Origin of the sequence: Kribbella sp. NPDC050820 (assembly GCF_040653975.1) — a bacterium.
Taxonomy (GTDB): Bacteria; Actinomycetota; Actinomycetes; order Propionibacteriales; family Kribbellaceae; genus Kribbella.
The window spans coordinates 1-113,890 of record NZ_JBFAHB010000006.1 but is presented as its reverse complement, the minus strand read 5'-3'; the positions used below and the strand labels follow the sequence as shown (position 1 = coordinate 113,890).

Sequence of the window (113,890 nt, the reverse complement as noted above, 5' to 3'; positions counted from 1 at the left end):
CGAACTGGTCGACACACATATGCAGCGCGTGATCCACCTGATTAATCACGACTCAGCCTGGGTCCAACTGGTCAACGACTTCCGGTCGGCCCCCGACCAGGCCGCCCGGGTCGCGACCCTCAACGGGATCCGGGACGGCCTCCGCCAGGCGGGGATCTACGGGGCAGAACAGTCTGTGATCTCTGCGCTGTCAAACCGGGTGCTGCGCCCCGGGTCGAGTGCGGCCACGGACCGCGCGCTCGGAACGCTGATCCAGGAGTGGCGCGCTGAGGAAGACCGACTGGGCGTCGAGATCCCGCCGCGCACTTGGGCCTACCTGATGCGAGCGCGGACTGACTTCGATCCCGGCCTCGTCCTGCTCGCGGCCGCCACCGAACGCCAACGAATGGACGCGATCCAGAGCCTGCTTTGGCCGCGCGGCTGGCAGTTGCGCGCCGAGGAATTGCACGCGTGGAACCCGTTCGCGGAAAACCTCCCGGCCGCACCGGACCTTCTCCGTTCCATCACCGCCGCCGGCGAGACGCCGATGGCGTTGTCCGACGACATCGGCGTGACCCTACGCGCCGTCCTCGCCGAACGAGGATCGGCACAGGTGATGGCCACGCCTGACCAGGCCGTGGCGTTGGCTAACCTGCTAGTCGACCTCAGCTACGAGCCCGTGGTGACGGAGTACCTGAGCGTTTACCCACGGGTGGTTGAGATTGATCACCAGGCCAACGGCAACGTCGTCGTGGCTCTCGAGCTCGCCGAGGTTTCAGCATGAGGCGCATAACGACGACCGGCCTCGGGCACACCCGAGTCCTCAACGACTTGCTGCAGAACCTCTTTATCACCGAACTACTTGTGCCCTCCAGCCAACTGTGGGTGCTTTCCCCGTGGATCTCCGACATCGACGTCATCGATAACACGGCCGGACAGTTCAAGACAGTCCTACCCGGGATGCCGGCTCGGCACATCCGGTTCACCGAGGTGCTCATCGAACTAGCCAGGCGCGGTTCGGACGTACGTGTCCTGACTCGCGACGTTGAGAGCAACACGGCGGTGCGGCAGCGACTTGAGGATGTCGGTGGACTGAGCGCAAGACCGGTCGTCAAGATCAGGCCTAACCTGCACGACAAGGGGATCGTTGGTGATCGCTTCCACATCCAGGGATCGATGAACTTCACCTTCCATGGTCAGGCTGTGAACGACGAGGGCGTCACGTTGACCTCCGCCCCCCACGAGATAGCTGGGGCCCGGATCGCTTACAACGCGAAGTATCAGGTGTGATCGCCGTGGTGACCGACGACTTCTTCGAGGCGGGCAACCTGATCAATCCGGTTGAACTGCCGCCTGAGCACGAAGCCTCGATCGAGAACTGGCTAGATGCGATCAAGCATGGCCAGATCGGTTTTCTGCCGCGTACGACGTCTCAAGGCTTGTACTGGTATGCCTTCGCGCCGACGATTCGCGAGCAGAAGGAGTTGCTCGTCCTCCTCGACGCCTGGGTCGGGCCGACATTCAGCGATCTTCCACGAAGTCGCGGACGCTTGTATCCCGCAGATCCGTTTGATGCCCCGTTGGCCGCGATGCAGGTTTCCCCATTGCGCTTCGAGGTCCTTCCTCGCCGAGACAGACGGTCAAGAGACCAGGTTCGTAACGCTCTGCTGGTGCTCTCGCGACTCGTCTGGAACCGGCCGAGATCGGAGTTCGACGCGCCGCGTACGACCGTTGAGGTGCTCGACGACCTCGGACATGCGATCGCGGCACAGGACCGTCCGATGGCGCTCGGATGCATGCGCGAACTGGAAGCGACCGCCGATCTCGATCAAACGAACCTGGCCCTCCTGCGGTTCCGGGTGTACGAGGGCTTGGAAGACTGGGCCGCGATCTTCGCCGATCAGGATCTCGAGCACGTGCTGCTATTGCGCCGTCCAATCGGCATCACCAGAATTCTTCAGCGTGCGGTGTACACCCGGTATCTGGAGAAGGCCGATCTAGACGGCAGTGCCACTGATCTCCACGAAGCAGCCGAGGCAATCCCACCGTCCCTCCGGGTGCTCGCTACAGGCGCGATTACTCGTACCCGGCCGGCCGTCGTTGTCGAGTTTCTGCTTGGTTTGTTGACCCAAGCGACATCGGCGACGTTCGACCGTCTAATCGGGGAAGCCGCGTTGATCGAGCCGGAACTCGACGCTCGTCTGCGGTCGTTGCTTCCGCCAACCTCACCAAAACCAGAATCCGCGCCAGACCCCGAGCAGGACCTGCCCTCTGCGACGACGCTTGTTCACCTCCTTGTCAACGCCGGCGAATTCTCCGCTGCGATCGAGGAAGCACTCGCTGTCGAGCCGGACGTGGAACTGGCTGGGCTGATGCTCGCCTGCACACGCGAATTGGAAGAGCCTCACCTTGCAGCTAGAGTCGCAGAGCACCTGTCAGTATCTGGCCTTCATGAGACGTTGGCTCGAGACGACGCCTTGGTGCGCAGCGATCTGGCTTGGCTAGGCGAGTTCCTCAGCCAACAGCAAACCCTTGGTTGGCTAGGGTGGCTCGCCGCGGTTGAAGCAGACCAGGCGTTGAAGATCACCCAGGCAGACCTGAACTCAACGGCGGAGTGGGAGATCCTGGACCGTTCCACGGTTGCTCAGCGTCTGGCTGGGATGCCGGACGAGGCGCTCGCACGCTTCGGTGAGTACGGCGGCGCGTTCATGGCCGCGCACCGCGCGTTGTTCACTCAGGCCGGCGGCGCCGATTTGTGTGAGCGTGTCCTCGCAGGCCTCGCACTTAGCGAGAAGAACTCAGCCGGTGTTCGAGTTCAGACTCTGACGCTCCTGGAGTACTTGGCCGCTGCCGGTCCCACCGTCGAAATACTGACCTCCGCGCTGGAGTGGACCGGCATGGTCGTCGAAGCCGCGGTCTCCGCGGTCACCGCCAGTTGGGCTGTAGACGTCCTCCAGACGGCGACGAGTAGTCCTCAAGCTCTGGCTTTGGGCGCCAAGCACCAGTTCTTCTTCCAGGTGCTGGACCAACTTCGGCCGGTCAAGTCTGCGCTCGACCTTGCGGACCTCGAAGGACTGCGGCTCGTAGCCGATGAGTTGGCGACGTCTCTCCCAGCCGACTTCGAGATTGAGGACTCTGAGCCCGACCTGGCTGCGCAGTACCGGCACTTGGCGAACACGGTGGTCGTGCTCTACTCGTTGACCGAATCGGCAATCACGCGGGCCGCTCAACTCCTGCGTCGGCTGGTTCCTGGCATCGACGTGCGGACGACCTCCGAGCACGACGGAAGCCAGCAACTTGCGTCGTGGAGTAGTAATGCGGACGTCTTCGTCATGGTTGCCGCCTCAGCGAAGCATGCGGCTACCGACTTCATCAAGGAGCATCGAGGTAGCAAGCCTCTGATTCAGGTGAACTCACGCGGCTCCTCTTCGATCCTGCGCGCGCTCGCCGAGGGCTGACCGGTTCGAGGTGGCGCCATTGATGCGTGTACGTAGGCAGTCAGACGGCTCTCTCAAGCGGTCTGACAGGCCACGTAACGGCGGCCCTGGCATCGTGACTGTGAATGCTCTCGAAGTTTCTAACTGCAACCCGGTGAGCGACTCCGATCTCTCGGCATGACGCTGAGAGATCACGTGCCATGTCTTCGACGAACGCAGGATTGTCGTGAGCGCGCATGGTAACCACGCGCTCGTCGACGCGCTTGATGATCGGGAAGACAGGAGTCGACCCAACTTCGCGGATCATCTCGAAGAGGCGTTTGACTGGCAGAGGGTACACATCGTCTGACGCCCCTAGGACCGTGAGCTCCACTCGGCTTCGCTGATTGTGGGCTCCGTAGTCGCTGATGGCCTTGCTGCATGGACAGAGGCTAGTTACGTCGGTGCGGACCGTCGTCTCCGCGAGCACATCACCTTCGTTGAACTTGGCTGACAGCGAGACATCGCTGGCCTGCCATGAGGCAATGCGGGACTCGGGCGCAACTACCTCGAAGGCTATGGGCAGGGAGACGTCGAACTGCACACTATCGACGTCTAGCCGACTGGCGGCCGCTTTAAGTGCCGTGGGCAACTCTCGAGGGTCGAGGTGCCTGAGATGCTCATGTACGAGTTCGAGCATCCGGCTCATGTGAGTTCCGCGGCGATCAGCCGGCAGGCGAACCGAGACGTCAATCGATGCGATACCGTCCTGCACCGTGCTCCCGTCAGCGAAGTGGACGGGATAGCGCACCCCTGCGACTCCGACCTCGTCGAGTTCGATACCGCGGCGATCTGGCTCGTCTTGAATGTCTGGTAACTGCATTGCTCAGGCTCCCCGGTACACACATCCAGATGTGCAGGTCTCGCGGACTCGGATCTCGCTGAGGTTCGGCAACCCGGACACGAGACGGTCCCAGATCCACTTGGCGAGTACTTCGCTGGTCGGATTCTTCAGTCCCTCGACCTCGTTGAGGAAGTTATGGTCGAGTTGGGCTTCCAGGGGCTTGAAAGCCGCCTTGAGATCCGCGAAGTCCTGCACCCAACCGGTGTCGTCACCGACCGACCCGACGAGGTGCACCTCGACCCGGTAAGAGTGGCCATGAAGCCGTCCGCACTTGTGACCCGTCGGCACGTTCGGGAGTAGGTGCGCGGCCTCGAAGGTGAACTCGCGATAGATCTCGGCTGTGTAGGTCACGGGATTCCTAGGTACTTGTGGGTCTGTAGGCTGAGTTGCCAGCGGGGGTTCTCCATGCAGAACTTGACCGCGAGTTCGGTGTTCACCGCGAGGTCAGGTCCGTCCATCGGCTGGACTCGAAAACTGGTGAAGTCGAGGTGCTCGAACGAGACCGGGTCGACGTCTGCCTGAGGTATGACGAACTTCAGTTCCTGGCCCGTGTGGACTACCAGTTCGGAGCCGATCTTCGGGCTCACGCACAACCAGTCGATCCCATTCGGAGGGTTGATGGTTCCGTTAGTCTCGACGGCAATGTAAAACCCGCGAGTTTTGAGGGCCTCGACGGCGACATCATCGAGTTGCAGTAGTGGCTCACCACCGGTGAAGACGACCATCGGCTGCCCGCCGGGGACTGACGGCCACTTTGATGAGATGGCCTCGGCCAGGGTGTCGGCATCTCGGAACTTTCCGCCGCCTTCGCCGTCGGTGCCTACGAAGTCCGTGTCGCAGAACTTGCAGATCGCGCGATCCCGGTCCTTCTCGCGTCCAGTCCAGAGGTTGCAGGAGCTGAAGCGGCAGAACACTGCTGGGCGCCCAGCATGAGTGCCCTCGCCCTGAAGGGTGTAGAAGATCTCCTTGACCTTGTAGGTCACGCGCCGGACTCCTGGTAACTGAGCGGATCCTCCATGCCCGCCTCCGCGAAGCCCTTCAAACGCAGCAGACATGAGTCGCAGTGCCCGCACGGACGGCCGTCGGCGTCGGGGTCATAACAGGATGATGTAAGTGAGTAGTCAACGCCCAGGCGGGTGCCAACCTCGACGGTTTGCGCCTTGGTTAGCTCGATCAGGGGAGTGTGAATCCTGAGGTGTTGTCCTTCAACGCCGGCCCGGGTCGCAAGGTTAGCCATCTGCTCATAAGCCGCGATGTACTCAGGACGGCAATCGGGATAGCCCGAGTAGTCAAGAGCGCTGACACCGATGAAGATGTCGGTCGAGCCGACAACCTCCGCGTACGCGAGCGCGAACGACAGGAACACTGTGTTGCGCGCCGGTACATAGGTGATCGGGATCTCATCCTCAGCGAGCTCGTCTGTCGCATCGTGCTTGGGCACATCTAGCTCGGCCGTCAGCGCGGACCCGCCGAACACTCTCAGATCGATGTCGCACACGACGTGCCGCTGCACCCCAGCAGCGAGAGCGACGCGGCGAGCCGCTTCGAGTTCGACCGCGTGCCGCTGACCGTATCGGAAGCTCAGGGCGTAGGTTTCGTAACCTTGGTCTTTCGCCATGGCGAGGACTGTGGTCGAGTCAAGGCCCCCGCTGAGCAGGACCACTGCCTTCTGGCTCATCAGCCCACCTCTCAATCGTGTACGTTCTGGCAGATACACACTAGGCTTAACTGCAACCTACAGTACCTGCAACTGGACGACAGTTTTCTTCCTGAGGGGTCATGTCGCGACAGAAACTGACGATCGTGGTCACCTGCACCGATCGCAAGGTAGCTGCGGCGCAGCCTGCCCTCACGGCCCGAACTCTTCCTGAGGGGACGGTGCGGGCCAGGGTCCGGGAGTGGCGTAGGCGGCTGAGTCGAGAGCAAGCGACCATGCGCCTGACCGATCTCTACTCTGGAGAGTCATGGACGCAGGTGAAGCGGCTCATAGCGACTGCCCACTCCACCGGCTACGCCCCGGATGTGTTTGTCGCGTCTGCCGGCGTTGGACTCCGTCGCATTGACGAACTCTCCCCGCCGTACGCCGCTACTTTTAGCGTCGGCCATGCAGATTCTGTTGCCCCCTCAGTCGACGAGGCGCGAACGTGGTGGTCGGGACTTCCCCACACCGCCGCACCAGAAGCCCTCCATCCATCCATCTGGGTGTTGTCGGAGGCCTATTCGCGAGTCCTCGCACATACGCTGACGTCGATTGAGCCTGGGGCCGCTGCAGTCGTCTTCGGCGGCTCATCTAACGTGCCCGATGAGGTACGCGTCCCCGCTGATCGTGGGCTGCGGCGCGCGCTTGGCGGCACGGCCATGAGTCTCAACGTTCGTATGGCCATTCGTTGGCTAGAAATCGCGGAGGGGCAGGCGCTCGCAGGCGAGCGAACGCGCCTGGCGTGGGAGGAGTGGTCCCGCCGCGAGAGACACGCGGAGCGATATGATCGAAAGCCGCTCTCTGACGACGCTGTGCGTGAGTTCATAGCGAACCTGGCCAAACTTGAACCAGGTGTCTCAAAGACGCGCGCCCTCGGGACGCTGAGGAACTCGGGGATGGCCTGCGAGCAACGCAGGTTCGCAACGCTCTTTTCGGAGGTTGTGAAGCGATGACCGAACTGCAGTGGCTGGAACGGCGCGCGCTCAAGGTCTTGCAGAGTGACGACACGCCGTTGTACCTCTTCACACTCGCCGCTGAAGAGGTGGATCTGGTTGCAGATGTCGCACGGATCAGCCGCGATGAAGCTGGCAAGTTGATCGGCTACCAGAGGCCCGAGAAGCGGAAGCACGTCAAGCAGATTCAGGACTATCTAGACTCCGCGCATCCGTTGTTCCCGAACGGACTCATCCTTGCGTTGCCACCTGAGGTCAAGTTCAAGTCCAGCCGCGGTCCGTCGACCAGCGACGGGCTCGCGATTTCCGGAACCCTGGAGATCCCGATCGCGTCGGACGCCGACGGGCCGAGGCCGGCGTGGATCGTTGACGGCCAGCAGCGCAGCCTAGCTCTCGCGCGGACGAAGAATCGGCGAATGCCGGTACCAGTCGCTGGGTTCGTCACTCCAAGCCTCGAACTTCAGCGCGAGCAGTTCCTTCGAGTCAATACTGTCCAACCTCTGCCGATAGGCCTCGTTACGGAGCTACTTCCGGAGATTGCGCGCGTCCCATCCGCGCGCATGGCGACGCGGCAACTGCCCTCGGCCCTTGTTGACATGCTCAACCAGGATCGCGAGTCGCCGTTCCAAGGCATCATTCGACGTGCGTCAACCACCTCCAACGACAAGAAATCCACTTACGTGACCGATACCAGCCTCGTGGAAGCAATTCGCGAGTCGCTCGAGTCGCCGTCGGGAGTGCTGTTCCCCTACCGCAACATCGCGACAGGAACTACTGACACTCAGGGCATCCGGCGTCTCCTTCTGGCCTACTGGACCGCGGTACGGGAGACGTTCCCGTCGGCCTGGAACAAGCCTGCGACGCAGAGTCGACTCATGCATGGCGTCGGAATCCGTGCAATGGGACGACTGATGGACCGCGTGATGACTCACGTCCGTGATGATGATCCGCAGGCTACGCAGCGCGCGTCCGATGAGCTCCGACTCATTGCGTCAAGGTGTCGGTGGACTAGCGGAACGTGGGAGGATCTGGGCTTGGCTTGGGACGAACTTCAGAACACGCCCCGCCACATCAGTGCGCTGTCCAACCATCTCGTCCGGATCTACCTAGCTGAGCGGACGGGACCGCGGTGAAGTTCTACTTTCCAGATAGCCAGGATCTCGTGAGCCCGACCTACGACTTCATGCGAGACGAGTATGTCGCTCATCGCGTCCGGCAGCGAGATGACCGGTACGCGCATGAAGTGCTTGAGTCGGCGCCGTATCACGGGATCTTGGTCAGCAAGTCCATCGTCGATGGTTCCATCAAGGGCGCCGGCAAGTACTCGGCAGCACAGCGTGCACGCATCTACAGGATGGGGGTCCGGCGTTTCTTTCGTCTCCCGGACGCCGTTGAAACGCTGGGCGACAACGGGGCCTTCAACTACGTAGACGAGGAAGTGCCACCGGTCACGGCTGAGCAAACACTCGACTTCTACGACGAGTGCGGCTTCGATGCAGGCATCAGCACTGATCACATCATCTTCGGATATGAACCCGGCGCGGGTGAGTCTGACGTGGATCCTCAGTGGGCAGAGCGGCGACGGTTGACCCTCCGCCTCGCGGAGCAGTTCATCAACGCAACTCGCGAACGGCGCACCAGCGTGCGCCCAGTCGGCGCCGCGCAGGGCTGGAGTCCTGCCAGTTTTGCAGACAGCGTGCATGCCCTCCAGGACATGGGATACGAGCGGATTGCGCTGGGTGGGATGGTCCCGCTAAGGACCGCCCAGATCCTGGCATGCCTTACGCAGATTTTCGACGTACTCAAGCCAGAGACAGAACTTCACTTGCTCGGGATTACGCGCCTCGACTCGATGGACAAGTTCGCTGCTCTGGGAGTCACCAGTTTCGACAGCACCTCAGCCTTCCGGCAGGCGTTCATGGATGACCGAAACAACTACCACACCAGAGAGCGCGCGTACGTCGCCATCAGGGTGCCTCAGGTTGACGGGAACCCAACGCTCAAACGCGCGATACTCGCTGGATCCGTCAGCCAGAGAGAGGCGATGAGCGCAGAACGCGAGGCTCTGACCGCGCTGCGGTCGTACGACGGATCAACGGCCTCGCGAGTAGGCTGCCTGGATGCGCTCGGGGCGTACGAGTCGGTCTGTCAGACGAAGAAGTCGTACCTGACTGCCTATGACGAGACGTTGGAAGCAGCGCCTTGGACTCGGTGTTCCTGCAATCTCTGCCAGCAGCATGGAGTCGAGATTGCGATCTTTCGCGGCACCGAGCGCAACAAGCGCCGGGGCTTTCACAACATGTCAGTGCTCGCGCAACAGATGAGTGGGTTGAAGCCCACACGAGGAGATGCTGATGGCTGATCGGTACGAGATCCGGCTTCCCGCCTTGCGGATCCGCCAGGGAGAACAGTTCATCTACACGTTCGGGGTCGATGGCAAGCGGATCCACAACTTCACGACTGTCAGCAGAGTCCATCGCGACGACATCGACCTGCGCGGATATCAGCGCCCTGAGGTCTTGAGCCATATCCGCGCGATCCGGCGCTATCTTGAAGCAGACGGCGCGATGCTGCCGAACGCGATCGTGCTCGCCTTCGACGACCGCGTTACCTTCGAGCCGATCCGCTCAAAGAGTCCGGTGGACTACGTCGCAGTTGGTCAACTCGTGATCCCGGTCGACGAGTCGCTTCCGGATGAAGCCAAGCCAGCCTGGCTCGTCGACGGCCAGCAACGAAGCGCGGCGATCAGAGATGCGGATCTGGCCGAGTTCCCGGTTGCTGCCGTCGGTTTCATTGCGCGCGGAGAAGCCGAACAGCGGTCACAGTTCATCCTGGTCAACAACACCAAGCCGCTCCCTAAGGGCCTGATCCACGAACTCTTGCCTGACACAAAGGGTCAGCTTCCGACGCCGTACGCCCGAAAGCAATTGCCGGCGCAGGTCCTCGCGAGACTGAACTTCGGCGATCGAGCCGCCGGCGAGCCATTCGCAGCACGGATCGCAACCCCCACCATGGCAAACGGCTATATCAAGGGCAACAGTGTTCTCAAGATGGTCGAGAACAGCCTCTACGACGGTGCCCTCTACCAGTATAGGAATCCCGAGGACGGTACAGGCGACATCGATCAGCTAGTGCTGCACCTGAACTACTTCTGGACCATCGTTCAGGTGACATTTCCCGATGCTTGGGAACTCCCTCCCACGAAGTCGAGACTCACCCACGGAGCGGGCATCCAGGCCATGGGCTACGTCATGGACGCTCTCACGGATGGCGTCCCGACGCGCAAACTGTCCGGCCTCAAGCTGGAATCAAAGATTGCGGAACTTCGTGAGCACTGCGCATGGACATCCGGGACATGGGACTTCGGGCCCGACCAAACCCGGCGATGGAATGGCATCCAGAACACGCCAAACGACGTCCGGTTGCTGACGAGCCACCTCCTGCGTGCCGTTCGGTGATGTGGCCCGCCTCCGGCCTGACCGTGGTCGGCGGCCGCAAACCCGCACCCATGACCGGATCTCGTCGACGTGCCGCTACTCCCGCCCGGTCGGCGTTGAGGTTCCGCCTTTTATTCAGCTCAAATCAACGGAAGGCAATGACGATGCACGGGCACGGGTGCGTAGCCTGGCGTGGCGAATCCGCAGGTCATGGGTAGGTTCGCTAATTGATGACAAACGATGAGCGCTTTCCTGCCAGAGTCCGCGGGTTGTGGGTTCGAGTCCCACGGGGCCTACCGTGATGAACAGGTCCAGGCTGAGCGTGCGCGGCACGCCGTCCACCAGCGCCAGCATGTTGCACCCGAAGGTGTCCTGCAGCTGGGTGTGCTTGTAGAGGTTGTTCAGTACGACGCGGGGCTGAGCGTGGTGTGGTGTCTCAAGGCATCGGCACAGCTCCGAACCCTCGATTTTGGTCGGGGCTATGTCTGGACGATGTTCAGGGCGCGCAGCCTTGGTCTCCGGGCCGTTGCGGCCGCCATTCCCGCGCGATGACCGGGTCGTGTAGGCAATGTCGTTGTCGGTCAGCGTGGAGGCCGGATCCGTCTGCGTAACGGGTTCGCGGAACGCGGCCACCACGATCGGGCCGGTGATCCGGACGTGGGCGGTGCCCGACAGGCATACCGGGCATAGTCGTCCAGCCAGGTGACGATCTCCACATCGGCGCCTGGCGAGCCGTCGGCGCTGGTGTGGCGGAAGTGGGTGGAGTCGGACTGCCAGCACTTGTTGGTTGTTCGGCGGCGAACCGCATGTACGACGACCGCGGCCGCTTCCCCGGATCCGGGACGACCCCGCCAGAGCGGGTCAGGATCCATGGACCGTCGCCCGCGACATCCTCATGTCGTGGTGGTGTTCCAAGTGCCAGCCGATCGTGTCCGCCCCAGCATCCGGACCCTGCTCGGCCAACTCTTGCGCAAGGCCAACACCAGCTACACCGTCGCGGTCGATGTCGCCCGCGGCGAGGTCTTCGGCCGCCGCGACCTATCGCCTGACTCTCGACTCGGTACGGGCCAGAAACTCATACACCCATGACAGGGCCAGCGACCACCTGCGCCACCGACCGCTTCTCCACCACCACGACAGCCGTGATCACCAACCCGGTTCGACATGCCCGAACCACAACAACCCGTCCACGACCTCCCGAGACATCAGTCCGGCATGTCATGAGAACCCGTCCGGGATGTCCGGGGGCTTGCTGAGCTGGCGGGTGTTGCGCGGGCTTGGTGCGGGCTAGGTTCGGGTTTGTCGGCCCGATCGCGGGGAGGACGCACATGACAGGTCGGATCGTCGTTGGCATCGATGGATCGCAGCACAGCGGCAGCGCGCTCGAATGGGCGGTGGCCCGGGCACGCCTCGGAGGCGAGGAGCTCGAACTGGTCAACGCGTACAGCGTTGTTCCCGAGGTCGACTTCTACGGCTACCACAGCATGGCGAGCCAGCCCGTGGAGTGGTACGTCGAGTTCTCCGAGCAGGTGCTCGACGCCGCGGCGGCGCGGGTACGCGAGCTCGCGCCCGACCTGACGTGCACCCGGAACTCGAGTATGGGCCACCCCGCCCATCTGCTCGCGGACGCTTCCGAGGCCGCGGACGTCGTGGTCGTCGGCCGACGCGGGCTGGGCAGCGTCGCGAGCGCTCTGCTCGGTTCGGTGAGCAATCGGTTGACGATCCAGGCGAAGTGCCCGGTGGTCGTCGTCGGGGAGGACGATTTTCCGGTGACGGGCCCGATCGTCGTGGGCGTCGACGGGTCGCAGTTCGGCACCAACGCGCTTCGCTACGCAATCACCGAGGCCGCCGTGCGCAAAACCTCGGTGAGAGCTGTCGCCGCTTACGACGTTCCGCATCACGCGTTCGCGGAGGACCCGGAAATCCTCGTACAGATGCAGGCGGAGGTCGAGGCAGAGGCGGCCGGCACCATCACCCGAGCGCTCGACGAGGTGAAGGGGACGGCCCCTGCGTCGGTGAGCGTCGACCGCGTGGCAGTGGAAGGCGGCGCCGCCGAAGCGATCCTTGGGCACGCCGACGACGCGCAGCAAATCGTGGTCGGTACGCACGGCAAGGGCCTGGTCCGCCGGATCCTGCTCGGGTCGGTCAGCCGGCGAATCCTGAACGATGCCGACCGGCCGGTCGCCGTCGTCGATCTTCCTGACAGCTGATCGTCGCCCCGGCAGAGGTGTTCCTGTCCATCGTGTTGGTCAGGTGCGCGGCGTTCGACGTATCTGAAGTGACCGCGCTATGACTGCGATCGTGCGCGGGATTGCCTGGCTCGGGGTATTCGTCGGGATCTGCGTGGCGCCGCTGGTGTTCGCGCTGATGAGTACGAGCCAACCGGAGCAAGGTTTCTGGGCCGCGCTGGTCCACGTGCTGTTGGTGAACTACTACGTCGACAGCATTTGGAAACAGGTGCTGTGGTCGATCATGACCGCGGCATTCGTCTGGCTGCTGGTCTGAGTGCGGGTGCTTCGTCCACTGCGGATACGCCGGCTGTCGTGGACGGTCGAACGGATCACACCGGAACGCGACGGTACGACGGTCCTCACCCTGCGCCCGGACGGTCACGACGGCATGCGCTTCGACCCCGGCCAGTTCGCGTGGATCACGATTGGCAGATCGCCGTTCTCGGTCACCTCCCACCCGTTCTCGTTCTGCTCTAGCGCCGAGCGGAACGGCAGCCGGGCACGGACGTCTACGTGGACGGGCCGCACGGCGTGTTCTCGATCGACCAGTAGGAAGGCGCCGGCTTCTGCCTGATCGCCGACGCCCGGCCCGTCGTCCTGTTCGCCGGCAGCCGCCGCCGGGCTGGATCGGGGAGTCCGGGACATCGACGCGGACATCCTCTCCCGCCACCTGCCTGCGAGCCTTCAGCGCTTCCAGTACTTCGCGTGCGGCCCGACGTCGATGCTCGCCGCCGTGGAGACAGCGCTTGTCCGAATCGGCGCGCCGGCTGACCGCGTCCATACCGAGCGTTTCGACTGGGTCTGAAACAGACAAGAACTGAAGGCACCTCCGCGCCGCTGTGCTTGTGTTTCGCGGTCGCTGCAATTCCGGCCAGTCGCTCAGGGCTGGCCGGCTTGGCGACGGTTGGGTACTGGAGTCCCTGCCATCATGGCTTCTCGGGCGACTCGAAGCGGGCGGTGTCGGCGCTGACGCGCCAGGAGATGTTGACGTTCGGGTCGCGCGAGCCTGCCGCGCCGGCAAGGCCGTCCTGAGTTGTCAGGATGGTGTCGGCGAGAGAATGCGAGCCACGTCGCACGCTGTCCGGTTGGTCGGTGCTGGTCACGTCGGTGAGCCTGTCGACCTGCTCAGCGAGTGCGTCGAGCACCGATTTGAGTTGAACCTGCGCAACCCGGGCGAAGGTGCGAACGTACTCGACCTCCGGCACGTGCGGAACCGGATCTGCACCAGGCTCGGCGGACAGGCTTGCAGCTGCGGAGTTGTCGCGGGCGGCGCGCTGCGCCTCGCCGCGGGCGCGCTCGAGGATCTGGCGCTCCTGGGCCCGGGTGGCGGTCATCATGTCGCGGGCATGCTCGACCGCCTCGGCGACCAGACTGTCCGCAACTTGCTGTGCCTGACTGAACAAAGCGATGGCCTGCGGGCTGATCCCGGCGGAGTCGGCCTCGGGGCCGGCGCTGCCCAGCTTTTCGCGCAGTGACTCGATCTCCGCCCGCAACCGGGCGCGGTCGGCGTCCGCCTGCTGGATCTGGTCGGCCAGCCTGTGCAGATAACTTCTCACCTCGGCCTCGTCGAGACCTCGCATACGGTGCGAGAACTGCGCCTCCCGCACCGAGCGCGGGGACAGTCCCGCCGTGGCTTCATGAATCGCGTGTGTCATCGGTCCCCTCCCTGAACCAGCTGCTGCCCACTCCGGCCGCCGGTCGAGTCGAGTGGCGGCTCGATCGGCCGACTGACCGGCGTGGTGTCGCCGGCGAATTCCTCTCGGCGGATCCGCTCGGCCGGCACACCGGCTGCGGTCAGTTGCGCAACAGTGTGCCGCACCATGCCGGCTGAACCGCACACCATCACCAGCCGTCCGTCGGCGGAGGCGTGCTTCGCCGCCACGGAGCCCACGGCGCCCCGCAGACCCGGGTACGACGGGTCGTCGGAGATCACCTCGCTGTAGTCGAACCACGGCCGGGCGGTGAGCTGACCGAGCAGGTTGCGCTCGTACAGACTCCACGGCATCCGGGCGCCGTGGAACAGGTGGACGTTGGGGGCGACCCGGGTCGCCTCCCACTCCCGGTCGATCTGCTCCAGCACCGCGCGCAACGGAGCCAGCCCGGTGCCGCCGGCGATCATCTGCAGGTCGCGCTGATCCTCGGCCGCGCGAGTCAGCGCCTGCCCTACCGGGGCGCCGAGGCGAACGACCTGGCCGGGCATGAGGCTGCGGACGACGGCCGAACTGACCTGGCCGCCGTCGATCAGCTGGACGTGCAGCTCCACCGATCCGTCTTCGCGTGGCGCGTTGGCCGGACTGAAGTACCGCCACAGCCGCGGCCGCTGCGGGATCTCCATGGCCACCGACTGGCCCGGGCGATACACCAGCGGCTGTCTCGGCAGCAGTTGCACGACGCTCACATCGAGGGTGCGCCGCTCCACCGAGACCACCTCGGCCTCCCACCACGCTGGGGTCCGGTCGGCGGCCTCCTCGGCTGCCTGCACCATCACCTTCGCGATCAGCCCGTAGGCCCCGGCCCAGTCCTCGGCCAGCTGAACCGTCCAGGCCGGCCCGAGGAAATGCTGCAGCGTGGCCAGCAGCGACGCGCCCACCGCGGAGTAGTGCTCGGCGATCACCGAGAACCGCCGGTGATCCCGCCCGAGCTGCTCGATGAACGGCAGTACCTCGTCGACTTGATCCACGTTGCTGACGATCCGGCCGAGTGCGCCCACGAGCTTGTCGCGCTGCGCCGACATCGAGGTCGGGAACAGCGTCCGCAGCTCCGGATGCGACAGGAACAGATGCGAGTAGAAGTGCAACGGCACCTCATCGCCGGACTTGGCCACCAAAGCCCAGCTGTCCTTCAACGCCGCGGTATCCATCGTCAGTCGGCCCCAGCCGAAGTGTGCTGCTCACCCGCTTCGACCCGACTCGAGGTGCCCGATTCGCCGGACGTGGTCGACTGCGTGACGACATCACGCTCTGTCCCCGCCAGCGCGACCCCGACCCGCTCAATCACCTCCGCCGGGACGCCCGCCTCCTGCATCGCCATCACCAAGTGAGCGACCACCCGGTGAAAGTCATCTCGAGACACCTTCAGATCGCGGTGCGCGTCGGCCAACTCTCGGCCGTCGTACTCCGCCGGGCCACCCAGCACCTGAGACACCAACAACACTTGATGCCGCCGCAGACGGGCCAGGTCCACACCGTCGAAGTAGCCGCCGAGCTGCGGGTCGGCCAGCACGATCTCGTAGAAGCGGTGGACAACTCCCGACACCGCCGGCCCGCCACCGATCAGGTCGTAGTCACTCACCCCGGCGTCCGGCCGCTCGCCAAGGTCGATGTCGTTCTCGTTCCCCATACGTCTCCTCATCCCGGATCCATACACTTTCAACAATCCCCGAGCCGTCGAGCACGCCGGTGACGCTACCCCACCCCGGCGCCACTCACACCTGCTTCGCGACTTCCTTACACAGCAGCGCAACAGACACAGCGAAACCCCACTACACCAGGAGGATTGAGCCGCGCAACACTCCCGCGCGAATGCGATGGTGCGGCCTGCGCCGAGGCGAGTCTCGTGTCCGAGTCCGGGTCATCGACCTCAACGTCGCAGGCGATCCGAGCCCGGTGCGCAGAGCTGGCCCGCGACGCCCGGCCACTGCGAGTCCGCCGCGGTCCCCTACCCTAGCCTGGTCCGCGCCTGACGGCTCAATCCGAACCCCCAGTTCCTCGCTGGTCTCCGCTCGAGGAGCTGGCACTATTCGTACCATTACTGGTCACCGCAAAACCCTACCGTCGAACCCCACGAATCATCCGGCACGGGTAGGCGCAGTCAGCACGGGGAATGCCCGGTGCGGCGAGGGCACTGATGACTCGTACGGCGCTGTCAGTCCAATTCATCGCGGGTGCGGCGGTAGCGCTTGTAGATCACGCGAGAGCCGAACGTCGGCTGGGTCCTTCGTTGCCGACGGTGGCGCCGTACTCCGAGCCCTCCACGGCGGCCTACCCGCCCAGCCGGGTGATCAAGGGTCACCAAACCCCTGCCGGGGCGCCTGCCCAGGGTGCTGCCGGCAGGGGTTTGGTGGGATCAGGCGCCGAGGGCTTCGAGGATGGTCTCGGTGACAGCGGCGGGCTGGGAGACGCTGAGGGCGTGCGAGGCGCCGGCGATCTCCTTGTGGCCCTTGGCGGCGGCGCGCTCGGCCAGGTAGCGGTGCAGTTCGACGGGGATGTTGCGGTCGCCGTCGCTGAAGACGAACCAGGACGGGAGCGACTTCCAGGCGGGCGTCTCGGCGGGCAGGCCCTCGGTCAGGGCGGCCTCGGTGACCGGGCGCTGGGTCGCGGCCATCACCGCGGCCTGCGCGTCCGGGACGTCCGCGCAGAACTGCTGCTGGAACACGTCCTGCCGGATGGCGAACTCGTTGCCGCCCGCGACCGGGTAGGCGTTGAGCGCGTCGCCGAGCGTGCTGCCGGGGAACTTCACCGAGAGCTGGAACGCGTTCTCGCCGTGGTCGGGGGCGAACGCGTCGACGTACACCAGGCCGATGACGTTGTCGTTCTGCGCTGCCGCCTCGGTGATGACCATGCCGCCGTACGAGTGGCCGACAAGCAGCACCGGCCGGCCGATGCCGGCGATCACGTCGCGGACGTAGGCCGCGTCGGTGGTCAGGCTGCGCAGCGGGTTGGCGACCGCGACGACCTCGAGACCGCGCTCGAGCAGTCGTTCGACCACGCCGTTCCAGCTGCTGGCGTCGGCGAAGGCGCCGTGCACGAGCACGACGGCTGGACGTTGGTCGTTCATGGGGAACTCCTTAGGGAATCGGTGTCGCCAGCTCAGACATGGCAGCTTGCGCGTTTGTGACCGGAGCCCGATGTCACGGCTGTCACAGGCCGCCGGGCTGGCCTGTCTTAGCTCGCGACGGACAGCAACTGGGGTGCTCTTGGAGAGGTTCGGATGACCGCTGCGGCGATGGTTGCCGAGTTCGACGACGTGGCCGGGTGGACGGCGGACGCCGTACGACAGTTGGGGGACCGGTACGCCATCCCGGCCGCATGCCGAGGCAGCGCCAGCCCGACGGCGCTGGCCTGGCTGGCCGAGGCCTGCGAGTTGTCCGCCGGCATGCGCCTGCTCGACGTCGGAGCGGGCGTCGGCGGACCTGCCGCCTGGGCGGCCGAGCGATTCGGTGTCAGCCCGATCCTGCTCGAGCCGATGCCTGCCGCGTGCCGGGCCGCGTCCACGCTGTTCGGCTTGCCCGTCGTACTCGCGGACGGTCGTCGGATTCCCGTGCGTACGGCGTCGGTCGACGTCGCGTGGTGTCTCGGAGTGCTGTGCACGGTCGAGGACAAAGCGACTCTCCTCAGTGAGATCCACCGCGTGCTGGTCCCGGGTGGGTCCGTCGGCCTCCTCGTCGTAATTGCCCAGGGCAAACAACTGCGACGGCTCCCGGACGGCAACCACTTCCCCGGCCAGCGCGAGCTGGACACCCTGCTGGCGGAAGCGGGGTTCGACGTCCTGGAGCAGATCGAGCGGCCGGCCGACGTACCCCGGTCATGGTCGCTCAGGGCAGCCGAGGTCGCCGCCATGGTCGAGGCCCGGCACAGCTCACACACCGCTTACGCGCTCGCCGCTCGACAGGGGCGGCGGCTCGCCGATCTCTTCGACGGCGGACACCTGTCGATGCAACTGATTCACGGGAGAAAAGCATGACGTGGACCTTGGAAAGCCTTCGGGAGCACCTGCAGTGGGCGGTCGAGCTCGAGCACGCGACGCTGCCGCCGTACCTGTGCGCGCTGTACTCGCTGGACCCGCAGCGGAACCCGGAGGCCATCCAGGTCGTGGGTAGTGTCTTCTCCGAGGAGATGCTGCACCTCGCGCTCGCGGCCAACATCCTGAATGCGGTCGGCGGCCGGCCGCACCTGGACAAGCCCGAGATGCTGCCACCGCATCCACGGCGGATGCCGCACGGCGACCGCTCGCTGCAACTGTCGCTGGCGCCGTTCGGGCCGGAGGCGCTGGAGATGTTCCTCCGGATCGAGCGGCCGGCGCCGCCCGGCGGCCCGGCAGAGGGCGACAACTACGAGACGATCGGCCAGTTCTACGACGCGATCGAGCGCGCGTTGATCGAGCTGTGCGACGAGCTCGGTGAGGACGCGGTCTTCTGCGGCGATCCGGCCCGGCAGGTCGGCGACGCCCACTTCCGGCACAGCGGCGGCCGGTTGATCGTGGTCGACAGCCTGAAGTCCGCGCTCGAGGCGCTGGAGGAGATCGTCGAGCAGGGCGAGGGTACGGCGCGTGGCGAGGTCTGGGACGGGGACGCGGACATGTTCCATCCCGACCGTGACGAGGTGGCGCACTACTACCGCTTCCAGGAGCTCAAGCTCGGCCGGCGGTACCAGCGTGGTGATACCCCGGAGTCCGGTCCCACCGGTGAGCCGATCGGCTTCGACGTGGACGGCGTACGCCCGATGCGGCCGAATCCACGGCTGACCGACCACCCGGAAGGACACCCGATCCGGGTCGCCCAGGAGGAGTTCAACCACACGTACTGCGCGGTGCTGCACCTGCTCGAGCAGACGTTCAACGGCAGTCCGCGGATGCTGTCCGTTGCCACCGGCACCATGTATGCGCTGAAGGCCCAGGCCGAGGCGCTGATGCAGATGCCCGACGACGAGGGCTTCGTCGCCGGTCCGACGTTCGACTACGTCACTCCGGCAGCGCGTCAGTGGTCGGTCGGCGAGTCGCAGCGGGTCGCCGTACTGCCGAATGGTCCGTACGTCGTCTACGGCCGGGTGCCGCTGCGGCGCAAGCTCAAGATCGTGTCGGAGAACAACGACTCGCTCACCTGGCAGACGTCGGCGGCCATCGAGACCGAGGACACATACGCGCTCTGCCGGTGTGGCCGGTCCGGCTCCAAGCCGTTCTGCGACGGGACCCACGCGGTGGTCGGCTTCGACGGCACCGAGGCCGAGCCGATGGCGCCGTACGGCGAGCTCCAGCACGTCCACGACGGCGTCGGCATCTCCGCGCAGCGGGTCGGCGAGCTGTGCATCCACGCCGCCTTCTGCATCGGCCGGACGCGTCCGATTGCCAAGATGCTCGCCGACACCGAGGACAGCGACGTACGCTCCGATGTCATGGGACGAATCGACCACTGCCCCTCGGGGTCCTACAGCTACGCGCTCGAGCGCGGCGGTCAGTCGATCGAGCCCGACCTGCCGCGGGCGATCTCGGTGCTCGAGGAGGAGGACGGCCAGGCCAGCGCGTTGTGGGTCACCGGCGACCTGCCGGTGCACCGGGCGGACGGGCGGCTGCAGGAGACCCGCAACCGGGCGACGTTGTGCCGGTGCGGTCACTCGTCCAACAAGCCGTTGTGCGACGGCACCCATCGCGAGATCAAGTTCCACGAATGACCTCGGCCGACTTGGAGCAGGCCGCGGCGGTGTTCGCCGAGGTCCGGGGCCGGCTGTTCGGCATCGCGTACCGGATGCTCGGCAGCGCCGCCGAGGCCGAGGACCTCGTCCAGGACGTGTGGTTGCGCTGGCAGACCACCGACCGCAGTAAGGTGACGAACCCGGCGGCGTACCTGGCGACCGCGATCACCCGGCTGGCGATCAACGCGACCCAGTCGGCACGGGTACGGCGGGAGACGTACATCGGCCCGTGGTTGCCGGAGCCGGTCGACACCAGCGCTGACCCGTACCTCGGCGCCGAACGGAGCGAGGCGCTGGAGTTCGCCGTGCTGCTCATCCTGGAACGGCTGACGCCGACCGAGCGGGCGGCATACATCCTGCGGGAGGCGTTCGACTACCCGTACAGCCAGATCGCCGAGATCATCGGGTCCACCGAGGCGGCCTCGCGCCAACTGGTCAGCCGGGCCCGCAAGCGCATCGTCGCCGAACGCCACAACCCGGTGACCGGTTCGGAACAGCGCGAACTGCTGACTGCCTTCGTCACGGCCGCGCAGTCCGGCGACCTCGAAGAGCTCGAACGCCTGCTCGCCGCTGACGTCGTCAGCTACTCCGACAGCGGCGGCGCCGCGCGGGCCACCCGCTACCCGCTGGTCGGCGCGGACCGAGTGGCGAAGGTCCACAAGGCGTACGCGTCGACGTTCTGGCAAGGCGCCGACGTCGAGCTCGGCACCGTCAACGGCCAGGCCGCCGCCATCCTGCGCCGCAACGGCACCACCTTCGCCGTACTGACCATCACCGCCTCGACGGCCGGCATCGAACAGGTCCTCTGGGCCCTCAACCCCTCCAAACTCACCACCTTCAACGCCGCCTAACAGCCTCCCGCCCACCCAGGACCGCCGCCGAGCAAGACCGCCCCCGACCCGCCAACTCCTGCTCGCTGACCAGCGTGAGAACCGGCGTACCCGGCCGTCAGCATCCGCGTCGGCTGCACAGAGAGGTCACCCTGCGCGGCTGTGACATCGGACCGGGGTTTGGACCTGGGTTGTTTCGGTCGGGTGCGGTGGTTATCGTCGAGGGAGCCGCGGGAGCTCACGCCAGAGTGGGCTGAGAGGGCGACTGACCACGGTGTCGCCGACCGCTGAACCTGTATCGGGTAATGCCGGCGTAGGGAGGACGCGATGGCGTACGACGTGTGGGTGAACGGTGAGGCGACGACAGTCCCGCCGGATCGATCCGTTGCCGAACTGGTCCGGGAGTACTCCGACCGCGAGACCGGGATCGCGGTCGCGGTGAACCAGACCGTGCTGACGCGCGACGAGTGGGCCGGTACGACGCTCACGGACGGCGACCGGGTCGAGATCGTCAGTGCGGTCCAGGGTGGTTGAGGACATGGTTGAGCACATGGACGATCCGCTGGAGCTCGGCGGCCGGATCTACACCTCCCGGCTGATCATGGGGACCGGCGGCGCCGCGAACCTCGAGGTGATGGAAGAGGCATTGCTTGCCTCAGGCACCCAACTCACCACGGTCGCGATGCGCCGGCTCGGCACCGGCCACGAGGGCTCGATCCTCGACGTACTCAAGCAGCACGGGATCGACGTACTGCCGAACACCGCCGGCTGTCACACGGCGGCAGAGGCCGTGCTGACCGCGAGGCTCGCCCGGGAGGCGTTGCAGACCGACCTGATCAAGGTGGAGGTGGTCGCCGACGACCACCTGCTGATGCCGGACCCGATCGAGTTGCTGGATGCGGTCGACGCGCTGGTCGCGGACGGTTTCACGGTGCTGCCGTACACGAACGACGACCCGATCCTGGCGCGCCGCCTGGAGCAGGCGGGGTGCGCGGCGGTGATGCCGCTGGCGGCGCCGATCGGCTCCGCGCTCGGCATCCGCAACCCGCACAACATCGCGCTGATCGCCGAGGCGGCCAACGTCCCGGTGATCGTCGACGCAGGCATCGGTACGGCGAGTGACGCAGCGCTGGCCATGGAGCTCGGCTGCGCCGCCGTCATGCTCGCCACCCCCGTCACCCGCGCCGAAAAACCCGCCCTGATGGCCGCCGCAATGCGAGACGCAGTCACCGCAGGCCGAGCCGCCCGCCTGGCCGGCCGAGTCCCCCGCCGCTGGCACTCAGCCCAAGCCTCCTCACCGACGACCGGTCTGCCTGCTTTCTAGGTCGACTGCTGCAGCCTCTCGGCCAACTCCGGGGCTTCGGTGAGGTCGATGGAGCGGTCGAGGAGGAGGGCGGACAGGGTGAGGTGGAGTTGTTGGTCGGGTTGTAGGGCTAGGGCGCTTTGCCAGGCTAGGGCTGGGCCTGCGCCTACGTAGTCGGTGGCGCGGAGGAACCAGGGGCGGACGTCGGCGGGTTGGGCGAGAAGCAGGGTGGTGACGGTGTCGCCGCGTTGCTGGACGAAGGCGAGCCAGGGGCTGAGCGAGCCGTAGGCGGCGTCGGCGCCTTCGCCGGCCTCGCTCAGTACGACGGTGTTCTCGGCGGACGGCAGCCGCCAGAAGATGCCGCCGTACCCGGCGCCGGGACGTCCCGCGGTCGCCGGGCTGTCGATGCGGATCGGGCCGTAGCGCGCGGTGAGGACGCTGTGCCAGTCGAGGCGCCAACCGCCTTCGGCGAGCGAGCCGCTGAGCTGTCGGCGTTCCACCAGTTGGGGCCGGCCTTGTTCGTCGTACCAGGTGATCTCGTCGGTCAGCGCGTTGCCGGGCCCGTCGTCGACGGTGACTCCGCGGCTGCGCTGCTGGCCGTGATTCGTGAGCAATGTCGGGCCGCGTCCGGGGAGGAAGGTACGACCGCCCCAGTGCGACGTCCCGTTGACGCCGGCAACCGCCAGCGACACACCGTAGTGGTGCCGGTGATCCACCGGGCTCACCTCAGTCAGTGGATGGCCGCCAAGCGTCCGCACCGGGTGCAGATACGGACGCGGCGAGTGCACCTGCGGCATCCGCCGTCCGAACTCGTAGTGCGCGAGCAGCCCGGACTCGGACCCCAGCACGAAAATGTCCCCCTGCTGCTGCCAGCGCACCGGCCCCAGCCGCCCGCGCGGCGCATCCGACTGCAGCCGCGTCGCCTGCGGAACCGGCCCGGTGCTCGCCCGCAACGCCAACCGCAGATCCGGCACCCCGTCCAGATCCACCTCGGTCCCGGCGATCTCGGCGTACAACCGCCGCCAGGCCAACTCCCCCATCCCCTGCTGCGGGACCCGGACAGTCGTCAGCGACGGTACGGCGAATCGCGACAACCCGATGTCGTCCATCCCAGCCACCGACAGGTCCGCAGGTACGGCGACCCCGACCTCGTTGAGCCGCGCCAGCAGACCGAATGCGACGAGATCGTTGAACGCGACCACCGCGGTGACGTGTGAATCCAGCACCTGCTCGACCGCGCCGTACCCGTCCTCGATCGACGAGCCGCACTCGAGCCGGACGAGCTCCAGTCCGGGGATCTCGCGTTCGGCGATCTCGAGCGAGCGCAGGCGGTCCGTGTTCGACGCGCTGCCGACCGGCCCGGCCAGGTAGGCGAGCCGCCGGTGCCCGAGGCCGACGAGATGGTCGACCACGATCCGCACCGCGCGACCGAAGTCGACGCCGACCGAGGCCACATCGGACGGCCCTTGGCGGTTGACCAGGATGACCGGCTTCACGTCCGGCAGCAGCTCGAGCAGGCGCTCCTCGGCCAGCCGCGGCGACACCAGGATGAGCGCGTCGCAGCGGCGGCGGGCCTCGATCGCGATGTCCGCCTCGGCCAGCGGGTCCTCGTCCGTCTCGGCGACCAGGACGCGGTACCCGGCCGCGGCCGAGGCGTTCGTGATCCCGCGCATGATCTGCTGGAACAGCGGGTTGCCGAGGTCCGGCACCACCAGCGCGACCATGTTCGTCCGGCCGAGGGACAGGTTCCGGGCGAGGTCGCTGGGCCGGTAGTTCAGCCGGTCGGCGGCGGCGCGGACGCGTTCGGCGATGTCCGGCGCGACCGTGAGGCGCCCGTTCATCACCCGGGACACGGTCGCCCGCGACACCTCCGCCGCACGCGCGACGTCGGCGATCGTGATCGAGTGCTTCGGTGTCCTGCCCATCAAGCCGTCTCTCGCTCGGTGACCCGCACGGGACCGAACACAGCCCCGCCACCGTCCATCGTGCCTTGCGGCGCCGCCGCGAACAGCCCCACCTCGGCCCCGATCCACCGGCCTTCGACGGCCTGGAACACGCCGGCTTCGACCCACACACCGCCGGTCCGGTACGAGAAGCGCACGAGCGCATTGTCATCGACGTCGGCGGCCAAATCGACGTACGGCGTCTCCAACTGAGCGTGATGCAGAACGTCCTCATCCGGTGTGCCCCGCTGCCGCAGTACGACGTCGACGCCGGTCGGAGTGCGGTGGAGCCCGAGCCACGCATAGCTCTGGCCGAGTACGACGAGACCCGCGCGAGCCCCCGGACCGCCGCCGTCGAGCCGGACCGAGGTCTCGAAACGGCGCCGGTGACCGGGCAACTGCTGCCCGAGCACCTGCGGGAGATTCCGCAGGTCGCCGTCGTCGTCCGGGAGCACGGCCAACCGCAGTGCGGCGGCCTTCGGGGCGTCGTACCACTCCGGCCGTGGGTTCGCCTGCCAGTGCCAGATCTTCGACAACTCGGGGCCCTCGAAGAGATCAGTGCGATCCGGCTCGCTGAGGACGACCTCGCCCTCGCCATGTCGCAGTACCGGCTCGCCGTCAGTCCCGATCACCGGCCAGCCGTCGACCCACCGCATCGGCTGCAGGTGGACGACGCGTCCCACCGGTCCGCGATCCTGGAAGTGCAGGAACCAGTCCTCGCCGTCCGGCGAATCCACCCACGCCCCCTGATGCGGCCCGTTCACCGGCGTCGACCCCTGCGCGAGGACGACGCGATCCTCGTACGGACCGTACGGCGACCGCGCCCGGAACGCCGACTGCCATCCGGTCGCGACGCCACCGGCGGGCGCGAAGATCCAGTAGTACCCGTCCCGCTTGTAGAACTTGGGTCCCTCGAGGGTCGTGTAGCCGGGAAGCTCGTCGCCGTCGATCACCGTGCGGGCCGGCCCGACCACCCGGTCCAGCGTGGGTGAGACCTCGCGGACGGTCAGCCGGTTCTTGATCCCGGCCCGGCTCTTCGCCCAGCCGTGGACGAGGTAGCAGCGGCCGTCGTCGTCCCACAGCGGGCACGGGTCGATCAGGCCGCGGCCGGCCAGCAGCAGGTGCGGCTCCGACCAGGCGCCGGCGGGATCCGTGGCGCTGAGCACGAAGATCCCGTGGTCCGGATCGGGGTAGACGATCCAGAACCGGCCGTCGTGGTGGCGGATGCTCGGCGCCCAGACCCCACCGCCGTGCCGCGGGATCTTGAAGTGCTCGACCGGCGGAACCTCGCGCAGGGCGTGGTTGACGAGCGCCCACGAGACCAGGTCGCGAGAGTGCAGGACCGGGAGCCCGGGCGCCCGGTTGAAACTCGACGCGATCAGCCAGTAGTCGTCGCCGACCCGGATCGCGTCCGGGTCCGGCCAGTCCGCATCGAGCACCGGGTTCACGTACACAGGTCTCGCCCTCCGATCGGGAAACCGCCTTCCGAACCCTATTGCGAGCCCGGTGCGCTGTGTTACTTTCTCACGAAGAAACCGGTTTCTTCAACTGTTCCGGCGTGGAGAGAAGGACAAGATGAGGCGTACAGGTTGGCTGCGGACCACGGCGGTCGCAGCCGTGGCCGCCTTGGCGATCGCGGGCTGTGCCGGCCCGACGAGCGGCGGCGGCGAGCAGGCCGCGAGCAACCCCGACGACTGGGGCGAGGCCAAGGGCACGGTCCAGTTCTGGGACACCAACGCCAATCCGGCGCTGTCCAAGAAGTGGGAGAAGCTGATCGGCGAGTTCAACGCCGCCAACCCCGACGTCAAGGTCGAGTACGTCGGCCTGCCCAACTCGTCGTACCTGCAGAAGGTCGACAACGCGCTGGCCTCCGGCGAGATCCCCGACGTACTGCTGATCGGCAACGACGTCGCGCACCTGATCGCGCAGAACGCGCTGGTGTCGCTGGACGACGCGTACGAGAAGTCCGGGCTGACCGGCAAGGTCGACCCGACGATGATCAGCAACGAGCGGCGGAACTCGGCCGATTCCAAGCTCTACAAGGCGCCGCTGAGCGCGCTGTCGGACGTGATCTGGTACCGGACCGACTGGCTGAAGCAGAAGGGCGTCGCGGAGCCGAAGTCGTACGACGAGTTCTTCGCGATCACGCAGCAGCTGACCGAGAAGGACAAGAACAAGTTCGGGTTCGCGTTCCGCGGCGGGCCGGGGTCGATGCCGCCGATGTTCGCGATGACGTACGGCCAGGCGGGGATCGGGACGTTCTTCACCGACGACGGGAAGGCGACGTTCAACGACCCGGCGGCGGTCAAGGCGCTCGAGCGGTACGTCGGGCTCTACGGGACCGTCAGCGCGCCGGCCGACCTGTCCAACGACTACGCGAAGATCGTGGCCGCATTCGACGGCGGGTCCGCGTGGGCGACGCACCACAACCTCGGCTCGACGCAGGACCACTTCAAGGCGCTCGGGCCGGCGAACGTGGCCGGCGTCCAGCCGTTCCCGAACGCCGACGGGGTGGTCACCGCGACCGCACCGGCGATCTCCGGACTCGGGATCCTCGCGAAGAGCGAGAAGAAGGCGGCGGCGTGGAAGTTCGTCGAGTACATGAGCACGACGGCCAACTCGGAGTGGTGTGAGGCGGTCGGCCAGGTGCCGGCGAACACCGAGGCCGCGAAGGCGTCGTGGGTGCAGCAGTCGCAGCCGCTGCGGGCGATCGTCGAGACGTCGAAGAACCCGAAGACGCAGTACCTGCAGCTGCCGACGTACCTCCCGGACTGGTCGAAGATCCTGAAGACCGAGATGGAGGCCGACTTCCAGAAGCTGCTCCAGAAGCAGCTCACCGCCCAGGCCTTCGCCGACAAGTACGCCACCCGCTTCGAAGCCGCGAAGCAGGAGTACGACGCCTCCCTCAAAACCGGCAAGTAAGCCCACAACCTTCATCAATTCTCGGAAACCGGTTTCTCTCACTAGGAGACCCGCATGCCGCCCACCCTTCGCATTACCCTGTCCACACTCCTGACGACCGCACTCCTGGGTCTCGCACCGAGCCCATCCGCCCCCGCACAACCACTCGCACCACCCGCCAACCTCGACGCGTCCCGGCAAACCCTCCCGCCTGGTGATGGGTGGGGTTCTGAAGGAAGCGGTACTACGGGTGGGGCTTCGGCTCAGCGGGTCGTGCAAGTGCGGACGGCGGCTGAGCTGCGGGCTGCTGTGGGTGGGGATGAGCCGAAGATCGTGCAGGTTGTCGGGAAGCTCGACGCCAACACGACCGACGACGGACGGGCGATCGCGTGCCACGAGTACGACGTCGCGCCGTACAGTCTCGCCGGCTACCTGCAGGCCTACGACCCGGTGCGGTGGACCGGGCCGGCGACCGGGCCCATCGAGGAGGCACGGAAGGCGTCGTCGGCCAAGCAAGCCGAGCGAGTCAGGCTGAACGTCGGCGCCAACACCACGCTGATCGGGCTCAGCGACGCCCAGTTGACCGGCTTCGTCGTCAACATCGAGTCGGTCGACAACGTGATTGTCCGCAACCTGCGGATCTCCGACGCCTACGACTGCTACCCCGGCTGGAACGGTGAGACCTGGAAGACCGAGTGGGACAACGTGGTGGTCAGCCGCTCGACCCACGTCTGGCTGGACCACCTGACTCTGGACGACGGCGAGACCGTCGACACCGAGCAGCCGAAGTACTTCGGCGAACCGTTCCTCCGCCACGACGGTCTGCTCGACGTCGTCCGCCAGGCCGACCTGGTCACGATCTCCTGGAACAAGCTGAAAGGCCACGACAAGTCACTGCTCTGGGGCAACGGCGACGGCGTCGTCGCCGACCGCGGCAAGCTGCGCGTGACGATGCACCACAACGAGCTCACTGACCTGGTCCAGCGCGGCCCGCGGGTCCGCTTCGGCCAGGCCCACGTCTACAACAACCTCTACAAGGTCACGAACCCGGACCGCTACCAGTACTCCTGGGGCGTCGGCGTCGAGTCCTCGATCATTGCCCGTAGCAACTGGTTCCAGGGCGGCGTCACGCCCGAGCGCATCATCTACGACTGGGGCGGCACCGGTATCACCGAGTCCGGCAACTGGGTCAACGGCCGGCCCGCCGCCGTACTCGACGCCTACAACGCAGCACACCCCGACGACCAGCTGCTGCCGACGGTGTCCGGAAGCTCCGGCCCGCACCTGCGGATCGACCCCGCGCCAAGCGTTCCCGCCCTGGTCGGCGCTTGGGCGGGTGCGGGCCGGCTGGACCAGGACAAGCAACTGCTCCAACTGATGGACGCCCCGAGCACCACGACCGCCGACGGCCCGGTCTGGTCGCCGAAGGCAACCGGCATGGCCTCGATCCCGACCACCGGGCTCCCCGACGGCACCACCGGCGGACTCGGCGGCCGGATCGTCGTCGCCGGCACCGCCGAGGAACTGACCCGGTACGCCGGAGCCGAAGAGCCGCTCGTGATCGTCGTGCGCGGCAGCCTGCGGATCCCCTTCGGCACCCAGGTCCCGGTCGCCTCGCACAAGACCATCGTCGGCGCCGGAACCGTGGCCGAGCTCGTCGGCGGCGGCCTGTTCCTGAACGGCACGCACAACGTCATCGTCCGCAACCTGCGGATCCGCGACTCCTACATCCCCGGCGACTGGGACGGCAAGTCGCCGGAGAACGACAACGACGGGATCCGGCTCGACACCGCGCACCACGTGTGGATCGACCACGTCACGTTCGAGCGACTCGGTGACGGCCTGGTCGACGTCCGCAAGGACTCCGACTACGTGACGCTGTCGTGGAACGTGTTCAGCGCGCACAACAAGACCGTCGGCGTCGGCTGGACCACGAACGTGATCACCAAGATCACCATGCACCACAACTGGTTCTCGAACACCTACCAGCGCAACGCGAGTATCGACAACGTCGAGGCCGCGCACGTCTACAACAACTGGTTCCGCGGCATCGGCCAGTACGGCACGATGTCCCGCGGCGCCGCCAAGGTCGTGGCCGAGAGCAACTACTACTCCGACGGCGAGGACCCGGTCGTCGCCAAGGACCCGGCCTCGCAGATTGTCAACAAGAACAATGTCTTCAATGCCGTCCGCGGCCGTCGCGACAACGTCGGTACGGCGTTCGACCCGGCGACGTACTACGCCTCGATCCCGGACGCCGCGAGCACCGTGCCGAGCCTCGTCGGCAAGTACGCCGGGCCGACGACGAAGGACCGCACCTACGGCCGCACGGTGACCGTGGCGCTCGACGGCACCGGCGACTTCGGCAGCATCGGCGCGGCCGTGGCCACCGTGGGCGGCAAGGGCCCGGTCACGATCGTCGTGCAGCCGGGCGTCTACCGCGAGGTCGTCCGGGTCTGGGCCTTCCAGGACGGCCTGACCATCCGCGGCGCGACCGGCAACCCGGCCGACGTCGTCCTCACCTACGACCTCGCCGCCGGCCAGGAGAAGTTCTACGGCGGCACCTTCGGCCACACCGGGTCGGCCACGCTCGGCATCCTCGGCGACGACGTCACGGTCGAGGACCTGACCGTCGAGAACGGCTGGGACGAGCAGGCGAACTTCCCCAGCCAGGCGATCGCCCTGCGCACCGCCGGCGACCGGATCCGGCTGGACAACGTCCGCGTCCTCGGCAACCAGGACACGCTGCTGCTCGACACCCCGAACCGGGAGGCGATCGCCCGGACCTGGATCACCGACTCGCTGATCCAGGGCGACGTCGACTTCATCTACGGCCGCGGTACGGCGGTGATCACCGACAGCACGATCCGGTCGGTGAACCGCGGCCAACCGGTCAACGGCTATGTCACCGCCGCCGCGACCGTCGACACCAACCCGCACGGCTACCTGATCGAGCACAGCCGCTTCGAGTCCGACGCCGCTGCCGGCACCGTCTTCCTCGGCCGGCCGTGGCATCCCAGCGGCGACCCGGGCGCCGATCCGCGGGTCGTCGTACGGGACTCCTGGCTGGGCGCCCACATCGGCACGCCGGCCTGGACGGATATGAGCGGCTGGTCATGGCGGGATGCGCGGTTCGCCGAGTACCGCAACACCGGGCCCGGCGCCGGGACCGGTGATGGGCGGCCGCAACTGACCTCAGAAGATGCCGCCGCGGCGAATCGATCCGCCTGGCTGGCCGGATCCGACGGCTGGCAGCCGGTCGACGACGACTGAACACCCGCTACAACGAGGAGATTCCACGATGGCAGTTCTGCAGGCTGATCCGGCGCCGCCGGACACCCCGGTCCGGCGGCGACCGAGAGAGCGCTGGACGCCGTACGCGTTGCTGGCGCCGACGCTGGTGCTCGTCGCGATCTTCCTGCTCTACCCCATCGGCAGTGTCGTGTACTACTCGCTGTTCAAGTACAACGTCACCAAGCCGCGTAGCAACGGCTTCATCGGTTTCGAGAACTACCGGAACATGCTGAACGACCAGATGTTCTGGGACTCGCTGCGCTTCACCACCCAGTGGGTCGTCGTCGAGGTCGGGCTCCAGCTCGTGCTGGGGCTCGGCCTGGCGCTCGTCATCAACGAGACGTTCCGTGGCCGCAGCCTGGCGCGGTCGCTGGTGTTCTCGCCGTGGGCGGTGGCCGGTGTGCTGACGACGACGATCTGGCTGCTGATCTACAGCCCGACCACCGGCTTCTCCCGGTACCTGGCCGACATCGGCATCGGCAGCTACGGCGAGAGCCCGTTGATCGAAGGTACGTCGGCCTTCTGGGCCGCCGTACTCGCCGAGTTGTGGCGTGGGGTGCCGTTCTTCGCGATCCTGCTGCTCGCCGATCTGCAGACGATCTCGCAGGATCTCTACGAGGCTGCGGAGGTCGACGGCGCGGGGCGGCTGCAACGGTTCTGGTCGGTGACGCTGCCGCATCTTCGCAACGCGATCGTGCTGTCCACCCTGCTCCGGGCGGTGTGGGAGTTCAACAACGTCGACCTGCTCTACACGCTGACCGGCGGCGGCCCGGGCAACGCGACGATGACGTTGCCGCTGTACGTCGCCCGGATGGCGGTCGACGCGAAGGAGTTCGGCTACGGCTCCGCGCTGACCGTGTCGGCGTTCCTGATCCTCGCGATCTTCTCGATCGCCTACCTGAAACTGTCCCGCGTCGGCCGAGAGGACCAAGCATGACTACTGTTCTCGAGGCGCCGGCGCAGCGGACCGCGGCTGTCGATCGTCGACAATCCGATCGTAGGAAGCCGAACAATCGCCAAGCCCCGCGGTGGATGATCTACGCCCCGCTCGCGCTCTACCTGCTCTTCACCCTGGTCCCCTTCTACTGGATCCTGCTGTTCAGCCTGCGGCCGGCCGGATCGACCTCCGTCGTCCCGTGGCCGATCACCTTCGAGCACTACGCGACCGTGTGGAACGGCGCAGGCTTCGCGGTCTTCTTCAAGAACTCCGTGATCATCGCGCTGTTCACGCTCTTCGGCACGACGGTGCTCTCACTGCTCGGCGGGTACGCGCTGGCCCGGTTCCGGTTCCGCGGCCGGAGCGCGTTCATGGTGATGACGCTGTGCACGCAGTTCATCCCGGGCGCGATGATGCTGATCCCGCTGTTCGACATCTTCCGCACCATCGGGCTGATCAACACGCCGTGGAGCATCGTCGTCGCGGACACCGTGTTCGGGCTGCCGCTGTCGCTGATCATGATGGCCGGGTTCATCCGGAACATCCCGATCGAGCTCGAGGAGGCGTCCTGGGTGGACGGGTGCGGCCGGTTGCGCGGGTTCCTCACCGTGGTGCTGCCGCTGCTGCGGCCCGGGATGGTGGCGATCAGCTCGTTCGCCTTCATCGGCTCGTGGAACAACTTCCTCTTCGCGCTGATGTTCCTCAACGACCAGGACCAGTTCACGATCCCGGTCGGGCTGAGCTACATGCTGGGTGAGTACAGCGTCGACTTCGGTGCGCTGGCGGCGGGTGGCGTGGTGGCCGTCGTACCCGTTGCGCTTGTCTTCGCCTATGTGCAGAAGTTCCTGGTCCAGGGCCTGTCGGCGGGAGCGGTGAAGGGTTGAGACCGAGTGCGCTGGGCGGTTACGAGGACTGGCCGGGCTTCGTCCGGGACGCCTCCCCGCTGACCGGGGACGAGCTCACCACTCGGGTCGCCGGGCTGCTCGGCGTGCCCGCGCCAGGTGAGCGGCCGGCCGTGCGGATTGTCGACGATTGGCAATCGGACAATGTCCGCGGGAGCGTCCTCGAGTGGAACAACCCGTTCGGCCCGCCGACTCGGGCCTGGCTCCTGCGCCCGCTCGAGGCGGTCTCGGCACCCGGCGTGCTCGGGTTGCATTGCCATGCGGGCGTGAAGGCGATCGGCGCCGAGCGGCTTGTCGAGACTCCTGAGCCCAGCGCCGGCGCGATCCGGCTGCGCCAGGAGCTGTACGAGGGCCGGGCCGTCGCGAACGCGTTGGCCCGCGCGGGTTTCGTCGTACTGTGTCACGACACCTTCGCCTGGGGATCGCGGCGCTTCGGGCTCGATCCGCTGCCGTGGCGGTTGCGCGACGTGATGGCGACGTACGAAGCCGCCTGGCTGGCCGCGGACCACTCCCCTGCTGACGACGAGTGGTACGACGTCGCCGCGAGCCACCACGAGCACACGATCGCGAAGGCGGCCGGGCTACTCGGGACGTCGTTCGCCGGGATGGTCGCGTACGACGACCTCGTCGCGCTCAGCGTGCTGCGTGGGCTCGACGAGGTGGACGCGGACCGGATCGGTGTCTTCGGCTTCTCGGGCGGCGGTGGCCGTTCGGCGACCCTCACCGCACTCGACCCGGGCATCCAGGCGTCCGCGATCGTCTGCATGATGACCACGTTCGACGCACTGCTCCCGGCGTACTTCGACGCCCATTCCTGGCTGTTCACCACGCCCGGCCTGGCCCGGCACCTCGACCACCCGTCCCTCACCGCCGGCCGGGCCCGCCACCACCAGCTCGTCGTCTACGCCGAGGACGACAACCTCTTCCCACCCCAAGGCATGCTCGCCGCCGACCGCGAGCTCACCGAACACTTCCACTACGGCCCCGGCACCTACCAAGCCCACTTCCTCCCCGGCCCCCACCGCTTCGACCACCAAATGCAGGAGGCGGTCGGAAACTTCTTCGCGGACCGATTGGCACCAGGGTAAGAATGGGACGACTACGACCGGGAGGGTGTCTTGAGCGAGTTTTCTTATCCGAAGCCGGAGGGGGTTGCGGCGGGGAATGGGTACAGCCATGTGGTGACCGGGGCGGGGCAGTGGGTGGCGATTGCGGGGCAGGTGGCGTTGGATGCTGAGGGCAACTTTGTGGGAGTCGGGGATGCGGGGGCGCAGGCCCGGCAGGTGTTTGCCAATCTGGATGCTTGTCTGAAGGCGGCCGGGGCCACGTTCAAGGACGTGGTGAAGCTGAACTTCTACGTGACCGACATCGGGTATCTGCCGGCGATCCGTGCCGCGCGGGACGAGTACGTCGACACCAGTAACCCGCCGGCCAGTACGGCGGTGCAGGTGGTGGCGTTGTTCAAGCCTGAGGCGCTCCTCGAGGTGGAGGCGTACGCGGTCATCTGACCCAAGGCTTGTGTGGGTGTGCAGATCGACAGGACGTATAGACCCACTACGGCTACAGCCCCGGTCAACTGAGCGTGCGTCACGCCGTCTGCGCGCGACACCTCCTGTCGATCTGCCCGGCCAGATCCGCTGGCGGCGGTGTCCCACAGCGCTCAGCGCAACAAGTCCACCGCGAGGCGAGCGGCTTCGCCGATGGCAGCGTCGACACGAGGCTGGCGGAAGTCGCCGCGAGCAGCGAGCGTGTAGATGGCGATCGCGAAGGCGGCCCCGCCGGGCAGCGTGACCACGCCGACCTCGTGGCGCAGGGCACCGAACGTTCCGGTCTTCCCGGCGACGCGTACGCCGTCGTGCGGGAAGCCGGACGCCATCCGGTGCTGGAAGACCTGCCGATGCATCGTCGCCCGCACGAAGTCCGTCTGCGTATCCGACAGCAACTCCCCCGCCCACAACCGCCGCAGCAGCAACGTCATGTCGCGCGGACTGCTCGCGGAAGCGGTCGCCGCCTCGTAGACCCCGTCCGGATCGGTCCGGTCGTTGTCAGCCAGTACGGCGAGTGCGGCATCCGGATCGTTCAGCCCGGTACGCCGCTGCAGATCGCGCAGGCTCCCCTCGGTCCCCCGCCGTACCCAGGTCCGTTGCAGGCCGAACGACTCCAGCAGTTCGGCCAGCCGCCGCAGCCCGACCAACCCCAGCAGCGCATCGGCGGCGGCGTTGTCCGACACCGTCATCATCGAGAACGCCAGATCGCGCAGTGACATCGTCACCGGATCCGCCAGCGCCGACAGCCCGGTCGGCCCAGGCGTCCGATCGGCCGGATCCAACGTCACCTTCGACAGCGGATCGAGCTCCCCGAGATCAACCAGCCGGCAGAACCCGGCCAGCAACGGCAGCTTGTACACCGACGCCATCGGTACGACGCCGTCCGCATCCACCTCGACCGTCGACTCCGGCGCCTCCAACGCGACCGCATGCAACCAGCCACGCACGCCCGCGTCCGCGAACAACGCGCGGATCCGCGCGTTCACGACACCACCAGCGCGTCCGTCAGCCGAGCCATCACGTCAGCCGGCCGTAAGAACGGCGTACGCGTCCTCGCCCACACCAACCGCAACCGCAGCGGAAGTGGATTGTCGACAATCAGATGACGCCCGACGCCCGGCGCAGTCAGCGAAGGATCCGCCGTCACCACGATCGCCTGACCCGCCGCGGCCATCGCCAACCCGGCCCGCTCGTCGGTCACCACGACCGTCCCGCCATCGGGCCGATGCAACTCCAACGTGTCCAGGAACAAGTCCCGAGCCGCCGGCGCCTCCGCTCGCGGCCGGACAGCCACCGGCAACCCACCCAGCTGCCGCAGCTTCACCTCGGCACCGTCGTCCGGCAGCACCGACACCGGCGCCAGCGCCCACGTCGGCACCAACGTCACCGGACCGGCTTCGAGCCCATCCAGTACGGCGGGATGCAGTACGACGGCCAGAGTCAGCCGACCCGCGGACACCTGGCCGACCAACGAACTGGTCGGCGCCGAAACCACCGTCACCCGGCTCCCCGGGATCGCAGCCCCACATGCCGCAGCCACCGCGGCACCAGCGGCCGGCGGAACCTCCGGCGCCAGGCCGAGCCGGATCTCCGGCCCCTCCGGATCGCGCGCGACCGCAGCTTGGTGCAGCTCCTCGATCGACGTCAGCGCACGCCGCGCATACGGCAGCAACGCCGCACCCGCGGGCGTCAGTTCGACCCGGCCCTGGCCGCGCTCGAACAGCTTCGCCCCGACCAGCGCCTCCAGCCGTCGAAGCCCCTGGGACAGCGGCGGCTGGGTGATGCCGACCACGCGTGCGGCGTCGCCGAAGTGCTGCTCCTCGGCCAGCGCGATGAAGATCTGCAGATGCCGTTCAGTCAGCATGACCCAGCTGACCTGCGGCGATATCACCAGGCAATCGGAGCATGCGTAAGAGCATATTCGACACCCTCCAACTGCCTCGCCTTCACTGAGGACTCGGTCCCGGCGAGAGGAGACAGCGTGAAGGTAAGTCGCAGAGGGATCATCACGGGGGCGGCCGCGGCCGGCGCGGCCGGAGTCGCCGGGGTCGCCGGCTTGACGACCCGCAGCGGCGCCGCGACGGGTGCGGAAGCGACTGCGCAGGCGGCAGCAGGCGAGGCGACGGCGAGCGCCACACAGGAGGAAGCCGGGGTGGAGCTCACCTGGCTCGGCACCCACGCCTGGCAGATCCGGTGGGGCAAGCACATCGTGCTGACCGATCCGTGGATCACCCGGTTCAAGACCGGCACGTTCACGCCAGAGGGCGCGGACCCCAAGACCAAGCTCGTGATCAAGCCGGACGTGATCGACCGCTACATCTCCACGGCCGACGCGATCCTGGTGCACCACGGCCACTACGACCACATGGCCGACGTGCCGTACGTCGCCGAGAAGACCCAGGCGACCGTCCTCGGCACCCAGTCGCACGTCAACATGCTCAAGGCCATGCGCACCCCGGCCGGCCTGCTGTCACCGGTGCGCGGCGGCGAGTACCTCCCGTTCGAGGGCTTCACGATCGAGGTCTTCCCGTCCCTGCACTCGTGCAGCGGACGGCACCACACCTACGCCTACCCGGGCTACCGGCTCGACGGCGTCCCGCCGCGCCCGCGGGTGATCGAGGACCTGCTCGAGGGCGGCACGCTCGCGTACGTGATCACGATCGGCGGCGTCCGCATCCTCAGCCTGAGTACGGCGAACTTCGACCCGAACGCGCTCCGCGACCTGCAGGTGGACGTCGTCTTCGCCGCCCCCGGCGGCGAGCCCGGGATCACCGACCGCCTGCTCCGCACAATCAAGCCGGTCCGGAAGGTCGTCGCCACCCACTGGGACGACTTCGACCAGCCGCTGGACGAGCCGTCCGTGCCCTGGACCGACCTGACGAAGCTCCGCACCTCGGTCGAGACCGCCGGCGCGGAGTTCGTCGTCCTGGATCACCTGGAGAAGCTCACGCTTTGACCCGGTAGTGGTACTGCGAGACGGTCCGGAAGCCCAGCGGTCGTACAGGCCACGGGCCGGCTCGTTGTCCGCCACGACCTGCAGGTAGACGTACCGGACTCCGCGGTTCGTTGCCTCCTGCAACAACGCGCGGATCACCGCGAGCGCGAGCCCCTGCCGGCGGACGCGCTCGTCGACGGCGAGGCAGTACAACCCGGCCCAGTCGCCGACCAGCGCGAGCCGGCCGATCGCCGTGATCGGGCCGGTCGACGGCACTACGGCGTACAACGCCGGGCCGCGGTTCAAGATGCCCCGCGCCGTCGCCTGCTTCCCGGCGTCCCCGCCGCGGCCGTCGATCGACCACCAGAAGTCCATCCAGTCGTCGTCCGGAGTCGCAGAAATATTCACGTCGGTCGGCACATCGGGCAGCCGGTCGAGAACGTCGGCCACCTCGGCACACTGCACCAGCGTCGGATTCCGCACCGAGTAGCCGCGGGCCTCCAGCTGGGCGTCCAGGTCGGCCGGCTGCGCCGCCGGGCTGACGTGGAAGGACGGCGTGATGCCGTGCGCCTCGTACAGGGTTTCCACGTAGTCCAAGGCCTTGCCGAGGTCGAACGGCGGACTCGTGGGCAGCACGGAGTTCGCTCGCAGGGTCACGCCGCCGTTGCGTCGGATCACCCAGCCGTCCAGCTCGGTCTTGGCCTCGGCGGGCCACCCCTGGTTCATCAGACTGTCGATGCGAGCTGCGCTGATCACTCCACACAGCGTAGGAGCAGCCGAATCAACTTGCAAGCAAATGGATATTTATTCATTCAGTCCGGCGACCGCGTCCACCAGCACATCGATGCCCTCGGCAACAGCCTTCGCGGTCAGGCCGCCGTACCCGAAGACCAGCCCGGCCGGCCCGGCGCCCGCCATCCAGTACGGCGCCAGTCCGTAGACCCCGACGCCTCGCTCCAGCGCGGCCGCCATCACAGCCTGCTCCGGCAACCCGTCCGGTAACCAGGTCATGACGTGCAGGCCGGCCGAGATGCCGACCGGGACAAGCTCCGGCAGCCGCTCGGCCAACCGGTCGACGAGCGTGTCCCGAAGCAGCCGGTACCGCGGCCGCATCCGCCGCAGGTGCCGGTCGAACTCACCCCGCGCGACGAAGTCCGCGAACGCCAACTGCTCCAGCACCGGCGAGCCGCGATCGTCGACCAGCTTCGCGGCCGTCATGTCCTCGACCAAGCGGTCCGGCAGGACCAGCCAGCCGAGCCGAAGCCCCGGCGCCAGCGTCTTGCTCGCGGTCCCGGCGTACGCGACCCGGTCGGGCGCCAGGCCCTGGATCGCGCCGATCGGCTCCCGGTCGTACCGGTACTCCGCGTCGTAGTCGTCCTCGACGATCAGAGCGTCCCGCCGCGCCGCCCACGCGACCAGCGCGGCCCGCGTCTCCGCCGACGCCACCGCCCCGGTCGGGAACTGGTGTGCCGCCGTCACCAGTACGACGTCCGCCCCGGACTGATCGAGTGCGTCGACGTCGATCCCCGAATCCAGCACCGGTACGCCGACCACCTCGAGCCCAGCCGCCTTCGCGACGTCCCGCAGCTCGTTGTCGGACGGGTCCTCGAGCGCCAGCCGCCGGTAGCCCTGTTTCGCGAGGACATGCAGCAGCAGGCGCGAGCCCTGGGCGAAGCCGTTGCTGACCAGCATGTTCTCGGGCCGGGCCGCCGTACCTCGCACTCGGTTCAGGTAGTCGGCGAGCGCATGCCGGAGCTCGAGGGCGCCACGGCCGTCGAGGTAGGCGAAGCTCAGGTGCGGGGCTTCGTTCAGCACCTTGCGGAGCGAGCGCAACCAGGCAGCGCGCGGGAACTGGGAGACGTCCGGTCGGCTGTACTTGAAGTCGATCCGCGGCGGACCGCCGGCCGGCGCCTGGATCGCGGATGCCTCGACGACGGCGATGTCGGCCACCTGGGTGTAGCCGCCGCCTCGGCTGATCAGGTACCCCTCGGCGACCAACTGCTGGTACGCCTCGACCACGACGCCGCGGGACAGACCGAGGTCCTGGGCGAGCGCGCGGGTCGACGGCATCACTGTGTCCGCGCGCATCAGGCCCTGCCGGATCCGGTCCCGGATCGCCTTCTCCAGCTGCTGGTGCAGCGGCACTCCGGCATCCCGCCGGAGCTCGACCAGCAGCTCGCCGGCGCCGGAACTGGTCCTGTTTCGGCTCACACAACTGGACCTTATCGGAGTACCGCTGCGCTGTCAGGGTGGTGCAAAGACCAGAATCCAGGAGGGGAACGATGACCACGCTGCTGCAGAACGGCGACGCCGGCTACGACGAGGCCCGGAGCGTCTGGAACGCGATGATCGACCGCTACCCGGCCGCGATCGCGCGCTGTCACGACACCGCCGACGTCGCCGCCGCGGTCCGGTTCGCCCGGGAGGCAGGGCTGGAGATCGGGGTCCGCTGCGGCGGCCACAGCATCGCAGGCCACGCCGTACCGGATGGTGGGCTGATGATCGACCTGACGCCGATGAACGCCGTCCGGGTCGATCCGGACCGGCAGCTGGCCTGGGTTCAGGGCGGGGCGTTGCTGGGTGAGCTCGACAAGGCGGCGCAGAAGTTCGGTCTGGCGACGACCGCGGGGAACGTCTCGCACACCGGCGTCGGCGGGCTCACGCTCGGCGGCGGGATGGGCTGGCTGGCCCGGCAGTTCGGCCTGGCATGCGACAACGTGGCGTCGTACGAGCTGGTCACCGCGGATGGCTCGGTGGTCCGGGCGAGTGCGGACGAGAACCCGGAGCTGGACTGGGGGTTGCGCGGTGGCGGCGGGAACTTCGGCATCGTCACGTCGTTCGAGTTCCGGCTGCACCAGGTCGGCACCCGGGCGCTGGTGGCCGAGTTCAGCTATCCGATGGCTGCGGGGTTCGACGTACTGCGCGGATGGCGGGAGCTCAACGCGACCGCGCCGCGGCAGGCGACCTTCACCGCGAACGTCACTCCGGACGGCGTGACGGTCGGCTACGTGTGGATCGGCGACGGTGGATACCAGCTCCTGCCGGCCCTCCGCGCGCTCGGTCCGGTCGCCGACGAGCACGTCGAGGAGATGTCGTACCTGACGCTGCAGAGCCGCGACGACAACGTGCAAGGGCACCGCTACCGGCGCTATTGGAAGGGTCACTACTTCAAGTCGCTGCCCGACGACGCGATCCGCGCACTGCTGAACACCCCGGGCCTGTCCGCGAGCCTGCAGGCGTACGGCGGTGCGATCGCCGACGTGCCGGACGAGGACGCGGCCTTCAGCCACCGGGACACGCTGTTCGAGTTCGTCACCGCGACCCGCTGGGAGGACCCGGCCGAGGACGCGACCCGGATCGCCCGGGTCCGCGAGTACGCCGCCGGACTGGCGCCGTACGCGAGCGGCGCCTACCTGAACACGCTGAACGGCGACCCGATCAACCGCGCCTTCCCGCCGGCCAAGCTGGCCCGGCTGACCGCGCTGAAGACGGCGTACGACCCGGCCAACGTCTTCCACCTGAACCAGAACATCCGCCCCGGCGAGGCGACCACCGAGACCGCGGCCTGACTGGTACTCCTGGAGGGTGGAGTTCGAGGCGGTGTTCGCCGATGTCGCCCGGGTGATCGAGGGCATCGGCGTGGTCATCATGGCGATCGGCCTCGCCGTCTGCCTGATCCGCTACGCGTACGACGTCCTGCGCAAGGGCGCCGGCAGCTACCAGCAACTGCGGGTCAACCTCGGCCGGGTCATCCTGCTCGGCCTGGAGATCCTGATCGTCGGCGACATCGTCCGCACGATCATCGTCGACACCTCCGTCGAGAGCGTCCTGGTCCTCGGCCTGATCGTGGTCATCCGCACCGTCCTCAGCTTCGCCCTCGAGGTGGAGATCTCCGGCGCCTGGCCGTGGCAGCAACGCCCCACCAACTAGTTGGCATGATGGAGGTGTGCACACCGATCTGACGCCCGAACTGGCGGCGACGATCGAGGAGGCGTTCAACCGGCGGGACCGGGCGAACATGCAGCCGACGATCGACTTCTTCGTGAACCTGCTGAAAGAGCACCCGGACAACCCGTACGTGTTGTACGAGGTGGGCGGGTCGTACGACACGGACGGGCAGGAGGAGCAGGCGGTCGTCTACTACGAGCGCGCGCTGCCCGGGCTCACCGGCGAGACCCGACGCAAGTGCCTGCTGCAGTACGGCAGCACGTTGCGCAACCTCGGCCGCTTCGACGAGTCCCTGGACATCTTCAAGGCCGCGTGCGCCGAGTTCCCCGAGTCCGACTCGCTGCGGGTGTTCAAGTCGCTCACCCTGCACGCGGCCGGCCACAAGGACAAGGCGCTCGCCACGCTGCTCCTGGTCATCGCCGACCGCCTCGGCACGCCTGAGATCAAGCGCTACGAGGCGGCCATCCGCGGCAACGCCGACTACCTCGCCAACCTCTGAGGCTCAGCAGGCGCAGGCGATCCCCAGCGGCGCGGTGAGCGGGTCGGCGGCCCGGCGTTCGATCCCCGCGGCGGTCTCCACCGGGAGGCCTTCGCGGGCCCAGTACTCGAAGCCGCCGATCATCTCCTTGACCGGGTAGCCGAGCTTCGCGAACTCCAGCGCCGCCTTCGTCGCACCGTTGCACCCAGGCCCCCAGCAGTACGTCACCACAGTGACCCCCGCGGGTACGACGGACGCCGCCCGGGCAGCGATCTCCCGGGTCGGCAGGTGGATCGCGCCGGGCACGTGACCCTGGTCCCAGCTCTCCTGGCTCCGGCTGTCGACCAGCACCCACCCGGTCACACCGGCCCCGATGTCGGCGGCCACGTCCGACACGTCCGCCTCGAACGCGAGCCGCCCGGCGAAGTGCGCCACCGCCGCGTCCCGGTCGGCGGCGGGCGTCTGCAGAACAGCCGAAGTGTGCAGGTCAACGGACATTCGGGGCTCCTTCTCGATCAGCGGAGCCACCAGCGTCCGGCATCGGGGCCTAGCGCAACAGTGGCAGAAATGCCCTAGTACCGCAAAATACTGTCATCCCTGCATCTTGGCCCGCGCCCGGGCCACCTTGATCGCGGCCTTCAGCGTCTCGACGTCGTACGCGCCGTAGTGTCGCTGTCCGTTGACGAAGAACGTCGGTGTCCCGGACACCCCGCTCAGGTCGGCCGACTCCACGTCCTGCGCGACCCGGGCCGCAGCCACGTGCCGCTTCACGTCGTCGTGCAACTTCTGCTGGTCGAGCCCGAGCGCCTCGGCGTACCCGAGCAGGTCCTTGGGCTGCAGGTTCTCCTGGTTCGCGAGCAGCAGGTCGTGCATCTCCCAGAAGGCGCCCTGCGCGGCCGCCGCCTCCGACACCTCCGCCGCAATCTGCGCCCGCGGATGGACGTCACTCAACGGCAGGTGCCGCCATACGTACCGCAGGTCGTCGTCTTGCAACAGGTCGCGGACGACGGGCTCCGCCATCCCGCAGTACGGGCACTCGAAGTCGCCGTACTCCACCAGGGTCACCGACGCCGTCTCCGGACCGCGGATGTGGTCGCGCTCGGGATCGACCGGATCGGCCAGGTCCACCAGTTGCTCCGCGTCGCCGAGCAGAGCCAGCGCCTTCTTCGGCGGCGAGAGCAGCTTGGCCGCGCGGAACACCAGCCAGGTCAGCCCCGACGCCACCAGGACCGCCGACAGCAGCCCAAGCTTCGCCTCTGCGAGCGCCGGGCCCTCGAACGCGATCGTTGCAATCAGCAAGGAGACCGTGAACCCGATGCCGGCGATGGTGCCGCTGCCGACCACGGCCGCCCACCCGACCTGCGGCCGGTAGCGCCCGCCGGAGAAGCGGGTCAGCAGCCAGGACACCACGGACACCGCGACCGGCTTGCCGACCACATAGCCGACCAGGATGCCGAGTGTGATCGGCGAGGTGTACGCCCGCCCGAGGAAGTCGAGGTCGATGGTGATGCCGGCGTTCGCGAGCCCGAACAGCGGGACGATCAGATAGCTGGTCCACGGGTGGTAGAGGTACTGCAGCCGCTCGTTCGGCGAGATCGTCGCGGTCAGGCCGACCGTCGCCGAACGGGCCAGCTCGGGGGTCGGCTGCTCGCGGAACAGCCGGAACAAACCGGTCGCCTGCTCGAGCTCCTCCCGCCCCGGCGAGTACGCCGACGCCGTCAGGCCGATCGCCAGTCCGGCCACCACGGGATCGACCCCGCTGGTCAGCAGCGACGCCCACGTGACGACGCCCAGTACGACGTACGCCCAGGCCTTCCGCACTCGCAGGACCGCCAGCACCACGACGGCTCCGAAGGCGACGATCGCCATGGCCAGCGGCATCAGCTCGATGTTCTCGCTGTAGACGACGGCGATGACGAGCAACGCGATCAGGTCGTCGACGACGAAGACCGTGAGCAGGAACACCCGGACCCGGTCGGGGACGCCGCGACCGACCAGCGCGAGCAGGCCGAGCGCCAGCGCGGTGTCGGTCGACATCGCGACACCCCACCCGTGCGCACCCTCACCGCCGGCGTTGAACGCGAGATAGATGAGGACCGGGAGGATCATCCCGCCGATCCCGGCGGCGAGCGGGAGCACGAACCGGCTCCGGTCGCGCAGGTCGCCGAGGTCGAACTCACGCCGCGCCTCCAGGCCGACCACCAGGAAGAACAGCGTCATCAGGCCGCTGTTGACCCACTCCCGCAGGTCCATCGCGAGCACCTCGCGCCCGAGCCCGATCGACAGCTCGGTCCGCCAGAAGTCCTCGTACGTCCCGGGCGCCAGATTCGCCCACAGCAGGGCGACCAGGATCGCCCCGGCGAGGACGCCGGAACTGCCCGCCTCGGTCCGCAGGAAGGCGCGCACCGGCGCCGCGAACTCCCGCCGCCAGCTCGTCCGCCCACTCAGCAGGCCGGCGAAGTCCGTCATGCGTTCACTGTATCGTTCTGGGTTCAACGACCCAGAAAAAATCGGCTGCCGATCCGGCTAACAGTTTGGGGGGTGCGGGCTGCATGATGTCTCCTGAGGATCACTCCAGCCACGGGGTGCCCGATGGTTCGAGCATGCCTGGAGTCCCGTTGACCGACCAAGATGTCGCTGTGACCTCGGCAGACGCGTTCGCGCGTCTGGCGATCGAGTTGCACGACGCTCCCGGGGTGGAGGAGACGGTCGACGCCGTCGTCCAGTTCGCCCTGCAGGCGCTGAGCTGCACCTATGCCGGCGTCGCCCTGTACTCCCGTGGCTCCCGCCCCGAGGTGGCGGCGGTGACCGACCCCGTGGTCGCCGACGTGTACGACCTTCAGATCAGCACCGAGACCGGCCCGCTCGTCACCGCGCTCCGCGACCGGTCCACGATCCTGATCCGCGACACCCTCACCGACGACCGCTGGCCGGAGTGGGCCGCCAAGGTCGCCGCTCTCGGCGTCCGCAGCGTCCTGGACGTGCCGCTGGCCACCGGAGACGGCAACCGCTCGACAGTCGGCGTCCTCGGCCTTTACTGCCCGACCCCCGACGCCTTCAGCCCTGACGACGAGGCGATCGCCCACATCCTCGCCCGGCACGCCTCCGTCGCGGTCGCCTCGGCCCGGCACGAGGAGACCATGGCCCAGGCCGTCGACGCCCGCAAGCTGGTCGGCCAGGCGATGGGCATCCTGATGGAGCGCTTCGACGTCGACGGCGACCGGGCCTTCGCCATCCTCAAGCGCTACTCCCAGGACACCAACACCAAGCTCCGCGACGTCGCCCAGCAGCTCATCGACACCCGCAAGCTCCCGCACTGACGCTTGCAGGCGGCAACAAACGTCAGCGGACGCCGGTGGCGCGCTTGATGGTGAAGTCGAACGCCCGGTCGGGCAGGACACGGCGCAGTGTGACCAGGGGCTTGGCGGCGAAGCCCACCAGGTAGCGGGTGCGCGGCCGGCGAGCCGTGACGGCCTTGGCGATGGCGTCGGCGATCACCGAGGGCGGCGACGTACGGCGGTCGGCCAGCTCCGAGTCCATCGACCTTGCCATCGGCTCGGCCTGGCCGGCGTACGGGCCCTCGGCCGAGACCTTGCGGAGGTTGTCGGCGGCGATGCCACCCCACTCGGTGCGGATGCCGCCGGGCTCGATCACGACGACGTCGATGCCGAACGGCTTGACCTCCAGACGGAGGCAGTCGCTGAGCGCCTCGAGGGCGAACTTGGTGCCGTGGTACCAGCCACCGAGCGGCGTGTAGATCTTGCCGCCCATCGAGCTGATGTTCACGATCGTGCCGCTGCGCTGCGCCCGCATCCCCGGCAGCACGAGCTGGATCAGCCGCGCGGCGCCGAACACGTTCACCTCGAACTGGTACCGCGCCTCCGCCAACGGCACGTCCTCGAGCGCGCCGTACGAGCCGTAGCCGGCGTTGTTCACGAGTACGTCGATCCGCCCGGCCTCGGCCAGGATCCGGTCGATCCCGGCGCGCATCGAGTCCTCGTCGGTGACGTCCATGGCGATCGGGTGGATGCCGTCGGCGGCGAGCTTCGCCATCCGGTCCACCCGGCGGGCGGCGCCGTACACGGTGAAACCGAGGCCGTGCAGCTTGCGCGCGGTGGCCTCGCCGATCCCCGACGAGGCACCGGTGACGAGAGCGATCTTCGTGGTCATGACCCGTCCTGGAGATAAGATGAACTCTGGTTCACGATTATCATGAACCATGGTTCACGATATTGCAAGGGAGACCGCATGAGTCCGCGTGCCGACGCCGTCCGGAACCGGCAGAAGATCCTCGACGCCGCCCGCGAGCAGATCACCCGGCACGGGCCGGACGCCGGGATGGACGAGATCGCCGCCGCGGCCGGCGTCGCCGTCGGCACCCTCTACCGGCACTTCCCGAACAAGACCGACCTGGTCACCGCGGTGATCGCCGAGCACCTCGGCCATGTCGCCGACGACGCCGAGGCCGCGCAGGCGCGGGTCGCGGCCGGTGCCGACCCGATGACCGAGATCACCGCCCTCGTCGAGCGGGTCCTGGAGGCTTCTGCCACCGATGCCGCCGTCAAGGCGGCCGCCCGCACACTCGGCGCCGGGACTGCCGACGAGCCCGCCGAGATCCGCGCCCGGGCCGCGGTCGACGCCCTGATCGAGGCCGCCCAGCGCGACGGCGATCTGCACCCCGACGTCACCGTGGACGACTTCTACCTGCTGATCTCGTCCGCCCCGATCGACCAGCCTCCGGCGGTCCGGGCACGCTGGCTCACTTTGGTCTTCCCCGGCCTCACCACTCGCGGGCGCCACAGCGGTTGAAACGTTCCGAAAATATAGGAAAAGTAACGACGCCGGGCTCCTTCATCGGGTGCATACTTCAAGAAGAATTGGGTACCCCGCCCGTCAGTGGTCACATGTCTCCAGCACTGATGGACATCTGGGGATCTTGGGGTTGAGCTTGACGCCGGGGCTTGTGCGGCCAGAACCGCGGACCGGGTCACGTCCCGGCGTCCAACTCCTCTTCTCCCTCCCCGCCATTACCCTTGTCGCGTGGGTGAGTGGCGGCCATTGACGGGTCCGTCTCGGCAGGTGGCGCTGGAGATCCTGCTCGACGGCCCGTTGTCGCGCGCCGAACTGTCCCGCCGCGTGGGCCTGTCGCCCGGCAGCCTGACCCGGTTGACCAAGCCGATGGTGGAGTCCGGGCTGCTCGTCGAGGTGTCCGCCGGGCCGACCGACGCGCGCGTCGGCCGCCCGTCGCAACCCCTGAACCTCGATCCGGCCTCACACCACTTCGTCGGCATCAAGCTCACCGGTGACTCCGCGATCGGCGTCCTGACGACGCTGCGGGCCGAGGTGATCGCGAGTATCGAGCGTCCGCTCAGCGACCCCACGCCGTCCGCGGTGTGCCGGCTCGTCCTCGAACTGGCCGACGATCTCGCCGTACAGGTGCCTGGGCAGCGCCCGATCACCGGACTCGGCGTGACCGTCGGCGGCCGGGTCGGGAGCAACTCCGAGGTCCGGTGGGGCCCGTACCTGAACTGGGTCGACGTGCCGCTCGGCGAGTTGCTCGCGGCGGCCACGGACACGCCGGTCGTGGTGGCGAACGACCTGAACGCGTTGACCGAGGCCACGCACTGGTTCGGCGCCGGCCGCGGCTCGGACCGGTTCGTGCTGCTGACGATCGGGGTCGGGATCGGGTACGGCCTGGTCGTGCACAACCGGGTCGTCGACAGCCCCGACACGAGTATCGGCCTGATCGGCCATCATCCGCTGGTTCCCGACGGACCACGCTGTGACCGCGGGCATCGCGGTTGCGCACTGAGCCTGCTGACCGTCGGCGCGATCACCGACCAGGTCGGCAGCGCGCTCGGCCGGAGCGTCGAGTACGAGGAGTGCCTCGACCTCGCCGCAAAGGGCGACGCGGCGGCCGTTGAGGTGGTCGGCAGGGCGGGCCGTGCACTGGGCCGCCTGATCGCCGCGGCTGCGAACTTCACCATGCCCGAGCTCGTCGTCCTCGGTGGCGAGGGCGTCCGGTTGGCCGAGGTCGCCCAGGACGAGTTGCTCGTCGGCCTGCACGGCGACCGTCATCCGTCCGGCGCGGAGCTCCCGATGGTCCTGCAGCCGGCTGATTTCTCCGAATGGGCCCGTGGCGCCGCGGTCGTGGCCATCCAGACCTTCGTCCTCGGCCGCTAGATTCCCGTCGGTCCGTAGATGGCGTTCGGGCGGTCCTCGACGTACGCCCAGTAGCGGTCGCCGAACGACCAGTGCCACCACTCGGTCGGGTAGTTCACCAACCCGGCCGCGGTCAGGACGTCGGCCAGCAGCAAGCGGTTCGTCCGCGCCTCCCGGCTGATGTTGGCCGCGTCGAAGAAGCACGCGCCGCTGCTCTGCTCGGGTGTCGCGTCGATCGGCGTCCCGAGGTCGAGCGGACCGTGCGCGCCGATCAGCGTCAGATCGACCGCTGCCCCGGCGACGTGCGGCGCGACCTCGACCGGCGAGACGAACCGGCTGGCCAGCACGTGGACGTCGTGGTCGGAGATCCCCGGATGCAGCCGCTCGAGCTCGGCGCGGTACCGGTCGTAGATCTCCTGCTGGTTCTCGATCGGCCGCAGCCCTTCCACGACCTGCAGCCGTACGCCGGTCGGCAGGAAGGCGTCGGCCATCGCGAGCCGGTCCGCGACACTCTCCCGGGCGAACTGGCGATCCAGCGTCGCGAGGTTCCGGGTGAACAGGTCGACCAGTGGTTCACCGCTCTCGATCGCCGGGAGTTGGGTGATCCGGTCGTCGCTCAGCAGCACGGTCATCGACGAGCCACCGCCGTACGCAACAAGGTGTCGACGACCTCGGCGTAGCTCATCCCGGCCGCCGCCCACATCCGCGGGAACTGCGACGCCGGCGTGAACCCGGGGAGCGTGTTGATCTCGTTGACCACCGGCTCACCCTCGGCCGGGACGAAGAAGTCCACCCGCGCGAGCCCTTCGCACCCGAGCACGTCGAACACCTCGATCGCCGTACGCCGAAGCCGATCGGCCAACGCCGGATCCAGCGGCGCCGGTACGACGAACCGCGTCGCACTGCTGTCGTACTTCGCAGTCGCGTTGAAGAACGGTTGGCCCGGATCGCTGTGGATCTCCAGCGCCGGCGCGGTGTCGACCCGCCCGTCCGGGAACTCCAGCACGGCAAGGTCGATCTCCCGCCCGACCATCTCCCGCTCCACCAGCACGTGCGGATCGAGTACGGCGGCGTCCGCGATCGCGGGCGACAACGTCGGCAGGTCGGTCGCCCGGGCGACGCCGAAGCTGGAGCCGCCGTTGCCGGGCTTCACGAACACCGGGAAGTCGAGCCCGGCCGCCTTGAGCTTCTGCATCGCGGCCTCGGTGTCGGTCAGGTCCGCGCCCCGCAGCGTGACACCGGGCGTGACCGCGATGCCGTGCGCCCTCAGCACCGACTTGGTCAGGTGCTTGTCGAGCCCGACCGCGCTGGCGGCCACGCCGCTGCCGACGTACGGAACCTTCAACTGGGACAGGAACCCCTGCAGCGTGCCGTCCTCGCCGCCTTCGCCATGCAGGGCCGGGACGGTGACGTCACAGGCCTGGAGGATCTCGATCGCCTCGTGCTGACCGTCCTCCCAGTTGCCTTCGGCATCGATCACGAGCGGGATCGGGGTGTGGCCGAGGATACTGATCGCCCTGGCGATCCCGCGGCCGCTGGCCAGCGACACCTGGTGCTCGGGGCTCGCGCCGCCCATCACGACTGCCACCTTCATCGGGCCGCCCCCTCGTAGCGCCGCGGCACGCGGGATCCGATCCCGCAGTAGATCTCGTGCGGGATGGTGCCGGCCCACGCGGCCCAGTCCGCCGCCGTCGGCTCACCCCGCGAGCCGTCGCCGAAGATCGTCACCGGCTCTCCTGGTTCGACCGGGAGATCGCCCGCGTCCACGACGAACTGATCCATCGCGATCCGCCCGATGACAGGCATCCGGACGCCTCGGCACAAAACGCTGGCCTGCGCACCGGCGACTCGCGGGATGCCGTCCGCGTAGCCGAGTGGGACGAGCGCGACCGTCGTATCCCGATCGGCGACGAAGTCGTGCCCGTACGAAACCCCTTCGCCTGCACGGATCCGCCGTACCTGGGCCAGCTTGCTCATCAGCCGCATCGCCGGCCGCAACCCGAGCCCGGTCTCGTCGATCCCGTACAACCCGGCGCCGATCCGGACCAGGTCGCAGTCGGGCGCATCCAACGTGATCGCCCCGGCGGAGTTCGCCAGATGTACGACGGTCGGCTGGAGACCAGCGCGATTCGCCAGCACCAGGCCCGTGCGGAGGAGTTGGAGTTGATGACGACTTTGGACCGCATCCGGGCGGTCGCCGTGCGAGAGATGCGACCAGATGCCGCGGACCGTGACTGCACCGAGCGCCTCGTAGTGCGCGGCCGCTCGGGTCAGCTCGATCCACTGATCGGGTGCGCTGCCGGAGCGATGCAGTCCGGTGTCGAGCTTGAGGTGCACGTGGCGGACCGCCGGGTTCGAGACCACTCGCTGCAGCTCGGCAATCGTGGAGACGCTGACATCCACGTCGACGTCGCCGAGCAGCATCAGCTCGGCGGCGTCGTACAGCCAGGTCAAGATCGGGACGGTCAGCCCGGCGGCGCGCAGTTGCAGCGCCTCGTCGGCGCGGGCCACGCCGAGCCAGCTCGCGCCGGCCTCGACGGCTGCCCGGGCGACCGGTGCGGCGCCGTGGCCGAAGGCGTCCGCCTTGACCACGGCCATCACGCTCTGCGGGATCACGCTGCGGAACGCGCGAATGTTGTGGCGAACCGCCGAGAGGTCGACGACCGCCTCGGACAGGCCGGCGATCCCACGTGCTGCCGGGCGGTGGCGGGACAGGCTCTGGACCAGGTTCATGGTCGTCATTGTTGTTTCCGGCAACGGCCGGATACGTCGGCTCGCGGAACGAACTGTGCGGCACGCTGCTACGACCGTGGTATGACCCGGCTCCTCCAGATGAATGAAATCCGCCCGTCCGGCGAACTTTCCCGGGGATACTGGAGCTGTGGAGGCCACGGATCACCTGAAAGCGTCGCTGCTGGCGGCGATCGCGCTGGCCAACACCTTCGGGTCCACCTGGCGCCAGGGCCGCCCGGCCGCCGAACCCGACACGGCTGCGGTCGACGCCGTACTGCGCCTGACCACCAACCAAGCGGTCGACTCTGACGTCTCTCAGTGGGCGCTGGGTGGGCGGCGACTTTATGACGCGCTCGTTTTCCTGCCCGAGGGGCGGGTCGACGAGGCGGTCGAGGTGGTGAACGAGCTCCTCAAGGCGACCAAGGCGGCGCCACAGCTGACCCGGCACGCGGACGCGCCCTGGCACCTGCACTTCGGGGACCCGGACTCAGCAACCGGCTGGATCGCAGAGTTCGTCACCGCAACAGCAGCCCTCCTAGGCAGCAACGACATCCACCGCCTCCGCCGCTGCGAGGCCACCCGCTGCGAGGACCTCTTCCTCGACTCAACCCGCAACCACACCCAACGCTTCTGCTCACCCCCCTGCCAAAACCGAACCAAAGTAGCCGCCCACCGCTCCCGCACCACCTGACCCCTCACCACCGCGTCCCGGCACCGGTCGAGCGGCTGGCCCCTTTGCGGTCACCATGGTTGCTTCTGGCATCCATCCGAGCTTTCGGTACAGGTGGGCGCCTTCCACTGTCGCCATCAACAGACCTGTCTCGGCACCACGCTCGAAGGCCCGCCGGCTCAACGCGCCCATCACCACGCTCCCCAGCCCCCGCCGCCGATGCTCCGGCTCGGTCTGAATGTCGTGCATCACCGCGTCCCGCCCGACCACCGCCGCCATCCCGCGGGCCGCAACCGAACCATCCGACGCCAGGACCCGCGCGTACTCCAGCGCCCCGTCGGACCTCAACTCCACCCCGTACTCCGCAGTCACCGGCCTCGGGTGATCCCGCAGCCCCACCGTCATCAATACCTTCTGCTCCGGAAACACCTCCAGCCCACCCGCCGCCAGCCGCCGAGCCACCCCATCCCCGTCCAGAGTCGTCACCGTCAGCCAAACCCCCTCAACCGCCAGCCCCACCAGCCGATCCACCACCCCCGACGCACCCGTCAACGCGAACAACTCCCGCTCCCGCCCCGGCAACCCCAGCACAACCCCCAGCGCATCCCGGTCCTCACTCACCACCCCCAACCCCCGACACAACCGCCACCCCTCAACCCACCGCCGCAACACCTCACTCATACCCGCATCGTAACTGCTTATCCGAGATTAGTCAGTTACATCCCGATGAGGCCCGACGGCTCGGCCAGAGCGGGGCGGAGGCCGGGAGCGGAGGCGGAGGCCGGGACCAGGGCCGGGGCCGGGGAGCGGGGGCCGGGGAGCGGAGGGCGGGGGCGGAGGCCGGGGGCGGAGGCCAGGGCCGGGGCCGGGAGGCGGGGACGGGAGCCGGGTTCGGGGACAGGGGTGGGAGCAGCGTGGGGCGGGGCGTGGGAGCAGCGTGGGGCGGGGACGTGGGGCGGGGCGTGGGCGTACTGCGCCAGCCCTCAGCTGCAACCGCGGTCGCCGCAGCCGCCTGCCGGTCGGCGGGCGTGGGGCGGGGACGGGGTGTTCGGCGGGGCGTACTGCGCAGCCTTCAGTTGCGACCGCGGTTGCCGCAGTCGTCCGCCGGGCGGCGTGGCCCTGAAGACGGCCGCGGCGCTGCGCCTGGTGAAGGTTCGCGGCCGGAGACGGTAGGCCCTGGCGGTACGCCGTGTGCGAGACGGTGCTTCCCGGGATCAGGGTCTGCCACTTCGAGGTGGGTGCCCCTGATATGTGCTCGTTGTTCGTAGACGGCGTCCGCTGCGTCGAGGAGGTCGCGACGGTCAGGACGTGCTCCAGGCCAGACTGGTCCCGTGAACATCGGGCCGATCGGGGTCCTCGGGGCGGGATCGTAGGAGCCGGTGTCGGGCGGTCGACGAGCTCCTTCAGCCGTCGACCAAGGCGATGGGTTACATCGTGCCGAGCGCAGGTCGTACAGGCTGGGGTGTCGCCGCCGGCACCAAAGGCCTCCGGGATGCGGTGACACGTCCTCTGCGCGGCGGTGACACGTCCTCTGCGCGGCGGTGACACGTCCTCGGCGACGCGGTGACGCGTCCTCTGCGATGCGTTGGCAGACCTCTGCGGAGCGTTGGCACGGATGCGGCTCGGTGCAGCGGACGAGGCCGATCCTGGGTTTCGCCAACGCCTCTCGGGCGCGGCTGCGCATACGGACTTCGTCGTACGCGCGGCCGTCGTCGACGTGACGCGCCGCGTCGACTGGCCGGGGATGGACCCGCTGCTGACCGAGCTGTCGGGTTATCTCCACCGGAAGCTCGCGGCCGGTGCTGCACACCGACTTCCGCGGCCCGATCGAGAGCGGGCTGCCGTCCTCGCCGGAAGGTTCGAGCCGGCGCCCGGGATGCGGTCAACTGCGCAGGCGAGGCGACCGGCTCCGCAGCTCAAACAGCCCGGCCGACAGCCGTGCGACAACAACGTGGATCGCGTCCTGAGCTCTTCGACGCGGCCGGCGCCCCGGAGATGCACGAACTCGACGCGCTCTGCTGTTCGCCGTACGGCGCCTGCACGCCGACCCGGTCGCGCCGTGCAGCTATTCCGGGAATCCGTGGCCGGGCGCGTGTGAGCGTCGCTGGTGGTCAGGTTGGGGCGGGGACTGCTTTTTCGGCGGCTCGGCTTACGTCTTCCCAGGCGGACCAGGTGGTCATGCGTTGCTGGGAGATGTCGAAGGCCAGGTCGTAGACCATGCTGCCGAGGAGGAGGCGGAGGGGTGGGGTGTCGCTGGCAACCAGCTTCATGAGGGCTTCGGCGGCGAGGCGGGGCTCGCTGTCGATGGAGCCTTCGGCCCACTGCTTCTCCAACTCTGCACGGAGTGGGTCGTAGACCGGGTTCGGAGTCGTGGCGGTTGTGTTGGCGTAAAGGTCGGTCCAGTAGCCGCCGGGTTGGACGATGGTGAGTTTGACGCCGAAGGCAGCAGCCTCGGCGGCCAGCGCTTCGCTCATGCCTTCGAGGGCGAACTTGCTGGCGCTGTAGAGACCAGTGCTCGGAAAGCCGCCAAGCGCGCCGATGCTGGAGATCTGCACGATGTGCCCACTGCCCTGCGCCCGAAGCTGCGGCATGACGGCTTGACTGACCCAGAGCGCACCGAAGAAGTTGAGGTCGAACTGGGCTCGCGCCTGCGCCTCGGAGAACTCCTCGACCATCCCGGCATACAGCGCGCCGGCGTTGTTCACGACGATGTCGAGCCGGCCGAACTGCCGGACCGCCTCTGCAACCACGTCGAACACGGCCGACCGATCGGTCACGTCAACTGACAGCGGGAGCAACCGGTCCGGATGCAGCTCGGCAAGGTCGCCGAGGGGCGACGTATCGCGAGAGACGCCGACGACCCGATCGCCGGCAGCGAGAGCCGCCTCGGTGAAGGCGCGCCCCAGCCCGCGGCTCGCGCCGGTGATGAACCAGACCCGACCCTCGACCGCACCGGATGCCGTTTGACCAGCGGTTTCCATCTCGGGCCCCTCTCTTTAAGCGAGACGGTCCGTTCCGTCTCGCGACAACCAGAAGCTTGCCTGACCAACGACATGACTGTCAAGACGGACCGTCTCGTCTCGTTGACTGGTAAGGTGGCCGCATGCCCAACCCGAGTCGCCGCAGCGAGACCTCTCGCCAGGCGATCCTCAACACCGCCCTGGACCTGGTCGCCGATATCGGCTACCCCAAGGTCGCGATCGAGATGATCGCCTCCACCGCCGGCGTCGGCAAGCAGACGATCTACCGCTGGTGGCCGTCGAAGGGCGCACTGCTGTTCGACGCCTTCCTCACCCTGGCCGGCACGCCCGACGGCGAGCTGGCCGCGCTACCCGACACCGGCGACCTGGCCGCCGACCTCAAACTGGTCCTGAACGCCACCGTCGAAGACCTGGACAACCCCCGCTACCGGCAGACGATGCGCGCCCTGCACACCGAGATCGTGCACGACCCCGCGCTGGCCGCCGACTACCACAAGCGCCTCGACGGGCCGATGCGCGAAGTGAAGAAGGACCGCCTCAGAGCCGCCCAGCAAGCCGGCCAGATCTCGAAGGACGCCGACCTGGACGTCGCCGTCGACCTGATCTTCGGCCCGATCCTCAACCGCTGGCTGCAACAGACTGGCCCACTGACACCGGAGTACGTCGACACCCTCGTCGACACCGTCCTGTGCGGCCTGCAACCGCGTGAGGCGGCCGCTCCGGCTGTTTGATAGACGGCGTCTATCAGCTCATAGGCAGCATTGCTTTGACCCTGCGGGTCGGGCGACGGAATGTTGTATACATGACGAGTGAGGTCGTGGCCGCCGCCCCCGTCCCGGTTCCCGGGCGTGCCCAGCGAGTGCGCGAGATAGCCACCGAACTACGTGGGCTCCGCGGGGCGGTGATCCCGATCCTGCACGCGATCCAGGAGGAGCTCGAGTACGTCGACCAGGGCGACGTCCCGGTCGTCGCCGACGTACTGAACATCGCCGTGGCCGAGGTCCACGGCGTCGTCACGTTCTACAAGGACTTCCGTCGTACGGCGGCCGGACGCACGACCGTGGCGATCTGCCAGGCGGAGGCGTGCCGGTCGGTCGGCGCGGTCACGCTGGCCGAGCACGCGAAACGCAGTACCGGCTGTGGGTTCGGTGAGACGACGGCGGACGGGCGGCTGACGCTGGACGAGGTGTTCTGCTTCGGGAACTGCGCGCTCGGCCCGGCGGTCCAGGTCGGCGGCAAGCTGCACGGACGGGTTACGCCGGCCCGGCTCGACGCGATCCTCGGGGAGGCCCGATGACCAAGGTGTACGTCCCCAAGGACTCCGCCGCGCGGTCGGTCGGCGCCGACGAGGTCGCCGAGCGGATCACCGCGATCGGCGGCGTCGAGGTCGTCCGGACCGGCTCCCGCGGCATGCTGTGGCTGGAGCCGATGGTCGAGATCGAGGCCCCCGAAGGCCGCGTCGGCTACGGACCGGTCGCGCCCGAGGACGTCGACGGACTAGTCGCGGCCGGCATGCTGCGCGGCGAGGTTCGCGACATCGGCGCGTACCTCGGCCTGGTCGAGGAGCTCCCATGGATGAAGCGGCAGCAGCGGCTCACGTTCGCCCGGGTCGGTGTGGTCGATCCACTCTCCGCCGGCGACTACACGTCGTACGGCGGAAATGTGGGCCTGAGGCAAGCACTTTCGATGACTCCGGCCGAGGTGGTCGAGACGGTGGTCGACTCCGGCCTGCGCGGCCGTGGCGGCGCCGGCTTCCCGACCGGCATCAAATGGCGGACCGTGCTCGGCGCGAAGTCGGACCTGAAGTTCGTGTGCTGCAACGCGGACGAGGGTGACTCGGGAACGTTCGCGGACCGGATGCTGATCGAGGGCGACCCGTTCACGCTGATCGAGGGGATGACGATCGCGGCGTACGCGGTCGGCGCGACCGAGGGCTACGTCTACCTGCGCTCGGAGTACCCGGACGCGGTCGCGACGCTGAAGGCCGCCATCGAGATCGCCCGGAGCGAAGGCTGGCTGGGCGAGAACATCCTCGGCTCGGACCTGACGTTCGACCTGCACGTGCGCGTCGGCGCCGGGGCGTACATCTGCGGTGAAGAGACTTCGATGCTGGAGAGCCTCGAGGGCAAGCGTGGGACGGTCCGGGCGAAGCCGCCGATCCCTGCGCTGGAAGGGCTTTTCGGCCGGCCGACCGTGGTGAACAACGTGCTGTCGCTGGCCACGGTCCCGACGATCCTGGCCAACGGCGCCGAGGCCTACGCGTCGTACGGAATGGGCCGCTCGCTCGGCACCAGCGTCTTCCAGCTCGGCGGCAACGTCGCCCGCGGCGGCATCGTCGAGACCGCCTTCGGGATCACGCTCGGCGAGCTGGTGAACGACTTCGGCGGCGGCACGTCGTCGGGACGTCCGGTGCGGGCCGTCCAGGTGGGCGGCCCGCTCGGCGCCTACCTCCCGGTCGAGCAGTTCGACCTGCCGATGGACTACGAGGCGTTCGCGGCCGCCGGCGCGATGGTCGGGCACGGCGGGATCGTGGTGTTCGACGAGAGCGTGGACATGGCCGCGATGGCCCGGTTCGCGTTCGAGTTCTGCGCCGCCGAGTCGTGCGGCAAGTGCACGCCCTGCCGGGTCGGCGCGGTCCGCGGCATCGAGACGATCGACCGGATCGTCGCCGGTGACGACCGGAAGAAGAACCTCGTGTTGCTCGACGACCTGTGCGAGTTGATGACCGACGGCTCCCTCTGCGCGATGGGTGGGCTGACCCCCATGCCGGTGCGCAGCGCCGTCCGCCACTTCGGAGAGGACTTCCAGGCATGACTCTGCTCAAGGAACCCGACTACGGCACTCCTGCCCGCGACGGCGCAGCTACCATCAACCTGACCGTCGACGGTGTGACTGTCGCGGTTCCACCTGGTACGTCGGTGATGCGCGCGGCCAAGGAAGCCGGCCTGGACATCCCGAAGCTGTGCGCGACCGACAGTCTCGAGGCGTTCGGCTCCTGCCGGTTGTGCGTCGTCGAGATCGACGGCGTACGCGGCACACCAGCCTCCTGTACGACGCCCGTCGCCGACGGCATGGTGGTCCGGACCCAGAACGAGCGGCTCGGCAAACTCCGTCGCGGCGTGATGGAGCTGTACATCTCCGACCACCCGCTCGACTGCCTGACCTGCGCGGCCAACGGCGACTGCGAGCTGCAGGAGATGGCCGGTGTCACGGGTCTTCGCGAGGTCCGGTACGGATCCGGTGTCGAGGCCGGCGCCAACCACATGGACCTTCCGACCGACACCTCCAACCCGTACTTCGACTTCGACGCGTCGAAGTGCATCGCATGTTCCCGGTGCGTCCGCGCGTGTGACGAAGTACAGGGAACGCTCGCGCTGACCATCGAGGGCCGCGGCTTCGACTCCAAGGTCGCCGCAGGTGCTGGTGTCTCGTTCTTCGAGTCGGACTGTGTGTCGTGTGGCGCGTGCGTCCAGGCGTGCCCGACCGCGACGTTGCAGGAGAAGTCGGTCGTCGAGCTCGGCATGCCGACGCGGTCGGTCGTCACGACCTGTGCGTACTGCGGTGTCGGCTGCTCGTTCAAGGCAGAGCTGCGCGGCGACGAGCTGGTCCGGATGGTGCCGTACAAGAACGGTGGCGCGAACGAGGGTCACTCGTGCGTGAAGGGCCGGTTCGCCTTCGGGTACGCCAGCCACCCGGACCGCGTGCTCGAGCCGATGGTGCGGGACACGACCGCGGACGAGTGGCGCAAGGTCTCCTGGGACGAGGCGATCAGCTTCACCGCCCGCCGGCTGCGCGAGATCCAGGCCGAGCACGGCCAAGGGTCGATCGGCGCGATCACCTCGTCGCGGACGACCAACGAAGAGGTGTACGCCGTCCAGAAGATGGTCCGCGCGGTGTTCGGCAACAACAATGTCGACACGTGCGCCCGGGTCTGCCACTCGCCGACCGGGTACGGCCTGAAGCAGACGTTCGGCGAGTCGGCCGGCACCCAGGACTTCAAGTCGGTCGAGGAGGCCGACGTGATCCTGGTGATCGGCGCCAACCCGACCGACGGGCACCCGGTGTTCGCGTCCCGGATGAAGAAGCGGCTCCGGCAGGGCGCCAAGCTGATCGTCGTCGACCCGCGCCGGATCGACCTGGTCCGCTCGCCGCACATCGAGGCCGCCCACCACCTGCAGCTGGCGCCCGGCACCAATGTCGCGATCATCAACGCTTTCGCGCACGTCGTCGTCACCGAAGGTCTTGTCGATCGTCCTTTTGTCGACAATCGGTGTGAGGACTTCGAGACCTGGGAGTCGTTCATCGCCCAGCCCGAGCACAGCCCGGAGGCGGTCGCGGACATCACCGGCGTACCGGCCGAGGAAATCCGCGCTGCGGCCCGGTTGTACGCGACCGGCGGCAACGCGGCGATCTACTACGGTCTCGGCGTCACCGAGCACAGCCAGGGCTCGACCATGGTGATGGGGATGGCGAACCTCGCGATGTCGACCGGCAACATCGGCCGGCGCGGCGTCGGCGTGAACCCGCTGCGTGGCCAGAACAACGTGCAGGGCTCCTGCGACATGGGGTCGTTCCCGCACGAACTGCCGGGCTACCGGCACGTGTCCGACGACGGCGTCCGCGAGGTCTACGAGCAGCTGTGGGGCACGCCGCTGCTGAACGAGCCCGGTCTGCGGATCCCGAACATGTTCGACGCCGCGATCGACGGGTCGTTCAAGGCGCTGTTCGTGCAGGGCGAGGACATCGCGCAGTCCGACCCCAACACCCAGCACGTGTTCGCCGCGCTGGGTGCGCTCGACCTGCTCGTCGTACAGGACCTGTTCGTCAACGAGACCGCGAAGTTCGCGCACGTGCTGCTGCCCGGTACGTCGTTCCTGGAGAAGGACGGCACGTTCACGAACGCGGAGCGGCGGATCAACCGGGTACGGCCGATCATGGCGCCGAAGACCGGTAAGCAGGAGTGGGAGATCATCTGTGAGATCGCCCAGCAGATGGGCTACCCGATGCACTACGATTCGGCGAGCCAGATCATGGACGAGATCGCGCTGACCACCCCGACGTTCATGGGGGTGTCGTTCGACAAGCTCGACAAGATGGGCTCGATCCAGTGGCCCTGCAACCTCGAGCACCCGGACGGGACGCCGATCATGCACGAGGACGAGTTCACCCGGGGCAAGGGCAGGTTCATGGAGACCGTGTACGTGCCGACCAGCGAGCGGTCGACCCGGAAGTTCCCGCTGATCCTCACCACCGGGCGGATCCTGTCGCAGTACAACGTCGGCGCCCAGACCCGCCGTACGGCGAACGTCGCCTGGCATCCCGAGGACATCCTCGAGCTGCATCCGCACGACGCCGAGGTCCGCGGGATCGAGGACGGCGACACGGTCGCGCTGTCGAGCCGGGTCGGCCGGACGACGCTGCACGCGAAGCTGTCCGACCGGATGCCGGTCGGGGTCTGCTACACGACCTTCCACCACCCGGTGAGCGGGGCGAACGTCGTCACCACCGACAACTCGGACTGGGCGACGAACTGCCCCGAGTACAAGGTGACCGCCGTCCAGGTCGACCTGCTGACCCAGCCGACGGGCACCACCACCGAGCGCGAGGCGGTCGGCGCGAGATGAGCAACACTCTGCCGCCGTACGTGCGCCTGGCGAACGAGATCGCCGTCCAGTTCGCCCACCGCCCCCCGGCCGACGCCGCCACCGCCATCGCCAACCACATGAAGGCCGCCTGGGACCCCCGCATGAAGCGCGCCCTCATAGCCCACGTAGAAGCCGGAGCCGAAAGCCTGGACCCAGTAGCAGCCTTGGCCGCCCAACAACTGGCCCCCAAGTGACGCAACCGGACGAAACCCCGCACCTGGCTCGGCGGCATGCTGTTGATGTGTTGCCTTGGGATGTGGCGCGGGAGTTGGCGCATTCAGCTGGAGTGCCGGGGGCGGCTGTGGCGCGGGGGTTGGCGGAGGCCGAGGGCTGTGTGCTGGCTACTCCGTTGGTGGCGTCGGTTGCGGTGCCGCCGGTGGATCGGGCGGCTATGGATGGGTTTGCGGTGTGTGGGGCGGGGCCGTGGCGGGTTGTGGGGCAGGTGGGAGTCAGCACCACAGCGGCGGTGGAGCTGAAGGTCGGGGAGGCCTGCAGCATCACGACAGGGGCTGCTGTGCCGAGTGGAGCGTCCTCGGTCATCAGGGATGAGGATGCCCTCCGGGTCGGTGAGTTGCTCCACGGTCCAGACGAGTCCGGCAAGCACATCCGGCGAGCGGGCGAGGAGTGCCAAGCAGGCGAGCTGTTGCTGCCCGCCGGCGTGGTTGTAGACCCAGCAGTCCTCGGCGTGGCCGCGTCCGTCGGGCTCAACCGGCTCACAGTCATCCCGCAACCACGCGTGGCAGCAATCGTCACCGGCGACGAGCTCGTACACCGCGGCGCCTCCGGACCAGGCCGAGTACGTGACGCCATCGGCCCCATGCTCCCCGGACTGATCACCCGAGCCGGCGCCCAGGCCTTCCCCGTCACCCACCTGCCAGACGACCGTACGGCGCTCATCGACACCCTCCGGTCCACCGACGCCGAGCTGATCCTCGTCTCCGGCTCATCTGCCTCCGGCCCTGCAGATCACCTACGACCAGCACTGTCCGCGCTAGGCGCCGAGCTGATCATCGACGGCGTGGCCTGCCGCCCCGGTCACCCCCAAGCCCTCGCCCGCCTCAACGACGGCCGCCTCGTCGTCGGCCTCCCCGGCAACCCGTTCGCCGCCCTGACCGCCTTCCTCACCTTGGGCGTAGCGGCGATCCTCCGCATGCGCGGTCTCCCGCTCCCAGCGCTACCGGTCGCTCCGGTACCAGGCGGGCTGCCCTGCCACCCGCGCAGTACCCGCCTCGTCCCGGTCCGCGTCACCCCACAAGGCGCCGTACCGGTCGGCCATGGCGGTTCCGCCATGCTCCGCGGAGTCGCCGCCGCCGACGCGCTCGCCGTGGTCGACCCCGGACCGGCCGAGGCGATCGCCGCGCGGCTGCTGCCACTCGATCCTGGAGCGCGACCATGGGCCGTCTGATCGCACGTCGTCCGGTACTGCGTCTCGGCCCGGCCGGCGACCGCAGCCGACCGGACTCGATCGCCGTCGAGGAGCCGCTCGAGCTCCGCGTCGACGGCAAGCCGCTCGCCGTCACGATGCGCACCCCCGGCCACGACGTCGAGCTAGCGCACGGCTTCCTGCACACCGAGGGCGTGATCGGCAGCGTCGACGACATCCGCAACGCCCGGTACTGCGACTCGGTCGACGACGAAGGCCGCAACACCTACAACGTTCTCGACGTGGGTCTCGCGCCCGGCGTCCCACCACCCGTGACCGGCGTCGAGCGCAACTTCTACACTACCTCGTCCTGCGGCGTCTGCGGCAAGGCGTCGCTGGACGCCGTACGCCTGAAGACGCGCCACTCCCCGGCGGACGACCAGGTGCGCGTGCGGTACGACGTACTCAAAGACCTGCCCGACGCACTCCGCGAACGACAGCAGGTGTTCGACCGCACCGGCGGTCTGCACGCGGCCGGCCTGTTCACGTCCACCGGCGAGCTACTCGTCGTACGCGAGGACGTCGGCCGCCACAACGCCGTCGACAAGGTGATCGGCTGGGCCGTCCTCGCCGGTCACATCCCGGCCCGCGCCTGCATCCTGATCGTCTCCGGCCGTACGTCGTTCGAGCTCGCGCAGAAGGCGGTCATGGCCGGGATCCCGATCCTGGGCGCCGTCTCGGCCCCGTCCTCCCTCGCCGTCGACCTGGCGCAGGAGTCCGGCCTCACCCTGGCCGGCTTCATCCGCAACGGCACCATGAACCTCTACGCCCACCCCGACCGCATCACGGTGGACTAGGACGCGGCGGAGTCGGTGCTGCTGGACGGGGTCGTCCACAGGCAGTCGGCGGTGCCGGCGGCCAGGTGGCGGCTGTAGACGTCGACCTTGTGGGTGATGACGTCCAGGCAGTCGGTGAGCTCCTGGATCTGCGCGGTGACGTGGTCCTGGTGGCTGCGGAGCAGGGCCAGTCGGTCCTGCTCGTTGCCCGGGCCCTGGCGGACCAGATCCGTGTACTTGCGGATGGTGTCCAGCGGCATCCCGGACGAGCGGAACTTGATGCACATGCCGAGCCAGTCGACGTCGTCCTCGGAGTAGACGCGCCGGCCGTTCGACTCCCGCCGTACCGGATCCGCGAGCAGGCCCTCGCGCTCGTAGAACCGGAGGGCGTGCACGCTCAGCCCGGTCCGTTCCGCAACCTGTCCGATGCTCAGTCCCGTGCTCATACGCGGCACCATAACCCGGACCTAGACCACCCTCTAGCTGTTTTTACAGCAGCGGTTTGAGCGCCGTGAGGGCCTGATGTACGTCGGCCGTCGTCGTGTAGATGTGGAACGACGCCCGTAACTTCCCGCCCCGGACGGCCGCCCGGATCCCGGCCGCCTCGAACGCCTCCTGGGCGCCCGCGAGGTTGGTGCTGACGATGGCGGAGTCGGACGGCGGCAGGCCGAGCCCGGCGCGGAACTCGTTGGCCAGCTCGAGGTTGTGGCGGTGGATCGTCTCGACCCCGATCTGCTCGATCAGCTCGAGCGCGGGCGCGGCGCCGACGAAGCTGAACCACGCAGGCGACTGGTCGAACTTCCGCGCGCCCGGAGCGAGATCCATCTCGGCTCCGTAGTACGAGCTGTGCACGGTCCGGCCGGCGTACCACCCGGCGGCCGACGGGCGGCAGCGCTCCTGCAGTCGCGGCGAGAGGTAACCGAGCGTGGCGCCGCGAGGCGACATCAGCCACTTGTAGGTGTGCGCGACGAGGGCGTCGATGCCGTCCACGGTCAGCGGCAGCCAGCCGAGCGCCTGGCTCGCGTCGATCACCAGCAGCGCGCCAACTTCCTTGCTAGCGGCAACAACCGCAGGCAGGTCGAGTACGGCGCCGGTCGACGACTGGACCGCGCTCACCGCGACCAGGTCGATCCCCGGCCGGATCGCGGCCACCAGTTCGTCACCCGGTACGGCGATCACCTCGACGCCGCGGTCCTCGTGCACCTTCCACGGGAAGACGTTCGAGGTGAATTCGACGTCGTCGGTCAGCACCTTCGCGCCGTCCGGCAACGCGGCCGCGATCGGCGCCACCGCGGCGGAGACCGTGCTGCCCACGAACGCGTCGACCGGATCGGCCCCGACCAGGCGGGCGAACGACTCCCGGGAGCGGGTCGTCGACTCGTCCCACGGCTCCCAACTCGTCGCGCCGACCCGCCAGTCGCCCAGCGCGGCCTGCAGCGCCTCCCACGCCGCCCGCGGCGGCAACCCGTACGACGCCGTGTTCAGCCACCCGGGCTCCGCATCCCACAACCCCTCGAAATCCACTCACCCACCCTACGCAAGCCCCACCTTGAGAACCCACCAACCACATTGCGGCGCCCGAAACGGTCGGTGGCTTCTCAAGGTGAGGCTTGACCTAGAGGGCGCTCTAGCTCTTAGCGTGGCGGGACGATTTGGAGTTAGGAGTGAGTGGATGCGTTATCGCGTGTTGGGTGGGACTGGGATCGAGGTCAGTGCGCACTGCCTCGGGACGATGATGTTCGGTGCGGTCGGCAACCCGGACCACGCCGAATGTGTCCGGATCATCCACGCCGCCCTCGACCAGGGCATCAACTTCGTCGACACCGCCGACATGTACTCGCGCGGTGAGTCCGAGCAGATCGTCGGCAAGGCGCTGAAGGGCCGCCGCGACGACGCTGTGCTGGCGACCAAGGTGCACTTCCCGCTCGAGGACGGGTCGCGGAACCGGAGCGGGAACTCGCGGCGGTGGATCGTCCAGGAGGTGGAGAACAGCCTGCGGCGGCTCGACACGGATTGGATCGACCTGTACCAGATCCACCGGCCGGACTACAGCACGGATATCGAGGAGACGCTGTGGGTGCTGACCGACCTGGTCAGCCAGGGGAAGATCCGCGCGTTCGGGTGCTCGACGTTCCCGGCCGAGGACATCGTGAACGCCTACCACGTCGCGGAACGGCGCGGGTACGGGAAGTTCCGGACCGAGCAACCGCCGTACTCGCTGATCGCGCGCGGCATCGAGCGGTCGCTGCTGCCGACCGCGAAGCGGCTGGGGATGGGCGTGCTCACGTGGAGCCCGCTGGCGTCCGGCTTCCTGTCCGGCAAGGTGCGTAAGGATCAGCCGGTCGACCTGACCACCGGGCGTGCTGCGTTGACGCCGTTCCGCTTCGACCCGTCGATCCCGGGCAACGCGGCGAAGTTCGACGCGGTCGAGCAGCTGATCGAGGTTGCCGAGGGCATCGGTTGCACGCTGCCCGAGCTGGCGCTGACGTTCGTCACCACGCATCCCGCGGTGACGTCGGTGATCAGCGGCCCGCGCACGATGGAGCATCTGGACGGTCTGCTGAAGAGCGCCGACCTCACACTGGACGACGCCACGCTGGACCGGATCGACGAGATCGTGCCGCCGGGCACGGACCTCTACCAGCCGGACGGTGCGTGGCGACCGCCGTCACTCACTGACGTGACGTGGCGTCGGCGGCCGCCGGCGGACCGCTGAGCTACTTGCCTGCTTGTAGTGCCGACCAAGTGACCGGATGCTCGTCTGGTAGTCGCGGGCGGCGCTCTCGGTGAGCGGTCCGAACTGGCCGTCGATGGCGACTGTGCGCGCCAGAGCGGCTGTCAACAAGCGTTGCAGGCGGCGGACCGCCGTACCTGCGGAGCCGTTGCGGAGGGTTTGCGTCGTACTGGCTTTTCAAACGTTGAACATCGGGCACAGGGGCGGCAGAACCGCTGAAGGAATGTGAGGACGATGGGACTGCCACAGTCCATCCGCAACGCTGCGGAACCCTGGACGACAAAGGAACTGCGCAAACTGAAAGAGCTGGCCGCCGACAACCTTCCACCCTCGGTGATCAGCCTCCGCCTCGGCCGACCGGAGTCGGCCATCCTGAGCAAGGCCCTCCAGGCCGGTATCAAGCTCACCCCGCTGTACCGCCCGCCGTACGGCTGCTAGCGCCGCAACGGCACCATCGCCACCGCACCCGCGGCGGCGCAACACAGCGCGGATACCGCGAGAATCACCGCCGGCGACACATGATCGACCGCAACGGCACCCACCACGGCACCCAGCGGGAAGGCGATCGACAGCAACGCACGCTGCGTGCCGAACATCGCGCCGTGACTCGCCGGATCGGCCCAACGCTGCAAGGCCGTCGCCTCGATCGCCGAGTACGGCCCCCACACCGCGCCTGACACCAGGAAGATCGCCGCCGCTGCAGGCAGGCTGTCGGTGAGGACGATCGGCAGCGTGACGAGGCCCCACACGAGCGCCCTGCAGGCATTCACCAGGCCCGGCCGCCGATCAGCCAGCCACGGCGCGAACGGCAACGTCGCCAGCGCGGCCGCACCGAAGAGCACCCACAGCAGCGTGTAACCACCAACCCCGCTGCCCAACTGCTCGCGGGTGAAGTACGGCAACACGGAGTCGAAAGGCCCGTAGGTGAAGTAGTACGCCACCGACAACCCGATCAGCCCGATCACCCGCCCCGACGCCCAACCACTCCGAGCCTCAGCTCGGCGAGGCGCCCCAGTTCGACAGGGCAGCCGTACGGCGATCGCCGCAACGCCAACCAGCATCGCCAACGGCACGAGGAACGCCCGTCCCGGTCCCAGGGCATTCGCCCGCGGGCCGGCCGCGGTCAGGCTGAGCTCCAGAACCCGGCCGCTCCGGGCGCGATCGACGTACCCGAGTCGCTCCAGTCGGTCGATCAGGGTCAGCGCCGCCAGTCACGCAGAGCGATCCCGGGTGGCGCGGTGGACGAAACATTCACGCGAGCCTGAGCGTGTCGGCCGCGTGCATTACGGTGTGGGGAAACCTGGGACCGGGTGACAAGGGGGTGACGCCGTGGCGGTGACGATGCGGGACGTGGCGCGGCATGCCGGGGTGTCGCCGAAGACGGTCTCGAACGTGATGAACGGGTACCCGTACATCCGCGAGGAGACCCGGACCAAGGTGCTCGCCTCGATCGATGCCCTCGGCTACCAGATGAACATCTCCGCCCGGAACCTCAAGTCCGGCCGGACCGGCATCATCGCGCTCGCCATCCCCGAGCTCAGCAACCCGTACTTCGCCGAACTGGCCGATGCCGCGATCGCGGCCGCCGGTGAGCACGGCCTGACCGTGATGATCGAGACCACCGGCGCCAGCCGCGAGCGTGAGCTGACCGCGCTCGCCCGCCCGCGCGGCCACCTGGTCGACGGCCTGCTCTACAGCCCGCTCGGCCTCGGCCCCGAGGACGTCGAGCAGCTCCGCACCCCGACGCCGATGGTGCTGCTCGGCGAGCGGATCTTCCACGGCCCGGTCGACCACGTGATGATCGACAACGTCGACGGCACCAAGGCCGTCGTACGGCACCTGCTCGACCAGGGCCGCCGCCGGATCGCGGTCATCGGCATCCGTCCCCGCGAGGGGATGGGCACCGCAGCCATCCGGTACGGCGCCTACGCCGAGACCCTCGCCGAGTACGGCGTGTCCGCGCCGGAGCAGCTGGCCGTGTCCGGCGGGAAGTGGCACCGCTCCAGTGGAGCGGACGCGATGGAGGAGCTGCTTGCGACCGGGCAGAAGTTCGACGCTGTCTTCGCCCTCAACGACACATTGGCCCTCGGCGCGGTCCGGGCGCTGACTGCGCACGGCATCCGGATTCCGGAGGACGTCGCGGTCGCGGGCTTCGACAACATCGACGAGGCCAGCTACAGCAGCCCGACCCTGACGACGGTCGACCCGAACCGCGTGCACATCGCCCGCAAGGCGGTCGAGCTGCTGGTGCAGCGGATGGCCGGCGACGCCTCCGAGCAACAGGAGATCGTGGCGCCGTACGAATTGCACGTGCGCGAGTCCACGGCCGGCTGACCGGTCACGCAAAGCCACCGTCCCTGAGGGGTTGACCACCCGCGGACCACCCGGGCATCATCTCTACACCGATGTAGTACACCGATGTAAATCCGTGCTCCACCACCGCCAGGAGGACACGAAGATGCTCGAAACCCCACCCCTCTCACGCCGGGCAGTCCTGGGCGGACTGGCCGGCGTTCTCGCGCTCAGCGGCTGCGGCACGCTCGGCGCCAGACCGAAGGTCCGCGAGTGGAACCTGTTCGGCGGCGGCGACGGCGCCCGCCTGCTGCAGATCCACCAGCAGTACGTCGCCGAGCACCCCGACGTCCGGTTCGAGGCGCACACCCTGGCCTGGGGCCCGCCGTTCTACACCAAGCTGGCGATGTCCGCGGCCGGTGGCCGGGCGCCCGAGGTCGCCACCCTGCACCTGTCCCGGCTCAAGGGGTTCAGCCCGAGCACCATGCTCGACCCGATCCCGGTCGACCTGCTGAACGCCGCCGGGATCCGCGAGGAGGACTTCCTGCCCGCGACCTGGAGCCGCTGCGTCGTCGACGGGCAGCTGTACGCCGTACCGCTGGACCAGCACCCGTTCGTCCTCTACTACAACACCGACATCTGCAAGAAGGCCGGACTGCTCGGGCCGGACGGAAAGATCAAGCCGGTCAAGGGCGTGGACGAGTTCGTGGACATGATCCGGGCGGCCAAGGAGACCACCGGCAAGTACGGCGCCTCGATCGAGACCACGAACCCGTGGCGGATGTGGTGGACGCTGTACGGCCAGCTCGAGGGCGAGTTCTTCACCGAGGACGGCACTGAGCTGGTCCTCGACGACGCCAAGGCGCTCGAGGCCCTGGAGCTGATGGCGAAACTAGCCGCCGACGGGCTCGTCCCGCGATCGGCCAACTACCCGGCCCTGGTGGCCCAGTTCACCAGTGGCGACGTCGGCCTGAGCTTCAACGGGGAGTGGGAGGTGACGACGTACCAGACCGCGAAGATGCCATTCAGCATGGCGCCGTTCCCGGTCGTGTACGACGTCCCGGCGTACGCCGGTGATGCGCACACGTTCGTGCTGCCGCACCAGTCGAACCGGAGCGCGGACGACACCAAAGCGACGGTCGAGTACATCGCGTGGATGCTCAAGCACAGCGCGGACTGGGCGGCCGGCGGCCACATCCCGGCGTACCAGCCGGTGGCGGAGAGCCAGGACTACCTGAAGCTCAAGCCGCAGGCGGAGTACCGCAGCGTCGCGCCGCACGTGCTGTTCGACCCGGACGCGTGGTTCAGCGGCTCCGGTGCGCAACTGCAGAACGAGGCCGGGGCCGCCTTCAGCGGGGTCTTCTCCGGCCAGGCGACGCCCAAGGCGGCACTCGCACAGTTCAAGGCGGCGACTCAGACGCTGCTCGACACCCCGTCCCCGGTCTGACAGGAGGTCACCCCCATGGCCGTGCAGACACCACCTCGAGTCACCACCCCTGGCACACCGTCGACGACGGCGAAACCGGAGACCGGGCAGCCGTGGAAGGAACGCTGGGCGGGGCTGTTCTTCGTCGCGCCGTTCCTGCTGCTGTTCGCCGCCTTCCTGATCTGGCCGACGATCTCCGGACTGTGGAACAGCTTCTTCAACACCAGCCTGGCCGGCGTCCAGCAGGAGTTCCTCGGCCTGCAGAACTGGCGGGAGATGTTCGGCGACCCGGCCGTCTGGGCGTCGCTGAAGAACACGCTCGTCTTCACCGCGATGAGCACGCCGCCCCTGGTGGTCATCGCGCTCGTGATGGCCCTGCTCGCCAACCGCAAAGGCTTGCTCGGCTGGCTGCTGCGGTTCTCGTACTTCGCTCCGTTCGTATTGCCCGCGACCGTCGTGACGCTGATCTGGGTCTGGATCTACCAGCCCGGGTTCGGCCTGGTGAACGGCCTGCTGACAGCCGGCGGGTTCGCCGAGATCGACTGGCTGAACACCGAGAACCGGGCCATGCTGGCCGTCGTGATCACGACCGTCTGGTGGACGGTCGGCTTCAACTTCCTGCTCTACCTCGCCGCCCTGCAAGGGATTCCGGCCCAGGTCTACGAGGCCGCCGACATCGACGGCGCGAACGGCCGGCAGAAGCTGTTCCGGATCACGCTGCCGCTGCTCAGCCGGACCACCGGGCTGATCGTCGTCCTGCAACTGGTCGCGTCGCTGAAGATCTTCGACCAGATCTACCTGATGACCAACGGCGGGCCGAACTACGCGACCCGGCCGATCATCCAGTACATCTACCAGAACGGCTTCACCAACTACCGGATCGGCTACGCGTCGGCGATCTCGTACATGTTCTTCGCGATCATCGTGGTCGTCGCGATCGCGCAGTTCAAGCTGTTCTCCGGCCGGAAGGAGGCCGGCGCATGAGGACGACCTGGACCTTCCCGAAGGTGGCGACCATCGTCGGCGCGGTGCTGCTCGCGATCGTCTGGCTGGTGCCGCTGCTGTGGGCGCTGGACACGTCGCTCAAGCCGGAGCCGGAGACCACACGCTCACCGATCACCTGGCTGCCGCAGGACCCGACGGTGGACGCCTACCGCAGCGTCGTCGACCAGGGCGACCTACTCCGCTGGTTCATGAACAGCAGCGTCGTAGCGGTCCTGGTGACCGCACTGACCCTGCTCGTCTCGGTGCTGGCGGCGTACGGGTTCTCGCGGACCAGCTTCCCCGGCCGGCGGGTGCTGTTCGGCCTGATCATCGCGGGCATCCTGGTCCCGCCGCAGGTGCTGATCGTGCCGCTGTTCCAGGAGATGACCGGCCTCGGCCTGGTCGACACCTACTGGGGCATCGTGCTGCCGCAGGTGGTCGCGCCGGTGATGGTGTTCGTGCTGAAGAAGTTCTTCGACGGCATCTCCCGCGACTACGAGGACGCCGCCCGGGTGGACGGCGCGACCCGGTGGCGGATCGTCTGGAGCGTGATGGTGCCGATGTCACGGCCGATTCTCGTTGCTGTCGGCATCTTCACCTTCATCGGCGCCTGGAACAACTTCCTCTGGCCGTTCATCGTGACCACCGACCCGTCGATGATGACGATCCCGGTCGGTCTCGCCAACGTGCAGGGCTCGTACGGCCTGCGCTACGCCCAGATCATGGCCTCGGCCGTGCTGGGCGGACTCCCATTGCTCATCGTCTTCGCCCTGTTCCAGCGCCACGTGGTACGCGGGGTCGGCGACGCCGGCATCAAGGGATAGATCACCATCCATCACGACAGGAGCAACCTGGTGCCCGCTGCCAACATCACCCTCGACCCAGCCTTCACGATCGCGCCGGTGAACCGCCGTACCTTCGGCACGTTCGTCGAGCACATGGGCCGTTGTGTCTACACCGGTATCTACGAGCCGGGTCACGCCACCGCCGACGAGGACGGCTTCCGCAAGGACGTCCTCGAGCTGACCCGGGAGCTCGGGGTGTCGGTGGTCCGCTACCCCGGCGGCAACTTCGTCTCCGGCTACCGCTGGGAGGACGGCGTCGGCCCGCGGGAGGGCCGTCCGCGCCGGCTCGAGCTGGCCTGGCAGAGCGTCGAGACGAACGAGTTCGGCCTCGACGAGTTCATCCGCTGGTGCGCCAAGGCCGGCGTCGAGCCGATGATGGCGATCAACCTCGGGACCCGCGGGGTGCAGGAGGCGCTCGACCTGCAGGAGTACGCGAACCACCCGGGCGGCACGGCGTTGTCGGACCTGCGTGAGCAGCACGGCGCGTCGCCGTACGGGATCAAGTTGTGGTGCCTGGGCAATGAGATGGACGGGCCCTGGCAGATCGGGCACAAGACGGCCGAGGAGTACGGCCGGGTCGCGGCCGAGACGGCGCGGGCGATGCGGATGGTCGAACCCGACCTGCAGCTGGTCGCGTGCGGCTCGTCCTCGTCCGCGATGCCGACCTTCGGCAGCTGGGAGCAGACGGTGCTGCGGGAGACCTACGACTTCGTCGAGTACATCTCCTGCCACGCGTACTACGGGAACGACGACGGCGACACCGCGTCGTTCCTCGGCTCGGCGGTCAACATGGACCGCTTCATCGACGCGGTCACCGCGACCGCGGACGCCGTCGGCGCGGAGCTGAAGAGCAAGAAGACGATCGACATCTCCTTCGACGAGTGGAACGTCTGGTACGGCGAGCGCTCCCGCCGGACCGACGGTCCCGGCGACCAGTGGGAGGTCGCGCCGCGGCGGATCGAGGACGAGTACAACGTCACCGACGCCGTCGTGGTCGGCAACCTGCTGATCTCGCTGCTGCGGCACAGCGACCGGGTCGGCGTCGCCTGCCTGGCCCAGCTGGCGAACGTGATCGCGCCGATCATGACCGAGCGCGGCGGCCCGGCCTGGCGGCAGCCGACGTTCCACCCGTTCGCGATCACCTCCCGGCTCGCGGCCGGTCAGGTACTGCGGCTGGAGACCGACTCGCCGACGATCAGCACGGCCAAGTACGGCGACATCACGGCGGTCGACGCGGTGGCGACGTACGACGAGGGCAAGCTGGCGGTGTTCCTGGTCAACCGGTCCTCCGAGGGCCCGATCGAGGTGACCGTCGACGTCAGCCGCGCCGGTGTCGGCACGGTGGCGGAGGCCCTGATCATGCACGACGACGACCTGCTCGCGACGAATTCCGCCGAGCACCCGGACCGCGTCACTCCGCAGCCTGCCGACGTGAAGCTGGCGGACGGCAAGCTCACCGTCACCCTGCCCGCGGTGAGTTGGACCGCAGTCAGCCTGGCCGGCTGAACTGCGTCACGGTGACCCCCGGCGCAATCTCGACCCGCGCAGTCTCGTGGTAGCCACGGGACTTGTAGAGATTGACCGCCGGGGTGTTCGCCGTACCGGTCGCGACGATGCTGACCGGTCGCGGCTCGAGCTGGTCGAGGTGGTCCAGCAGCGCACGCCCATGCCCGCGGCGGGCGTGCGCCGGGTCGACGATCAGGCGGGTGATGTCGACCGTGTCCTGGTCGGGGAACTCGTAAGCGACCGCGCCGACCAGGACGTCACCGTCGTACCGGCCGAGCCAGTGCTCGGTGGACGACATCAGGCCGTCCAGGTCCTCCTGGAGCGGCGGGATGCCGTCGAATCCGATCAGCTCGGCCTCGACGGCGTACGCGGCGTGCTGGATCGCGAGGACGCGTTCGGCCAGCGCGCGGTCGCCGAGATCGAGAGGTCTGATCACGCGCGCCAGGCTATCGTCAGGCCGTCTTCCAGTAGCCGAGCGCTTTGACCCGGTGCTTCGGCACGGCGAGATCCTTCAGCACGTACGACGTGAGCGTCCGCGTGGTGACCGTGTCGCAGGCGATCCAGACGAACGCGTCGGCCGGGTTGTCGCCGATGAACTTCGGCAGCTCCGCCTTCACGCCCTCGACCAGGTCCTGCCGCGGAACGGTCCGCAGGTCGTGGTGATCCTCGATCCGGAACGGCAGCTCGCGGTCCACGTCGTGCGTCGTCTCGAACCAGATCGTGGCCGGCAGCTTCGGCGCGACCGCGAGCAGCGAGTTGATCGCCGGCAACGACGCCGGGTCACCGATCACCAGCATCCGCTCCGGCAGCGGGTCCGGCACCTCGAATCCGGTCCCCTGCACGGTCGCCTCGATCGTGTCCCCCGGCTCGGCCTTGCGCGACCAGTCGCTCGCGCACCCGTCGTGCAGCGCGAACTCCAGGCTGAACGTGCCCTGCACCGGGTCCGGGTCGACCAGGGTGTACGCGCGCTGGTGCGGCTTGCCTGCGTTGTCGAACCACAGCCGCACCCACATGGTCGGGTGGACGCCGATCGCCTCGAGCAGCCCACCGTCGGTGAAGTGCACCCGGCGATAGCGCTCCGTGACCTGTTCGGCGCCGGTCACGCTGAAGGTGAAGTCCTTCCCGCGGAACAGCTTGAGTACGACGCCTTCCCAGCCATGCCTCACTGCTTCCTCCACGCGAGAATGGCCGTTGCGGCCGGATGTACCTGACTTGTAAGTTAGCGCAGCCTAACCTAACTGAAGCGAGGACTGTAGTGAACGCGAGGGTCTACCGGGACGCGTACGGCGTACCGCAGCTGCAAGCGGGAGACCCGCTGGCGCTCGTCTACCTGCAGGGCCTCAACGCCGCAGAGGACCGCGCCTGGCAGCTGGAACTCGAACGGCGGCGTTTCCTCGGGACGAGCGCCGCCTTCCTCGGCCCGGAGGCCGCCCCGTGGGACGTGTTCGCCCGGCAGGCCCGGCTCGCCGACACCGCGCAGCGCTGCTTCGAGGCGCTCGACGACGAGACGCGCGAGTGGATCACGGCGTACACCGAGGGCGTCAACCACGCGCTGCCGGTCGGGGCGAAGCGCGCGCCCGAGTTCGCGCAGACCGGCCTGACGCCGCAGGGGTGGGAGCCGTGGGCGCCGCTCGGGATCTGGCTGGCCGTCCACATCCTGTTCGCCGGGTTCCCGACCAAGCTGTGGCGGACGCACGTCGCGCAGCACCTCGGCGACGAGAACATCGAGCTGTTCTCGTCGGAGGGTCCGCGGACCGCGGGCAGCAACGGCTGGCTGATTCCGGGTTCGCTGACGGCCTCGGGCCAGGCGATCATCGCGGGAGACCCGCATCGCTTCATCGAGAGCCCGGGCATCTACCAGCAAATCCGGCTGACCTGCCCGGAGTACGACGTCCTTGGTCTCGCCGTCCCCGGGGTCCCGGGGATCGCGCACTTCGGTCACACCGGCAAGGTCGCCTGGGCGATCACCAACGCGATGTCGGACTACCAGGACCTGTACGACGAGCAACTGCGGCGGACCGGGGCGACGGTCGAGGCGCTCGGCCCGGACGGGTGGAAGCCGGCCGCGGTGCACACCGAGGTGGTCGAGGTGGCCGGCGCGGATTCGATCGAGATCGAGGTGATCGAGACCGAGCGCGGACCGGTGATCATCGACACCCCGACGCGGACCGTCAGTCTGCGGTACCCGCCGCGGGTCACCGGACGCCTCGGCTTCGAGGTGCTGCCGAAGTTGCTTCGGGCAACGAACGCCGGCGACCTGGACGCCGCGCTGGAGGATTGGGTCGAGCCGGTCAACGTGGTCCTGGCGGCCGATCAGACCGGCGGTCTGTTGCATCGGACTGCTGGCCTGGTGCCCACCCGCGATCACTCGAACCGGCTGCGCGTGGTCCCCGCGTGGGAGGCCGGGAGCCAGTGGCAGGGCTGGCACAGCCCGATGCCGCGGGCAACCGTCGACGGGCCGGCGGTGATGGCGAACGCGCGTGAACTCGCCGCGCCGCTGGGCGTCGAGTTCGCCGCACCGCACCGATCCCGGCGGATCGCGGAGCTGCTGTCCGCACAGACTGCGTGGTCGGTGGACGAGATGCCGTCCGTGCACACCGACACTTATCTCGGCTCCGCGGCCGACCTGCTGGACATCCTGGCTGAGCTGGAAGATCTCTCGTCGGAAGCCGTTGCCTTGCGCACCGAGTTGCTCGAGTGGGACCGTCGGATGGACGCCGCGAGCACCACGGCGTCGTCGTACGCCGCGGTCCGCAAGGCCCTCGTCTCCCGGTTGGCGGACCACTTCGCCGTACTCGAGGGAGCGGACGGGCCGGAGGTCTTCGCCCCGTGGATGGACCCGCTCACGCATGTCTCGTACGCGCTGGAGAACCTCCTTGCCGCGGAGCTTCCCTTCGTCAACGTCAGCTGGCTGGCGCGGGAGGCGCTCGAGGAGGTGGCTGCGCGGAAGCCCCGGCCGCCGTGGGGTGAGACCCACCAGGTGGCGCCGCTGCACATGCTGCGTGGTCCGGTGTTCGCGCCGGACGAGGAGCCGTTCGACCTGGGCCTGTCCGGCGACCACCACTGCGTGATGTCGACGTCGAGCCTGCCCGGCCTGACCGACGTGTGCATCCGTGCCTCGGCGGCCCGGTACGCCTGGGATCTCGCGGATCGCTCGGCCAGTGGGTGGATCGTGCCGATGGGCGCGTCCGGCGTACTCGGGGATCCGCACCACCACGACCAGTTGCCGCACTGGCTTCGTGGCGAACTGGCACCGGTCCAGGGTGAGCTCACTCGGGTCGAGAAGGGTTTCGCGCAGGACGTCGAAGGGTTCGGTTCGGTGCGGATCGTCGAGGCCGATCCGGACCGCGACCTCGATCTGATCCACGGCTGGGTGACGGCCGAGCGGGCGACGTACTGGGGTATGGGGCACCTGTCGCGGGACGAGATCGAGGGGATCTACCGCTTCCTCGACTCGGTGCCGACGCACCACGTGTACCTCGTGCATCTCGACGGTGCGCCGATCGCCTTGTTGCAGACCTACGACCCACAGGCCGATCCGGTCGGAGCGTCGTACGACGTCCAGGCCGGCGACATCGGCCTGCACTTCCTGATCGCGCCCGGCGACCCGCGCCCGAACTTCACCGGCAACCTGCTGAAGGTCCTCGGCCTGTTCTTCTTCGCCCACCTCGGCCACCCGCGCGTGGTCGTCGACCCGGACGTCCGCAACGACCGCGCCATCGACCGCTTCCTCCGCACCGGCTTCACCACCGGCCCCGAGGTCAAGATCACCCACCCCGACGGCACCACCAAGACCGCCCAACTAGCCTTCCTCACCCGCGACCGCTTCCTCGGCGCCTAGATAAGTCCCCAGCACCACCTCCAACCGCTCCAAAGGCCTCCTCGGGTACGACGTCCGAACCATCCGGAATGAACTTCACCACCTCCCCAACCGCCGCCAGTACGTCGGCCTGGGCAACAGCCCGGAGAACCCAGCCTGTTCGCTGTGGGCCTGCCCGGCGTCGGCGCAGCGGCCATGCTCGACCCGGGCAGCTACGAGCTGTGGCAGTGGGGTTCGCTGGCACCGTCGCTCTGGCACTGCTGCGAGGTCCGGGCGTCGGTGAGGAGCCAGCTCGACGAACAGGTTGACGCGGCCGACGTGATGGCCGAGGTACTCGGGGATCTGCGGTTTCTGGTCGCGCACGGGTGTGCCTACTTGGATGTTGTCGGGTGACAAGATGTCCCTGATGGCTGAGATTCCGTTGGACGCGTTGGTGCCGCATGGGAACGGGCCGGTTGCTTCCGTCTACTTGGTGACGGGTGGGCGTACGGCGGTTTTGAAGGTCTACCCGCAGCCGTTGGATCGGCGGACGTACAACGCGGTCGAGATCGAGCAGGCGAAGTTGGCGGGGTTGCGGTCGGCGGCGTCGATCGTGCGGGTGGAGGCGCTGGACGAACTGCCGGACAGGCGGACCGGGTTGCGGATGGAGTTCTGCCCGCAGTCGTTGCCGGACCTGGTGGCGAACGGGCCGTTGCCGATCGGGGACGTGGTCGTGCTCGGGCAGATCCTGAGCTCGGTGCTGGCCGAGGCGCATGACACCGGGCTGGTGCATGGCGGCGTGACGCCGGCCAACGTGCTCGAGCGGCCGAGCGGGCAGCCGGCGCTCGCGGACTTCGGCGTGGCGCTGCGGTTGCGGTTTCCGCGGGATCTGATGGCCGACGCCGCGTTCACGGCGCCCGAGGTACTGCGGGACGGCGAGTTGTCGGAGCAGGCCGACGTCTACGGGCTGGGCGCCGTACTGTATCTGGCGTTGACCGGGCAGTCGCCTTTCCCGGCGCGGACGGGTGAGTCGGCGGACGGCGTCGTACTGCGGGTGTTGCGTGAGACGCCGCCGGAAGTGTCCGGGCGGGATGTGCCGCCGGCGTTGTCCGGGCTGCTGCAGCGGATGATGGCGAAGGACCCGGACGCGCGGCCGGAGGCGGTGACTGTACTGCGCGAGTTCGAGCAGCTGCTGACCGCCGAACCGGTCGAGGACGACCTCGACTTCGACGACTTCAGCGACGAGCTGGCGGCGGGCCGAAACGTGCCGGTGGCAACGGCTCCGCCGAAACCCGTTGTGCAGAAGGCGAAGAAGAAGACAAGCAGCCGAAGCCGCGCAAGGGATTGCTGATCGGCGCAGCCGCCGCGATTGCTCTGATCGCGGTCGTCCCGGTGATGATCCAGCCCGGTGATGACGACCAGACAGCGCCTCCGGCCCCGGTCGTGACACCGCCCACGAGGACGGCGGCAACGACGCCTCCAGCGCCGACCGCGATCACTCTGAAGCCGCCGCAGGACAACGGCACCTCGGTCGTCCTGGCCTGGTCGTCCCCAAAAGCTCTCGACCGGTACGTCGTCTTCGTCGCCGAGCAGGGAGCGAAGGAGCCGCGATCGGGCTACAACGGTTCCGGTACGACGGCCACCGTGCAGATCAGCCCCGGCCTCAAGTACTGCTTCCAGGTTCAGGGCACGGACGGCGTCGGCACGTACACGAGCCAGGCCCGGAGCATCCGCGGCGCCACCTGTGTCGGCGGGCGGTAGACGGAAACTGGACCGGTCCTGGACCCTGCTCGCCTAGGCTGGTCGGGTGAAGCCGATCTCCCTCCGCCCCAGGCGGCTCACCGCGACCCCGTCGGAACAGTCCGAGCGCAAGGCTCGCGCCGGGTTGGCAGCGGTCGTCGCCGGTTGCATCGCCCTGACGAGTGTCGTCGTCCTGACCGGCGCGGGCAGCGCGACGTCCGGAGTCGGGTTCACCCAGTCCGGGCACTGGGTCTACAACAGTGCGATCGGCCGGATCTTCCACCTGGACGGCGCGACCAAGGACGTCGACGCCGAGGTGAAGCTCGACACGGCCGGTCCCGGTGCGCAGGTGGTGCAGACCGACAAGAACGGGTACGTGCTGTCCGGGTCCCGGATCGATCAGTTCGGCAAGTCCGACCTGACCGTCGCGGAGCCGATCGAGGCGCCGGTCGACGAGCAGCCGGTCGGGCTGGAGGCCGCCGGCGCCGCGTTCGCTGTCTACCCGAAGGCCGGGCACGTCATGCGCCTCGGCGAGAAGCAGGCGGCCGCGTTCCCCGGCGGCCCGCTCGGCGATCCGGTGGTGACGCCGGACGGCACGCTGTGGGTGTTCCGCGCGAGCCAGGGGGATGTCTGTCAGTTGCCGCTCAGCGCGGACCGGATGTCCTGCCCGGCCTCGGTGCCGAAGGGCCACAAGGGTGGGCTGACCGTGCTCGATGACGACGTCGCCTTCGTCGACCTCACCGCCCAGAAGGTGTACCGGTTGAGCAACGACGGCATCGACGAGCGGCTGGATCTCGGCGGCATCGAAGTACCCGACGATGCGCTTGTCGCCGGCAACGACGTCGGCGGCCGGCTGGCGATCGTCGACCCGGGCAAGAGCGTCGTCCACCTGGTCGAGATTGCCAAGGGCAAGCAACCGGCGGCGACGAGCGCACCGATCCGGCGCGGGAAGTACGACAAGGTCGCGTCCTCGGGCGACGGGCTCGCCCTGCTCGACCGGAAGCGCGCCGACCTGGTGACCCTCGACCGCAACGGCCGGGAGGTCTCGCACCAGCAGGTGCCGAGCCGTGCGGTCGCCGGCGAACGCAAGCGGGAGCCGAGCCTCTTCCGCGGCGACGATTCCCGCGTGTACGTCGAGAGCGGCAAGGGCGACCGCGTGGTCGTGGTCGACCGCGACGGACAGACCGAGTCGGTGACGGTCGGCGGCGAACGGCCCGGGCCGGTCCCGACGACCCCAACCCCGACCACCACGCCCAGCAAGACGACCGAGACCCCCAAGGTTCCGGTCAGGAAGACGCCGCCGACCCGCAAGACCCCGCCCAGCAAGACGATCGAGCCCGAGAAGACCACCCCGACCAACCAGGCGACGGCCAGGGCGGGCCTGCCCGGTGCGCCCTCCGCAGTCCGGGTGCGGGCGGTCAGCGGTGCCGCGACGGTGACCTGGCAGGCGGCGGCTCCACATGGCGCGACCATCTCGTCGTACCGGCTGAGCTGGACCGGTGGCTCGATGACGGTGCCGGGGTCGGCCCGGTCGGCGCGGATCACGGACCTGGCCGGGAACACCGGCTACACCATCAGCGTTCGCGCGGTGAACCGCGTCGGCGCCGGTCCCGCGGTCCGGTCGAATCGCGTCCAGTTCAATTGGGGCGTCGCGGAGTCGCCGGGCGGCCTCGCAGTCCGCGGCACCCCCAGCAGCGGGTCACTCGTCCTCGGCTGGAACCGGCCCCAGCTGGGCGAGGGCACCTTCGTCCGGTACGACGTCTCGATGGGCTCGCAGACCCGTACGACGACCGCCGCGCAGCTCACCTGGACCGGGCTGACCGCCGCGACGCGGTACACGTTCACGGTGCGGGCGATCACCCGCTCACCCGACGGCCGGACGCTGACCGGCGAAGCGGCCACCGTGACCGCCACGACGCAGCGCAAGGAGAGCGTGATCGCCTCGCGCGGCGCCGGCGCGGACTACGGGAACTGCGAGCCGCCGGAGTGCGCGTTCATCCTGATCCGGATGTCTGGTCTGCGCCCCGACACCAGGTACGAGATCCACCCGTGGACGACCGAGTGGGGCAACTTCAACCCGGGTGCGACGCTGACCACCGACGAGAAGGGCGGCATGGTCGTCGACGACCGCTTCCCCTGCAACGCGGTCGGCCAGACGGTCTGGGTGACGGTGAAGGCGCCGGACGGGACCACCTACACGTCCAACAAGTTCGTCTGGACGTCGAGTTAGTCCTTGACGGCGAGCACGGCGGCGATCAGGCGTTGCCAGTCGGTGATGTCGTCGGCGGGCTGCGGGTTGCGCCACTCGACGGCCGGGACCAGGCCCGGCTCGAGCACGGTGAAGCCGTCGCCGAACAGCGCGAGGATCTGCTCGTCGGTCCGCCAGCGGCCGCGGCCGAGCGACCCCTGCAGCACCTGCTCGAGCTCCTGGCTGCGCGGGTCGTTCTCACTGCGGAAGTGGCTGATGAACACGTAGCTGCCGGAGACGATCCGGTCGCTCCAGAACTTGACCAGGCCGGCCGGGTCCTCGTCGTCGTTCACGTGGTGCAGGGTCGCGCTGAACACGATCGCGACCGGCTTGGTGAAGTCGATCAGCCGCTGGGTGTCCGGGTGGTCGAAGATCGCCTTCGGCGTCCGCAGGTCGGACTGGATCACGGTGGTGTTCTCGTTCTCGGCCAGCAGCGCGCGGCCGTGGGCGAGCACGATCGGGTCGTTGTCGACGTACACGACCGTGGAGCTCGGGTCGTATCGCTGGGCCACCTGGTGCACGTTGTCCGCGGTCGGCAGCCCGCTGCCGAGGTCGACGAACTGGTGGATCCGGTTGCCCGAGACCAGTTCGCGGATGGCCCGGATCAGCGCCGCGCGGTTGTCCAGCGCGATCTGCTGCGAGCCGGGCAGGTCGTTGATGAACTTGTCCCCGAAGGCGCGGTCGACGGCGAAGTTGTCCTTGCCGCCGAGCAGGTAGTCGTACGTGCGCGCGATGCTCGGCCTGTTCATGTCGAATCCGGGGTACGGCGGCTTCTCTGCCTCGGCCATTCGCGACGGTCCTTCCGATCCGGTGCTGGCGCTCATCACTGTAGGCGATACCGGCACTACGCCGTCGGGGACCCCGGCCTGTCAGCCCCGGCGGCGGTCAGCACGTCGGCCGGGAGCAGCGACCGCAGTTCGTCGGTGGTCGGCATCCGCCCGAGCGTGCTTGCCGTACAACCGCGCGACCGTGGTCTTCCCGGTGCCCGGTGCGCCAGCGAAGATCAGGTGGTGGCTGACCGCGCCGACCGACAGTCCGGCGGTACGGCGCCACTCGTTGACCTGGATTTCGTCCACGAGCGCATGCACTTCGGCCTTCACGCCGGGCAGACCGACCATCGCGTCGAGATCGGCGAGCAACTCGTCGACGGGTCCGCCACCGCCGGCGGCGACGGCATGACTCTCCTCGACCACCTCGACCGTGGCCCCGGCGGCCAGCGCCAACGCGGGCTCCGCCGTGTTCGAGAACCGGCTGCCCTCGATCGTCCCGCCGCAACCCGGCGCGACGGTGATCGCGGAGCCGCGGGTGTCGTGCACGGTCACTCGCCGGATCACCGGTGTGCGGCCGTGGGCGACGCCGATGCCCTCGGCGCCGGTGTGGGCGATCTCGAGGTCGGTGAGCTCCGGCCGGCTGTACTGGTAGATGTAGACGCCGCGGCCGCCGCAGCCGGACACCGTGCCGCCGCGGATGACCGGATCGGCGCCCAGGGCAACGACGATGCCGTCGCCGGAGATGTCCCGGACGGTCGACGGAGACGGCGATGCTCTCCACAGCCCGTACGTCGAGACCGCGCAACGTCAGCGCGCCGTCGACGGCCCGGATGGTCGGCCAGTCGGCGCCGGAAACCGTCGAGGATCACCGTCGCCCCGTCCTCGGCCCGGAGGGTGACCGAACGGCCGGTCAGCTCGAGCGTCTCGGCGTACGTCCCGTCAGCGATCGCGATCGCGGCCCCGTCCGGCGCCTCGAGAAGGGCAGAGCCGATGGTCGGATACGCGGCGGGACGGTCCGGGGCGACGGTGAGCACCCGCATCAGCTGGCCCGTTCTAGGAGCCAGCCGCGGTCGGCGGCCTTTACACCGGCTTGGAAGCGGCTGCGGGCGCCGAGTCTGTTCATGATCTGCGCGACCATCCGCCGGACCGTCCGGACCGAGATGCCGAGCTGGGCCGCGGCGACCTCGTCGGTCGCGCCGAGGGCGAGCAGCCGCAGCATCTCCTGCTCGCGCAGGGACAGGTCGGTGTCGTCCGGCAGGTCGTCGCCTGCCAGCGGTACGGCGTCCGGCCAGATCCGCTCGAACAGCTCGACGGCCGTGGTGACGACACTGGTCAGCCGGAGTACGGCGACGCTGCCGTTCGCCGTGTCCGCGGGCAGCACAGCGATCGAGCCGTCGATCACCAGTGCGTTCATCGGGATGTACGGCATCGTCCGCACCGCGACCCCGGCCAGAGACATCGCCCCCAGGTGCCGGCACGCGGTCGGCGCCGTCCGGGCGGTGTCGGGGTAGATCGCCCGGTACCGCAGGCCGGGCCGCACGTCGCGCGGCCCGAAGGCAGGCCCGGCCGGGGTGAGGTTGCTCATCGCAATCACCTCGTCCTCGGCGGCAGCCAGCAGCTCGGCGATACCGCCGTGGGCAGAGATCTGGTGGAAGGCAGCGGGCAGCATCGTGACAGTCATGTGAGAGGGACCCCCAGAGGTAGCGTGGCGGCGACGCCGTCGGCGTGCCGGCCGTCGAGGCGCTCGGGCTCGGCCCCGAAGGACCGGGCCAGGTTGCTCAGTACGGAGAAGGCCGTGTCGAGGGTGGCCGGGTGTGAGGCGGCCAGCCGCAGTACGGCGTCGTGGCGAGTGGGCAGGTGGTTGATCGGCGGATGCCGTCACCGTGATCGCGATGGTCTGGGCGGCGCCGGTGCCGGTGCCGAGCAGGACTGCGGCCAGCGCCTGCATGTTTGCGGCAGGCAACGAAGCGGATCCGGCCAGCCGGACGCACAGCTGCCGGACCGGCCCGCAGGACCAGGTCGACCAGCAGGACGCCGACCCAGCGGTACAGCCAGAGTCCACGGATGCGGATCGAGGTCAGCGCCACCAGCGAGACCGCTGCTGCCGAGGTCAGAATGAGCGCCGTCCGCGAACCGGCCGTCGCCGCGCCGACTGCGACCACCGCGAACTGCCAGCAGACGATCTGACCGACCCGGATCGACCGGTCCGGACGCTCGACGGTGTCGGTCGCCGGCGCGGGCGCGGGCGGTTGCTCCACCAGCGTGAGTCGCTGCGCCTGCGCCGGCTGGGCGATCGGTGCCGCCGGCAACTTAGGCGGCCAGGGCCGGGCGACCGGGACACCCACCGACGTCTCCTGCGGGACCGCTCTGGTCACCCCGACCTGGACGGCCTCGCGCTGTGGGGCGGCGGCTGCCGCGGCGTGCGGCTTCATGCGACCAGCTCGGCCTTCGACTCGGTGGCGAGCAGCAGCCGGTGCGCGTGGTCGCGGACCACCGGCAGCAGGACGAACCGTCCAGGCGCCGGCTCGGCGACCAGGTTGAGATCCATCAGCAGGTCGACCATCGACTCGACCTCGTCCTGCCCGACGCCGGCGAGCCGGGCGGCCCGGCGCAGGTCGAACTGCGGTGTCGTCGCGATCCGCCGGTAGAACCGCTGCACCGGCCGCGGGAGCGCCTCGTACGCGGTGTCGAACGCCGCCAGCACCTCGGCCAGCGCACGGCACCGGGCCGCGGGGTCGTCGAGCCGGGCCGCCATCCGGGCGACCGTCCACGGCTGCCGGTTGCGCATCCGCTCGACCAGGTGCCGGATCGCGCCGGGATGTCCCTCGCACCAGCGCAGGATCCGCTCGATGTCGGTGAGCCGCTCGGCCTCGTCGGCAGCGAGTACGTCGAGCGTGACGGCGCCGGTGCGGTCGAGGCCGGTCAGGCGGTGCCGACTGATCACGAGGACCAGCGCGTCCGGGTCGTTCGGCAGCAGCCGCCGTACCTGGTCGGCGTGCTCGACGTTGTCCAGGATCAGCAGGCCGGTTGCTGAAGGCAACGAGGTGTCCGTGCGCAGGTCCAGGTAGCGCTGGGTCTCGAAGCCCGAGGCGGCTGCGACCTCGAGGGCGAAGGCGGTCTTGCCGATCCCCGGCATCCCGTCGATCGTCACCACGCCGGTCGCACCCTGCAGAGAACGCAGCTCCGCGGTGCGGCCGACGAAGCCGGGGACCCGCGGCGGCAGGCTCGAGCTCACCGGCGGCGCGATCAGCCGCGACGCCTCCTCGCTCAGGATCTGCTGGTGCAGCGCGGTGAGCTCGGCACCCGGCTCGATCCCGAGATCACGCACGAGAGCGGTCCGGGCCCGTTGGTACGCAGCCAGCGCGTCGTGGCGACGGCCGGTCTTCCGGTACGCCGTCATCAGCCGAGCCCACGCAAGCTCGCGCAGCGGCTCCTCCTCGGTGAGAGCCCGCAGTACGGCGATGGCCTCGGCAGGACATCCGAGCGCGAGCTGCGCGTCGGCCAGGTCCTCGCGCAGGCTGCGCTGGAGCTCGGCGAGGCGGTCGACGGCCGACGTGGCGTCGACGGTCAGGCCGTCGTACGGGCAACCGCGCCACAGGCCGAGCGCGCGCTCGACAATCGCGGCGGCCTCGGCAGCGGCACCGCGGACGAGCAGCTCGCGGACCTCGTCGCGGAAGCCGGCGGCGATGTCGGCGTCCAGCTCGCCCGGCAGCACCCGGACCCGGTACGCGCCGGGACGGCTCTCGATGCGCTCGTCCGGCAGCGCCCGGCGGAGCTGCCAGACGTAGGTCTTCAGGTTGTTCTGCGCCGACGCGGGGATGTCCCGGCCGGCCCACACGGCGTCGACCAGCTGCTCGGTGCTGACCCAAGCGTTGCGGTGCAGCAGCAGCAATGTCAGCACGGTGGCGGGCTTGCCGCCGCAGACGTCGAGCGGGTGTCCGTCCGGGCCGTCGACCTCGAGCGGGCCCAGCACGCGGAAGGACAACCGGGCCGGTGCGTGCGCTGAGTGACCGTTCATGACACATACGATCCGTGCCGACGATGACATTTCGATGACACACGAGGGTGCCGGTGCGCGTACTGGTGGTAGAGGACGACGAGGACCTGCAGGTGGCGGTGCCGGCCGCGCTGCGGTCGGCGGCGCTCGCGGTGGACGTCGCGGGCACCATCGCGGCCGCGGACGAGGCGCTGTGGGTCAACTCCTACGACTGCGTGGTGTTCGACCGGATGCCGGCTCGTCGTCGGGTTCCGGGCACCCGCCGAGCCCGAGGCCGACGGGCTCTACACGATCCGCGACAGCGACGCGTACGCCTGGCCGGAGGTCGCGGTCGAGGGGGTCGGCTGGTGGCCGCTCGACCCGGTCGACCAGGCCAAGACCGGGAAGGCCTCGATCGCCGGCTCCACCGCCGAGATCACCGAGCAGGCCCGGGCCGCGGTCCCGCCGGTCGAGCAGATCGAGGACCCGGAGGTGCCGCCCTCGACCGACGACGGCGGCTCCGACCGGAGCTGGAGCGGCGTCCGGATCCCGCTGCTGTGGATCTTCCTCGGCTCGGCGGCGTTGCTGCTGCTGTGGCTGGCCGGCGTACCGCTGCTGAAGTCGGTGCGGGCGCTCCGACGGCGGCGCCGTACCGGCAGCGCGTCGGTGGTCGGGGCATGGGCCGAAGCCCGCGACCGGCTGCGGGCGCACGGCGTGCCGGTGACCGCCGGTATGACGGTCCGCGACCTGGCACATGCCGCCCGAGAGCTCCCGGACACCGAGCCCGGACTCACCCGCGTCGCCCGAGCGGTGGACCATGCCCTCTGGTCCGGCGGTCCAAGCGGCCCGGATCTCAGCGACCAGGCCTGGACCGGCGTGCGTGACCTCCGCAAGGCGCTCCGATCCCGTCCCTGGACCGACCGACTCCAGGCATCCCTCGAGCTACGGATGCTGTTCAGGCGGTAAGGCATGCCGCAGCGGCCGTCGGGTTCCGGCTCGACGGCCGCTGTGGTGACTGTTCGGCGGACTACGGTGACCTGGTCTGGCGGGCCCTGCCACCGGTTCGTCAGCCGAGAACGGTCTTCTTCTCGTCCCTGCCGACGTGCTCACGTCCGGCCGGAAGGCGTTCGTGAGTCTGGGTGTGGTCGGCTGTTCGTGGCGCCGGGCAGACCGGCCCGCGGTGGATCGGCCCACCGCCCAGCCGCCGGCTCTTCCACTGCTTCTCTTCGTAGTCGTAGTAAGTGTCGACGCCTCCGACTGTCATATATGTCCTCCCGTCAACCCCTGCTCCCCTGCTGGCGGATTCAACACTCCGCTACGAGTGGCCTAGGACACAAGCAATTCCGGAAATCCCCATCGACAAACGGATTCGAACAGCCGGATATGTTCGGTTTCCGCACAAATCTGGGCCAAACCCGTTAAATGCTTGACGTTCGCAGACTGACGGCGTGCGCGGAGAGCCGAACACCATCCGTGACGGCCGCGGCCGTGCCGAAGGTCAGCAGCTCGTGCGACAGCCCACCGTCGACCGGGACCACGGCCTCTCCGGCGGCCAGGTTCACCACGATGCGCACGCTCCCACGGGTGACCACGATCCAGTCGCCGTCGGCGTCGTACGCGATGCCGACCGAGGACAGCCGGTCGTCGCGCAGCTCCGGCGTCCGGGCGCGCAGGGCCAGCAGGTCGCGGTACCAGGCCAGCAGCTCGCGGTGCGGCGACTCGTCCAGCTCGGTCCAGTCGAGGACCGAGCTGTGCCAGGTCTCCGGGTCCTGCGGATCCGGGATCTCGTCGGCGTCCCAGCCGTGGTCCGCGAACTCCCGCCGCCGGCCGGTCCGGACCGCCTCGGCCAGCTCGGGTTCCTCGTGGTCGGTGAAGAACCGCCACGGCGTCGAGGCGCCCCACTCCTCGCCCATGAACAGCATCGGCGTGTACGGCGACGTGATCACCAGCGCGGCCCCGATCGCCAACTGGCCGGGCGTCAGCGCGGGCCGGTCGCCGAGCGCGCGGTTGCCGACCTGGTCGTGGTTCGAGGTGTACGCGAGGAACTCGCCGCCGCGGTGCCGGGCCGGATCGACCGGGCGTCCCCAGTCCTTGCCGCGGAAGGTCGAGTACGACCCGTCGTGGAAGAACACCTGGGTCAGTGTCTTGGCGAACACCCCGGGATCGCCGAAGTCCACGTAGTACCCGGCCCGCTCGCCGGTCAGCAGTGTGTGCAGCGCGTGGTGGAAGTCGTCACTCCACTGCGCGGTCATGCCCAGACCACCCTCGGACACCGGCTCGACCATCCGCGCGTCGTTGAGGTCGGACTCGGCCACCAGCCCCAGCGGCCGCCCGAGCTGCTCCGACAGGTCAGCGGTCTCCGACGACAGCTGGGCCAGCAGGTGCGTCGGACTGTCGTCCGCCAGCGCGTGTACGGCGTCCAGCCGCAGAGCGTCGATGTGGAACGCCCGGAACCACCGCAGTGCGTTGTCGCAGATCCACCGCCGTACCTCGGCGCTGCCGGTGTCGTCGAGGTTGACCGCCGGTCCCCATGGGGTGGTGTGCCGGTCGGTGAAGTACGGCCCGAACTCGCCCAGCCGGTTCCCACTCGGGCCGAGGTGGTTGTAGACCACATCGAGGCAGACCGCCAGGCCTACCTCGTGGCAGCGGTTGACGAACCGCTGCAGCGCCTCCGGCCCGCCGTACGGCTCGTGCACGGCGTACAGGTGCACACCGTCGTACCCCCAGCCGTGCCGTCCGGGAAAGGCGGCGACCGGCATCAGCGAGACCACCTCGACGCCGAGCAGGACCAGGTAGTCGAGGTGCTCGGTCGCCGCGTCCAGCGTGCCCTGCTCGGTGAACGTGCCGATGTGCAGCTCGTAGAACACCGAGCCGCGCACGTCGCGACCCGCCCAGTCGCCGTCCGTCCAGCGGAAGCGGTGCTCGTCGAACACCCTGCTGAAGCCGTGCACCCCGTCCGGCTGCCACGCGCTGCGCGGATCGGGTAGCGGCTCACTCCCGTCCACGGTGAACGCGTAGTCGGTGCCGTGGTGGGCCTCGACGACGTCCCGCACCCACCAGGCGCCGGCCTGGTGCAGCGGCAGACGACCGTCGCGCAGGACCAAGTCGACCGACTCGGCGTTGGGCGCCCAGACGCGGAAGGTGTGCATTCAGCTCCTTACGAGCAGCGCCACCGGAAGATCCTCCAGCAGCTCATGGATCCGGGCTGCTCCACTACCCACCTCGCGGCCGGTCAACACGTTCTTCCACTGACCGCTCGGCAGCACCACCGTGCTGTCACCCCATCCGCCGAGTCGGTACAGCGCAGCCGGCAGGCGGGTCGCGACCGTGATGACCGCGTCACCACGGGCGAAGGCGACCGCGTGGCCGTTGGAGGTCGGGAGCGGCGTGTAGCTGCCGGTGAAGGCCTCCGGGTACTGCCTGCGGAGACGGAGTGCCCGGCTGGTGACCAGCAGCTTCTCGTCAGACAGGTCGTCCGGCTTCGTACCCTCGTCCAGCCGCTGCAGCCGGGCGATCCGGTGCTCGTAGTCCACCGGCCGCCGGTTGTCCGGGTCGACGAGCGACAGGTCGACCAGCTCGGTGCCTTGGTAGACATCCGGTACGCCGGGCATCGTGAGCTGCACCAGCTTCTGGCCGAGCGTGGCCGCTCGGACGAACTCCGTTTGTCCTGCGGCGAAGCGCCGTACCGAGTCCAGGACCGTGGTGTCGGCGAGGACTGCGGTCGTGAAGGCGGCGACGGCGTGCTCGTACTCCTCGTCCGGGGAGGTCCACATGGTGTGGCGCTTGGCTTCGCGGATCGCCTTGAGCAGGTAGGCCTGCAGGCGGTCCTCCGGCAGCGGGCCGTCGTCCCAGGTGCCGAACAGTGTCTGCCAGAACAAGTACTCGGTGCTGCCGTCCAGCAGCGGGCTCCGGTGGTCCTCCGAGAGCCGTCTCCACTCCCGGACCGCCTCCGACCAGGCCGCAGGCTGCTCGGACAGCACACCGAGCCGGGCACGGACGTCCTCGGACCGCTTGGTGTCGTGGGTGGACAGCGTGGTCATCGTCTTCGGCCAGTGCTGGTTCAGCCGGGCCGCGTACGCGTGGAACTCCTCCGGCGTCACACCGAAGTGCTCCGGGTCCCCACCGACCTCGTTGAGCGACGCGAGCCGGAACCACCGGTAGAACGCGGTGTCCTCGACCCCCTTGGCCATCACCGGCCCACACGTCTGCTGGAACCGGACGATCAGCTCGTCCCGCGCGTGCTCGTCGATCGGACTCGTGTCTTTACCGAGCAGCAGGTGCAGCACGACGTCCAGCGTCTCCTGCCGGTCCTCGTCCAGCCTCTCCCGCGCCTTCTCGGCCGCCCGCTCCAACGCGACGACCGCAGTCGGAGACGGCTGCTCCCCCGGTACGACGTACGCCCGGTAGATCTCGAAGTGGACGAGCAGCTCCACGACCACCTCGTGGAACGCTCGCCGCGTGTGGTCGCGCAGCCGGACGTCGTCCTGGCAGATGCGGGCCAGCAGCTCGACGAGCCGGTGCACCTCGGCGTACTGGCCGTGCTTCACGACCTCCCGCTTGGCCTCCTCCACGACCGGACCGAAGTCGGCAGGCTCACCGGTCAGCTCGGAGTGGAACGCCGCCAGCGGCGCAGCACCGGCCGGGTCGACGAAGAGGCCGCCGACGCGCAGCAGGGCGTCGTACCCGGTCGTGCCGGCGCACGGCCAGTCGCGCGGCAGTTCCTCGTCGCCTTCGAGGATCTTCTCGACCACGACCCACGCGCCGCCGGTGCGCTCCGCCAGTCGGCGCAGGTACCCACGCGGGTCGGCCAGGCCGTCCGGGTGGTCGATGCGGAAGCCGTTGAGCTTCCCCTCGTGCAGGAGCTCCAGCAACAGCTCGTGCGTGGCCTCGAAGACCTCCTGCGTCTCCACGCGGACTGCGGCGAGCGTGTCCACGTCGAAGAAGCGCCGGTAGTTCAGCTCCTCGTCAGCGACCCGCCAGTGCGCCAGGCGGTACCACTGCTCGGTCACCAACTCGGCCAGCGGCAGGTCTCTGGTCCCGGGCCGCAGCGGGTACTCGTGGTCGTAGTACCGCAGTACGTCGCCCTCGACCGACAACTCGCCGTCCGCGAGCACCTTGCCGATCCGCTGACCCAGCACGGCCATCAGCAACGGCTGGTTCCCCGCACCCCAGTCCACGTCGAACCACTCCGCGTACGGCGACCCCGGCCCGTCCCGCAGCACCGACCACAGGGCCTTGTTGAGCCGCGCCGGCGTCGGCACCGCGACGTGATTCGGTACGACGTCCGACACCGCGCCCATCCGGTGATCGGCCAGCCGCGCGGCCAGCCGGTCGAACGCAGGGCGTCCCCCGGCCGGTTCGGACAGCCGGCTGTGGTCCACCACGTCGTACCCGTGCATGGATCCGGGCGCGGCCTGGAGGATCGGGGACAGGTAGGCGTGCGAGATCCCGAGGCTCTGCAGGTACGGGACGACCGCCGCTGCGTCGTCGAACCCGAAACCGGCGTGCAGTTGCAGTCGGTAGGTGGCCTGGGGAGCTGAGGTCATTCCGCGGCCTGCCTCGCGCGGGTCAGGACGAGCGTGCTGCGGGACTCCAATCGAATCGTGCTGCCGGCTGCGTGCGGCTCGTCGCCGGCGCCGCCCTGCGCGGTCGTCGTGTCCACGGCGACCGTCCAGCTCTCGCCGTACTCCTTGGGCGGGAGCAGGAAGTCGAGCGGCTCGTGGTTGCTGTTCAGCAGGACCAGGAACGAGTCGTCCACGACCGGCTCACCACGCGGGTCCGGCTCGGAGATCGCATCGCCGTTCAGGAACACCGCGATCGCGCGGGCGTCGTCGCGCTGCCAGTCGCCGTTCTGCATCTCGGTGCCCTTCGGCGTGAACCAGACCAGGTCGCCGAGACCGTCGATGCCGGTGTCGCCGTGGAAGAAGCGGCGGCGGCGCAGGACTGGGTGGTCGTTGCGCAGCTTGACGAGGGCCTGGGTGAAGGCCAGCAGGTCCTTCTGGCCGTCGGTGAGCTTCCAGTCCACCCACGAGATCTCGTTGTCCTGGCAGTAGACGTTGTTGTTGCCGCTCTGGGTCCGGCCGAGCTCGTCACCGTGCGCGATCATCGGCACGCCCTGCGAGATCAGCAGCGTGGTCAGGAAGTTGCGCTGCTGCTTCGCCCGGAGCGCGAGCACCTCGGCGTCGTCGGTCGCGCCCTCGACGCCGCAGTTCCAGGAGCGGTTGTGGCTCTCGCCGTCCTTGCCGCCCTCGCCGTTCGCCTCGTTGTGCTTGTCGTTGTAGGAGACCAGGTCGCGCAGGGTGAAACCATCGTGCGCGGTGATGAAGTTGATGCTGGCCAGCGGGCGGCGGCTGTCGTCCTGGTACAGGTCCGACGAGCCGGTCAGGCGGGAGGCGAACTCGGCCATCGTGTACCGCTCACCACGCCAGAAGTCCCGGACGGTGTCGCGGTACTTGCCGTTCCACTCCGTCCACAGCGGCGGGAAGTTGCCCACCTGGTAGCCGCCGTCGCCGACGTCCCAGGGCTCGGCGATCAGCTTCACCTGGCTCACCACCGGGTCCTGCTGGACCAGGTCGAAGAACGCCGACAGCCGGTCGACCTCGTGGAACTGGCGGGCCAGAGTGGCCGCAAGGTCGAACCGGAACCCGTCGACGCGCATCTCGGTCACCCAGTAGCGCAGCGAGTCCATGATCAGCTGCAGCACGTGCGGGTGCCGCATCAGCAGGCTGTTGCCGGTCCCGGTGGTGTCGTAGTAGTGCCGCTTGTCGGCGTCCACCAGCCGGTAGTACGCCGCGTTGTCGATGCCCTTGAACGACAGCGTCGGGCCGAACTCGTTCCCCTCGGCGGTGTGGTTGTACACCACGTCGAGGATCACCTCGATGTCCGCCTCGTGCAGCGCCTTCACCATCGTCTTGAACTCGGTCACCTGCTGGCCGAGGGTGCCGCCGGCGGCGTAGTCGTTGTGCGGCGCGAAGAAGCCGATGGTGTTGTAGCCCCAGTAGTTCGACAGGCCGCGCTCCTGCAGGTGGCCGTCCTGGGCGAACTGGTGGATCGGCATCAGCTCGATCGCCGACACCCCGAGCTCCTTCAGGTGCTCGACGATCGCCGGGTGCCCGATCCCGGCGTACGTGCCGCGGATCTCCTCCGGCAGCGCCGGGTGGGTCTTGGTGAGGCCCTTCACGTGGGCCTCGTAGATGACGGTCTCGTGGTAGGCGTGCCCCGGCGGGCGGTCGTTGCCCCAGTCGAAGAACGGGTTGGTCACCACCGACAGCATGGTGTGCTCGCGGTTGTCCATCGTGTTCAGCTCGTCCGGCTTGGCGAACCGGTAGCTGAACAGCGACTCGTCCCCGTCGAGCTGGCCGTCGATGGCCTTCGCGTACGGGTCCAGCAGCAGCTTGGACGGGTTGCACCGGTGCCCCTCGGCCGGGTTGTACGGCCCGTGCACCCGGAACCCGTACCTCTGCCCCGGCTGCACCGCCGGCAGGTACCCGTGCCAGACGAAGCCGTCCACCTCGGTCAGCTGCACCAACTGCTCGGCCCCGTCGTCGCCGATCAGGGCCAGGTCTACTCGCTCAGCTACCTCCGAGAACACCGCGAAGTTCGTCCCGGAGCCGTCGTACGTGGCTCCGAGTGGGTAAGGACGGCCAGGCCATTTCTGCACCTGATGACAGTAGCCACCCCACCCCCCAGACCATGCACGCCGGGGCGATTTGCTCCCGACTATTCACCCACCACCCCCCGGTAGGCGCTTCCCGGGCCGTGCCTGCTTCGTCAGCTGTGGTCCGACGGGTCCTCGTAGACGAGCCTCGGCGGGACCCGGTCGTCGTAGACGGGCGACTGGCGGGGCTTTCCTCGCGGTAGGACCGGCGCCAGGGCGTGAAACACTCGGCGGATCGCGTCGTCGTCGTACTCCTCCAGCCTGTCGGTGGCGCGCAGTAGCGCGGCGCCGTAGTCGAGCCGCCGTACCTCCGTGAAGGCTCCGGTGGCCTCCAGCGCCTCGTACCCGCCTAGGCGATCGACGAGCGCCGGCGGACAGACCGTGACCCAGGAGTACCCGCGCAGTACCTCGTCACTCTGGAGCACACCGTGGTCCTCCAACCGGGGCAGGACGACTTCCAGCGCGGTTCTGCCGCCGTCATTGTCGTCGGCGACGTTGCCGAACGAAGCACGAGCACGTTCGGAGAACTCCGCGAGGAAATCGACCAAGGCCTCCTGCACCTGCACCGGAACCGGGACGTCAGCGGTTCGCTCATCGCAGCCGTCCTACGCCAGCGGGCCGCCGGACTCGGCGAGTCGACGAAGGACGGGGATGAGTCTCCCGCGCCGGTGGGCGAGCACCGGCTGACCACTCGGCTCGACCGACGACACGACGAACTCACCCTGCCGGGCCTCCGATGCGATGAAGCTCAGCAGGTCGGACATCGACCGGGAGATCACAGCCTTCCGGTCCTCGTCACGGCCGAAGTTGATGACCTGTCCGGGCTGACCACCAGGTCCCGGAGCGAGGTCCAGGCCCAGGTAGCTGCCCTCCATACTCTCTTTCAGGATCGGCAACCAACCAGCGGCTGTGTACTCCAGTTGAACTGCCTCGGCCGGGACCGACGCGGAGAACATGCGCAGTGCCTGCATGTCCTCGTCGGACGTCTCGTCCCGCAGCGATGACCAATCGGCCCATTCTCGCAAGGACTCCGCCACCCCGAGGAACACCAGCCCGCCGATCGTTCCGCCGCTGGGCTCGGGACCGGCTTCACCGTCGTGTATCCCCCACAATTGCCGCAACTCGGCAGGCAGTTCCGCGCCGACGGCTTCCTCGTACTGATCGACCTGAGCCTCCACCGCAGGCCCCCTCAACGCGGCATCCAAGTCCGGCACAACCCCCCGAAGCCAAGTCCGGTGCACCGCAAAGAACGAATCCAGATTCACCGTGATTACCTCTCACTGATGCCAGATCAAGTGCGGAGTGAACGAGTAGACGTACAGCAACCGACCACAGCGCAGAACCGACAGAACCAGCACCGCACCAGGAAGCAGGCGCCGTTGTCGCGTCAACCAGATGGCGACAGTGGCGAGAACGATGGCGACGACCGCCCCAGCCAACGCCACACCCTGGAGTGCTCCACGCTCATCACTCTCGACCAACCGTGGTCCTCGCTGAACTGTAGGTTGGTGCGATGGGTTACTGGGGCTACCTCGTCGCGACCAAGAGCGACGTACCACTGGATCAACTGGCCGAACTCGCGACTTTCGGCGAAGACTACGTGCGGGTCGAACCACTCCACGACGGCTGGCAACTGGCCTGGGTCGCCGGAGCCAACGTGGACCCGCTGGTCGGCGCCGAGCTCCTCGCCAAAGCCACCGGCCACCCCGTCCTCGCGGCCTTCATCCTCGACAGCGACTGCGGCCCCGTCGCCGCCGCAACCCCCGATGGCCTCACTTGGTCGGGCACCCTCGCCAAGTCCATGGCCATCAACTCCTACGAAATGCCCGACGACGGCATCACCCAAACCGCCGCAGTCGACTCCTTCCTCACCTGGACAACCACAGCCGGCCTCCCCACCAACCAGCCCCTGGTCACCCAAGCCCTCTCCCCAGACGCCACCGCCCCCGAACACCTGCTCACCCTTCTCCTCCAGTCCACCGGAATCGCCCCTCTTCCGCACGACGGTCAGTCGTAGCTTCTCGAGGCAACTGGTATAGGCCTTGTAATGCAAGCGTTTGACGTTCGGGGCCGGGTTCCTGCCGTGGGGCGGGGCTAGTAGGATCTCGCGCTTGTGAAGTCGCCTTCCGCTCGGCGGCCGGTTTTCCTGGACTCGACCGGGCGTCGCCATCGCGCCATCCGGCGCGCCGGTGCGGTTCTCGCCGTACCGGCTGCGGGTTATCTGATCCTCGTGGTCAGCAGCGTGCTCGGTGGACCGAGTCTGGACACGCCGCTGGTTCCACTGCCGGAGGCGGCCAAGCCTGCGCCCAAGAAACCGGCGGTGACGCCTGCTCCGGCCGCCGTACAGTCCGTGCACCCGAGTGAGGCGGCTGTCACCCCGGACAGCACCAGTACGCCGACGCCGAGCGGCACGCCGCAGCCCAGCAGCACGCCGACCGTCCTCCCCACTCCGACGATCACCCCGTCGACCCGGGCGACCGCTTCGCCCACGACTCCGCCTGGCAAGCCCACCGCTCACGTGAGCAACAAGCCGACCACACCGCCTGGTCGGACCAAGTCGCCGTCCAAGCCGTGAGTCCTCGCCCAGCCGCGCGACGCGCGAAGCCCGTCCCGATGCGCACGCATTGGATCGTTCTGACCGTGCTGCTCGTCTGCCTGTCGAGCATGTTGCTGCTGAACGGCTACACGCACCACATGTTCGGCGCCGAGCCCGACGGGGCGGTCAAGGCTGCCGGCTCGGCCGAGTCGGTGCCGGAGGCGATCGTCAAGGGCGGGCCGGTGGTCGACGCCGCGCCGGACCGGCCGCGGTCCGTGGCGCCCAAGGCCCGCACGATCGCGCTGACCTTCGACGACGGTCCGGATCCGGTCTGGACCCCAAGGATTCTCGACCTGCTGAAGGCGCAGCAGGTCAAGGCGACGTTCTTCGTGGTCGGCACCGAGGTCGCCGCCCATCCGGAGCTGGCCCGCCGAATCGTTGCTGAGGGCCACCAAATCGGCGTGCACACGTTCACCCACGCCAACCTGAGTACGGCGGCCGGCTGGCGCCGATCGCTCGAGCTCCGGCAGAGCCAGCTGATCCTGGCCGGCGCGACCGGGATGAGCACGCCGCTGCTCCGGCCGCCGTACTCGTCCGAGCCCAGCGCACTCACCGATGCGGACTGGACCGCCATCGAGGCCGCCCGCCAGGACGGCTACCTCACCGTGCTGAGCACGCAGGACAGCGAGGACTGGCGACGGCCGGGTACGACGAAGGTCATCGCCAACTCGATGCCGCGCGGGACTGCCGGCCAGGTGCTGCTCATGCACGACGCGGGTGGCGACCGGAGCGAGACCGTCGACGCGCTGGCGAAGCTGATCCCGACGCTGAAGAAGCGCGGGTTCACGTTCGCCACCGTGAGCGACGCCGTCGGGCTGCCGCAGCCGGTCCACAAGGCGAGCCTGATCGAGCGCGGGCGCGGCCTGGCCGCGATCTGGGCGATGCGGATCAGCGACGGCGTCCTGACGCTGCTGACCTGGTTCCTGTACGCCGCCGGCGCGCTGAGCGTGCTGCGAGCGATCACCACGGTGGTCGCGGCCCGGCGGCACGCGCGCCAGCGGGACTGGTCGTGGGGCGATCCCGTCACCGAGCCGGTCAGCGTGATCGTCCCGGCGTACAACGAGAGTGCCGGGATCGAGGCCGCCATCCGCTCGCTGGTCGCCTCGGACCATCCGATCGAGGTGATCGTCGTCGACGACGGCTCGACCGACGGTACGGCGGACATCGTCGAGGCGATGCGGATCCCGGGTGTCCGGGTGATCCGGCAGGCGAACGCGGGCAAGCCGGTCGCGCTGAACACCGGGCTGCAGGCGGCCCACTTCGACCTGATCGTGATGGTCGACGGCGACACGGTCTTCCAGCCGGACACCGTGCGGATGCTCATCCAGCCGTTCGCGGACCCGTCGGTCGGCGCGGTGTCGGGGAACGCGAAGGTCGGCAATAGGCGTGGTCTGCTCGGTCGCTGGCAGCACATCGAGTACGTGATCGGCTTCAACCTCGACCGGCGGCTGTTCGACCTGGCCGAGTGCATGCCGACCGTCCCCGGTGCGGTCGGCGGCTTCCGTCGTACGGCGCTGGAACGTATCGGCGGCCTCAGCGACGTCACGCTGGCCGAGGACACCGACCTGACGATGGCGCTGTGCCGCGACGGCTGGCACGTGGTCTACGAAGAGCGTGCGATCGCGTGGACCGAGGCGCCGGCGTCGCTGGGTGCACTGTGGCGGCAGCGGTACCGCTGGTGCTACGGGACGCTGCAGGCGATGTGGAAGCACCGTGGTGCGTGGGTCCAGCGCGGCCAGGCGGGCAAGCTGGGTCGACGCGGGCTGAGCTACCTCCTGCTGTTCCAGGTCCTGCTGCCGCTGCTGGCGCCGGTGGTGGACGTGTTCGCGCTCTACGGCCTGCTCTTCCTCGATCCATGGCGGGTGGGCGTGGTGTGGCTGGGCTTCCTGGCGTTGCAGTTCGGGATGGGCTTCTACGCCTTCCGGCTGGACGGTGAACGGGCCGGACCGCTGTGGACGCTGCCGCTGCAGCAGCTCGTCTACCGGCAACTGATGTACCTGGTCGTCATCCAGTCCGTGTTCACCGCGCTGGCCGGCTCGCGCCTGCGCTGGCAAAGGATGGAACGCTACGGAAGTCTGTCCGCCCGCCCGAGCACCGAAGGTTTTCCCTAAACCGCGGGCAAATTTCCGGCGATGGCTTCCGGATCAGCCATCCGTCCACGCAAGATCTCCGGCAACCGGCCGCCCGCCCAGCGGCCCGACCCGGAGGAGCGCAATCAGATGCGATCTTTCATCACCCGTCCACGCGCCCTGGCGGTCATGCTGGCCGGCACGGCGCTCACCTTCAGCCCGCTGGGTGGTCAGGCGACCGCCAAGCTTCCCGCAGACCTCCCGTTGGACTGTCACGTCCCAGCGGCGAGCGCGTCCGCCAAGGGCGGGCACGGCCCGGACACCCGGGAGGTGTCGGCCGCCGAGCAGAAGGCGATCGAGGCCCGGACCGCGCAGATCCTGAAGGCCAAGGCTGCTCGTGGCATCGGTGTGCCGAAGGGTGCGCTGGCGGCCGCGAGCGTGCCCGTCTACGTGCACGTGATGCGTGACGCGGCCGGCAACGGCGACGTCACCGACACCCAGATCGCGCAGCAGATCGCCGTACTGAACCAGACGTTCGCCGGGCAGGAGTCGTCCGCCGCGGCTAACACCGGCTTCACCTTCACGCTGGCCGGGACGTTCCGCTACAACAACAACAACTGGCACAAGGACAAGCAGAGCGCCACGTACCGCAAGCAGACCCGCAAGGGCGGCGCGAACGCGCTGAACGTCTGGCTGGTCGACTTCGCCTACCTCGGGATCGCCACGTTCCCGTGGGACTACGACCGCAACCCGGGCGTCGATGGCATCCGCGTGCACTTCGACTCGCTGCCGGGCGGCGGGATCGCCAACTACAACCTGGGTGAGACCGCGACCCACGAGGCCGGGCACTGGTTCGGTCTGTACCACACGTTCCAGGGCGGCTGCACCGCCACGAACGACGAGGTCGCCGACACTCCGGCGCAGGGCAGCCCCACCAACGGCTGCCCCGAGGGCCGTGACTCCTGCTCGCTGCCGGGTCTCGACCCGATCCACAACTACATGGATTACTCGTACGACTCCTGCTACAACCAGTTCACCCCTGACCAGAGCACCCGCATCAGCAACATGTGGACGGCCTACAGGGCCTAGGCTGTGAGGCGTGGTCACCCCGGCATGCGTGGCCGGGGTGGCCATCTCAGTTCGGGGTGATGCCGTCGAGCAGGCGGCGTAGGCCCCAGAGGTACTGGTCCGTGGTGATGAAGCGCGACATCGTCGGCGCCGCCGCGGCCGAGCGCGGGAACATCTCCGCCGGGATCTGCGCGAACCCGGCCCGCCGCCGCGCCACCCGGTCGTCTTCTGACGGCAGCGGACCGGCTCCGGTCTCGTCGGCCACCTCGAGCGCGATCGAGCCGAGGACGTAGACGATCAGCAGGTACGTCGCCCGCGCCGCATCGGCCGGGTCGAGTCCAGCGCCGATCAGCACGTCCAGCAAGCGCTCGTTCAGCGCGGTCGTCCGCGGGCCATCCATCGGGCCGCTCATCAGCAACGCGGCCGCCCCCGGGTGTGCAACCAGCCGAAGGCGTAGGCCGATCGCCAGCGCCTCCACGCGCTCCCGCCACGGCGCGCCCTCGTCGGCGAACGCCCCGCCGTCCGCCTCGCCCAGCAGCTTCTCCACCAGCGCCCGGTCGACCGCCGCCTTGTCGGGGAAGTAGGTGTAGACCGCGTTCGGCGCCACGCCGACCTTCGCCGCGATGCCCCGGATCGACGCCGCCGACCCCTCGTCGAGCAGCTCCAGCGCCGCGGTCAGCAGCTCGTCCTCGGTCAACGTCCGCCGCGGCCCCGGCCGGCCTCTTGTCGCCATCCGCCCTCCTAACTCTGGACAGCGTACAGGATTGCCTGCATGCTAACTCTGTACGCCGTACAATTTTGGGAGGGAATCCAGATGCGTCGCATCACCGGGGGACTGTTCGTCGTCAGCGCCGTCAGCTTCGCCATCGCCGCCGGCGTGCTGTCGGCCACCTTCGACTGGCCGGACATCCTGCGCGAACCGGCCGGCACCGTGCTCACCTCGTTCACCGAGGGCGGGCCGGGACTGGTCTGGACCTGGTTCGCCACCGCCTGGACCTACGGCCTGCTCGCGATCCCGATCCTGATGTTGCCCCAAGCAATCAATCGGGAGTCGTCGACGGTGTTGCGAGTCGCCACCGCGCTCGGCGCCGCGTCGGTGCTGCTGTCGCTGATCGGGTTCCTGCGCTGGGTGTTCGTCGTACCGCCGCTGGCTCGGGCCTACGCCGACGGCGACCAGGCGGTCGCGGCCGCGTGGACCGCGCAGCACCAGTACGGCGGTGCGCTGCTCGGCGAGCACCTCGGGCAGCTCCTGGCCATCGCGTGGAGCATCGGCGTCAGCGTGGTCATCCTGCACACGAACGCCGTACCCCGCTGGATCGGCTGGGGCGGACTGCTCGCGAGCGTTCTCTACTTCACCAACCAAGGCGACGTCATGGCGACCGTGCTCCCCGACTTCCCGGTCTGGGATGCCGCCGGACTCATCGGCAGCACCGCCTGGGGAGTGTGGACGATCCTGCTCGGTCTGATGCTGCTCGTCAGACGAGGTACCGATCGCCTAGCTGGGTGATACGGAGCCAGCGGGAGCCGTAGGGGTCCAAGCCCAGCTCGAGTACGCCGTCCTCGCGGACGCTCGCCGTACCGTCCTGGAGGAGGTCGATGGCCTGGACGCCGACTCCGTTGCCGGCGACCGCGAGGGTCACGTGAGCTGGTTCGTCGGCGAAGTTGTGAACGGCGACGACGCGGCCGCCCTCGTACTCGGAAAGGTGGGCGAACACCGATGGCGCCTCGGACTCGAGGACCGTGTACTTGCCCCAGGACAGCTCCGGGCACTCGCGGTAGCGCAGCACCAACTGCTTGATCCAGCTCAGCAGCGAGTCGGGATCACGGCGCTGGGCGGCGACGTTGACGTGCTCCGGTCCGTACTCGCCTTCGGTGACGGGTACGGCCAGGTCGTTCGGGTCCGCGGTCGAGAAGCCACCGTTCGGGTCGGCCGTCCACTGCATCGGCGTGCGGACCGCGTTCCGCCCTTCCACAGCGAGGTTCTCGCCCATGCCGATCTCCTCACCGTAGAACAGCACCGGCGTGCCAGGCAGCGAGAAGAGCAGGCTGTAGACCAGCTTGAGCCGGTCCGGGTCGTTGCCGAGCATCGGCGGCAGCCGGCGGCGCAGACCGCGGCCGTAGAGCTGCATGCCCTCCTCGGGACCGAAGGCGTCGAACACCTCCTGCCGCTCGTCGTCGGAGAGCTTGTCCAGCGTGAGCTCGTCGTGGTTGCGCACGAACGTGCCCCACTGCGCCTCCTCCGGCGGGTCCGGCCGCTCCCGCAACGCCTTCACCAGTTCGGCGGGATCGCTGCGCGCCAGCGACAGGTAGAGCCGCTGCATGGCGATGAAGTCGAACGACATGGTCAGCTCGTCGCCGTCCTCATCACCGAAGAACTGCCGGGTCTCCTTGTACGGCAGGTTGACCTCGCCGAGCAGCATCGCCTGCCCACTCCGCCGGGACAGGAACGCCCGCAGGTCACGCAGGTAGTCATGCGGGTCCGGCAGGTCCGCCGCGTCGAGTGAGCCCGCCGGGTCGATCAGGAACGGTACGGCGTCCACGCGGAACCCGGACAGCCCCAGCCGCAGCCAGAAGCCGATCACCCGCATGATCTCCTCGCGCACCGCGGGATTGGTGATGTCGAGGTCCGGCTGGTGCTTGTAGAACCGGTGCAGGTAGTACTGGCCGGCCTCCTCGTCGTACTGCCAGAGGCTCTGCTCCTGGTCGGGGAACACGATGCCCTTGTCGGCGCCCGGCGGCGGCTCGTCCCGCCACACGTACCAGTCCCGGTACGGCGACTCGCGCGACGCCCGCGCACTCCGGAACCACGGGTGCTGGTCGGAGGTGTGATTGACGACCAGGTCGGCGATCACCCGCATCCCGCGGTCCTGGGCGAGCGTGATCAGCTCGACCAGGTCGCCGTGCGTCCCCAGCCGTGGGTCGACGCCATAGAAGTCGGTGATGTCGTAGCCGTCGTCTCGGTCCGGTGTCGGGTAGAACGGCATCAGCCACAGGCACGTCACGCCCAGCTCGGCCAGGTGGTCGATCCGCTGGCTCACGCCGCGCAGGTCGCCGCGCCCGTCGCCGTCGGTGTCGAAGAAGGTCTCGACATCGAGGCAGTACACCACTGCGTTCTTCCACCAGACATCCGCGGTCTCGGTCAGCCTCATGCCTTCGCGGTGCCCCGCAACATGGCGAGCTACACCGGTCGTGGACTGATCTGCGTGTAATCAGGCAGTCACGTGGAGTAGGTTCGTTGGCATGCTGAAACGGGCTGTCGTGCTTGCCGGGGTTCTCTTGCTCGTCACCGCCGGATCTTCTGCCGACAAGCAGTTCATCGTCGGCGGGACGCTGGCGAGTGTCAGCGAGGCGCCGTGGGCGGTGGTCGTGACCAACACGCAGTCCTCGCGGCCGACCGGGCTGTGGTGTGGTGGCGTCCTGCTCGCACCTGACAAGGTCCTGACCGCCGCGCACTGCATGACGAAGCCGGTCTCGACGTACGGCGCGATCCAAGGACGCGCCAACCTCAGTGACAACTCGACCGGCCGGGTGTCCGGGATCAGCAAGATCTGGATCCACCCCGGGTACAACACCAAGAACAACCGCAACGACTTCGCGATCCTCACGCTGGCCAAGCCGTTCGCGGGCGTGCCGTTGATCGCACTCGAGACGAACCCCAACGCCGATCGGCGCGGTGTCACGCTGACCGTCTACGGCTGGGGCGACACCGCGGACACCGGCCCGGACGACACCTTGCAGAAGGCCGCCGTACCCGATCTCGGCGACGACGCCTGCCTGGCGAACAAGGAGTACGTCGCCAACGGGTACGCCGCCGCGTCGAACGTCTGCGCCGGCAACGGCAGCACCGACGCCTGCCAGGGCGACTCCGGCGGTCCGCTCGTCCTGAACGGCCGCCTGCTGGCCACTGTGTCCTGGGGCAAGGGCTGCGCCGACGCCGATTTTCCCGGCGTCTACGCGGAAATCGCGCCAGTGGCTGAGACCCTGGCTCAACAGGTTCGTTAACCCGAAACATACCTGTCAGTACCGGTCTCAGGTCGTCACCGCTCGGACACAGCGGGAAAACACCATGTCTTTACCTTTCTGGTCAGCTACTTCGTTGCCCAGTGAGGAGAAGGCATGGCGCAGACCAGACGTCAGTTCCTGCAGCAGGTCGGTATCACCGGTGGAGCCGGTGTCATGTACTCCACGATGTCGGCGCTCGGCCTCACGGGCGTCGCCGAGACGCCCGCGTACGCCGCCCCGTCGCGAGTCGAACTGAACGGCCACGGCCGCAAGCACATCGTCGTCCTCGGTGCCGGCATCGCCGGGCTGACCTCTGCGTACGAACTGCTGAAGGCCGGCTACAAGGTCACCCTGCTCGAGGCTCGCACCCGTCCCGGCGGCCGAAACTGGACCGTCCGCGGCGGCACCGTGGAGACCGACCTGGCAGGCAACACCCAGCGGGCGACGTTCTCGTCCGGTCAGTACATGAACGCGGGACCGGCCCGCCTGCCGCAGCACCACGTGACCCTCGACTACTGCCGCGAGCTCGGCGTGGCGATCGAGCCGTTCATCAACCAGAACGCGGACGCCTACCTGTACCGCGAAGGCACCACAGCCCTGTCCAACAAGCCCATTCGGCACCGCACCGCCAAGGCCGACGCCTACGGCTACGTCGCCGAGATGCTCGCCAAGGCCACCGACCAGGGTGCACTCGACAGTCAGCTCACCGCCACCGACAAGGCAGCGCTGATCAGCTTCCTCAGCAGCTTCGGCGCGATCGGGAACAAGGCGGCCGGATTCGCCTACACCGGGACCGACGGCCGCCGCGGCTACACCGTCGAGCCCGGCGCCGGCCTGGAGGGCGGGACGACCGAGGCGCCGTACGCGCTGAGCGACGTGTTCGCCAGCGGGGTCGGCAACTACTTCTCGTTCGAGTTCGGCTGGGACCAGGCGATGATGATGTTCCAGCCGGTCGGCGGGATGGACCGGATCCCGTACGCGTTCGAGAAGGCGATCGGCAAGGAGAAGATCCAGTACGGCGCCGAGGTCACCGGCCTGCGCAACACCACGGAAGGCGTCGAGGTCACCTACAAAACCGGGACCCGAACCCGGGTGATCGCCGCGGACTACGCGATCTGCACACTGCCGCCGCACCTGGCCGCGAAGGTCCCGTCGAACCTGCCCACCCCGATCCTCGACGCGCTGAAGTACGCCCGCCCGACGAACGCGGGCAAGATCGGCATCGAGTACGGCCGGCGCTGGTGGGAGGAGGACCACCGGATCTACGGCGGGATCACCAACAGCAACCTCGACACGGTCAACACCTGGTACCCGTCCAGCGGCTTCCACGGCCGCCGCGGCACCGTCATCGGGTACTACAACACCGGCGCGAACGCCAACGTGTACGGCGCTCTGACACCGGCCGCGCGACTGGACCGAGCCCTGATGCAAGGCACCAAGATCCACGGCGACGTGTACGGCAAGGACGTCAAGGCGGCCTTCTCGGTCAACTGGCTGGGCACCAAGTACTCCGAAGCAGCCTGGGTCAGCTGGCCGTCCCAGACCGACGGGGTCTACGCCCGGCTGCTCGATGCCACCGGCAACATCTACTTCGCCGGCGACCACCTGTCGCACGCCATCGCCTGGCAGCACGGCGCGATGACGTCGGCCCGCGCGACTGTGACCGCTCTGCACAGCCGGGTGGTGGCGAGCCGATGAGGAAGCGTGCACTGATCGCCGGTGTCGCGGCGGTCGCGATCTCCTTCAGCGCCGGCGCCGGTACGGCGGCCGGTTGGTGGGACAAGCCGAAGCCGCCACGACCGGGCACGGTCGCTCCGGTCCTGCCGGCCGGCCAGGCCAACCCGATGATCGCCAGTGGTGTCGGCATCGGGGCCAACACACCGATCTACAAGACGAGCGGGCTCGGCCCGTCCGCCCTCAACACCGGCGCTCCGGCCGGATCGGAAGCGTCGTACGTCGACACCGTCGTCTTCCCGGGTGGGACGCTGCCGGCCGGTGTCACGATCACCGAGGCCCAGGGCATCAACGTGCTGCGGCGGATCGGCGAGAACCTGCAGGCCCAGGGTCTCTCGTACGCCGACGTGTACACGATGCGCGTCTTCCTGCAGAACCCGGCCGGCGCCGCCACCGCCGACTTCGCCGGCTGGAACCGCGCCTACCGCCAGTACTTCGCCAACACCGACCTGACCACCGGGAACTACGTCCCGGTCCCGCTCGGTACGGCGGCGCCCGCCAAGCCGTTCGTGGTCAACAAGGCCCGCCCGTCCCGCTTCGCCCTCGAGATCGAGAACCTCCCGGTCAACGGCTGGCTGGTCGAAGTCGAGGTCGACGCGGCGTACCCCGCCCAGCGCTGACCACCTCGCCGGGGCCCTGGTTCGAGCAGGGTCCCGGCGTAGGCTGGCCGATGGGGGTGGGGCGGATGCGGCACGGGATCTACTTGCCGAACCAGGGGCCGTTTGCGGATCCCGCCGTACTGGCGGAGCTCGCACGGACGGCCGAGGCGGCGGGTTGGGACGGGTTCTTCGTGTGGGACGAGTTGCTGCCGTTGCATGCCCACAGCGAAGCGGTCGCGGCCATGCTCGGCGACTCCGATGATGCAGCGGACGCGATGGTGGCGTTGGCCGCGGTGGCGGCGGCGACCGAACGGATTCGCTTCGGCCCGCTCGTCACCGCGGTGGCACGGTTGCGACCGGAAGCCTTCGCCAAACAGACCGCCACTCTGGACCGGCTGTCCGGCGGCCGGCTGATCCTCGGCGTCGGGCTCGGCCACCCGGACGACCAGTTCACCGCCTTCGGCATCGACGCGGACCTGAAGACCCGCGCCACGATGGTCGACGAGTTCCTCGACCTGGTGGCCCGCCTGTGGACCGGGGAGCGCGTCGACTTCGAGGGCAACTACTACAACTGCGTCGGCGCCGCCCTCCGCCCCACGCCGATCCAGCAGCCACGGATCCCGATCTGGATCGGCGCCGGCGGCTCCTACCGCGCACCCCGCCGCCGGGCCGCTCGCTGGGACGGGTTCGCGCCCGCCAGCGAGCAGTGGCCGACCGTGGTCATCCCGCCCGAGACGTACGCCGCGATCGCCGCCGAGCTGCAGGCCACGCGATCCGCCCGTCCCTTCGACCTGGTCCTGATCGGGAACGCCGACGCCACCGAACCAACACAGCCAAGCCTCCGGCAGTACGAGCGCCACGGCGTCAACTGGCTGCTGACCCAGGCGCTCACCGTGGCGGACGCGCAGACGCGCATCCGCCTCGGCCCGCCACCTCCAGGTCCGCCCCGCTGACGCTCAGGCCATGCGCTCGTACGCCGGAAGCGTGAGGAAGTCCGCGTAGTCGTCGGCCAGCGCCGTCTCCAGGAAGAGCTCGCGAGCCGCCTTGAAGCGGCCGGAGTCTTCGCCGAGCTTGGCGATCTCCTCGTCGGCGATCCGCTGGACCAGGTCGGTCGTGACGGTCTCGCCGGTGTCCAGGACGACGCCGTTCTGCCGCCACTGCCAGATCTGGGAGCGGGAGATCTCGGCGGTCGCGGCGTCCTCCATCAGGTCGAAGATGCCGACCGCACCGGTCCCCTCCAGCCAGGCCGCCAGATACTGGATCGCGACGCTCACGTTGTTCCGCAGCCCGGCCTCGGTTACCGCACCTGGCGTCGCGGCGACGTCGAGCAGGTCCGCGGCGGTGACGGACACGTCCTCCCGCAGCTTGCCGAGCTGGTTGGGCTCCGCACCCAGCACCGAGTCGAAGACGGTCCGGCAGGTCTCGACCATGCCGGGATGCGCGACCCACGACCCGTCGAACCCGTCACCGGCCTCGCGCCGCTTGTCCGCCTCGACCTTCGCGAACGCCTGCTCGTTCACCGCCGGGTCCTTGCTCGGGATGAACGCCGCCATCCCGCCGATCGCGTGCGCGCCGCGCTTGTGGCAGGTCCGAACCAGCAGCTCGGTGTACGCGCGCATGAACGGCACCGTCATCGTGACGCTGTTGCGGTCCGGGAGCTGGAAGTCCGTGCCCCGGGTCCGGTGCGTCTTGATCACGCTGAACATGTAGTCCCAGCGGCCCGCGTTCAGCCCGGCCGAGTGCTCCCGCAGCTCGTAGAGGATCTCCTCCATCTCGAACGCGGCCGGGTAGGTCTCGATCAGCACGGTGGCCCGGATCGTGCCGCGCGGGATCCCGAGGTACTCCTGCGCGGTCACGAACACGTCGTTCCACAGCCGCGCCTCCAGGTGCGACTCCATCTTCGGCAGGTAGAAGTACGGTCCCTGGCCGCGGTCGAGCTGCAGCTGTCCACAGGCGGCCAGGTAGAGGGCGAAGTCGACCAGCGAACCGGACACCGGCTCGCCGTCGACCACGATGTGCTTCTCCGGCAGGTGCCAGCCCCGCGGCCGGACGACGATGGTGGCAAGCTCGTCGTCCGGCTTCAGGGCGTAGCTCTTGGTGTCGGTGCTGAAGTCGATCCGTCGGGTGATCGCGTCCAGCAGGTTCAGCTGACCGCCGACCACGTTTTCCCACAGCGGGGTGTTCGCGTCCTCCTGGTCGGCCAGCCAGACCTTGGCGCCGGAGTTCAGGGCGTTGATCGTCATCTTTCGGTCGGTCGGCCCGGTGATCTCCACCCGCCGGTCCACCAGTCCGGGCGCGGCCGGGGCGACCCGCCAGTCCGGGTCGTCCCGCACGTCCTTGGTCTCCGGCAGGAACTCCAGCGACGCCCCGCCCTCGATCGCCGCCACCCGCTCCCGCCGGCGCTCGAGCAGTTCGAGCCGGCGAGCGCCGTACTCCCGGTGCAACGTCTCGATCAACCCGAGCGCACGCTCGGTGAGGATCTCGTCGTACCGCTCGTTGATCGGCCCGGTGACGTCGATTGACACAGAAGGCTCCTTAGCTGAGTACTACGACTTCGTGATCGGTGATCCGGTCTACTCCGACCGTAATCCAGCCGTCCTGCGCGGTCACCTCCGCCTCCACGCCGGCGACCAGGAAACGGGCCCGGCCGGCCGCTGCCCGCACCCGGACGGTGAACGGCCCGACCGGCGTGAGCTCCTCCAGCCGGCCCCGCCACGCCCCGCCCTGGTCGAGGTTGACCAGGTGCAGGATGTGCGCGTCGCCCTGCTGGTAGAGCTGGCAGTCGAGGACGCCGGCGCCCTCGACCTGCAGCGGGATGCCGTCGTGCCGCACCAGGTTCGCCAGCAGCCGGCCGTGGTCCGGATGATGGTGCAGCGCGTACTGCCGATCGAGGTCCGCCGCGAGGTACGTCGTCCGCTCGCCGACCACGAGCGCCGGGATGTCACTCCACGGCTCGGCCATCCACGACAGCTCCGGCGGGTAGATCGGGAACGGCCGCACGTAGGTCAGCGCCGCCCCGGTCGCCTCGACCAGCTCCAACTGTCCCCCGAACGGCAGCAGGTCCGTGTCGTCGAAGCCGTCGGCCACCGCCCGGTCTTCGATCCGCAGGTACGTGTGGGCGTCGTACGTCTCCCAGTCGACCTTGCCCGCCTCGAGCCGCTTGCCCTGATGCCGTACGCCGAGCAGTTCGGCGAGCGCGAAGTCGTCCCGCCGATCCCCCCACTCGTCGTACAGGCTCGACTCCCCGGTGACCACGAGCCGCCCGCCGCCTTCGACGTACGCCGTCAACGCCTCGCACTGCGCATCGGTGAGCACTCCGACGTTCGGCACGACCAGTACGGCGAAGCGCGAGTCGACCTCATGGGTCGGCAGGTACGGGATCCGGGCCCGGACCAGGGCGTCGACCCACCCCCGATAGGGCAACTGGCTCGTCGTCTCCGGAGCGTCCTTGCCGTGGAAGTCCACACTGCGCTGACTCCACAGCAACCCGACCGTCGCGACCGGCTCGCGGTCGACCAGGTAGGCCTCGTTCGCGGCATGCCAGCCGAACAGCGGCTCAGCCGTCGCGTACTGCCGACGGTCCTCGTGCACCGATCCGATGTGGTGCCACCACGGCTGGATCCCGCCGGCGAACCCCTCCACCGCCCACATGCGGGCCTCCGGCTCCGGCTTGCTGCCGAGGCGGAACGTCGGCGTGCCCGCGTCGTACATGGCCGTGCTCTCCGGGATCAGCGTGTCCCAGCCGAGCAGGCCGTGCAGCCGCTTGCCGCTGTCGGCGTTCGCCTGGAAGCCGGACTCCTCGTGCCGCCACTGCGAGTCCAGCATGAAGATCGGGGTGCGTTTGCAGATCTCCACGTCGTCCCGCAGTCGCTTGCTCTGCGCAACGAGCTCGCCACCGTTCATCCCGATCCACAGGCAGTCCGGGCCGCCCGCGCGCCGGGTCACCTCGTTGTTCAGGTCCCAGACCGCGAGCCGCCGCTCGTAGCTCCACCGGATCCACTGCCGGTACGCCGGATCCGCCCAGTCGACTCCCGTCGGCAAGTCCTGGCCGAAGCTGTCCCGGCAGTTCGGGCAGTAGCAGATGCTGTCCCGGCCGAGACCGCTCCAACTGTTGTCGGTGATCCCGTCCGGCGCGCTCCGCTCGACGATCTCCTCGAGGATCCCGGTCAGGAAGTCCTCGTAGTACGGCCCGGTCACGCAGGCGACGTACAGCTTCCCGGCCCGATAAGGGTTGCCGTCGGCATCGACCGCGAACCAGTCCGGATGGGCGTCGTACAGCGGCTGGTGGGCCCGGTTGGAGTCCATCCGGGCCAGCACCGTGAGGCCGTCCGCCTTGGCTAGCTCGACGATCTCGCCGTACAGGTCGCGATCGCCGAGGAACTCAGCGCGGTGCTGCAGGTCGAACTTGCTCGGGTAGTAGGCGACGATCCCGCCGGCGTTGACGATCACCCCTTGGACCTTGGTACGACGCCAGTGGTCCCGCCACCACTCGGCGTCGTACCGCACCGGGTCCTTCTCGGTGAGGTTCGTCTGCGCCCACCGCAGGGTCCGCTGGTGCCAAGGCTTCACGGCAGGCTCCGGACCGCGTCCCCCGCACCGGACAGGTTCTCCAGCAGCATCTCGGAGTACTTCCGGCTCAGTACGACGCCCTCCGCGCCACCCTCGAATGCGGCCAGCGTCGCGTCCCGGACTGACTCGCGGGTGCACTGGGTCAGGTCACCCTCGTTGTCGTCCCAGTTGATCTTGGTCCCGAGGTCGCGTGGCTGCTCCAGCCGCTGCTTCGTGACGCCGACCGGGATGTCGATGTCGATGCCGGGGTAGATCGCGCTCTGCCCGGCCACGCCCGCGACCGCACGCGCAGTCTCACGACGCACGTAGTCGGCGGTGAACCCGGTCTGCGGCAGCTTCTCGTAGTCGCCCTCGTCGAGCTGCAGCAGCTTCATCATCACCGGGTAGACATCCTCCGGATCCGCGTCGGCGAACAGCGCGCCGCAGATGCTCTTCACCCAGGTGAAGAACCGTGGCCCGGCACAGTTGTTGTAGATGACCACCTTGATGAAGTCGGAGAACTTCGCCATCTCGGTGTAGTCCTGGTCGGCCCGGTAGAACGGGCTGAACGAGATGTTGTGGTAGACGTGCCAGCCGACCTGCACCTCGGGCGAGATCGCCTTGGCGACGCCGTAGATGTCGCGGTACAGCTGCCGCTGGCTCTCGGTCCACAGCGTCTGCCAGGCGAGCGCCTCGGGGAAGTTCAGCAGGATCCGCCAGAACGTCACGAACGCGCCGTCGACCGGCCGCTCACCGGCGCCGACCCGCTGGTTCCACTCGACCAGCTCACGGAAGCCGCGCATCGCGCGCTCGACGTCGATCCCACGGTCGCGGGCGATCTGCCGGCAGTGCGGGCAGAAGCAGCCGATCTCGGGGACGTCGACAGTGCCCTGCATCAGCATGTTCAGTGGGCCCGGCCGCTCCGAGCACCACGCGAGACCGTCCAGCTGGTAGCTCTGCAGGTAGTCCTCGACGAACCCGAGGTGCCAGTTGCGGTAGTCCGGGTTGTTGAAGCACGGCCGGCGGCCGGGCCGTCCCCACGCGTCCACCTCGAGCACCTTGACGAAGTTCGGGTAGGTCCGCAGCTGGCGGGCGCCGCCGCTCTCCTCCATCCAGGCGAACGACTTCATCCCGCGCTCGCGGGCCTTCGGCACGACCTCGCCGAGCAGGTCGAACTCCGGGTTCTCCGGCGCCTTGCCGACCGCGCCGAGCACGGTGTTGCCGTAGTACTGCGGATGCGGCGTGGCGTAGTTGCCGCCGACCCAGCCGAGGTCGTACTCGGCGCCGCCGTGGTCGGGAATCGGGTGCCCGGGGATCTGGCGTCCGCCGGTGCCCCGGGTCCAGGTCGGCGTGGCCAGGAACAGCGCGTTCACCGCGCCGCGGTCGGCCAGGATGTCCAGTGTCTGGTCGACGCCTTCGTCGACGAACGAAACCGCTCCGATCTGCATGGCAACGAGCCGGTCCGGCACGGTGCTCACCCCTTCATTCCTGTCATCGTGATGCCCTGGATGAAATAGCGCTGCGCAAAGAGGAAGACGGCGATGACGGGGACCACCGACACGGTCGCCCCGCACATCAGCAGACTGATCTGGGTGAAGTACTCGCCCTGGAACTGGGCTAGCGCCACCGGCAGCGTCTGCAGGTTCTCGGAATTGATGTAGATCAGCGGACCGAACAGGTCGTTCCACGACTCGAGGAAGGTGAACACCCCGATCGCGGCCAGGGCCGGCTTGGTCTGCGGCAGCATGATCCGCCAGTAGATGCCGAACGTGGACGCCCCGTCGATCTTGCCGGCGTCCTCGAGCTCCTGCGGGATGGTCAGGAAGGACTGCCGCATCAGGAACGTCGCGAACACCGGCGTGAGCACCTTCGGCACCCACAGCGGGTACTGCGTGTCCACCCAGCCGATCTGGCGGAACACGATGTACTGCGGGATCAGGTAGGCGATGCCGGGGATGATCGAGGTGGCCAACAGCACCATGAACGCGAAGTCCCGGCCGGCGAACCGCAGCCGCGCGAACGCGTAGCCGGCCATCGACGCCACGATCAGGATGCCGACCACGTTCAGCCCGGCCAGCTTGACGCTGTTCCAGAGGAAGACCGGGATCAGCTCGAAGATCTGCCGGTAGTTCTCCCACTGCGCGTCCTTCGGCAGGAACTGCGGCGGCACCGAGAGCACCTTCGCCTCCGGCCGCAGCGACGCGCTGATCATCCAGACCAGCGGCGCCAGGAAGACCACCGCGAACAGCGACATCACGACGTACTGCGAGGTCCTGCTCACCAGCCTCATGAGTAGAACACCCACCTCTTCTGGAGCTTCCACTGCAGGAAGGTGACGGCCGCGATCACCGCGAAGAGGATCCACGCCATCGCCGAGGCGTAGCCGACCTTCCCGAAGCTGAACGCGTTCTGGTAGATGTTGAAGATGTAGACGCTGGTGGCGTGGCCGGGCCCGCCCTTGGTCATCACGTAGATCAGGCCGAACACCTGGAACGACGTGATGAACTGCGTGATCAGCAGGAACAGGAAGTGCGGGGTCAGCAACGGCAGCGTGATGAACCGCAGCCGCTGCAGCGCCCCGGCGCCGTCGATCCTCGCGGACTCGAAGTACTCGTTCGGCAGGCCCTGCAGGCCCGCGAGCAGGATGATCATCGGGTAGCCGATGCCCTGCCAGACGCTGACCATGATCACCGCCGGCATCGCCCAGGTCGAGCTCGACAGCCACTGCGGCCCGGTGATCCCGACCTGGCCGAGCAGCCCGTTGACCACGCCGTTGTCCGGCTGGAAGAACCAGAACCAGACGAACCCGATCGCGACCACGTTCGTCACGTACGGCGCGAAGTACGCCGTCCGGAAGAACGCGACCCCGCGGATCGGCCGGGCGCACAGCAGTGCCAGCACCAGGCCGATCCCGATCGTCAGCGGGATGCTCGCCAGCGTGAAGTAGATGGTGTTCTTGAACGTCTGCAGGAACAGCGGGTCGTCCCCGAACAGGTCGGCGAAGTTCTTCAGGCCCACGAACTCCGGCGCCGAGATCCCGTTCCAGTCGGTCAGCGAGGCGCCGATCGAGACCAGGATCGGGAAGAACTGGAACGCCACCACCCCGACCACGATCGGGCTGATGAACAGCCAGCCGACCAGGGTCTGCCGGCGGCGCGCCCGCCGTACCTCGGCCTCCCGGTTCGGCGCCACGACCTCGGCCACCGGCTGCCTCGTCGGTGTTGTCGTTGCCATTGGCATCAACCCTTCAAGGCGTCGTCCACCTGCGGCTTGATCTGGCTCAGCACGTCGCCGACCGGCTTCTCGCAGTTGTAGGCCTGGTCCAGCGCTGGCCGGTACAGCTCGCGGGCGCCGAGCGTGTTCTTGGTCTGGTTGGTCGCGGTCAGGTGGTTCGCGGCCTCACCGAACAGCCCGATGTGCTCGGGCATCTTGCCGCCCGGCGCCAGCTGGGCCGCGACCTTCTTGTTGATCGGCGTGAACGCGCCACCCTGCAGGAGGATCTTGCCGCCCTCCTCGCCGGCCAGGAACTTCAGCAGTTCCCACGCCTGGTCCGGGTTCTTCGCCGCCTTCGGGATGCAGAACACGATCACGCTGGCCTCGGTCTTCTGCTGCACGTCGGCCGGGGGTGGCGCGACGTCCCAGGTGAAGTCCTTGATCGTGGTCCGCATGTACGGCACGGTGCCGAAGGTCGCGAACATCATCGCGATCTTCCCCTGCGCGAACAGCTGGTTCTGCACGTTGTCCTGCTGCAGCGCGGACCACGGTGGTTGCACCTTGTCCTTGCAGGTCAGGTCGGTCGCCCACTGCAGCGCCTCGACCTCCTTGGCGCCGGGCAGCGTGAACTGGGCGCCGTCGGTGGAGTAGATGCCGGTCTCGCTGCCGTGGTTGACCGTGAACGTCTGCTCGTAGCCGGTGTCGAGGTAGACCAAAGCGCCGTACTGCTTCTTCGCCGGGTCGGTCAGCTTCCTGGCCCGGTCGGCGAAGTCTGCCCAGGTCCAGCCGTCCGGCGACCAGGTGGTCGGCGGCAGCGGCACACCGGCCTGCTTGAACAGGTCGACGTTGTAGAAGATCAGGCGCGGCTCGTAGCCGAGCACCCAGGCGGTGTGCGAGCCGTCCGGCTGCTTGGGGAACTCGAACGCCTCCTTGGCGAACGCCGCGGTGTCCACGCCGTCCTTGTCGAGGTACGGCTTCAGGTCGAGCAGCGCCCCCTGCTCGGAGAAGCCGCGGACGAAGTCGTCGTTGATCCGCATCACGTCCGGCGGGCTGCCGCCGGCCAGCAGGGTGCGCATCTTGGTGTCGTACTCCTGGGTGACGGCCGGCTGCACCGTGACCTTCGCGCCGGACGACTTCTCGTAGGCCTGGATCGCCTGCTCGAGCGGCGTGCCCTTGACCTGCTGCCAGTTGAGGAAGGTCAGGCCCTTCCCGTCCCCGCCACCACCTGCGTTGCCGTTGCCACCACAGCCGGCCAGCATGCCGCCGGCCGCGAGTCCCGTCAGTCCGGCGAGAAACCTGCGGCGGCTCAGGTTGGAGTGGAATGTCTGCACCGGAATCTCCCATCCGCGAGGGATGAATACGTATACAATGAATACGTATACAGACCGTCTCGCGCGTGGTCAACGGCGAACGGCGACACTCTTCAGTAGGGTTTCGGATTCTGAGGACGAGGGGAGGGCGGATCATGACGCGACCACCGACGAGCCGTGATCTGGCACGCCTGGCCGGGGTCTCACAGGCCACGGTCTCGCGGGTGCTGACGAACAACCCGAAGGTCAACGCGGAGACGCGGGCCCGGGTGCTGCGGGTGCTGGAGGAGGCGAACTACACGCCGAACGCGCTGGCCCGGGCGATGAAGACCGGCCGGACCGACACCATCGGCGTGTTCATGACCCGGGTGACCAGCCCGTTCCACGCCGAGCTGCTGGACGAGATCGGCCGGGTGCTGAGCGCGCTCGGGTTGCACATGATCCTGTGGAACATCGAGCACGACCCGGAGGAGTCGGTCGGCAAGGTGCTCCAGCAGCGCCTGGTCGACGGGTTCCTGCTGACATCGGCGACGTACGACTCTTCCTTGCACACGATGGCGGTCGAGTCCGGCACACCGACCGTGCTGCTGCACCGCGGGATCGACGGCCTCGACTGCGACCAGGTGGTCGGCGACAACTGGCAGGGGGCGTACGACGCCGGCCGTTATCTGGTCGAGTCCGGCCACACCGACATCGGCCTGGTCACGCTGACGCACACCGGGAACACCTCCCGGGACCGCGACCTCGGCTTCCGCGCCGCGCTCGCCGACGCCGGGGTCAAGATCAAACCCAGCAACGTCGTGTCGGTCGGCGTACCGCATGCGGACGGTCATGCCGCGGCGCAGAAGCTGCTGTCGCGGAAGAAGCCGCCGACCGCGATCTACACCGTCACCGACCTGCTCGCCTTCGGCATCCTGGACGGCGCTCGCGCGCTCGGCGTCCGGGTGCCGGACGACGTCTGGGTGATCGGCTTCGACAACACGTCACTGGCCGCGTGGGAGGCGTTCGACCTCACGTCGGTCTCGCAACCGATCCACGCGATCGTGGAGAAGGGCATCGACCTGCTCCGCCGCCGCATCGAGGATCCCGAGCGGCCGACGGAGATCATCACCTTGCCGTGCCCGCTGGTGGTTCGGGGGTCAACCGGTGGGCGCTAGCCTCGGGAGGACGTCCTGGAGCAGTGCCGCGTGATCCTCGGGCTTGGACAGGCCCAGCTTCATCGTGTTGACGGCCAGGTGGGTGGCGCCTAGTGTCGCGTAAACGATGTTCTTTGACCGGGTTTGCAGTGGTCGAGTAGGTCGTCGGCGGTTTTGGTCCAGATGAAGGGTTGGCAGCGGTCGT

At 68.5% G+C, this 113,890-nt stretch carries 105 protein-coding genes, 2 pseudogenes and 1 riboswitch (1 of these 108 cut by a window edge); of the genes and pseudogenes, 58 read left to right on the top strand and 49 right to left on the bottom strand.

All coding sequences use genetic code 11. The features are described 5' to 3' along the window. The 3 genes in view from dpdJ to dpdD are tightly spaced (each overlapping or abutting the next) and all read left to right on the top strand, a layout consistent with a single transcriptional unit that may run on beyond the window. Positions 1-763, top strand: partial view of a protein DpdJ gene (dpdJ, locus tag AB0H36_RS08230; RefSeq protein ID WP_360518538.1) — the 3' portion only. It extends 3,734 nt beyond the left edge of the window; 763 of the gene's 4,497 nt are visible here — the last part of the coding sequence; its start codon lies beyond the left edge, outside the window; its stop codon occupies positions 761-763. Continuing rightward, on the top strand, positions 760-1,269 hold the full coding sequence (gene dpdK / locus AB0H36_RS08225; RefSeq protein WP_360518535.1) for a phospholipase D-like domain-containing protein DpdK: 510 nt from the start codon (positions 760-762) through the stop codon (positions 1,267-1,269). The genes dpdJ and dpdK overlap by 4 nt, the downstream gene beginning before the upstream one ends. Beyond that, complete coding sequence (gene dpdD / locus AB0H36_RS08220; protein ID WP_360518532.1) at positions 1,266-3,437, top strand: protein DpdD; 2,172 nt, start codon at positions 1,266-1,268, stop codon at positions 3,435-3,437. Before dpdK ends, dpdD begins: the two co-directional genes overlap by 4 nt. Before the next feature lie 40 nt (positions 3,438-3,477). Here dpdD and folE2 read toward each other — a convergent pair whose 3' ends face one another. Genes folE2 through queC form a run of 4 tightly spaced genes read right to left on the bottom strand, consistent with a single transcriptional unit; the run spans position 3,478 to position 5,977 of the window. Continuing rightward, the gene (folE2, locus tag AB0H36_RS08215) at positions 3,478-4,278 is read right to left on the bottom strand and encodes a GTP cyclohydrolase FolE2 (protein WP_360518529.1); all 801 of its coding nucleotides are present in this window, start codon (positions 4,276-4,278) and stop codon (positions 3,478-3,480) included. Between the two features lie 3 nt (positions 4,279-4,281). Then, a complete protein-coding gene (queD, locus tag AB0H36_RS08210) occupies positions 4,282-4,650 on the bottom strand; it encodes a 6-carboxytetrahydropterin synthase QueD (protein ID WP_360518526.1) in 369 nt (122 codons plus the stop codon). After that, the gene (gene queE, locus AB0H36_RS08205; RefSeq protein ID WP_360518523.1) at positions 4,647-5,282 is read right to left on the bottom strand and encodes a 7-carboxy-7-deazaguanine synthase; all 636 of its coding nucleotides are present in this window, start codon (positions 5,280-5,282) and stop codon (positions 4,647-4,649) included. Before queE ends, queD begins: the two co-directional genes overlap by 4 nt. Continuing rightward, entirely contained in the window at positions 5,279-5,977 is a 699-nt protein-coding gene (gene queC, locus AB0H36_RS08200; RefSeq protein ID WP_360518520.1) for a 7-cyano-7-deazaguanine synthase QueC, read from the bottom strand. The genes queE and queC overlap by 4 nt, the downstream gene beginning before the upstream one ends. A gap of 254 nt (positions 5,978-6,231) precedes the next feature. Here queC and AB0H36_RS08195 point away from each other — a divergent pair, with 254 nt between their 5' ends. The 4 genes from AB0H36_RS08195 to dbpB (AB0H36_RS08180) are packed head-to-tail and all read left to right on the top strand — an operon-like array spanning position 6,232 to position 10,409. Further along, positions 6,232-6,951, top strand: coding sequence for a hypothetical protein (locus AB0H36_RS08195; RefSeq protein ID WP_360518517.1), 720 nt, complete (start codon positions 6,232-6,234; stop codon positions 6,949-6,951). After that, a complete protein-coding gene (gene dbpB, locus AB0H36_RS08190; protein WP_360518514.1) occupies positions 6,948-8,084 on the top strand; it encodes a DGQHR domain-containing protein DpdB in 1,137 nt (378 codons plus the stop codon). The genes AB0H36_RS08195 and dbpB (AB0H36_RS08190) overlap by 4 nt, the downstream gene beginning before the upstream one ends. Beyond that, the gene (gene dpdA, locus AB0H36_RS08185) at positions 8,081-9,313 is read left to right on the top strand and encodes a tRNA-guanine transglycosylase DpdA (RefSeq protein ID WP_360518511.1); all 1,233 of its coding nucleotides are present in this window, start codon (positions 8,081-8,083) and stop codon (positions 9,311-9,313) included. The genes dbpB (AB0H36_RS08190) and dpdA overlap by 4 nt, the downstream gene beginning before the upstream one ends. After that, positions 9,306-10,409, top strand: coding sequence for a DGQHR domain-containing protein DpdB (gene dbpB / locus AB0H36_RS08180; protein ID WP_360518508.1), 1,104 nt, complete (start codon positions 9,306-9,308; stop codon positions 10,407-10,409). The genes dpdA and dbpB (AB0H36_RS08180) overlap by 8 nt, the downstream gene beginning before the upstream one ends. Before the next feature lie 114 nt (positions 10,410-10,523). Here the strand turns inward: dbpB (AB0H36_RS08180) and AB0H36_RS08175 are convergent, their stop codons facing one another. Then, the gene (locus tag AB0H36_RS08175; RefSeq protein ID WP_360518505.1) at positions 10,524-11,024 is read right to left on the bottom strand and encodes a hypothetical protein; all 501 of its coding nucleotides are present in this window, start codon (positions 11,022-11,024) and stop codon (positions 10,524-10,526) included. Between the two features lie 692 nt (positions 11,025-11,716). On the opposite strand from AB0H36_RS08175, the gene AB0H36_RS08170 reads away from it, so the two are divergent. Continuing rightward, complete coding sequence (locus AB0H36_RS08170) at positions 11,717-12,598, top strand: universal stress protein (RefSeq protein ID WP_360518502.1); 882 nt, start codon at positions 11,717-11,719, stop codon at positions 12,596-12,598. Positions 12,599-12,677: 79 nt separating this feature from the next. After that, entirely contained in the window at positions 12,678-12,893 is a 216-nt protein-coding gene (locus AB0H36_RS08165; protein WP_360518499.1) for a hypothetical protein, read from the top strand. 104 nt (positions 12,894-12,997) lie between these two features. Here the strand turns inward: AB0H36_RS08165 and AB0H36_RS08160 are convergent, their stop codons facing one another. The 5 genes from AB0H36_RS08160 to AB0H36_RS08140 all read right to left on the bottom strand — a co-directional run bounded on the left by AB0H36_RS08160 (position 12,998) and on the right by AB0H36_RS08140 (position 17,395). Then, positions 12,998-13,264 (bottom strand): hypothetical protein, encoded by a 267-nt coding sequence (locus tag AB0H36_RS08160; RefSeq protein WP_360518496.1) that lies wholly within the window; start codon positions 13,262-13,264, stop codon positions 12,998-13,000. Positions 13,265-13,545: 281 nt separating this feature from the next. Beyond that, positions 13,546-14,274: a DivIVA domain-containing protein gene (locus AB0H36_RS08155; RefSeq protein ID WP_360518493.1), complete on the bottom strand. Its 729-nt coding sequence runs from the start codon at positions 14,272-14,274 to the stop codon at positions 13,546-13,548. Then, a complete protein-coding gene (locus tag AB0H36_RS08150; protein ID WP_360518490.1) occupies positions 14,271-15,464 on the bottom strand; it encodes a globin domain-containing protein in 1,194 nt (397 codons plus the stop codon). The genes AB0H36_RS08155 and AB0H36_RS08150 overlap by 4 nt, the downstream gene beginning before the upstream one ends. A gap of 17 nt (positions 15,465-15,481) precedes the next feature. After that, entirely contained in the window at positions 15,482-15,970 is a 489-nt protein-coding gene (locus AB0H36_RS08145; RefSeq protein ID WP_360518487.1) for a group 1 truncated hemoglobin, read from the bottom strand. A 714-nt stretch (positions 15,971-16,684) separates the two neighbouring features. Next, complete coding sequence (locus tag AB0H36_RS08140; protein ID WP_360518484.1) at positions 16,685-17,395, bottom strand: alpha/beta hydrolase; 711 nt, start codon at positions 17,393-17,395, stop codon at positions 16,685-16,687. Positions 17,396-17,548: 153 nt separating this feature from the next. Between AB0H36_RS08140 and AB0H36_RS08135 the strand changes: the two genes are divergently transcribed. The 5 genes from AB0H36_RS08135 (at position 17,549) to AB0H36_RS08115 (ending at position 22,179) form a co-directional block, all read left to right on the top strand. Next, positions 17,549-18,301 carry a methyltransferase domain-containing protein gene (locus AB0H36_RS08135; RefSeq protein ID WP_360518481.1) on the top strand — a complete coding sequence of 251 codons (753 nt, stop codon included), beginning with the start codon at positions 17,549-17,551 and terminating at the stop codon, positions 18,299-18,301. Beyond that, positions 18,298-20,004, top strand: coding sequence for a ferritin-like domain-containing protein (locus AB0H36_RS08130; protein WP_360518478.1), 1,707 nt, complete (start codon positions 18,298-18,300; stop codon positions 20,002-20,004). The genes AB0H36_RS08135 and AB0H36_RS08130 overlap by 4 nt, the downstream gene beginning before the upstream one ends. After that, positions 20,001-20,876 carry an RNA polymerase sigma-70 factor gene (locus AB0H36_RS08125; protein WP_360518475.1) on the top strand — a complete coding sequence of 292 codons (876 nt, stop codon included), beginning with the start codon at positions 20,001-20,003 and terminating at the stop codon, positions 20,874-20,876. The genes AB0H36_RS08130 and AB0H36_RS08125 overlap by 4 nt, the downstream gene beginning before the upstream one ends. Positions 20,877-21,075: 199 nt before the next feature. Then, positions 21,076-21,192, top strand: a riboswitch (TPP riboswitch). After that, a complete protein-coding gene (thiS, locus tag AB0H36_RS08120) occupies positions 21,183-21,389 on the top strand; it encodes a sulfur carrier protein ThiS (protein ID WP_360518472.1) in 207 nt (68 codons plus the stop codon). Its footprint overlaps the riboswitch before it by 10 nt. 16 nt (positions 21,390-21,405) lie before the next feature. Beyond that, positions 21,406-22,179 (top strand): thiazole synthase, encoded by a 774-nt coding sequence (locus AB0H36_RS08115; protein ID WP_360518469.1) that lies wholly within the window; start codon positions 21,406-21,408, stop codon positions 22,177-22,179. Here the strand turns inward: AB0H36_RS08115 and AB0H36_RS08110 are convergent. Together AB0H36_RS08110 and AB0H36_RS08105 are read right to left on the bottom strand one after the other, a co-directional pair. After that, positions 22,176-24,083 carry a DUF6807 family protein gene (locus AB0H36_RS08110; RefSeq protein WP_360518466.1) on the bottom strand — a complete coding sequence of 636 codons (1,908 nt, stop codon included), beginning with the start codon at positions 24,081-24,083 and terminating at the stop codon, positions 22,176-22,178. The genes AB0H36_RS08115 and AB0H36_RS08110 overlap by 4 nt on opposite strands. Next, complete coding sequence (locus AB0H36_RS08105; RefSeq protein ID WP_360518463.1) at positions 24,083-25,555, bottom strand: family 43 glycosylhydrolase; 1,473 nt, start codon at positions 25,553-25,555, stop codon at positions 24,083-24,085. The genes AB0H36_RS08110 and AB0H36_RS08105 overlap by 1 nt, the downstream gene beginning before the upstream one ends. Positions 25,556-25,676: 121 nt before the next feature. Here AB0H36_RS08105 and AB0H36_RS08100 point away from each other — a divergent pair, with 121 nt between their 5' ends. The 6 genes from AB0H36_RS08100 to AB0H36_RS08075 all read left to right on the top strand — a co-directional run bounded on the left by AB0H36_RS08100 (position 25,677) and on the right by AB0H36_RS08075 (position 33,643). Beyond that, entirely contained in the window at positions 25,677-27,023 is a 1,347-nt protein-coding gene (locus tag AB0H36_RS08100) for a sugar ABC transporter substrate-binding protein (protein ID WP_360518460.1), read from the top strand. Between the two features lie 258 nt (positions 27,024-27,281). Beyond that, positions 27,282-30,275 (top strand): pectinesterase family protein, encoded by a 2,994-nt coding sequence (locus AB0H36_RS08095; protein WP_360518457.1) that lies wholly within the window; start codon positions 27,282-27,284, stop codon positions 30,273-30,275. Positions 30,276-30,303: 28 nt separating this feature from the next. Further along, the gene (locus AB0H36_RS08090) at positions 30,304-31,233 is read left to right on the top strand and encodes a sugar ABC transporter permease (protein WP_360518454.1); all 930 of its coding nucleotides are present in this window, start codon (positions 30,304-30,306) and stop codon (positions 31,231-31,233) included. Then, the gene (locus AB0H36_RS08085) at positions 31,230-32,117 is read left to right on the top strand and encodes a carbohydrate ABC transporter permease (RefSeq protein ID WP_360518451.1); all 888 of its coding nucleotides are present in this window, start codon (positions 31,230-31,232) and stop codon (positions 32,115-32,117) included. The genes AB0H36_RS08090 and AB0H36_RS08085 overlap by 4 nt, the downstream gene beginning before the upstream one ends. Continuing rightward, positions 32,114-33,223, top strand: coding sequence for a hypothetical protein (locus AB0H36_RS08080; protein WP_360518448.1), 1,110 nt, complete (start codon positions 32,114-32,116; stop codon positions 33,221-33,223). The genes AB0H36_RS08085 and AB0H36_RS08080 overlap by 4 nt, the downstream gene beginning before the upstream one ends. 30 nt (positions 33,224-33,253) lie before the next feature. Beyond that, complete coding sequence (locus AB0H36_RS08075; protein ID WP_360518445.1) at positions 33,254-33,643, top strand: RidA family protein; 390 nt, start codon at positions 33,254-33,256, stop codon at positions 33,641-33,643. Positions 33,644-33,795: 152 nt separating this feature from the next. Here AB0H36_RS08075 and AB0H36_RS08070 read toward each other — a convergent pair whose 3' ends face one another. Next, on the bottom strand, positions 33,796-34,668 hold the full coding sequence (locus tag AB0H36_RS08070) for a serine hydrolase (protein ID WP_360518442.1): 873 nt from the start codon (positions 34,666-34,668) through the stop codon (positions 33,796-33,798). Then, on the bottom strand, positions 34,665-35,546 hold the full coding sequence (locus AB0H36_RS08065; RefSeq protein ID WP_360518439.1) for a LysR family transcriptional regulator: 882 nt from the start codon (positions 35,544-35,546) through the stop codon (positions 34,665-34,667). Before AB0H36_RS08065 ends, AB0H36_RS08070 begins: the two co-directional genes overlap by 4 nt. Before the next feature lie 117 nt (positions 35,547-35,663). On the opposite strand from AB0H36_RS08065, the gene AB0H36_RS08060 reads away from it, so the two are divergent. Further along, positions 35,664-36,638 (top strand): MBL fold metallo-hydrolase, encoded by a 975-nt coding sequence (locus tag AB0H36_RS08060; protein WP_360518436.1) that lies wholly within the window; start codon positions 35,664-35,666, stop codon positions 36,636-36,638. Positions 36,639-36,686: 48 nt separating this feature from the next. Here the strand turns inward: AB0H36_RS08060 and AB0H36_RS08055 are convergent. Together AB0H36_RS08055 and AB0H36_RS08050 are read right to left on the bottom strand one after the other, a co-directional pair. Continuing rightward, a pseudogene (locus AB0H36_RS08055) lies at positions 36,687-36,992 on the bottom strand (GNAT family N-acetyltransferase); the annotation flags it as partial. A gap of 429 nt (positions 36,993-37,421) precedes the next feature. Continuing rightward, entirely contained in the window at positions 37,422-38,828 is a 1,407-nt protein-coding gene (locus AB0H36_RS08050) for a PLP-dependent aminotransferase family protein (protein WP_360518433.1), read from the bottom strand. Positions 38,829-38,899: 71 nt separating this feature from the next. On the opposite strand from AB0H36_RS08050, the gene AB0H36_RS08045 reads away from it, so the two are divergent. Genes AB0H36_RS08045 through AB0H36_RS08035 form a run of 3 tightly spaced genes read left to right on the top strand, consistent with a single transcriptional unit; the run spans position 38,900 to position 41,064 of the window. Beyond that, positions 38,900-40,186, top strand: coding sequence for an FAD-binding oxidoreductase (locus AB0H36_RS08045; RefSeq protein WP_360518430.1), 1,287 nt, complete (start codon positions 38,900-38,902; stop codon positions 40,184-40,186). Positions 40,187-40,202: 16 nt separating this feature from the next. After that, the gene (locus AB0H36_RS08040; RefSeq protein ID WP_360518427.1) at positions 40,203-40,547 is read left to right on the top strand and encodes a DUF1622 domain-containing protein; all 345 of its coding nucleotides are present in this window, start codon (positions 40,203-40,205) and stop codon (positions 40,545-40,547) included. Positions 40,548-40,563: 16 nt separating this feature from the next. Next, entirely contained in the window at positions 40,564-41,064 is a 501-nt protein-coding gene (locus AB0H36_RS08035) for a tetratricopeptide repeat protein (RefSeq protein WP_360518424.1), read from the top strand. A 3-nt stretch (positions 41,065-41,067) separates the two neighbouring features. On the opposite strand, the gene AB0H36_RS08030 is transcribed toward AB0H36_RS08035, so the two are convergent. Then, positions 41,068-41,541, bottom strand: a complete 474-nt coding sequence (locus AB0H36_RS08030; protein WP_360518421.1) for a rhodanese-like domain-containing protein — start codon at positions 41,539-41,541, stop codon at positions 41,068-41,070. Positions 41,542-41,634: 93 nt separating this feature from the next. Continuing rightward, on the bottom strand, positions 41,635-43,512 hold the full coding sequence (gene nhaA, locus AB0H36_RS08025) for a Na+/H+ antiporter NhaA (RefSeq protein ID WP_360518418.1): 1,878 nt from the start codon (positions 43,510-43,512) through the stop codon (positions 41,635-41,637). A gap of 134 nt (positions 43,513-43,646) precedes the next feature. On the opposite strand from nhaA, the gene AB0H36_RS08020 reads away from it, so the two are divergent. Then, a complete protein-coding gene (locus AB0H36_RS08020; protein WP_360518415.1) occupies positions 43,647-44,363 on the top strand; it encodes a GAF and ANTAR domain-containing protein in 717 nt (238 codons plus the stop codon). Positions 44,364-44,385: 22 nt separating this feature from the next. On the opposite strand, the gene AB0H36_RS08015 is transcribed toward AB0H36_RS08020, so the two are convergent. Continuing rightward, positions 44,386-45,213 carry an oxidoreductase gene (locus AB0H36_RS08015; RefSeq protein WP_360518412.1) on the bottom strand — a complete coding sequence of 276 codons (828 nt, stop codon included), beginning with the start codon at positions 45,211-45,213 and terminating at the stop codon, positions 44,386-44,388. A gap of 78 nt (positions 45,214-45,291) precedes the next feature. Between AB0H36_RS08015 and AB0H36_RS08010 the strand changes: the two genes are divergently transcribed. Together AB0H36_RS08010 and AB0H36_RS08005 are read left to right on the top strand one after the other, a co-directional pair. Next, positions 45,292-45,852, top strand: coding sequence for a helix-turn-helix domain-containing protein (locus tag AB0H36_RS08010; RefSeq protein WP_360518409.1), 561 nt, complete (start codon positions 45,292-45,294; stop codon positions 45,850-45,852). Positions 45,853-46,083: 231 nt separating this feature from the next. Next, positions 46,084-47,226: an ROK family transcriptional regulator gene (locus AB0H36_RS08005; RefSeq protein ID WP_360518406.1), complete on the top strand. Its 1,143-nt coding sequence runs from the start codon at positions 46,084-46,086 to the stop codon at positions 47,224-47,226. Here AB0H36_RS08005 and AB0H36_RS08000 read toward each other — a convergent pair. From AB0H36_RS08000 to alr, 3 genes are read right to left on the bottom strand one after another with little or no spacing between them, the layout of a single operon-like run. Beyond that, complete coding sequence (locus AB0H36_RS08000) at positions 47,223-47,837, bottom strand: M15 family metallopeptidase (RefSeq protein ID WP_360518403.1); 615 nt, start codon at positions 47,835-47,837, stop codon at positions 47,223-47,225. The two genes, AB0H36_RS08005 and AB0H36_RS08000, sit on opposite strands and share 4 nt — an antisense overlap. Continuing rightward, positions 47,834-48,799 carry a D-alanine--D-alanine ligase family protein gene (locus AB0H36_RS07995; protein ID WP_360518400.1) on the bottom strand — a complete coding sequence of 322 codons (966 nt, stop codon included), beginning with the start codon at positions 48,797-48,799 and terminating at the stop codon, positions 47,834-47,836. Before AB0H36_RS07995 ends, AB0H36_RS08000 begins: the two co-directional genes overlap by 4 nt. After that, positions 48,796-49,938, bottom strand: a complete 1,143-nt coding sequence (gene alr, locus AB0H36_RS07990; RefSeq protein WP_360518397.1) for an alanine racemase — start codon at positions 49,936-49,938, stop codon at positions 48,796-48,798. Before alr ends, AB0H36_RS07995 begins: the two co-directional genes overlap by 4 nt. Before the next feature lie 148 nt (positions 49,939-50,086). Here alr and AB0H36_RS07985 point away from each other — a divergent pair, with 148 nt between their 5' ends. Further along, on the top strand, positions 50,087-50,629 hold the full coding sequence (locus AB0H36_RS07985; protein ID WP_360518394.1) for a CGNR zinc finger domain-containing protein: 543 nt from the start codon (positions 50,087-50,089) through the stop codon (positions 50,627-50,629). Here the strand turns inward: AB0H36_RS07985 and AB0H36_RS07980 are convergent. Both AB0H36_RS07980 and AB0H36_RS07975 read right to left on the bottom strand, forming a co-directional pair. Beyond that, a complete protein-coding gene (locus AB0H36_RS07980) occupies positions 50,573-51,229 on the bottom strand; it encodes a GNAT family N-acetyltransferase (protein ID WP_360518391.1) in 657 nt (218 codons plus the stop codon). The two genes, AB0H36_RS07985 and AB0H36_RS07980, sit on opposite strands and share 57 nt — an antisense overlap. Before the next feature lie 1,490 nt (positions 51,230-52,719). Further along, positions 52,720-53,589, bottom strand: a complete 870-nt coding sequence (locus tag AB0H36_RS07975; RefSeq protein ID WP_360518388.1) for an SDR family oxidoreductase — start codon at positions 53,587-53,589, stop codon at positions 52,720-52,722. 122 nt (positions 53,590-53,711) lie between these two features. Between AB0H36_RS07975 and AB0H36_RS07970 the strand changes: the two genes are divergently transcribed. The 7 genes from AB0H36_RS07970 to fdhD all read left to right on the top strand — a co-directional run bounded on the left by AB0H36_RS07970 (position 53,712) and on the right by fdhD (position 61,454). Beyond that, positions 53,712-54,320: a TetR/AcrR family transcriptional regulator gene (locus AB0H36_RS07970; protein ID WP_360518385.1), complete on the top strand. Its 609-nt coding sequence runs from the start codon at positions 53,712-53,714 to the stop codon at positions 54,318-54,320. Positions 54,321-54,391: 71 nt separating this feature from the next. Continuing rightward, positions 54,392-54,886 carry an NAD(P)H-dependent oxidoreductase subunit E gene (locus AB0H36_RS07965; RefSeq protein WP_360518382.1) on the top strand — a complete coding sequence of 165 codons (495 nt, stop codon included), beginning with the start codon at positions 54,392-54,394 and terminating at the stop codon, positions 54,884-54,886. Beyond that, the gene (locus tag AB0H36_RS07960; RefSeq protein ID WP_360518379.1) at positions 54,883-56,403 is read left to right on the top strand and encodes an NADH-quinone oxidoreductase subunit NuoF; all 1,521 of its coding nucleotides are present in this window, start codon (positions 54,883-54,885) and stop codon (positions 56,401-56,403) included. Before AB0H36_RS07965 ends, AB0H36_RS07960 begins: the two co-directional genes overlap by 4 nt. After that, complete coding sequence (gene fdhF / locus AB0H36_RS07955; protein ID WP_360518377.1) at positions 56,400-59,213, top strand: formate dehydrogenase subunit alpha; 2,814 nt, start codon at positions 56,400-56,402, stop codon at positions 59,211-59,213. Before AB0H36_RS07960 ends, fdhF begins: the two co-directional genes overlap by 4 nt. Further along, a complete protein-coding gene (locus tag AB0H36_RS07950; RefSeq protein ID WP_360518374.1) occupies positions 59,210-59,428 on the top strand; it encodes a formate dehydrogenase subunit delta in 219 nt (72 codons plus the stop codon). The genes fdhF and AB0H36_RS07950 overlap by 4 nt, the downstream gene beginning before the upstream one ends. Further along, complete coding sequence (locus AB0H36_RS07945) at positions 59,425-60,639, top strand: molybdopterin molybdotransferase MoeA (protein WP_360518371.1); 1,215 nt, start codon at positions 59,425-59,427, stop codon at positions 60,637-60,639. Before AB0H36_RS07950 ends, AB0H36_RS07945 begins: the two co-directional genes overlap by 4 nt. After that, entirely contained in the window at positions 60,627-61,454 is an 828-nt protein-coding gene (gene fdhD / locus AB0H36_RS07940) for a formate dehydrogenase accessory sulfurtransferase FdhD (protein WP_360518367.1), read from the top strand. The genes AB0H36_RS07945 and fdhD overlap by 13 nt, the downstream gene beginning before the upstream one ends. On the opposite strand, the gene AB0H36_RS07935 is transcribed toward fdhD, so the two are convergent. Both AB0H36_RS07935 and AB0H36_RS07930 read right to left on the bottom strand, forming a co-directional pair. Then, positions 61,451-61,879 (bottom strand): MerR family transcriptional regulator, encoded by a 429-nt coding sequence (locus tag AB0H36_RS07935; RefSeq protein ID WP_360518364.1) that lies wholly within the window; start codon positions 61,877-61,879, stop codon positions 61,451-61,453. The two genes, fdhD and AB0H36_RS07935, sit on opposite strands and share 4 nt — an antisense overlap. A 43-nt stretch (positions 61,880-61,922) precedes the next feature. Continuing rightward, positions 61,923-62,957 carry an aminotransferase class V-fold PLP-dependent enzyme gene (locus AB0H36_RS07930; RefSeq protein ID WP_360518361.1) on the bottom strand — a complete coding sequence of 345 codons (1,035 nt, stop codon included), beginning with the start codon at positions 62,955-62,957 and terminating at the stop codon, positions 61,923-61,925. 148 nt (positions 62,958-63,105) lie between these two features. Here AB0H36_RS07930 and AB0H36_RS07925 point away from each other — a divergent pair, with 148 nt between their 5' ends. Next, on the top strand, positions 63,106-64,149 hold the full coding sequence (locus AB0H36_RS07925) for an aldo/keto reductase (RefSeq protein ID WP_360518358.1): 1,044 nt from the start codon (positions 63,106-63,108) through the stop codon (positions 64,147-64,149). On the opposite strand, the pseudogene AB0H36_RS07920 reads toward AB0H36_RS07925, so the two are convergent. Beyond that, a pseudogene (locus tag AB0H36_RS07920) lies at positions 64,102-64,293 on the bottom strand (hypothetical protein); the annotation flags it as partial. The gene AB0H36_RS07925 and the pseudogene AB0H36_RS07920 sit on opposite strands and share 48 nt — an antisense overlap. A gap of 108 nt (positions 64,294-64,401) precedes the next feature. Here AB0H36_RS07920 and AB0H36_RS07915 point away from each other — a divergent pair. Next, positions 64,402-64,605: a hypothetical protein gene (locus tag AB0H36_RS07915; RefSeq protein WP_360518355.1), complete on the top strand. Its 204-nt coding sequence runs from the start codon at positions 64,402-64,404 to the stop codon at positions 64,603-64,605. Here AB0H36_RS07915 and AB0H36_RS07910 read toward each other — a convergent pair. Continuing rightward, complete coding sequence (locus AB0H36_RS07910; protein ID WP_360518352.1) at positions 64,602-65,132, bottom strand: MFS transporter; 531 nt, start codon at positions 65,130-65,132, stop codon at positions 64,602-64,604. The genes AB0H36_RS07915 and AB0H36_RS07910 overlap by 4 nt on opposite strands. 364 nt (positions 65,133-65,496) lie before the next feature. Here AB0H36_RS07910 and AB0H36_RS07905 point away from each other — a divergent pair, with 364 nt between their 5' ends. The 5 genes from AB0H36_RS07905 to AB0H36_RS07885 all read left to right on the top strand — a co-directional run bounded on the left by AB0H36_RS07905 (position 65,497) and on the right by AB0H36_RS07885 (position 71,220). Beyond that, positions 65,497-66,501, top strand: coding sequence for a LacI family DNA-binding transcriptional regulator (locus AB0H36_RS07905; RefSeq protein WP_360518349.1), 1,005 nt, complete (start codon positions 65,497-65,499; stop codon positions 66,499-66,501). Positions 66,502-66,625: 124 nt separating this feature from the next. Continuing rightward, on the top strand, positions 66,626-67,906 hold the full coding sequence (locus tag AB0H36_RS07900; protein WP_360518346.1) for an extracellular solute-binding protein: 1,281 nt from the start codon (positions 66,626-66,628) through the stop codon (positions 67,904-67,906). A gap of 15 nt (positions 67,907-67,921) precedes the next feature. Beyond that, positions 67,922-68,869 (top strand): sugar ABC transporter permease, encoded by a 948-nt coding sequence (locus AB0H36_RS07895; RefSeq protein WP_360518343.1) that lies wholly within the window; start codon positions 67,922-67,924, stop codon positions 68,867-68,869. Continuing rightward, entirely contained in the window at positions 68,866-69,693 is an 828-nt protein-coding gene (locus AB0H36_RS07890; protein ID WP_360518340.1) for a carbohydrate ABC transporter permease, read from the top strand. Before AB0H36_RS07895 ends, AB0H36_RS07890 begins: the two co-directional genes overlap by 4 nt. A 30-nt stretch (positions 69,694-69,723) precedes the next feature. Then, positions 69,724-71,220, top strand: a complete 1,497-nt coding sequence (locus tag AB0H36_RS07885; protein ID WP_360518337.1) for an alpha-N-arabinofuranosidase — start codon at positions 69,724-69,726, stop codon at positions 71,218-71,220. Here the strand turns inward: AB0H36_RS07885 and AB0H36_RS07880 are convergent. Then, positions 71,204-71,656: a GNAT family N-acetyltransferase gene (locus AB0H36_RS07880; protein WP_360518334.1), complete on the bottom strand. Its 453-nt coding sequence runs from the start codon at positions 71,654-71,656 to the stop codon at positions 71,204-71,206. The two genes, AB0H36_RS07885 and AB0H36_RS07880, sit on opposite strands and share 17 nt — an antisense overlap. Before the next feature lie 16 nt (positions 71,657-71,672). After that, positions 71,673-72,386: a siderophore-interacting protein gene (locus tag AB0H36_RS07875; RefSeq protein WP_360518331.1), complete on the bottom strand. Its 714-nt coding sequence runs from the start codon at positions 72,384-72,386 to the stop codon at positions 71,673-71,675. An 89-nt stretch (positions 72,387-72,475) separates the two neighbouring features. Here AB0H36_RS07875 and AB0H36_RS07870 point away from each other — a divergent pair, with 89 nt between their 5' ends. From AB0H36_RS07870 to AB0H36_RS07850, 5 genes are all read left to right on the top strand, one after another. Continuing rightward, entirely contained in the window at positions 72,476-75,061 is a 2,586-nt protein-coding gene (locus AB0H36_RS07870) for a GNAT family N-acetyltransferase (RefSeq protein WP_360518328.1), read from the top strand. Between the two features lie 144 nt (positions 75,062-75,205). Further along, positions 75,206-75,433 (top strand): hypothetical protein, encoded by a 228-nt coding sequence (locus tag AB0H36_RS07865; protein WP_360518325.1) that lies wholly within the window; start codon positions 75,206-75,208, stop codon positions 75,431-75,433. A 13-nt stretch (positions 75,434-75,446) separates the two neighbouring features. After that, positions 75,447-76,370 (top strand): protein kinase, encoded by a 924-nt coding sequence (locus tag AB0H36_RS07860; protein WP_360518322.1) that lies wholly within the window; start codon positions 75,447-75,449, stop codon positions 76,368-76,370. Continuing rightward, the gene (locus AB0H36_RS07855; protein WP_360518319.1) at positions 76,364-76,780 is read left to right on the top strand and encodes a hypothetical protein; all 417 of its coding nucleotides are present in this window, start codon (positions 76,364-76,366) and stop codon (positions 76,778-76,780) included. Before AB0H36_RS07860 ends, AB0H36_RS07855 begins: the two co-directional genes overlap by 7 nt. Before the next feature lie 46 nt (positions 76,781-76,826). Beyond that, positions 76,827-78,989 carry a fibronectin type III domain-containing protein gene (locus tag AB0H36_RS07850; protein WP_360518316.1) on the top strand — a complete coding sequence of 721 codons (2,163 nt, stop codon included), beginning with the start codon at positions 76,827-76,829 and terminating at the stop codon, positions 78,987-78,989. Here AB0H36_RS07850 and AB0H36_RS07845 read toward each other — a convergent pair. The 5 genes from AB0H36_RS07845 to AB0H36_RS07825 all read right to left on the bottom strand — a co-directional run bounded on the left by AB0H36_RS07845 (position 78,986) and on the right by AB0H36_RS07825 (position 83,795). Continuing rightward, positions 78,986-79,795, bottom strand: a complete 810-nt coding sequence (locus AB0H36_RS07845; RefSeq protein WP_360518313.1) for an SAM-dependent methyltransferase — start codon at positions 79,793-79,795, stop codon at positions 78,986-78,988. The two genes, AB0H36_RS07850 and AB0H36_RS07845, sit on opposite strands and share 4 nt — an antisense overlap. Before the next feature lie 81 nt (positions 79,796-79,876). Next, positions 79,877-80,476 carry a right-handed parallel beta-helix repeat-containing protein gene (locus tag AB0H36_RS07840; protein ID WP_360518805.1) on the bottom strand — a complete coding sequence of 200 codons (600 nt, stop codon included), beginning with the start codon at positions 80,474-80,476 and terminating at the stop codon, positions 79,877-79,879. Between the two features lie 340 nt (positions 80,477-80,816). Next, on the bottom strand, positions 80,817-81,458 hold the full coding sequence (locus AB0H36_RS07835) for a helix-turn-helix transcriptional regulator (protein ID WP_360518310.1): 642 nt from the start codon (positions 81,456-81,458) through the stop codon (positions 80,817-80,819). A gap of 97 nt (positions 81,459-81,555) precedes the next feature. Then, positions 81,556-82,209 carry a hypothetical protein gene (locus AB0H36_RS07830; protein ID WP_360518307.1) on the bottom strand — a complete coding sequence of 218 codons (654 nt, stop codon included), beginning with the start codon at positions 82,207-82,209 and terminating at the stop codon, positions 81,556-81,558. After that, positions 82,206-83,795, bottom strand: coding sequence for an AfsR/SARP family transcriptional regulator (locus AB0H36_RS07825; protein ID WP_360518304.1), 1,590 nt, complete (start codon positions 83,793-83,795; stop codon positions 82,206-82,208). The genes AB0H36_RS07830 and AB0H36_RS07825 overlap by 4 nt, the downstream gene beginning before the upstream one ends. A 450-nt stretch (positions 83,796-84,245) precedes the next feature. On the opposite strand from AB0H36_RS07825, the gene AB0H36_RS07820 reads away from it, so the two are divergent. Beyond that, a complete protein-coding gene (locus tag AB0H36_RS07820; protein WP_360518301.1) occupies positions 84,246-84,719 on the top strand; it encodes a DUF4129 domain-containing protein in 474 nt (157 codons plus the stop codon). A gap of 100 nt (positions 84,720-84,819) precedes the next feature. Here AB0H36_RS07820 and AB0H36_RS07815 read toward each other — a convergent pair whose 3' ends face one another. From AB0H36_RS07815 to AB0H36_RS07790, 6 genes are all read right to left on the bottom strand, one after another. Further along, a complete protein-coding gene (locus AB0H36_RS07815) occupies positions 84,820-85,017 on the bottom strand; it encodes a hypothetical protein (RefSeq protein ID WP_360518298.1) in 198 nt (65 codons plus the stop codon). A gap of 154 nt (positions 85,018-85,171) precedes the next feature. Further along, complete coding sequence (gene treZ, locus AB0H36_RS07810) at positions 85,172-86,902, bottom strand: malto-oligosyltrehalose trehalohydrolase (RefSeq protein ID WP_360518295.1); 1,731 nt, start codon at positions 86,900-86,902, stop codon at positions 85,172-85,174. Next, the gene (gene treY, locus AB0H36_RS07805; RefSeq protein WP_360518292.1) at positions 86,903-89,299 is read right to left on the bottom strand and encodes a malto-oligosyltrehalose synthase; all 2,397 of its coding nucleotides are present in this window, start codon (positions 89,297-89,299) and stop codon (positions 86,903-86,905) included. Further along, positions 89,296-91,413: a glycogen debranching protein GlgX gene (gene glgX, locus AB0H36_RS07800; protein ID WP_360518289.1), complete on the bottom strand. Its 2,118-nt coding sequence runs from the start codon at positions 91,411-91,413 to the stop codon at positions 89,296-89,298. The genes treY and glgX overlap by 4 nt, the downstream gene beginning before the upstream one ends. Positions 91,414-91,523: 110 nt before the next feature. After that, a complete protein-coding gene (locus AB0H36_RS07795) occupies positions 91,524-91,958 on the bottom strand; it encodes a hypothetical protein (RefSeq protein WP_360518286.1) in 435 nt (144 codons plus the stop codon). Positions 91,959-92,015: 57 nt separating this feature from the next. Then, complete coding sequence (locus AB0H36_RS07790) at positions 92,016-92,588, bottom strand: SMI1/KNR4 family protein (RefSeq protein WP_360518283.1); 573 nt, start codon at positions 92,586-92,588, stop codon at positions 92,016-92,018. 335 nt (positions 92,589-92,923) lie between these two features. On the opposite strand from AB0H36_RS07790, the gene AB0H36_RS07785 reads away from it, so the two are divergent. The 4 genes from AB0H36_RS07785 (at position 92,924) to AB0H36_RS07770 (ending at position 97,164) form a co-directional block, all read left to right on the top strand. Further along, the gene (locus AB0H36_RS07785) at positions 92,924-93,427 is read left to right on the top strand and encodes a hypothetical protein (RefSeq protein WP_360518280.1); all 504 of its coding nucleotides are present in this window, start codon (positions 92,924-92,926) and stop codon (positions 93,425-93,427) included. A gap of 96 nt (positions 93,428-93,523) precedes the next feature. Beyond that, positions 93,524-93,985, top strand: coding sequence for a hypothetical protein (locus AB0H36_RS07780; protein ID WP_360518277.1), 462 nt, complete (start codon positions 93,524-93,526; stop codon positions 93,983-93,985). Between the two features lie 38 nt (positions 93,986-94,023). Beyond that, positions 94,024-96,117, top strand: a complete 2,094-nt coding sequence (locus AB0H36_RS07775; RefSeq protein WP_360518274.1) for a glycosyltransferase — start codon at positions 94,024-94,026, stop codon at positions 96,115-96,117. Positions 96,118-96,225: 108 nt separating this feature from the next. Beyond that, positions 96,226-97,164 carry a zinc metalloprotease gene (locus AB0H36_RS07770; RefSeq protein WP_360518271.1) on the top strand — a complete coding sequence of 313 codons (939 nt, stop codon included), beginning with the start codon at positions 96,226-96,228 and terminating at the stop codon, positions 97,162-97,164. Positions 97,165-97,210: 46 nt separating this feature from the next. Here the strand turns inward: AB0H36_RS07770 and AB0H36_RS07765 are convergent, their stop codons facing one another. Then, on the bottom strand, positions 97,211-97,876 hold the full coding sequence (locus tag AB0H36_RS07765; protein ID WP_360518268.1) for a TetR/AcrR family transcriptional regulator C-terminal domain-containing protein: 666 nt from the start codon (positions 97,874-97,876) through the stop codon (positions 97,211-97,213). Positions 97,877-97,957: 81 nt separating this feature from the next. Between AB0H36_RS07765 and AB0H36_RS07760 the strand changes: the two genes are divergently transcribed. Then, entirely contained in the window at positions 97,958-98,650 is a 693-nt protein-coding gene (locus AB0H36_RS07760; protein ID WP_360518265.1) for a DUF4386 domain-containing protein, read from the top strand. Here AB0H36_RS07760 and AB0H36_RS07755 read toward each other — a convergent pair. Continuing rightward, entirely contained in the window at positions 98,619-100,292 is a 1,674-nt protein-coding gene (locus AB0H36_RS07755; RefSeq protein ID WP_360518262.1) for an alpha-amylase family protein, read from the bottom strand. The two genes, AB0H36_RS07760 and AB0H36_RS07755, sit on opposite strands and share 32 nt — an antisense overlap. A 91-nt stretch (positions 100,293-100,383) precedes the next feature. Here AB0H36_RS07755 and AB0H36_RS07750 point away from each other — a divergent pair, with 91 nt between their 5' ends. From AB0H36_RS07750 to AB0H36_RS07735, 4 genes are all read left to right on the top strand, one after another. Further along, entirely contained in the window at positions 100,384-101,145 is a 762-nt protein-coding gene (locus tag AB0H36_RS07750) for a serine protease (RefSeq protein ID WP_360518259.1), read from the top strand. A gap of 114 nt (positions 101,146-101,259) precedes the next feature. Further along, positions 101,260-102,843, top strand: coding sequence for an FAD-dependent oxidoreductase (locus AB0H36_RS07745; protein ID WP_360518256.1), 1,584 nt, complete (start codon positions 101,260-101,262; stop codon positions 102,841-102,843). Continuing rightward, positions 102,840-103,499: a Rid family hydrolase gene (locus tag AB0H36_RS07740; protein WP_360518253.1), complete on the top strand. Its 660-nt coding sequence runs from the start codon at positions 102,840-102,842 to the stop codon at positions 103,497-103,499. The genes AB0H36_RS07745 and AB0H36_RS07740 overlap by 4 nt, the downstream gene beginning before the upstream one ends. Before the next feature lie 65 nt (positions 103,500-103,564). Then, a complete protein-coding gene (locus tag AB0H36_RS07735; protein WP_360518250.1) occupies positions 103,565-104,431 on the top strand; it encodes an LLM class flavin-dependent oxidoreductase in 867 nt (288 codons plus the stop codon). 3 nt (positions 104,432-104,434) lie between these two features. On the opposite strand, the gene aceB is transcribed toward AB0H36_RS07735, so the two are convergent. The 6 genes from aceB to AB0H36_RS07705 are packed head-to-tail and all read right to left on the bottom strand — an operon-like array spanning position 104,435 to position 112,570. Further along, positions 104,435-106,003, bottom strand: a complete 1,569-nt coding sequence (aceB, locus tag AB0H36_RS07730; RefSeq protein ID WP_360518247.1) for a malate synthase A — start codon at positions 106,001-106,003, stop codon at positions 104,435-104,437. 10 nt (positions 106,004-106,013) lie between these two features. Next, positions 106,014-108,047: an alpha-amylase family protein gene (locus tag AB0H36_RS07725; RefSeq protein ID WP_360518244.1), complete on the bottom strand. Its 2,034-nt coding sequence runs from the start codon at positions 108,045-108,047 to the stop codon at positions 106,014-106,016. Further along, positions 108,044-109,504 (bottom strand): hypothetical protein, encoded by a 1,461-nt coding sequence (locus AB0H36_RS07720; protein WP_360518241.1) that lies wholly within the window; start codon positions 109,502-109,504, stop codon positions 108,044-108,046. The genes AB0H36_RS07725 and AB0H36_RS07720 overlap by 4 nt, the downstream gene beginning before the upstream one ends. After that, the gene (locus tag AB0H36_RS07715; protein ID WP_360518238.1) at positions 109,501-110,307 is read right to left on the bottom strand and encodes a carbohydrate ABC transporter permease; all 807 of its coding nucleotides are present in this window, start codon (positions 110,305-110,307) and stop codon (positions 109,501-109,503) included. The genes AB0H36_RS07720 and AB0H36_RS07715 overlap by 4 nt, the downstream gene beginning before the upstream one ends. A 5-nt stretch (positions 110,308-110,312) precedes the next feature. Further along, a complete protein-coding gene (locus AB0H36_RS07710) occupies positions 110,313-111,260 on the bottom strand; it encodes a sugar ABC transporter permease (RefSeq protein WP_360518235.1) in 948 nt (315 codons plus the stop codon). A 5-nt stretch (positions 111,261-111,265) separates the two neighbouring features. After that, positions 111,266-112,570, bottom strand: a complete 1,305-nt coding sequence (locus AB0H36_RS07705; protein ID WP_360518232.1) for a sugar ABC transporter substrate-binding protein — start codon at positions 112,568-112,570, stop codon at positions 111,266-111,268. A 134-nt stretch (positions 112,571-112,704) separates the two neighbouring features. Here AB0H36_RS07705 and AB0H36_RS07700 point away from each other — a divergent pair, with 134 nt between their 5' ends. Beyond that, the gene (locus AB0H36_RS07700) at positions 112,705-113,706 is read left to right on the top strand and encodes a LacI family DNA-binding transcriptional regulator (RefSeq protein ID WP_360518229.1); all 1,002 of its coding nucleotides are present in this window, start codon (positions 112,705-112,707) and stop codon (positions 113,704-113,706) included. Positions 113,707-113,890: the final 184 nt, after the last annotated feature.

Excerpts from the sequence above, each read along its gene's own strand:
- dpdK (WP_360518535.1), top strand. The coding sequence starts at position 760 with ATGAGGCGCATAACGACGACCGGCCTCGGGCACACCCGAGTCCTCAAC.
- folE2 (WP_360518529.1), bottom strand. The coding sequence starts at position 4,278 with ATGCAGTTACCAGACATTCAAGACGAGCCAGATCGCCGCGGTATCGAA.
- queC (WP_360518520.1), bottom strand. The coding sequence starts at position 5,977 with ATGAGCCAGAAGGCAGTGGTCCTGCTCAGCGGGGGCCTTGACTCGACC.
- AB0H36_RS08195 (WP_360518517.1), top strand. The coding sequence starts at position 6,232 with ATGCGCCTGACCGATCTCTACTCTGGAGAGTCATGGACGCAGGTGAAG.
- dbpB (WP_360518514.1), top strand. The coding sequence starts at position 6,948 with ATGACCGAACTGCAGTGGCTGGAACGGCGCGCGCTCAAGGTCTTGCAG.
- dbpB (WP_360518508.1), top strand. The coding sequence starts at position 9,306 with ATGGCTGATCGGTACGAGATCCGGCTTCCCGCCTTGCGGATCCGCCAG.
- AB0H36_RS08170 (WP_360518502.1), top strand. The coding sequence starts at position 11,717 with ATGACAGGTCGGATCGTCGTTGGCATCGATGGATCGCAGCACAGCGGC.
- AB0H36_RS08165 (WP_360518499.1), top strand. The coding sequence starts at position 12,678 with ATGACTGCGATCGTGCGCGGGATTGCCTGGCTCGGGGTATTCGTCGGG.
- AB0H36_RS08160 (WP_360518496.1), bottom strand. The coding sequence starts at position 13,264 with ATGTCCCGGACTCCCCGATCCAGCCCGGCGGCGGCTGCCGGCGAACAG.
- AB0H36_RS08155 (WP_360518493.1), bottom strand. The coding sequence starts at position 14,274 with ATGACACACGCGATTCATGAAGCCACGGCGGGACTGTCCCCGCGCTCG.
- AB0H36_RS08145 (WP_360518487.1), bottom strand. The coding sequence starts at position 15,970 with ATGAGGAGACGTATGGGGAACGAGAACGACATCGACCTTGGCGAGCGG.
- AB0H36_RS08140 (WP_360518484.1), bottom strand. The coding sequence starts at position 17,395 with ATGAACGACCAACGTCCAGCCGTCGTGCTCGTGCACGGCGCCTTCGCC.
- AB0H36_RS08135 (WP_360518481.1), top strand. The coding sequence starts at position 17,549 with ATGACCGCTGCGGCGATGGTTGCCGAGTTCGACGACGTGGCCGGGTGG.
- AB0H36_RS08130 (WP_360518478.1), top strand. The coding sequence starts at position 18,298 with ATGACGTGGACCTTGGAAAGCCTTCGGGAGCACCTGCAGTGGGCGGTC.
- AB0H36_RS08125 (WP_360518475.1), top strand. The coding sequence starts at position 20,001 with ATGACCTCGGCCGACTTGGAGCAGGCCGCGGCGGTGTTCGCCGAGGTC.
- thiS (WP_360518472.1), top strand. The coding sequence starts at position 21,183 with ATGGCGTACGACGTGTGGGTGAACGGTGAGGCGACGACAGTCCCGCCG.
- AB0H36_RS08115 (WP_360518469.1), top strand. The coding sequence starts at position 21,406 with ATGGACGATCCGCTGGAGCTCGGCGGCCGGATCTACACCTCCCGGCTG.
- AB0H36_RS08110 (WP_360518466.1), bottom strand. The coding sequence starts at position 24,083 with ATGGGCAGGACACCGAAGCACTCGATCACGATCGCCGACGTCGCGCGT.
- AB0H36_RS08100 (WP_360518460.1), top strand. The coding sequence starts at position 25,677 with ATGAGGCGTACAGGTTGGCTGCGGACCACGGCGGTCGCAGCCGTGGCC.
- AB0H36_RS08090 (WP_360518454.1), top strand. The coding sequence starts at position 30,304 with ATGGCAGTTCTGCAGGCTGATCCGGCGCCGCCGGACACCCCGGTCCGG.
- AB0H36_RS08085 (WP_360518451.1), top strand. The coding sequence starts at position 31,230 with ATGACTACTGTTCTCGAGGCGCCGGCGCAGCGGACCGCGGCTGTCGAT.
- AB0H36_RS08065 (WP_360518439.1), bottom strand. The coding sequence starts at position 35,546 with ATGCTGACTGAACGGCATCTGCAGATCTTCATCGCGCTGGCCGAGGAG.
- AB0H36_RS08045 (WP_360518430.1), top strand. The coding sequence starts at position 38,900 with ATGACCACGCTGCTGCAGAACGGCGACGCCGGCTACGACGAGGCCCGG.
- AB0H36_RS08030 (WP_360518421.1), bottom strand. The coding sequence starts at position 41,541 with ATGTCCGTTGACCTGCACACTTCGGCTGTTCTGCAGACGCCCGCCGCC.
- nhaA (WP_360518418.1), bottom strand. The coding sequence starts at position 43,512 with ATGACGGACTTCGCCGGCCTGCTGAGTGGGCGGACGAGCTGGCGGCGG.
- AB0H36_RS08020 (WP_360518415.1), top strand. The coding sequence starts at position 43,647 with ATGCCTGGAGTCCCGTTGACCGACCAAGATGTCGCTGTGACCTCGGCA.
- AB0H36_RS08015 (WP_360518412.1), bottom strand. The coding sequence starts at position 45,213 with ATGACCACGAAGATCGCTCTCGTCACCGGTGCCTCGTCGGGGATCGGC.
- AB0H36_RS08010 (WP_360518409.1), top strand. The coding sequence starts at position 45,292 with ATGAGTCCGCGTGCCGACGCCGTCCGGAACCGGCAGAAGATCCTCGAC.
- AB0H36_RS08000 (WP_360518403.1), bottom strand. The coding sequence starts at position 47,837 with ATGACCGTGCTGCTGAGCGACGACCGGATCACCCAACTCCCGGCGATC.
- AB0H36_RS07995 (WP_360518400.1), bottom strand. The coding sequence starts at position 48,799 with ATGAAGGTGGCAGTCGTGATGGGCGGCGCGAGCCCCGAGCACCAGGTG.
- alr (WP_360518397.1), bottom strand. The coding sequence starts at position 49,938 with ATGAACCTGGTCCAGAGCCTGTCCCGCCACCGCCCGGCAGCACGTGGG.
- AB0H36_RS07975 (WP_360518388.1), bottom strand. The coding sequence starts at position 53,589 with ATGGAAACCGCTGGTCAAACGGCATCCGGTGCGGTCGAGGGTCGGGTC.
- AB0H36_RS07970 (WP_360518385.1), top strand. The coding sequence starts at position 53,712 with ATGCCCAACCCGAGTCGCCGCAGCGAGACCTCTCGCCAGGCGATCCTC.
- AB0H36_RS07965 (WP_360518382.1), top strand. The coding sequence starts at position 54,392 with ATGACGAGTGAGGTCGTGGCCGCCGCCCCCGTCCCGGTTCCCGGGCGT.
- AB0H36_RS07960 (WP_360518379.1), top strand. The coding sequence starts at position 54,883 with ATGACCAAGGTGTACGTCCCCAAGGACTCCGCCGCGCGGTCGGTCGGC.
- fdhF (WP_360518377.1), top strand. The coding sequence starts at position 56,400 with ATGACTCTGCTCAAGGAACCCGACTACGGCACTCCTGCCCGCGACGGC.
- AB0H36_RS07950 (WP_360518374.1), top strand. The coding sequence starts at position 59,210 with ATGAGCAACACTCTGCCGCCGTACGTGCGCCTGGCGAACGAGATCGCC.
- fdhD (WP_360518367.1), top strand. The coding sequence starts at position 60,627 with ATGGGCCGTCTGATCGCACGTCGTCCGGTACTGCGTCTCGGCCCGGCC.
- AB0H36_RS07935 (WP_360518364.1), bottom strand. The coding sequence starts at position 61,879 with ATGAGCACGGGACTGAGCATCGGACAGGTTGCGGAACGGACCGGGCTG.
- AB0H36_RS07925 (WP_360518358.1), top strand. The coding sequence starts at position 63,106 with ATGCGTTATCGCGTGTTGGGTGGGACTGGGATCGAGGTCAGTGCGCAC.
- AB0H36_RS07915 (WP_360518355.1), top strand. The coding sequence starts at position 64,402 with ATGGGACTGCCACAGTCCATCCGCAACGCTGCGGAACCCTGGACGACA.
- AB0H36_RS07900 (WP_360518346.1), top strand. The coding sequence starts at position 66,626 with ATGCTCGAAACCCCACCCCTCTCACGCCGGGCAGTCCTGGGCGGACTG.
- AB0H36_RS07895 (WP_360518343.1), top strand. The coding sequence starts at position 67,922 with ATGGCCGTGCAGACACCACCTCGAGTCACCACCCCTGGCACACCGTCG.
- AB0H36_RS07890 (WP_360518340.1), top strand. The coding sequence starts at position 68,866 with ATGAGGACGACCTGGACCTTCCCGAAGGTGGCGACCATCGTCGGCGCG.
- AB0H36_RS07860 (WP_360518322.1), top strand. The coding sequence starts at position 75,447 with ATGGCTGAGATTCCGTTGGACGCGTTGGTGCCGCATGGGAACGGGCCG.
- AB0H36_RS07845 (WP_360518313.1), bottom strand. The coding sequence starts at position 79,795 with ATGGCCGAGGCAGAGAAGCCGCCGTACCCCGGATTCGACATGAACAGG.
- AB0H36_RS07835 (WP_360518310.1), bottom strand. The coding sequence starts at position 81,458 with ATGACTGTCACGATGCTGCCCGCTGCCTTCCACCAGATCTCTGCCCAC.
- AB0H36_RS07830 (WP_360518307.1), bottom strand. The coding sequence starts at position 82,209 with ATGAAGCCGCACGCCGCGGCAGCCGCCGCCCCACAGCGCGAGGCCGTC.
- AB0H36_RS07825 (WP_360518304.1), bottom strand. The coding sequence starts at position 83,795 with ATGAACGGTCACTCAGCGCACGCACCGGCCCGGTTGTCCTTCCGCGTG.
- AB0H36_RS07815 (WP_360518298.1), bottom strand. The coding sequence starts at position 85,017 with ATGACAGTCGGAGGCGTCGACACTTACTACGACTACGAAGAGAAGCAG.
- treZ (WP_360518295.1), bottom strand. The coding sequence starts at position 86,902 with ATGCACACCTTCCGCGTCTGGGCGCCCAACGCCGAGTCGGTCGACTTG.
- treY (WP_360518292.1), bottom strand. The coding sequence starts at position 89,299 with ATGACCTCAGCTCCCCAGGCCACCTACCGACTGCAACTGCACGCCGGT.
- AB0H36_RS07785 (WP_360518280.1), top strand. The coding sequence starts at position 92,924 with ATGGGTTACTGGGGCTACCTCGTCGCGACCAAGAGCGACGTACCACTG.
- AB0H36_RS07775 (WP_360518274.1), top strand. The coding sequence starts at position 94,024 with ATGCGCACGCATTGGATCGTTCTGACCGTGCTGCTCGTCTGCCTGTCG.
- AB0H36_RS07770 (WP_360518271.1), top strand. The coding sequence starts at position 96,226 with ATGCGATCTTTCATCACCCGTCCACGCGCCCTGGCGGTCATGCTGGCC.
- AB0H36_RS07765 (WP_360518268.1), bottom strand. The coding sequence starts at position 97,876 with ATGGCGACAAGAGGCCGGCCGGGGCCGCGGCGGACGTTGACCGAGGAC.
- AB0H36_RS07760 (WP_360518265.1), top strand. The coding sequence starts at position 97,958 with ATGCGTCGCATCACCGGGGGACTGTTCGTCGTCAGCGCCGTCAGCTTC.
- AB0H36_RS07755 (WP_360518262.1), bottom strand. The coding sequence starts at position 100,292 with ATGAGGCTGACCGAGACCGCGGATGTCTGGTGGAAGAACGCAGTGGTG.
- AB0H36_RS07750 (WP_360518259.1), top strand. The coding sequence starts at position 100,384 with ATGCTGAAACGGGCTGTCGTGCTTGCCGGGGTTCTCTTGCTCGTCACC.
- AB0H36_RS07745 (WP_360518256.1), top strand. The coding sequence starts at position 101,260 with ATGGCGCAGACCAGACGTCAGTTCCTGCAGCAGGTCGGTATCACCGGT.
- AB0H36_RS07740 (WP_360518253.1), top strand. The coding sequence starts at position 102,840 with ATGAGGAAGCGTGCACTGATCGCCGGTGTCGCGGCGGTCGCGATCTCC.
- AB0H36_RS07735 (WP_360518250.1), top strand. The coding sequence starts at position 103,565 with ATGCGGCACGGGATCTACTTGCCGAACCAGGGGCCGTTTGCGGATCCC.
- AB0H36_RS07710 (WP_360518235.1), bottom strand. The coding sequence starts at position 111,260 with ATGGCAACGACAACACCGACGAGGCAGCCGGTGGCCGAGGTCGTGGCG.
- AB0H36_RS07700 (WP_360518229.1), top strand. The coding sequence starts at position 112,705 with ATGACGCGACCACCGACGAGCCGTGATCTGGCACGCCTGGCCGGGGTC.